Origin of the sequence: Streptomyces sp. CB02959 (genome assembly GCF_002803155.1) — a bacterium.
Taxonomy (GTDB): domain Bacteria; phylum Actinomycetota; class Actinomycetes; order Streptomycetales; family Streptomycetaceae; genus Streptomyces.
Window position 1 is genome coordinate 1 of sequence record NZ_NNBP01000032.1, and the last position, 103,230, is coordinate 103,230.

The window sequence follows — 103,230 nt, forward strand, 5'->3', positions numbered from 1 at the left end:
GCCGCCGAGGCGCCCGCGGCCGAGGCGCCGGCGCGCGGTCGCCGCCGGGCGCAGCGGCCGCCGACGGCCGTCTTCCAGGCGCCAGTCTTCGCCGAGCCGATGTTCCAGACCCCCGAGAGCGCCGCCGCCGCGCACGCCGCCGCCCGTCAGGAGACGGAGACGGTCGTGGAGACGCCGGAAGAGGCGCCCGTGGCCTCCCGCCGCCGGCGTCGCCGCCGCGGTGAGCCGGCCGAGGTCGAGGCAGTGGCGCCCGCGCCGGTCGAGGAGACGTCCGGTGTGAGCACCGGCGCCACCGCCGCGCCCGCCGCCGCCGAAGAGGTGGCCGAGGCCGAGGAGGCCGAGGAGGAGCACGCCGAGGCCGGGACCGGCGAGGACGGCGAGCGTCCCTCGCGCCGCCGCCGTCGGGGCGGTCGTCGCCGTCGCCGCGGTGAGGTGGCCGAGGGTGCCGAGGAGGCTGCCGAGGCCGAAGGCGCCGAGGAGGCCGAGGAGGAGCTGGAGGCCGCCGAAGGCGGCGAGCCGGGCGCCGAGGAGCACGCGGAGGGCGGTGGCAGCACCAGCAGCAGCCGTCGTCGCCGGCGTCGCCGCCGGCGGAGCGGGGAGAGCGGTGACGCCGAGCCCGCGCACGCCGACGACCCGGAGCGTACGGTCGTCAAGGTCCGCGAGCCCCGCAAGAAGGACGAGGGCACCGGCGCCGACGAGGTCCAGTCGATCAAGGGGTCGACGCGCCTGGAGGCCAAGAAGCAGCGCCGCCGGGAGGGGCGTGAGCAGGGCCGCCGCCGGGTGCCGATCATCACCGAGGCGGAGTTCCTGGCGCGCCGGGAGGCCGTCGAGCGCGTGATGGTGGTCCGCCAGAGCGGCGAGCGCACCCAGATCGGCGTCCTGGAGGACGACGTGCTCGTGGAGCACTTCGTCAACAAGGAGCAGGCCACCTCGTACGTCGGCAACGTCTACCTCGGCAAGGTGCAGAACGTCCTGCCGTCGATGGAGGCCGCCTTCGTCGACATCGGCAAGGGCCGCAACGCCGTGCTGTACGCGGGCGAGGTCAACTTCGAGGCGCTGGGCATGGCCAACGGGCCGCGCCGCATCGAGACCGCGCTGAAGTCCGGCCAGTCCGTCCTCGTCCAGGTCACCAAGGACCCGATCGGCCACAAGGGCGCCCGGCTGACCAGCCAGGTCTCGCTGCCCGGCCGCTACCTGGTGTACGTGCCCGAGGGCTCGATGACCGGTATCAGCCGCAAGCTCCCGGACACCGAGCGCGCCCGGCTGAAGCAGATCCTCAAGAAGATCGTCCCCGAGGACGCGGGCGTCATCGTGCGCACCGCCGCGGAGGGCGCGAGCGAGGACGAGCTGCGCCGTGACGTGGAGCGGCTCCAGGCGCAGTGGGAAGAGATCCAGAAGAAGGCGAAGGCGATCTCGACCAGCTCGCCGAGCCTGCTCTACGGCGAGCCGGACATGACCGTCCGGGTCGTCCGGGACATCTTCAACGAGGACTTCTCCAAGGTCATCGTCAGCGGTGACGACGCCTGGGAGACCATCCACGGCTACGTCTCGCACGTCGCACCGGACCTCGCGGACCGGCTGCAGCGGTGGACCTCCGAGGTCGACGTCTTCGCGACGTACCGGATCGACGAGCAGCTGATGAAGGCGCTGGACCGCAAGGTCTGGCTGCCCAGCGGCGGGTCGCTGGTGATCGACAAGACCGAGGCCATGGTCGTGATCGACGTCAACACCGGGAAGTTCACCGGGCAGGGCGGCAACCTCGAGGAGACCGTCACCCGGAACAACCTGGAGGCGGCCGAGGAGATCGTGCGCCAGCTGCGGCTGCGCGACCTGGGCGGTATCGTCGTCGTCGACTTCATCGACATGGTCCTGGAGTCCAACCGGGACCTGGTGCTGCGGCGCCTGCTGGAGTGCCTGGGCCGGGACCGCACCAAGCACCAGGTGGCCGAGGTCACCTCGCTCGGCCTGGTCCAGATGACCCGCAAGCGGGTCGGCCAGGGGCTGCTGGAGTCCTTCTCCGAGCAGTGCGTGCACTGCAACGGTCGCGGCGTGATCGTCCACATGGACCAGCCGGCGGCCGGTGGCGGCAAGCGCAAGAAGAAGGGCAAGGCCGGGGCGAACGGTGCCCAGCCGGAGCAGCCCGTCGAGGGTGCGGCAGCGGTGGAGCCGGTGTCCGCACCGGTGGCCGAGGAGGCGGCGCCGGAACTGGAGCCGGTCGCGGTGACCGAGGCCCAGCTGCAGCCGTCGGTGGACGGCGCCGACGAGTGGTACGGCAGTGCCGCGGAGGCCGAGGCCGCCGCCACCGGGCGGGGCCGTGGCCGCCGTCGGGTGAGCCGGAAGGTGTCGGCCCCGGCGGGCGCGCCCAAGGCCGCCGAGGAGGCCGCCGCGATCGTGCTGCCGGCCGCCGAGCCGACCGCCCCGGTCGTGGAGCCGGAGCCCGTCGCCGAGCCCGCTCCGGTCGCCGAGCCCGCACCGTCCCGTCCGCGCCGTCGGGCCGTCCGTCGGGTGTCCGCTCCGGCGGGTGCACCGGAGGACGCCGGTGACGCCGCGGGGACGATCGTGATCAGCGCGCCGGCGGCCGAGCCGGTGGCCGAGGCGCCCGTCGAGGCCCCCGAGCAGCCCGCCGAGACCGGCGAGGGTGCGGAGGTCGCCGAGCCGGCGCCCGCGGCGAAGAAGACCGCGAAGAAGGCCACGGCGAAGAAGGCCCCGGCGAAGAAGACCGCGGCGAAGAAGACCACGGTCAAGAAGACCGCGGCGAAGAAGACCACCACGGCCAAGAAGACGGCGGCGAAGAAGACCACCGCCAAGAAGGCCGCGGTCAAGAAGACCACCGCGAAGAAGACCACGACGAAGAAGACCGCGGCGAAGAAGACCGCGGCCGCTTCGGCGTCGTCCTCCGCGGAGGACTGAGCAGTGCCCGGCCCCGGACCGTCGCGAGGCGGTCCGGGGCCGGTTTGACCCCCTGGTCCAGGCCCCGTAACCTGGACCGTCGGTGTCTGCGTGACACCACCCCCTTCTGAGCAAACACCTCTCGGCCTCGCCGAGGGAGGCCGCTCGTCCCGCTCGTGGTCCACGGGTCGGATTCCACGGGACGTCCCTGAGCCCGTGAGAGCAGCTGGCATCAGAGGATCCGTATCTAACGAGAGAGAGTTCCGCGTGTACGCGATCGTGCGCACCGGCGGACGCCAGCAGAAGGTTGCTGTTGGCGACGTCATCGAGGTTGACCGCATTTCCACCAGCAAGGTCGGCGACACCGTCGAGCTCTCCACGCTGCTGGTCGTCGACGGTGACGCGGTCACCAGCGACCCGTGGGTCCTCGCCGGCGTGAAGGTCCAGGCCGAGGTCGTGGACCACCACAAGGGCGACAAGATCCGGATCCAGAAGTACAAGAACAAGACCGGTTACAAGAAGCGGATCGGCCACCGCCAGCTCCACACGGCGCTGAAGATCACCGGCATCGACGCTCCGGCGAAGTAAGGGACTGAGGAGACATGGCACATAAGAAGGGCGCATCGTCCACTCGGAACGGTCGCGATTCCAATGCTCAGCGGCTCGGCGTGAAGCGCTTCGGCGGTCAGGCCGTGCTCGCCGGTGAGATTCTGGTCCGCCAGCGTGGCACGCACTTCCACCCGGGCACGGGCGTCGGTCGCGGTGGCGACGACACCCTGTTCGCCTTGCAGCCCGGCGCGGTGCAGTTCGGCACCTTCCGCGGCCGCAAGGTCGTGAACATCGTTCCGGTCGCCGAGTAATCTCGGCCCGGACGACACACGTCGACAGCACGTCAGGGGCGGACCGTCTCTTCTCGCGCCAAGCGGGAAGAACGGTCCGCCCTTGGCGCGTTATGCAGAAGACATTCCCGATCTACGCATGGCATTCCCGGGCGTAGGCGGATATCTCGCACAGTACGAAGACACCCCCGCTGACCTGGAGGCATCCCCACCATGACCACCTTCGTGGACCGCGTCGAGCTGAACGTCGCCGCGGGTAACGGAGGCCACGGCTGCGCCTCCGTTCACCGGGAGAAGTTCAAGCCGCTCGGCGGCCCCGACGGCGGCAACGGCGGCCGCGGCGGCGATGTGATCCTGGTCGTCGACCAGGACGTCACCACGCTCCTCGACTACCACCACCACCCGCACCGCAAGGCCACCAACGGCCAGCCGGGCGCGGGCGACAACCGCGAGGGCAAGAACGGCAAGGACCTGATCCTGCCGGTGCCCGACGGCACCGTCGTCCTGGACCGGAACGGCGAGGTGCTGGCCGACCTGGTGGGCCAGGGCACCCAGTTCGTCGCCGGCCAGGGCGGCCGCGGGGGGCTGGGCAACGCCGCGCTGTCCTCGGCCCGCCGCAAGGCCCCCGGCTTCGCGCTGCTCGGCGAGCCCGGCGAGTCCCGCGACATCGTGCTGGAGCTGAAGACCGTCGCGGACGTCGCGCTGGTCGGCTACCCCAGCGCCGGCAAGTCCTCGCTGATCTCGGTGCTTTCGGCCGCCAAGCCGAAGATCGCCGACTACCCGTTCACGACGCTGGTGCCCAACCTCGGCGTGGTGACCGCCGGAGCGACGGTCTACACCATCGCCGACGTCCCCGGCCTGATCCCCGGCGCCAGCCAGGGCAGGGGCCTGGGCCTGGAGTTCCTGCGGCACGTCGAGCGCTGCGAGGTGCTGGTGCACGTCCTGGACACCGCCACCCTGGAGTCGGACCGCGACCCGGTCTCCGACCTCGACGTCATCGAGGCGGAGCTGGCCCAGTACGGCGGCCTCGGCGACCGGCCGCGGGTGGTCGTCCTCAACAAGGTCGACATCCCCGACGGCAAGGACCTCGCCGACATGATCCGCCCGGACCTGGAGGAGCGCGGCTACCGCGTCTTCGAGGTCTCCGCGGTCGCCCGCCAGGGCCTCAAGGAGCTGTCGTACGCCCTGGCGGACATCGTCGCCACGGCGCGGGCCGCCAAGCCGGCCCAGGAGGCCACCCGCATCGTGATCCGCCCCAAGGCGGTGGACGACGCGGGCTTCACGGTCACCCAGGAGGACGACGGCCTCTTCCGCGTCCGGGGCGAGAAGCCCGAGCGCTGGGTCCGCCAGACCGACTTCAACAACGACGAGGCGGTGGGCTACCTCGCCGACCGGCTCAACCGACTGGGCGTGGAGGACGCGCTCCTCAAGGCCGGCGCCCGCGCCATGGACGGCGTGGCGATCGGCTCCGACGAGGACGCCGTGGTCTTCGACTGGGAGCCGTCGATGTCGGCCGGTGCGGAGATGCTCGGCCGCCGCGGTGAGGACCACCGCTTCGAGGCCCCGCGCCCGGCGGCCCAGCGGCGCCGCGACCGCGACGCGGAGCGCGACGAGGCGCAGGGCGAGTACGACGGCTTCTCGCCGTTCTAGGCCGCTTCGGCCAGTCCGGCCGGAGTACGGAAACGGGCAGGCCCCGGGAGGAACGCTCCTCCCGGGGCCTGCCCGTTTCCGCGGGGCCGTGCACGGCCCGCTGCGGGCTCAGACGGCGGCGGTGGCGCCCGGGGCGCCGCCGGAGCCGTGGCGGGCCGTCTCGGTGCCGGTCACGCCCTGCTGCGAGCGCTGCACGGGGATGCCCGACAGCCGGCTCTCCATCCGGCGCCGCCGCTCGTCGGCCTGGACGCACAGGTCCACCGCGGCCTCGTTGAAGCGGACCGTCGACGGCGGGTCGGACGGGCCGAGCAGGTGCTCCTTGAGTTCGGCGCGGGCCGCGGCCAGGCCGTCCCGCCCCGGGTCGCGTACCGCTTCGAGGAGCGCGGGCACGCCGGCCGCGTCGGGCGTGAGGACGGTGGCCGCGCGCACGGTCGGGAAGTTCGCCCGGAAGTCGTCCTCGGCCAGCCCGGAGGTGTTGGCGACCGCGTACGGCTTCTCGCTGGTCAGGTAGTCGGAGACCACGCTGGAGACGTCGCTGATCAGCAGGTCCGCCTGGTTGAAGCAGCTGAAGATGCCGGGGCGCACGGTGGTGATGACGCGGTGCTCCCACTCCGGGAAGGAGTTCCAGTACGCCTCCTCCCAGGCGGCGACGGCGGCCTCGACGGCGGCCGCGCGGCCTTCCTCGGGGGTGCTCTGGAGCCGCATCCGCTCCAGTTCGTCGGCGCTCTTGCGGAAGTCGGCGGTGGTCAGCCGGTCCAGTTCGGCGGTGCGGCGGGCCAGTTCGACGGCGGTCTCGGGGCCGGGCAGCGCGCCGCAGCGCCGGGCGCCGGCCTCCGCGATCATGGCCTGGATACGGGCGTTGGCGGCGCCGGCCCGCGGGTCCACCGAGCCGGTCATCGGGTGCGGCTTGTACAGCAGGCGCACGGAAGGGTCGGCGAGCAGGGCGCGGACGATGTTCTCGCCGGCCAGGATCACCGAGGTGTTGCCCGGGTTGCCGTCCCAGCCCTCCCAGGTGGGGGCGTAGAGCACGGTGGTGTACCGGCCGAGCGGGGCGCCCTCGTGGGGCCGGATCGACGCCAGCTGGGGGCGGCCGACCTCGACGACGTCCTTGTCCTCGATGCCGATGTCGGCGAGCTGGTAGCGGTCCCGGGCGGCCGGACCGGCCACCCACACCTCGTCGTACGCCTTGGCGTACGGGTTGCAGGAGGAGAGCTTGTCGCTCTCGCCGTGGTTGATGAAGGCGTGTTTGATGGAGGGGATCCGCAGGATCTGCGAGGTCTTGCCGGAGTTCGCCGGGTGCAGCAGCACCTTGAGGGTGGAGTGCTCCAGGCGCATCAGGTGGGCGACCTTGGGGATGCAGACGATCGGGATGTCGGTGGCCTCGATCTTCTGCACCATGAAGCGCTCGCGGAGCACGATGATCGGCTTGCCGTCCAGCCCGGCCAGGGTGCTCAGCCACATGTTGGCCTGGTAGGCGGAGGAGGAGCCGCCGGAGAAGTACATGCCGACCGTCGGCCGGTAGGCCGCCAGCCAGTCGTCCAGCCATTCCAGGGCGCGCTGCTCGCCGACGACCTGCTTGCCGGGCAGCAGCCAGGTGCTCAGGTAGAGGGTGCCGCCGGCGGAGAGCAGCACGGCGACGCCGATGCCGATGCCGCCCCAGAAGGCGTTGCCGGTGACCGCGGTGACCATTATTCCGGCCGTGGTGGGCACCGAGAAGCGCAGCAGCCGCCGGCCGGTCTGGCGGTAGAGGAGCCGCGGCGGGGCGTCGGTGAGTCCCAGCGTGCCGGCGTCGATGTTGCGGGTGACGAGCGGCAGGCTCCGGGAGCGGCGGACCAGGACCGCGACCGCCTGGCACACGAAGTGGGTGCCGTAGAAGGCGAGCAGGGTGATGGTCAGGGGGGCCTGCTCCTCCAGGGGGTTGATGCCGTCGATGTGCAGCAGGCCGACCAGCATCAGCATGTCCCGCAGCAGTTGACGCACCGTCACGTCGAAGCGGATCCGGCCGAGTAGGGCGAGCAGACCGGGCTGCTGGTGCTGGAGAACCAGGTCGAGAACCAGGTTGACCACTGACGCTGCGATGAACAGCGGAATGACGGGCAGCAGCGCGCCGATCAGCTGGGCGGTGAACGCGACCATCATCGCGAAGAGCGCCGCGAGCTGGACGGCTCGTCTGGGGGCGATTCCGGCGGAAGGCACGGGGGAGGGCTCCTGGCAGCAGAAAGGTCATGGGGGGAGGCCGGGGACGGCGGCCGGGTCCCGCGCTGCGACGCCGCCGGAGCGGCGAAACGGGACCGATGGACACCCGACCGTATGACCTCGTTGGCCTTGGTGACAATCTGCTGTGGCTCTCTTCGCCGCGAAACGGACCAATCGAACGCAACCTTCGAGTGTCATTTTCCGTCTTAGCTCTTTACGGCCCGACCTCCTCGCCGCGGTATCGGGGTGTCCGCCGGGACGTCCGCCAGGCGATATGGCGAGGCGTCCGCCGGGGGTGCTGCCGTAGATTGCGGCTGTACGGGGTTCCGTACGGCAGCGGGTTCGGCGAGCACAGGGGTGTACAGGTGGCAGGGGCAAGGCAGGACGTGGCAGACGCCCGCCGGATCGTGGTGAAGGTCGGCTCGTCCTCGCTGACCACGGCCACGGGAGGACTGGACGCGGACCGGGTCGACGCCCTGGTGGACGTCCTGGCCAAGCATCAGGACAAGGAGATCGTGCTGGTCTCCTCCGGTGCCATCGCCGCCGGCCTCGCCCCGCTGGGACTCGACCGCCGCCCCCGCGACCTCGCCCGGCAGCAGGCCGCCGCGAGCGTCGGCCAGGGCCTGCTGGTCGCCCGCTACACCGCGTCCTTCGCCCGCTACGGCCGCCGGGTCGGCCAGGTGCTGCTGACCTCCGACGACACCAGCCGCCGGGCCCACTACCGCAACGCCTGCCGCACCCTCGACCAGCTGCTGGCCATGGGGGCGGTGCCGATCGTCAACGAGAACGACACCGTCGCCACCGACGAGATCCGCTTCGGCGACAACGACCGGCTGGCCGCCCTCGTCGCCCACCTCGTCCGCGCCGACCTGCTGATCCTCCTCTCCGACGTGGACGGCCTCTACGACGGCAACCCGTCCACTCCCGGCACCTCCCGGATAGACGTGGTCACCGGCCCCAAGGACCTGGAGGGCGTCTCCATCGGGAGCGCCGGGAAGTCCGGCGTCGGGACCGGCGGCATGGTCACCAAGGTCGAGGCGGCCCGGATCGCGGCCGCGGCCGGCATCCCGGTCGTGCTCACCTCCACCGTGCACGCCGCCGACGCGCTGGCCGGCGCCGCCACCGGCACCCACTTCCTGCGCACCGGCCGCCGCTCCGCGGACCGGCTGCTGTGGCTGGCGCACGCCTCCACGCCGCAGGGCGCCCTGGTGCTGGACGACGGCGCGGTGCGGGCCGTCGTCGAACGGAACTCCTCACTGCTGCCGGCCGGCATCTCCGCCGTCGAGGGCGAGTTCTCCGCCGGGGACCCGATCGAGCTGCGGGACGCCGCCGGTCACCCGGTCGCCCGTGGGGTGGTCAACTTCGACGCCCGGGAAATCCCCCGATTGATTGGTCGTTCCACCCGGGATCTGGCCCGCGAGCTCGGACCGGCGTATGAGCGCGAGGTCGTGCACCGCGATGACCTGGTGCTGCTGCACCACTGAGCCGCCCCCGGCGGGTCCCCGGCGCGGCTCGAACGGGGCCGGCCTTCATCAGCCTTTCACCGGGGACCTTCGGCAAAACGGCCCCGCGAGCGGCCGCGGACTGGTCAACTTTGTTGCGGGGGCGCCGCAGCGGGGCGGCGCCCGCAGCGCGCGAGCGCAGGCGTCGAAGGACGACCGCACCAGTCGGCTCCGCACCTCGAAGGGGCGGAGCGATTCGCATCACAGGAGGCCGCCGGTGACACGAGGGCGCCCAGGGGCTCCGGCCCGAGGGACGGCGGAGCGCACACTGACCAGCGTCGGGACCGGCCGCAGCGCCGCCCGGCAGGAAGAGCCCGGCCGGCGGGCGGAGCGGGACCGGACGGCACCGCGGCCGCGGGAGGACGAGCGCCGGGAGACGTCCCGGCTGTGGCACGTCACCCTCAGCGTCTCTGGCGTCGAGGCCCCGCTGAAGGAGGTCCGGCGGGCGCTCGAACAGCTCGCCCACGACCATCCCTTTCTGCTGACCAGCCGCTACGCCAACGACCACGCCGAGATCCGCTATTGGGAGGAGGCCCGGGACCTGCACGACGCGGCGGCGGTCGCCCTCCGGCTGTGGGGCGAGCACCGCTCGACGGCCAAGCTTCCGCCCTGGGAGATCGTCGGCCTGGAGGTCATCGACCGGGAGACCTACCACCAGCGCGTCGCGGAGGGCTACGGACCGCCACCGGCCTCGCCGGTCGGGGTGCATCCCTACTAGGGACGGTGCGTTGGCCCCCACCAGGGACGGGCGTTGGGTCCCCAGCGCCTGTCCGACGGGTCCGCGTAGGGCGCCGCCCCACCGGGACCGGCCCTCGCGCGCTCCCCGTACCGGAGCGGGCCCCGCGGCGGTCCACCGGCCCCGCCGCCGGTGTGACCGGCGTCCCGCTCTGTGGAATCCGTCGTGGCCGCCGCCCGGCGCGGCGTTAGGCTGCGGCCATGACCAGCAGTGCATCCCAGTCCTCGCCCGTCCTCGACACCGCCCGCCGCGCCAAGGAGGCGGCCGCCGTCCTGGCCCCGCTGCCGCGCACGGCCCGCGACGGGGCGCTGCTCGCCATCGCCGACGCCCTGGTGGCGCAGACCGACGCCCTGGTGGCGGCCAACGCCGAGGACGTCGAGAAGGCCCGGGCTGCCGGCACCTCCCCCTCGATCGTGGACCGGCTCACCCTCACCCCCGAGCGGATCGCCGCCATCGCCGACGACGTACGCAAGGTCGTCGGGCTGCCCGACCCGGTCGGTGAAGTGGTGCGCGGCTCGACCCTGCCCAACGGCCTCGACCTGCGCCAGGTCCGGGTCCCGCTCGGCGTGGTCGGAATCATCTACGAGGCCCGGCCCAACGTGACGGTGGACGCCGCCGCCCTCTGCCTGAAGTCCGGCAACGCCGTGCTGCTGCGCGGCTCGTCCTCCGCGTACGCCTCCAACAGCGCCCTGGTGGACGTGTTGCGCGGTGCGGTGGAGAGCGCCGGGCTGCCGGCCGACGCCGTCCAGCTGGTGCCCGGCGAGAGCCGGGACTCGGTGCGCGAGCTGATGCGCGCCCGCGGCCTGGTCGACGTGCTGATCCCGCGCGGCGGCGCCGCCCTGATCCGCACCGTCGTCGAGGAGTCCACCGTGCCGGTCATCGAGACCGGCACCGGCAACTGCCACGTGTACGTCGACGAGGCCGCCGACCTCGACATGGCGATCGACATCCTGGTCAACTCCAAGGCCCAGCGCCCCAGCGTCTGCAACGCCGCCGAGACCGTGCTGGTGCACGCCGGCATCGCCGAGAAGTTCCTGCCGCGCGCCCTGGAGGCGCTGACCCAGGCCGGCGTGGTGGTGCACGGCGACGCCGCCTGGCAGCAGGCCGGCCCCGGCCTGGTCGCCCCGGTCACCGACGAGGACTGGGCGACGGAGTACCTCTCCTACGACATCGCGGCCGCCGTGGTGCCCGACCTGGACGCGGCGGTGGCACACATCCGGCGCTGGACCTCCGGCCACACCGAGGCCATCGTCACCGGCTCGCAGGCCGCGGCCCGCCGCTTCACCCAGTTGGTGGATTCCACGACGGTCGCGGTCAACGCCTCGACCCGCTTCACCGACGGCGGCCAGTTCGGCTTCGGCGCCGAGATCGGCATCTCCACCCAGAAGCTGCACGCCCGCGGCCCCATGGGCCTGCCGGAGCTGACGTCCACGAAGTACATCGTCACGGGCGACGGCCACATCCGCTGACCCACCCCGCGGACGGCCCCGTTCCGCCGGTATCCGGCTGCTTCCCTCCCTGCCCAAAAAGTCCGGCCGGGGCTACCCTGGACGGGTGCCGGACGACGTGGGGGGCACGCCGTTCCCGGACGGCGAACAGCCCGACGAGCACCACCACGGGAGCCACGGACGAGCGGACGAGGAGTTCGCTTCCGTGGTCTTCGACGAGGATTTCGTGCGGTCCGCGACGATCCATGAGCCCTCGGCGGTCGAGCGCATGTTGGCCGCCGCCGAGGCGCGAGCGGAGGCCGAGGCGGCCGCCCGCCCGGGGGGCGGTTTCGGACCGGACGACGACTACGACTACGGGGACGCCGACGAACGGCCGGCCGACCGCGACGCCTACGACCCGTACGGTCCCTACGGCGGGTCTCTGCGCCCCTACCGCGGCACCGCCCGCTGGCACCGGCCGATGGCCTGGGTGCTGGCCGTGGTGATGGGCGTCGGACTGGTGGCGCTCGCCTTCAGCGCCGTCTACCGAGGCGCCTCCGGCCGCAGCCAGAGCCCCGCGCCGCCGGCCAGTTCCACCGGCGTCGACGCCCCGGCCTCCGGCGCGCCCCCCAAAGGCGGCCAGGACAACCTTCAGACGCCCCGCCCCGGGGTCCCGGCGGCCGGCTCCGCGGAGCCGCTGCGCCCGTCGTTCTCCGCGGGCCCTGGGCCGCACTGACGTGAAGTTGTCCTGCTCTCCGGCGTTTACGTCGGCCCCGTCAGACCTACCCTTGTTGTATGACCGGGCCTGGTGACCCTCCCGAAGGGACGCCCGACGGCGCCCCGGGAGGCGGTGACGACGAGTACCGATCCGTGGTCTTCGACGAGCGGTTCGTGCGCGCCGCGCGACTGCAGGAGTTCTCCGCCGACGAGCGGCTCGGGGAGCACCACGCACCGGCGGTGAGGATCCGCCACGCATGGTTGCGGCTGGGCGGATCGCGCCAGGCCGTCCTGCTGGTGCTGCTGATCGTGCTGGCCTTCGGCACCGCCGTCTACATGGGCATACGCCACCCGTACAAGGCCCCCGAGCCGGCCCGGGCCGAGCCGTTGCGGTCCTCGGTGGTGCCGCTGGCGCCGCCCGGCGCCGTACCGGGCGCGACCCCCGCGGACCTCTTCGCGCACAGCCCGGCGGCCGACTACCGGATCGGGGCGGCCGGCATCAACCTCCCCGCCGTCCAGCGCACCGCGCACTTCTCCGACGGCCAGATCGTCACCGCGCTGACCATCGCCAAGGACTACCTCGTCCGCTCGTCGGTGGATCCGGCCACCCTCACCGGCGGCGCCGTACGGCCCGTCCGGCTGCTGCTGGACACCGGCCAACTCGACCAGTTCGACCGGAGTCTGGCGCACCCCGACGACAACGGCCGGGACGCGGCGACCGGCTGGCTGGTCCGCTTCGACCCCCGGCAGATCCGGCTCGCCGACCGCGACGTCCGCGTCAACGGCACGCTGAGCGCAACGGAGTTGAGCGCCGACACCCTCGACATCGCCGCCGACTACACCTTCGTCTACGCCGTGCAACCTGCCCCGAGCGCCCCGAAGGACGCCGCCGGGCAGCACACCGGAACGCCGACGCCGGGCGCCGCCTCGCTCGTCACCGTCCGGCGCGAACTGCACTTCCAGGTCGGCCGGGACGACCTCGCCGACCACCGCCTGGCCGTCGTGCAGAGCAGCCTGCAGGCCGGGCCGCTGAGCTGTTCCTCGGACCCGGCCGACACGCTGCACCCGCTGCTCGCCGGCCAGCACGCCGGCCCCGACCGGCCCGCCGGCACCGACCCCTACGCACGGGGCCGGGCCAACGCCGCGCTCTGCGGCGAGCTTTCGGCTACTTCCCAGCCGACTCCGAGCCGTCCGATCCACTAGTGCCGTTCGACCCGCCGGCGCCGTTGGCCCGCGAGCCGAAGACCGTGTCGCGGAGCTTGCCGCCCAGGTCCCCGGCGCCGCCCGCGATGTCGCGCACCAGGCCCATCAGCGGGTCCTTGCTGGTGCGCACCGACTCGGCGTAGTGCGCCGCGGAGTCCTTGAACGAGTCGGAGACCGAGGCGTCCTTGTCCTCGTCGCGGCGCGGGTAGTGCCCGTCCATGATGCGCTGGTAGTCGCGGCTCTCGGCCCACTTCTTCAGCTCGGCGGCGCGGACCGTGGTGAACGGGTGGCTGCGCGGCAGGACGTTGAGGATCTTCAGTACGGAGTCGCGCAGGTCGCCGCCGGACTCGTACTCCTCGGCCTGCTTGAGGAACGCGTCGACGTTCATCTCGTGCAGGTGGTTGCCGCCGGCCAGCTTCATCAGGCCGCGCATCGACGCCTGGAGGTCCTGCCCGACCAGTAGGCCGGCCCGGTCGGCCGACAGCTCCGACTTGCGGAACCACTCGCGCAGCGCCGTCACGATCGCCATGACCGCGACATTGCCGAGCGGGATCCAGGCGACCTTGGTCGCGAGGTTGGTCAGGAACAGCAGGATCGTGCGGTAGACCGCGTGCCCCGAGAGGGCGTGGCCCACCTCGTGGCCGATGACGGCCCGCATCTCCTCCTCGTCGAGCAGCTCGACCAGACCGGTCGTCACCACGATGATCGGCTCGTCCAGGCCGATGCACATGGCATTGGGCTGCGGGTCCTGGTTGACGTACATCGGCGGGACCTTCTCCAGGTCCAGGACGTAGCAGGCGTCGCGCAGCATCGCGTGGAGATGGGCGAACTGCTGGTCGCCGACGCGGACCGAGTCCGACAGGAAGAGCAACCGCAGGCTGCGCTCCGGCAGCAGACCGCTGAGCGTCTTGAAGACGGTGTCGAACCCGCTCAGCTTGCGCAGCGCCACCAGCGCCGAGCGATCTGCCGGGTGCTCGTAGGACCGCGACGAGATGCCGGGGAACCGCTTGCGGTTCCGGCTCGGTACGTTCGCGTCGCCGTCTGGGCTGTCCGTCATTGGGGCCTCCCCCTGTTCGACTGCGTGTGATTCAGACTAGAGGACGCCACTGACAGGCGAATGGATGCCCGGGCGTACGCTGGCGTGCGGACCAATGCCCGCCAGGCCCGTACAAAAGGGAGCCACCGCCATGCCGCATCCGAGCCTGCTGCTCGCCGTCGCCGAGACCTCCCAGGACAGTGGCCCCGGGTGGATCCTGCGCACCGTGATCATCGGCGGCGTGGTGGGTGCCGCGCTGCTCGCGTGGATCCTGCTGCGCGGCTACGGCAACCAGGACTGACCCCACCGGGCAGGCACCGCCCGGGACCGGCTCCGAGCAGCACCGACGCCGGCCCGGGATGCCGGCCGGGCGCCTTCGGGCGGAGTCGGCGTGAGCCCCCGGTGACGTGGCGCTTACGATGTGGCGGAAGCCTCTGTCCGCACCCCGCCCGGATTGGTACCGCCAACGATGAGCCTGAACTCCGCTGCACAGTCCCTGGTATCCCTCGCCGAAGCGGGGCACGAAGGTGGCCAGCACGCCAGCCTGAGCCCCTACCTCACCGGTGGAAGCGCCCTTTTCATCCTGCTTCTCCTGCTCTGGATCACGACCCGCTTCAACCGCGACCGCTGAGCCTTCCCGCCCCGGCCCCCGGCACCGCGTCCCGCCAAGTAGGGTCTGCACGCATGGGAGAGCACACAGGGCCCGTGAAGCGGCGGCTGGGCGTGATGGGCGGCACATTCGACCCGATCCATCACGGACACCTGGTCGCCGCCAGCGAGGTGGCCAGTCAGTTCCACCTCGACGAGGTCGTTTTTGTGCCCACGGGGCACCCGTGGCAGAAGAGCCACAAGACGGTGTCCCCGGCCGAGGACCGCTATCTGATGACGGTCATCGCGACCGCGTCCAATCCGCAGTTCTCCGTCAGCCGGATCGACATCGACCGCGGCGGCAAGACGTACACGATAGACACGCTGCGTGATCTGCGGGCGGAGCACTGCGACGCGGATCTGTTCTTCATCACCGGCGCCGACGCGCTCAGCCAGATCCTGACCTGGCACGACGCGGCGGAGCTGGTTTCGCTTGCCCACTTCATCGGGGTGACCCGGCCCGGCCACGTCCTCGCGGACCCCGGGCTGCCCGAAGGGGCGGTGTCCTTGGTCGAGGTGCCCGCGCTGGCCATCTCCTCGACCGACTGCCGGGCGCGCGTCGCCCAGGGGGATCCGGTCTGGTACCTCGTACCGGACGGTGTGGTGCGCTACATCGACAAAAAGCAGCTGTACCGCGACGACCGCTGACGGGGCAGATGGAAAGGGGCACCGGTGAGCGACCGACACGATCCGTACGGGCCGCAGGACCCATATCCCCAGGACCCGTACGCCCGGCAGCAGGGGCAGCACGGGCAGCAGGGACAGGGCTACACCTACGACGCGTACGGCCGGCCGGTGCCCCACGAGGCGCCGCAGCAGTACGAAGCGCAGCAGTCGTACGAGCAGCAGCACTACGACCCCTACGGGCAGCCGGCGGAGCCCGGCGCCCCATCCGGCTACGCCTCCTATGACCCCTACGGGGCGCAGGGCGGCCAGGCCGCGCCGACCCAGCAGCCGTACCAGGGCCGGCCCGAGTACGGCTACGACGCCTACGGCAGCCAGCAGGTCCAGCAGCAGACCGGCTATCCCCAGCAGTACGACCCGTACACCCAGCCCCACCAGCCGCCGGCGCACCAGCCGCCCCAGCAGGCGGACTGGATCCCGCAGCAGGCCCCGCAGCCGCCGTACGAGCAGTTCCCCTACGGGGACCAGCAGCCGCACCCCGGGCAGCCGCCCCACGAGGAGCAGCAGTACGAGCAGCAGCAGTACGAGCAGGCACGTCAGGGGCAGACCGGCCCGGCGCCGGCGGCCGCCCCCGAGGAGCCGCCCGCGCCCACCGGGGCCAAGGGCGCCGCGGGCCCCAAGGGGGGCTCCGCCGCCGAGGACCTCGGCGGCGAGCAGTTCTCCTTCGCCGAGGAGCCGGACGACGACTCCGAGGACGTCATCGACTGGCTGAAGTTCACCGAGAGCCGCACCGAACGGCGCGAGGAGGCCAAGCGGCGCGGCCGCAGCCGGCTCGTCGCCCTCTCGGTCGTCCTGGCCCTCCTGGCGGCCGGCGGCGTCGGCTACCTGTGGTGGGCGGGCAAGTTGCCGGGGCTGTCCGGTGCGGGCGGCGGCGCGGCCGAGGCCGGCGGGCAGAAGCGCGACGTCCTGGTGGTGAACCTGCGGGACACCAAGACGGGGAACAGCTCCACCGCCCTCCTGGTGGACAACGAGACCACCCACAAGGGCACCACCCTCCTTCTGCCCAACAGCCTCATCGTCACCAAGGACGACGGCACCACCACGACGCTCGGCAAGTCCGTCAAGGACGACGGCACCGACGCCACCCGGGAGTCCCTCAACACCCTCCTCGGCGCCGACTTCAACGCCAGCTGGCGGCTGGACACCCCGTATCTGGAGAACCTCGTCGAGACGGTCGGCGGGGTCACCGTCGACACCGACACCTCCGTCCCGGGCGCCAAGAAGGGCGACTCCCCGGTCGTCAAACAGGGCACCGGCCAGGTCCTCAGCGGACAGGCGGCCGTCGCCTACGCCACCTACCAGGGTCCGGGGGACACCCAGACCAAGCAGCTGCAGCGGTTCGGGCAGGTCATGCAGGCCACCCTGAAGAAGGTCTCCAGCGACGCGGACGGCGCCACCGCCACCGTGAAGTCCCTGCTCCAGATCCTCGACCCGCCGCTCACCGAGGCACAGCTGGGCAGCTCACTGGCCCAGCGGGCGGAGCTGGCGAAGACCGACAAGTACGACACCGAGGTCCTGCCGGTGCAGGCCGACGGGACGATCGGCCAGAGCACCGCGGCCGGCGTCGTCAAGGACGTCCTGGGCGGCACGGTCAAGAAGACCGCGCCGGGCGTGACCCCGCGGGTCGCGGTCCGCAACGCCACCGGCGACAAGGCCGCCACCGGCAAGGCCCAGGTCGCGCTGCTCAACGGCGGCTACACCTTCGTCGATGGCGGCAGCGGCGGCACCGCGGCCACCTCGCAGGTGACCTACGCGGACGCCCCGCAGCGGGCCAAGGCCGCCGAGGTCGCCAAGACGCTGGGCTTGCCCGCGAACGCCGTCCAGCAGGGGAAGGTCGCCGCCAACGCGGACATCGCGGTGGTCCTGGGCCAGGACTACAAGGGCTGACCGCACGGCGGATCGCGGGGCTGACCAGGCAGGATGCCGGTACCTCCCGGTGGGGCGGAAAACCCCGCCGGGAGTTTCGGTGGTCCGTGAGACCCTAAGGGGGTACCTGACCGCCGATCCGGCCGCCCAGGACCGCCGGCGCGCCACGGCTGTGCCGCGCGTCCTGCGTCCCGGCCGGAGCGGCCCCCTCGACCCGGAAAGCCGCTTGTGACCGCCACGGACCGTTCCCTTGAGCTCATCAACGCCGCCGCCCTGGCGGCGGCCGACAAGCTCGCGCACGACATCATCGCCTACGACGTCAGTGACGTCCTCTCGATCACCGACGCCTTCCTGCTGGCCTCCGCGCCCAGCGACCGCCAGGTGAAGGCGATCGTCGACGAGATCGAGGAACGACTCAACAAGGACCTCGGCGCCAAGCCGGTCCGCCGCGAGGGCGACCGCGAGGCGCGCTGGGTGCTCCTCGACTACGTCGACATCGTCGTCCACGTCCAGCACAGCGAGGAGCGGGTGTTCTACGCCCTGGAGCGCCTGTGGAAGGACTGCCCGGAGATCGACCTCCCCGAGGAGGCCAAGGCCACCCGGGGCAAGGCCGCGGAGCACGCCCGGGCCACCACGGGCGACGAGGACGGAGACCTGCGCTGAACGGCACCAAGGGCGGCCGGGGCCGCCGCGTCGTCCTGTGGCGCCACGGCCAGACGGCCTGGAATCTGGAACGCCGCTTCCAGGGCTCGACCGACATCGAGCTGACCGACACCGGCGTCGCCCAGGCCCGCCGCGCCGCCCGGCTGCTGGCCGCCCTGCGCCCGGACGCGATCATCGCCTCCGACCTGCGCCGGGCCGCGGCGACGGCGGGTGAGCTGGCCGATCTGACGCGGCTGGACGTGTCCCACGACGCCGCGCTGCGGGAGACCTACGCGGGCGCCTGGCAGGGCCTGACGCACGACGAGATCCTCGCGCAGTACGGCGCGGAGTACGCCGCCTGGAAGCGCGGTGAGCCGGTGCGCCGCGGCGGGGGCGAACTGGAGACCGAGGTCGCCGATCGGGCCGCACCGGTCGTCCTCCACCACGCCGACAAGCTCCCCGACGACGGCACGCTGGTTGTCGTCAGCCACGGCGGCACCATCCGCACCACCATCGGGCGGCTGCTCGGCCTGGAGTCCCACCACTGGGAGGGGCTGGGCGGTCTGTCGAACTGCTGCTGGTCCGTGCTGGGCGAGGGCGCACGCGGCTGGCGGCTGCTGGAGCACAACGCCGGCACCCTGCCGGAGCCGGTGCTCGGCGACGACGACTGAGCCCCCGGAGCGGGGGCGGCCGGGCCGGATTTCACATCCGGGCAGGTCGCAGGCTAGAGTTCTTCTTGTTCGCGGCGCCGCCGGGGAAAACCCCGGAGGAACGGAACAAGACCCGGGGCTATAGCTCAGTTGGTAGAGCGCCTGCATGGCATGCAGGAGGTCAGGAGTTCAATTCTCCTTAGCTCCACAGCCCGGAAGATCCCGCCTCCCTCAGGAGGCGGGATCTTTGCGTTGCGGCCGGGTGTTGCTTCACTGCGGGGCTGTCGCGGGCGCGTGGGTGTGACGCCGAGCCGGGAGACGGCGCGTCGCTTCCTGCGGACCCATGCGCTACGTCACTCCGCCGCAGTGGGCTGCTGTGCGGCTGTGGTGCCGCTGTGCTCCCACCTCCGCTCCAGGTCCATGCAGGCCTCGGAGGCGGGCCGCAGATGCTCGGGGCAGCCGGTGAGCGGGTCATGGAGCGTGCGCAGCACCTCCGTCAGCCGCCGGCTCTCCTCGTCGGCCGGGGTGTAGACCACGATCCGGGTCTCCGGGACCCCGCCCACCGCCAGTGACGTGGAGACCAGCCGTATCTCGCCGACCGAGGCGTGCTGGATCACCTTCGTGCGGTTGCCGTGCGGGGCGACGTCCCCGGCCGCCCACAGGCGGGCGAACTCCGCACTGGCCCGCGACAGCCGGGCGATCAGGGACTCCCAGGAGGGCTCGCCGACGTGCCGCCCGTAGGCGCCGCGGAGTTGGGCCACCAGCGCCGGGAACTCCTCGTCGCGGTTGCGGAACGTGCAGCAGCACGGGGGCGTCGTGAACAGCTGCCACAGGACGTTGCGGGCCGGGCCGCGGGCGAGCGCGATGGTGGGGAAGACGCCCTCGTAGGCGGAGTTGGACGCCTTCATCGTCAATGTCGCCACCCCCTCGATCGGCGCCGATCTGCACGCCTCGGGGGCCGCGCTGCAACTCGTCATCGCCGGCTACACCATCGCGTACGCGGTGCTGCTCGTCACCAGGGCCCGGCTCGGTGAACTGCTCGGCCCGCGGCGGACGTTCCTGGCCGGGCTCGCGGTCTTCACCGGCGCCTCGCTGGCCTGCGGACTGGCCGCGGACGCCGGTCAGCTGATCGCGTTCCGGGTCGTCCAGGGGGCCGGTGCCGCGGTGATGCTCCCGCAGGTGCTGGGGCTGATCCAGCGGACGTTCACGGGTGCCGCGCGGACCCGGGCCATCGGGGCGTACACCGGGGTGCTGGCGATCGGGGCGGTCAGCGGGCAGATCGCCGGTGGGGTGCTGGTCAGCGCGGACCTCTTCGGCGCGGGCTGGCGGCCGGTGTTCCTGGTGAACGTGCCGATCGGCGCGCTGCTGCTGGCGGCCGGGCCGCGGCTGATCCCCCGGGACCGGCCGTCCGGTGCGGCGCGCGGGCTGGACCTGCCCGGACTGGTGCTGCTGGCGGGGGCGTTGGGCCTGGTGACGGTCCCGCTGGTGCTCGGCCAGGAGACCGGGTGGCCGCAGTGGTCCTGGTGGTCGCTGGGCGGCGGCGGGCTCCTGCTGGCGGCGTTCGCGGCGCACGAGGCGGCCCGGGCGCGGAGGGGCGGGGCGCCGCTGATCGCGCCCCGGGTGGCGGGTGCGCCGGGGATGCCCGTGAAGGTGGTCCGGATCGCCGAGGTGATGGCTGTCAACGCGGGCTGTATGTTCGCGCTGACGCTGCACTTCCAGAACGCGCTCCACTACAGCGCGCTGCGCACCGGGCTGACCTTCGTGCCGACGTCGTTGGCCTACGGGGCGGTGGGGTTGTGGTGGCGGCGGTTGCCGCAGCGGGTGCACCATCTGCTGGTCCCGAGCGGGTTCGCGCTGATCTGTGTGGCGCTGCTCGGGATCGGGTTGGCGCTCAAGGGCGGCGGGGACGGCGGGGGATGGGTGTTCGTGGCGTACACCGGGCTGGGTGCCGGGTTCGGCTTCGCCCACAGTGCCAATCTGGCCGCCGCGTTGGCGTCCGTCCGTACGGAGGACGCGGCGGACGCGAGCGGGCTGGTGGTGACCGTGAACCAGGTGGGACTCCTGCTCGGAACCTCGCTTTTCGGGACGCTCTTCCGGAACCGGCTGGCGGCTGAGGGGGCGGGTGGGGCGTCACGGGCGTTGTGGGGGAGTGTTCTCGCGCTGAGCGGCACGGCGGCGCTCGGCGGGCTGGTCGGGGCGCTCCGTAGGCGGACCTGACCCGGTGGGCGGTCCGTGGCAGAATCGGACGGCGCCGCCAGGGGAGGAGAGATCGCGATGCCCGCCAGCATCCTTGGGCAGGTCGACGACCCGCCCGGCCCGACCGCCGTCCGCGACGCTGCGGGCGTGACGCTCCAGTGCCCCGCGTGCGGCTCCTCCCGCGTCGCGCAGGCGCTGGGCGACAACGGCGGTGTTCCTTTCGTCTGTACGGCCTGCGGCCGCAGTTGGAGCTGATGGATGGGCGCCCACAGCAGGAAGTGCGACTGGTGCGGCAGCGGTACGCCGATCGTCCGCGACATGGAGCCGGTCAACGCCGATTACCAGTACTGGTGCGAGGAATGTGCGCGCGCCCTGGTCATAAAAGGCGACCCCATCGAGACCTACCGTGAGCTCGAAGGGGAGCCGATCTACGGCCGGCTGCTCGAGGAGCACTGCACGCTGAAACGGTTCTACTCCTTCGCCACGGCCTGAGTAGGGTCGTGCGCCGGGCAGGCGGGACCGGGATGACCCGGAACGTCAGCAAGCAGTCATTTCCCGGCCCGTGTTGTGCGAGTGCGAACAGTTTCGATCGTTTTCGATGGTCCGGAATTCCCGTGGAACGGCGAGGCGTTCACGCCTCGGAACCCGCCGCCGGAACGGCCGGCCGCGGGACCGCGGCAGCGTGACGGAGCAGGCGGCACGACGGGGGCGGACATGACGACGATCGGCAGCACACGAGCGGTGACGGGGACGGTCATGGGCCGGGGGGCCCGGCAGGACCGGACGGGGAAGCGGGCCCGGATACGGAATCCGGCCCGGATCCGGACGTGGCCTCGCCCCCGGGCGACATCGCAGACCCGGATATCGCGGCGCTGTCCGTCGGGCGCCTGAGCCGCACCGCGGTCAGCACCAGCAGGGTGACCCCGGCCAGCGGGTAGACCGCGGAGAGCAGCATCTGCCCGGCGTTCTGGTGGAGTTCCTCGTGCTGGTGCCAGCGGTGTGGCACCCACCACAGGGCGAACGAGCAGAACAGCAGCCCCATCGCGCCGGTCATCGCCCACCAGCGGCGGGCCGGGGTGCCCGAGTGCCGCAGCGCCTCGGAGCCCAGCAGGATCAGCATCGGTACGCCCCACACCCAGTGGTGCGACCAGGAGATCGGGCTGATCAGCAGGGCGGTGGCCGCGCAGGTCAGCACGGCCCAGGCGCGCTCGCCGCGCAGCAGCGCCGCGGCGGCCAGCGCCAGCCCGGCGGCGGCCGCCAGCGCGGCCAGGACGAGCCAGGCGGCGCCGGGGTCGTGGGTGTGCAGCAGCCGGGCCAGGGCGCCGCGCAGCGACTGGTTCGCGGTGATCTCCACCTCGCCGACCCGGTCGGCGGCGAACACGATCTCGGTCCAGAAGCGGTGCGAGTCGCGCGGCAGCACGACCGCGGAGAGGAGGGCGGTGGCGCAGAACGTTCCGGTGGCGACGACGGCCTGCCGCAGCCAGGGGTTCCAGGCCGCGCGCCACCCCGCGCCCGAGCGCAGCCGCCGGACGGCGAGGACCGTGCCGGCCAGGGCGAGGAAGACGGCGAACAGTGCCGGGGTCAGCTTGATGCCGGCCGCGATGCCGATGCCGATGCCGGCCCAGCGATTGGTGTCCCGGCGGGTCAGGTCCCACAGCACCAGTACGGCGAGCGCGAGGTTGATCTGCCCGTAGCGCAGCGTCGTCCAGACCGGTTCGCACCACACCAGCAGCGCGGAGAGCGCCAGTGTCGCGGCGAGCGGGGGCAGGCGTCGGGGCCGGCCGACCAGGCGGAGGGAGAGGTGGACTAGGGCGACGAGCAGCACGAGGTTCCCGGCCGTGGCCAGGGTGCGCATCACCGGGACGCCGAAGAAGGTGAGCGGGACGAACAGCAGCGCGGCGAAGGGCGGATAGGTGTTGGGCAGCCGTGCGGAGGTGGCCACCATGTCGTAGAGGTCCTTGCCGTCCCGGGCGGTCTGGCCCTCGGCGCGGTAGACCATGAGGTCCACCATCGAGACGTGCGCCAGCCGCTGCGCGACCCAGAAGGCAGCGAAGGAGACCAGGCAGGCCAGCGCCGCGGCGAGCACCGGGTGGCGGCGGATCACGCCCGCGCCCGGGTGCGGGCCGAGGTGCTCGGTGGGCTGGTCCGGATCCAGCGCAGTCACGGCGTACGGCTCCCCAGGACGAATCGGGCACGGCTCGCCGACAGTACCTCGCGTCCCGTCGGAGGGGCTGCGGGAGAACGATTTGGCAGAAGGCCGGGGGGGCCGTGTAATGTAGGCGATGCCGCAGCGGGGAGCCGGAAGGAAACCGAAGCGGAGACAAGACCTGGGGCTATAGCTCAGTTGGTAGAGCGCCTGCATGGCATGCAGGAGGTCAGGAGTTCAATTCTCCTTAGCTCCACAGAAGGCAGAGCGGGTCGTCCGTCACGGACGACCCGCTCTGTCGTGCGTGTAGGGGCGGCCGGGCCCGCGATGCGGGGGTCTTCAAGGGTTGCTCTGATATTCGGTCAACAACGTGATTGATGTGGCGAGTTGAGCGCCCTGTTCGTGATCGATTCTGCGCGCTAGTTGCCGTTCCTTGGTCTCTTCTTGGTGATCGCATAACCCTGACATGAACGGTTCACCGAAAGAGTGGCGAATCGCGTGAGCGTCACATCCGACGCATTCACCGCTGATGAGCGTGGCGCGCACCGGCGCACCGGCGCGGCGTCACCCCGCAGCGCACCGCATCGCCACAGCAGGGGGTTACATGAGAGCAAGCCGCACCAGATCACCGCGCGTCCGCGTCGGTCTGGCCTGGGCAGCGGCGCTGCCGCTGGTCGCCGGAGCGCTCGCGCTCGGTGCACCGGCCGCCGACGCCGCGGGCCACGACGGGGGCCGCCACGCGCTGCAGGGCACCAAGCCGCGGTGGGCCACCGACCAGGCCGACCAGGGGGCCACCGCCGGCGCCACCGCGGTCAACGCCCGGGTCTACCTGGCCGGCCGCGACGCCAAGGGCCTCGCGGACTACGCCAAGGCCGTCTCCGACCCGCACTCCGCCACGTACGGGAAGTACCTGAGCCCCGCCCAGGTGCAGGCCCGCTACGGCGCGACGCAGGACCAGATAGCCAGGGTGACCGCCTGGCTGAAGAAGGCCGGCCTGACGGTCACCGGCACCACCGACCGCTATGTGACGGTCACCGGCGATGCGGCCGCCGCCCAGCGGGCCTTCGCCACCGACCTGCACAACTACCGGAAGAACGGCCACACCTACCACGCGCCGTCGGCCACCGCCTCCGCGCCGGTGTCCGTCTCCGACGCGGTCCTGACGGTCACGGGCCTGGACAACGCGCCCCGGATGGCCCGGCACCACTCCGCCGAACTGCCGCCGCCGTCCCCCGTCTTCCGCAACTCCGGGCCGTTCTCCACGTACTACGGCTCGCGGACCAACGAGAGCCTGCCCTCGGCCTACGGGAGCAAGGCGCCGTACGCGATCAAGGGCTACACCGGCAAGCAGCTGCGCGCCGCCTACGGGGCGAAGAACTGGACCGGCAAGGGCGTCACCGTCGCGATCACCGACGCCTACGCCTCGCCGACCATCGCCAAGGACGCGGACACCTACGCCGGCCGCAACGGCGACCCCCGTTACCGCAAGGGTCAGCTGTCGCAGGTCCTGCCGAAGGACTACACGCACATCAAGGAGTGCGGCGCGGCCGGCTGGTACGGCGAGGAGACCCTCGACGTCGAGGCCGTGCACGCGGTCGCCCCCGCCGCGGACATCGTCTACGTCGGCGCCGCCTCCTGCCAGGACGACGACCTGCTGGACTCGCTCGGCAAGGTCGTCGACGGACGCCTCGCCGACATCGTCTCCAACTCCTGGGGCGACATCGAGGCCAACGAGACCCCCGACACGGCCGCCGCCTACGACCAGATCTTCCAGCGGGGCGCCGTAGAGGGCATCGGCTTCTACTTCTCCTCCGGCGACAACGGTGACGAGGTCGCCAACACCGGCACCAAGCAGGTCGACACCCCCGCGAACTCCGCGTGGGTGACCGCGGTCGGTGGCACCTCCCTGGCCGTCGGCAAGGGCAACAGCTACCAGTGGGAGACCGGCTGGGGCACCCAGAAGGCGGTGCTCTCCAAGGACGGCAACGACTGGACCGACTTCCCCGGCGCCTTCAACGGCGGCGCGGGCGGCGGCACCAGCAAGACCGTCGCGCAGCCCTTCTACCAGCGCGGCGTCGTCCCGGACACGCTGGCCAAGGCCAATGGTGGCGGCGCCATGCGCACCGTTCCGGACATCGCGGCCGTCGCCGACCCCAACACCGGCTTCCTGGTCGGCCAGACCCAGACCCTGCCCGGCGGCAAGCTCGGCTACGAGGAGTACCGCATCGGCGGCACCTCCCTGGCCGCGCCGGTCATCGCGGGCGTCCAGGCACTGGCCCAGCAGGCCCGGCACGGCATCGCCATCGGCTTCGCCAACCCGTCCATCTACCAGCGCTACGGCACCTCCGCGCTGCACGACGTGACCGACCACCCGCTGGGTGCCGGCCGTGACCTGGCGGTCGTCCGGGTCGACTTCGCCAACGGCATCGACGCCAGCAAGGGCACCATCACCTCGCTGCGCAGCCTCGGCAAGGACAGCTCGCTGCACGCCACCGTCGGCTACGACGACGTCACCGGCGTCGGCACCCCGGGGGCCGGCTACGTGAGCTCCTACCGCCCCTGACGCAGGGGTACCGCACCTCCCTCCCCGCAGACCCGTGACCTCACGGGCGCGGCGGTAGGACAACGGGTGCAACGGGTCAGGGCCCGCGCCGGGGGGAATCCCGGGCGCGGGCCCTGGGTGCCCTGCGGTACCCTGGCGCCATGTGTGCCGTACGCCTTCTGCTTAGCGGGCCGCGCTGATCAGTCCCGACCGGGCCCTTCACTGTGGCCGCCCGGGTCGGCATCGGCGCGGCTTCCCCTCCTGCGAGAGGGGCATTTTTGTTTCCGCAGGAGCCGTGTCCGCAGCAGCCGCAGGCAGAGACGATCGATGGAGCTTTGAGGACGATGAGCGAGACGACTAACTCCCCCGCTGCTGGAAGCGCGGGAGGTGCCCCCTCTGAGGTGGCAGCGCCGCACCGCTATACGGCCGCGCTGGCCGCGGACATCGAGGCACGCTGGCAGGACTTCTGGGAGGCGGAGGGGACCTACGAGGCCCCGAACCCGCGGGGCGACCTGGCCGGCGACGCCGAGCTGGCGGCCCGTCCCAAGAAGTTCGTCATGGACATGTTCCCCTACCCCTCGGGTGCGGGACTGCACGTCGGCCACCCCCTGGGCTTCATCGCCACCGACGTCTACGCCCGCTACCACCGCATGACGGGCCACAACGTCCTGCACACCCTGGGCTTCGACGCCTTCGGCCTGCCCGCGGAGCAGTACGCCGTGCAGACCGGCACCCACCCGCGGGTCTCCACCGAGGCCAACATCGTCAACATGCGGCGCCAGCTGCGCCGCCTGGGCCTGGGTCACGACCAGCGCCGCTCGATCGAGACCATCGATCCGGCGTACTACAAGTGGACCCAGTGGATCTTCCTGCAGATCTTCAACTCCTGGTACGACCCGGAGGCGGACAAGGCGCGGCCGATCGACACCCTGGTCGCCCAGTTCGAGGCCGGCACCCGGCCCACCCCCGACGGGCGGCCCTGGGCCGAGCTGTCCGGTATCGAGCGGGCCGACGTCCTGGGCCAGTACCGCCTGGCGTACGCCTCGGACGCCCCGGTCAACTGGTGCCCCGGACTGGGCACGGTGCTGGCCAATGAGGAGGTCACCGCCGAGGGCCGCTCCGAGCGCGGGAACTACCCGGTCTTCAAGGCCAAGCTGCGCCAGTGGAACATGCGGATCACCGCCTACGCGGACCGGCTGCTGCGCGACCTGGACGCGCTGGACTGGCCGGACGCCATCAAGCTGCAGCAGCGCAACTGGATCGGCCGCTCCGAGGGCGCCCGGGTCGACTTCCCGGTCGGCGACTCCGACAGGATCACGGTCTTCACCACCCGCCAGGACACCCTGTTCGGCGCGACCTACATGGTCCTGGCCCCCGAGCACCCGCTGATCGCCGGCGCCGACGACGGCACCGGCTCCATCGTTCCCGGCGCCTGGCCGGCGGGCACCCACGAGGTGTGGACCGGCGGGCACGCCACCCCCGCCGAGGCCGTCGCCGCGTACCGCAAGCAGGCCGCCGCCAAGTCGGACGTCGAGCGGCAGGCCGAGGCCAAGGACAAGACCGGTGTCTTCACCGGCGTCTACGCCACCAACCCGGTCAGCGGCGAGCAGGTCCCGGTCTTCATCGCCGACTACGTCCTGATGGGCTACGGCACCGGCGCGATCATGGCCGTCCCGGCCCACGACAGCCGTGACTTCGCCTTCGCCCGCGCCTTCGAGCTGCCCCTGCGCTGCGTGGTCGAGCCCACCGACGGCCGCGGGACCGACGCCGCCACCTGGGACGACGCGTTCGCCTCGTACGACGCGAAGCTGGTGAACTCGGCCGGCGAGTCCGTCTCGCTGGACGGCCTGGGCGTGCCCGAGGCCAAGGCGAGGATCACCGAGTGGCTGGCCGCCAACGGCATCGGCGAGGGCACCGTCAACTACCGGCTGCGCGACTGGCTGTTCAGCCGCCAGCGCTACTGGGGCGAGCCGTTCCCGATCGTCTACGACGAGGACGGCGTGGCGCACCCGCTGCCCGAGTCGATGCTGCCGCTGGAACTGCCCGAGGTCGAGGACTACTCGCCGCGCACCTTCGACGCGGACGACGCCGACACCCAGCCCGAGACCCCGCTGTCCCGTAACGAGGACTGGGTCAACGTCGAGCTGGACCTGGGCGACGGCCGCGGGGTGCGGCGCTACCGCCGCGAGACCAACACCATGCCCAACTGGGCCGGTTCGTGCTGGTACGAGATGCGGTACCTGGACCCGAACAACGACGACGCGCTGGTCGACCCGGCCGTCGAGCAGTACTGGATGGGCCCGCGCGACGGTCAGCCGCACGGCGGTGTCGACCTGTACGTGGGCGGCGCCGAGCACGCCGTGCTGCACCTGCTGTACGCCCGCTTCTGGTCGAAGGTGCTGCACGACCTGGGGCACGTCTCGTCCGTCGAGCCGTTCCACAAGCTGTACAACCAGGGCATGATCCAGGCGTACGTCTACCGGGACACCCGCGGCATCGCCGTCCCGGCGGCGGAGGTCGAGGAGCACGACGGCGGCGTCTTCTACTACGAGGGCGGCAAGGTCTCCAGGCTGCTGGGCAAGATGGGCAAGTCCCTGAAGAACGCCGTCACGCCGGACGAGATCTGTGTCGAGTACGGCGCGGACACCCTGCGCCTGTACGAGATGGCGATGGGGCCGCTGGACGTCTCCCGGCCTTGGGACACCCGGGCCGTCGTCGGCCAGTACCGCCTGCTGCAGCGGCTGTGGCGCAATGTGGTGGACGAGGCGACCGGCGCGGTCACCGTCGTCGACGCCGAGCCGGACGAGGCCACCCTGCGGGCCCTGCACAAGGCGATCGACGGCGTCACCCAGGACATGGCGAACCTGCGCCTCAACACCGCAATCGCCAAGATCACCGAGCTGAACAACCACCTGACCAAGGCGGGCGGCCCGATTCCGCGCACCGTGGCGGAGCAGCTGGTGCGGCTGATCGCCCCGCTGGCCCCGCACATCGCCGAGGAGCTGTGGCGCAAGCTGGGCCACACCGACTCGGTCGTCCACGTGGACTTCCCGGTGGCCGACCCGGCGTACGTCGTGGACGAGACGGTGACCTGCGTCGTCCAGATCAAGGGCAAGGTCAAGGCCCGGCTGGAGGTCGCGCCGGCGATCTCCGACGCGGACCTGGAGGCGGCCGCGCTGGCCGAGCCGGCGGTGGTCGCGGCGCTGGGTGGCGCGGGCATCCGGAAGGTGATCGTCCGGGCGCCGAAGCTGGTGAACATCGTTCCGGCGTGAGCCGGACAGCGGCGTGTGGGCCGGGGCGGCGGTGACCCCGCACCCGGCCCCCCGGCGGCCGAGCCGACCGCCGGAACCCACCGGGATCGCGCCTGACCTGGCCTTCTGCGGGCCGGGGCGGTGCGCGGGGCTGGTGTTCCGCATGCGTATAGGTGGTTTCCCCTACGGGCAGGTTGGGGGTTCGTTTGGAACCCGTGACCTGCCCGACGCGTTTACCGTGGAGGTACGGGCGCCGGCACAGAACCGGCGCCGCCGACGCCTCTGGGGAGTGCCCATGGAAGCTGCCGTTGCCATCTTCGGGTTGCTCTTCGTGCTGTTCGTGGCCGCCGGGGTGTTCCTCACGGTGAAGGCCGCCCAGGCCGCCAAGCGCGGCGTGGACCGCAAGGTCGCCCAGGCCCGGCGGACGGTCGAGGACACCACCCTGCGGGCCCGGCAGTTCACCCAGCCCGGAGCCGCCGGCGAACTGGCGCAACTGCGGCTCTCGCTGCGCACGTCCATGCGGGCCACGCAGGAGATCCTGCGCTCCGCCGCCCCCGACGACGCTTCGCTCGCCGAGGCGGGCCGCCTCTTCGAGCGGCTCAGCGCGCACGGCCGGGAACTCGACGAGGACCTCCGCCGCCTGGAGCGCGAGCCGAACAAGGCCACCGTCGCGGCCCACCTCCCTGAGCTCCGGGAGCGCCTGGAGCGGATCACGCACTCCGCGGAGTCGCTGCGCTGGGCCGCCCGAGACCGGGCCCGCAAGTTCGCCGACGACGACCTGGCGGCCCTGAGCGACCAGATCGACGTGGAGGCGGGGGCCCTGCGGCACTGGTCGGATGACACGGCCGGATGGGAGCGGCGGCAGGGTATGGATGGGGGGTCGTCGTCCGGGGGGTCGTCCGGGGGTGGGGCTGGTTCCGGTTCCCGGTCGGGTGCTGATGCCGGGGTGGTGGGCGGTGCCGGTACCGGGGCCGATGCCGGCTCGGGGCATGGGGGCAAGGGGTATTCCTGGGGGCCGGCGGAGGAAGAGGCCCCGGCGATCACTGCGCGGGATGCGCGTACCCAGCCGACGTACCCGTGGGAGAAGACACCGGAACGGGAGACGTCCCGCCGAGCGGAAGGCGGGGCGGTATAGCGGGGTAGGCGGGGGTGCTGCTCTGCGGTGTGGGGTGGGGGCGGTGGCGGTGGGCGGGCGCGGGGGGGGGAAGGCCCCAAGAGCGACCGCGTCCCGGGAGGGAAGCCTTGAGGGCAGGCCCCCGTGCCCGCGGCCCGGTGGTCGCCGGCAGCCGACCGCCGTGCGTGCGCGCCCCCTGCGCCCCTGCATCCCCGCGCGTCCTTTCGTTCGCCGATAGGCCGTGACCTGGGCGGACTTGGCATAGCCTTGGCGAAACCTGGAAGATCTTGGGGAGGGGCCCGCACTGTCGGGCGCCTGCGTCCCCGGATAACCTCCCAGTCATGTCCCGCCATGTCGCGATCGTCACCGATTCCACGGCCTACCTGCCGCGGACCGCTGTCGAACGTCACCGCATCACGGCCGTACCGCTGACCGTCGTCCTGGGGGACCAGGCCCTCGAAGAGGGCACCGAGATCTCTGCGAGATCCGTCGCTCAGGCGCTCCAGAAGCGTCGGGCCGTGACGACTTCGCGGCCGAGCCCCGCCACGTTCGCGGACACCTACCGCGCCATCGCGGCGGCCGGGGCGAGCGGCATCGTTTCTCTTCACCTCTCGTCGGAGTTCTCCGGCACCTACGACGCGGCGGTGCTGGCGGCGAAGGACGCCCCGGTTCCGGTACGGGTCGTGGACACCGGGATGGTCGCGATGGCCCTCGGGTTCTGCGCCTTGGCCGCGGCGGAGGCGGTGGAGGCCGGCGGGGACATGGATGACGCGGTGGCCGCCGCGGAGAAGCGCGCGTCGGGCACCTCCGCCTACTTCTACGTCGACACCCTCGACTACCTGCGGCGCGGCGGCCGGATCGGCGCGGCGCAGGCACTTCTCGGCTCGGCGCTCGCCGTGAAGCCGATCCTCCAACTCGCCGACGGACGCATCGAACTGCTGGAGAAGGTCCGTACGGCCTCCAAGGCCATCGCACGCCTGGAGGAGATCGCCGCGGAGCGGGCGGGGGAGGGCCAGGTCGACATCGCGGTCCACCACCTCGCGGCGGCGGAGCGGGCGGAGGCGTTGGCCCAGCGCCTCCGGGAGCGGGTGCCGGGGTTGAACGAGTTGCTCGTGAGCGAGGTCGGTGCGGTGATCGGCGCGCACACCGGGCCGGGGTTGCTGGGGGCTGTGGTCTCGCCGCGGTGAGGGCGCCTTGGGCAGCTTGGATGTCGGGGGTGTCCCGGACGTCGAGGGTGCCGTGGAAGTCGAGGGCGCCTTGGACGTCGAGGCGTCTTGGGCATAGATGCGATGCCTGAGTGACGCCTGTGCGGTGGGTGTTTTGTCTGTGGCGTCTGTTCACTCGGGGTGTCCGTGTGGGTGAGGGAGTTATCCACAACTCCCCACTTATCCACGGGATTTGACGCAGATCGGCAGGATCTGCGCGAGGTGCTTACCGTCAGGGCTATGAGCACTTTTCGAACGGCTTTCTCGCCGAATGCAGCGTCAGTATCTGTGTCCGTTTCCGCGCCGGAGTCATCGGCCGGACCGCCCTTCCCGTCCGCCGTTTCCTCGACCTCCGTTGTGCCGTCCGCGCGATGGGGGAGGCGGGAGCGGGAGCGAGTGCGGGAGTGGAAACGCGAGCGGATGCGGGCGCGGGCCGCGGTGATCTTCGGTAGCGATTCGAAGGGCGGTATGGGGGCGGAGGTGAGGGCGGGGGCGGTGAGTGGTTCCGGCGCGGGGAGAGGCGTTCGTACGGGGAGGGGTACCGGCGTGGGGAGAGACGTCGGTGCGGAGAGGGATGGCGATCCGGGTGCTGGAGTGGGAGTGCTCGGGGGTGGTGTTGAGGGGATCGGTGCGGACGGGGGCGGGGCGGGCGGGGCGGGTCCCGGGGCTGGCGGTGTGGGCGGCCCAGTTGAACTGAGGGCGTCGGGCCTTTCGAGCGCGTTGAGTCCTCCGAGTCCTCCGAGTTCTTCGAGTCCTTCGAGCGCTTCGATTCCTTCGAACGATTCGAGAGCTTCGAGTGCGTTGGAGGGCCCGGGGGCTTCGGATGGTCCGGGCGGTGGTCGTGGTCCGTTCGATGCGGGGGACACGCCGTCGTACGCGCACCGTGGGCCGCCGCCTCGTGCACATGATCCGTCGGGTGTGCGTCGGCTGGGGCGTTGGTGGCCGGCGGTGCGTGAACGGCTGCCGTTATGGCTGCAGTTACGGTGCGGCACGGATCCGAAGGCGTTGGCCGCATTGGCCTTGATGCTGCTGGTGGGCGTGGGCTTCGCCGTCCAGCACTTCTGGGCGGCGCGTCCGGAGCCGGTGCGTGCGCCGGATGCCGAGCGGGCGGTTGTGGCGCCCGGCCCCGGTGCCCGCTCGCCGGCCGCGCCGTGGTCGTCGGCGCATGCCTCACCCCAAGGCTCGGCAGCGGGTGGACCGCCGGGGGGCGCGGGCCGGATGGTGGTCGTGGACGTTACGGGTAAGGTCCGGCGACCTGGGATTCACCGGCTGCCCGCGGGGGCGAGGGTGACCGATGCCTTGGAGGCGGCGGGCGGGGTGTCGCGTGGGGCGGACCTCCGTGGCTTGAACCGGGCGCGGCTGCTGACCGACGGTGAACAAATCGTGGTCGGTGAGGAGGGCGCCGGCGCCGCGGCTGGCCAGGGCAGTGGTGGGCAGACTGGGGCCGGTGGTGCGGGAGGTGCGGGAGCGGGCAGTGGGGCGCCGGGCTTGGGGAGCGGTCCGCTGAGCCTCAGTACGGCGACGGAGCAGCAGCTCGATGCCCTCCCTGGGGTGGGCCCGGTCCTGGCACGTCACATCATCGAATTCCGTACGCAGCATGGCGGGTTCACCTCGGTGGATCAGCTTCGGAGGGTGACCGGAATCGGTGAGCGTCGGCTCGCCGACCTGCGCCCCTTGGTGGCGCCATGACGTCGGCGGGGGAGGGGGAGAGCTCGGCCCGTGGGGCTGTGACCCGTGGCGTCGTGGCACATGGAGCTGCGGCGCGTGGGGCTGTGACCTCGGCGGATGGTGGGACGACGGGAGGCGCCGCGGACGAGGGCCGGAAGGGCGCGTCATCCGGCACGGCGGAGGCCCGTCCGGAGGGGCTCGCTGACCTGCGGCTGGTCGGGCCTGCTCTGGCGGCATGGGCGGCGGCAGCGATCGCCCTGGGGGCGCCGGGGGGTGCGGTGGCCATCGGCTGTGCGGTGGCCGGGGTGGTCGCGGCACTCGCGCTGTGGCGGGCCCGGACGGTTGCGTCTGGGCACGGCGGCCGGTCCGCGCGGGAACGGGGCCTGGCGCGCGGCCGGTCCGCCGGAGCACTTGTGGCGCTGGCGGCGGTGTTGCTCTGCGCCGCGGCGGGGGCCGCGTCCGCCGCGCTGCACGCCGCGGACGTACGGCGCGGGCCGCTGCCCGGCTGGGCCCAGCGGTATGCACAGCTCACGGTGGACCTGGAGGTGACCGACGATCCCCGGATGACCCGGCCCAAGGTGCGCGGCTCACAACGGACGCCGCCGGCACTGGTGTTCACCGCCGACGCCGTCCGCGTCACAGCACCGGACGGCACGGCCACCGCCGTCCACACCCCTGTGCTGGCTGTGGTGCAGCAGCGCGAAGCGGAGGGCGCGAAAGACGCAGGTGATGCAGGCGATGAGGGAAATGCAGGTGATGAGGAAGGTGTGGGTGATGCCGGTGATGTGAGGGGAGCGCGGCCGGGGCGGCGGGCCGACAGAGGGCAGGGAGGGTTGTCGCCGGAGTGGCGGGGGCTGCTGCCGTCGACCCGTATCCGGGTCGTGGCGCGTGCCGCACCGCCGCTGCCGGCGGCGGACCGGACGGCCGCGGTGCTGCGGGTCACCGCTGAGGGGCCGCCGTCCGAGGTGGGGCCGCCGTCCGCCCTCCAACGGCTGGCCGGGAGCCTGCGCGCCGGACTGCGTGAGGCGACCGACGGGCTGAGCCCGGACGCGCGTGCGCTACTGCCGGGCCTCGTCGTAGGTGACACCTCGCGGGTGCCGCCGGATCTCGACGACGCCTTCAGCACCACCGACCTGACGCACCTGCTGGCCGTCTCCGGCAGCAATCTGACCATCGTGCTCGCCCTGCTGATCGGCCCACCACACCTAGCCGGCCGGGCCGAGCGTCGGGGACTGGCACGGCATCTGGGGCTTTCGCTGCGAGGCACCGCCCTGGCCGGTGGAGTGCTCGCGCTCGGCTTCGTCGTCGTGTGCCGTCCGGACCCGAGCGTGTTGCGGGCCGCCGCCTGCGGACTGATCACGTTGCTCGCCATCGGCACCGGGCGCCGCCGCTCACTGCTCCCCGCGCTCGCCACCGCCGTGCTGCTGCTGGTCCTCTACGACCCCTGGCTCGCCCGGAGGTACGGCTTCCTGCTGTCCGTCCTGGCGACCGGTGCGCTGCTGCTGCTCGCCCCGCGCTGGAGCGCTGCCCTGCAACGTCGCCGGGTGCCGCCCCGGCTCGCCGAGGTGATCGCCGCCGCGGCCGCCGCCCAGGCGGTCTGTGCACCCGTCGTCGCGGTGCTCGCCGCGCGGGTGGGACTGGTCGGCGTGCCCTGCAACCTGCTCGCCGAACTGGCTGTGGCCCCCGCGACGATCCTGGGCTTCGCGGCGCTCGCCGCCGCCCCCGTCGCCCTACCGGTCGCCAAGGCACTCGCGTGGTGCGCGGGTTGGCCGGTCGAGTGGATCGCCGGTGTCGCCCGTACGGGGGCGGAGTTGCCGGGTGCGGAGGTCGGCTGGCCCGGCGGCTGGGTGGGCGGGCTGCTGCTCGCCGCCGCCACCGTGGTGCTGCTGGCGGTCGGCCGCCGGGCGTTGCGGCGCCGGTGGCTGTGCGTGCTGTGCGCGTTGGCCCTGGTGCTGGCGGTGTGCCGGCCCGCGCCGCTGACCCGTGTGCTGACGGGCTGGCCGCCACCGGACTGGCGGGTCGTGGCCTGCGATGTGGGCCAGGGGGACGGACTGGTGCTGGCGGCCGGTGACGGTACGGCGCTGGTGGTGGACACCGGGCCCGAGCCCCGCGCCATCGACCACTGCCTGACCGGACTGGGCGTCCACCGGATCCCGCTCCTCCTCCTGACGCATTTTTTCTTTCCGCTGTTTCAATCTGTCTCATGAGATGTGTGGTTCAGTCTCGTTCCGTTGCGGTGGTACGAGACACGCGAGCCACGGGAGTTCGTCTCGGGCGCTTGGGGAGGAGCGAGGGTGGATCTTGCCTTCGTGCAGTCCAGGAGACTGGAGAGGTTCCTGGACAGTGAGGTCATCTCCGCGGGGGCGGTGGCTGCTCTGCTCGAGCGGCGCGGTGTGCTCGACGGGACGCCGGTGTTCCTCGACGAGGAGACGCAGATGCCGGTGCCGGCGCTGTGTGAGTACGGCCGGTATCTGTCGACGTCGTTGTTGGATGAGGGCACGCTGAAGGACTACGGGCGGGCGGTCGGCAGAGCGGACAACTACCTGGCGGAGCTGGAAAGTGATGTCCTGTCGGCGAGTGAGTCCGACCTCGTTGCCTACCGCAGCTTTCGGACTCAGCGGCAGAAGAAGCCGATCGGCTGGCATGCGTGGAGCAAGGACTCGCTCGTCCTGGACGATCTCTACGGCTTCCTGGTCGACCGCAAGATCCTGTCGCAGCGGCCGGTCCGGGTGGCGGCGCGGGGACGCAACCCGCTGGCGCCACGCGTCCGGGTCGGCATGGACATCCGACACCTTACCTTCGAGCAGTACCGTTATTTCCGCGACGTGGGCCTGGGCGGACAGCTGCCAGACGCCCGGGTGGACCCGGCCTTCCGTGGGTGGTCGCCGCTACGCAACCGGGCGGGCTCGGATATCGCCCTGGGGTCGGGAGGACGGTGGCGGGAGTGGTCGACGGTGCTGCTTCCTGAGATCGGGCTCTGGCCGGGAATGCCAGGTGGGGCCGCCGAGTACACGGTCCAGGCCTGCGCGAAGTACGGCAAAGCCCGCACCGTCTATGTCCCCGAGGACGCCGTCGCTTCCGCCGATCTGTTCTGCCTGCTGGAGAGACCAGACATCGTCCGCCGGGCGGCCCGGACCCTGGAGCGCAAGGCCCGTGACTTGTTCGTGGTCGGCGAGGTCGACGTCGCCGGAGGCCGGGTGCGGGGCGTCTTGGACGGTGTCGTGCGCGAGTACGAGATGTCCGCCATGGACGCCAAGCTGCGGCGGATCACCGTCTACGAGGGCGAGTTCGGCCTGGAGGCACTGACCTTGTTCGTCTGTCGCGGCGGCCTCATGCCGGGGGCGGATGCCTGGAAGGGCTACCGCCACCGGGCCTGGACGCGCATGACGGATCTCGCTGACCGAACCACGCCGCTCCTGCCACCTCGGCGCTGGAGATGGCACGACCTGAGACATACATACGCTTTGCGGCTTTTGACCTATCTGGAGAACCTCATGGATGGCGAGGAGCCGGACCTGCAGGCCCGCCGTTGTCGGCACCGTTCGTACTTGACCGGGCATATCCGACACAACCCGCTGCTGATCGTCAGCCGCAGGCTCGGTCACTCGAGCCCAGAAACCACCTACGAGTACCTCCAGTACACGGACGACCTGATCAACGAGTTCGAGGCCGCGTTTGCCGGCTGGGTGGGCGACGACGAGTCGACCTACGCTGAGATCGCCTCGCACGCCCTGTCCGGCACGAAGGGCGGCCGCTGATGCAGAGGCGTAAATCGGGTCGGACCCGGCAGGAGCGTGAACGGTTTCTGGCGGCTCTCGCTAACCCGGTGCCCCCGGGAGGCGTCGGCCCACGGGTGGTCATGGGGAAGGACCGGCTCCTCGCCGTCGACCCTGTGAGATACCGCTGCTCGCAGCTTGCCGCTCAGTTGGCTGACGAATGGGTCGAGTATGTGGCAGCCACTGGCGTCACCGCGCACGCCCAGGTCTATGACACGGCCATTGACCGCTTCTGCCGACACGTGGATGAGCACCTCGGTGCCCGCGCGACGGGTGTATCTCTCGCGGCCAGTGGTCTCTTCGACTTGCTGGTGGGGTGGGAGCTGGCTCTGTCAGAGGGCTACGCCGAGGGGTCGATGAGGCCGCGGATGATCTCAAGTGCACTGCGGACCCTGATCGTCCGCAGAGACGATCACGCCGAGCGTTTGGTCGATGCAGATTTGGCCCGTCTGGCGCGTGGAACCGCGCTTATCGGCTGGGGTGAGACTACGGAGCGCGACGAGTTCAAGCGCAAGGAGAAGAGAGCCATCGTCCGCGCCGCCTGGCAGAGTGCCCACGACACCCGCAGGCGCCTGCGGGAGGGCTGGGATCTCGCTGAGCAAGGACGCCATCCCATGAGCGGCAGCTGGACCAGGATCCCGGACCTGCTCTGGGGGCTGTCCCGCGACGAGATCACACCGGATGACATTCGGGTGAACATGCCGCCGGTGCGGCAATGGTCTCCGGAATTAAGGGACTTGGCAGTCGGGAAAGCGGGCTTCCTCCCGCAGTTCGCGCGGATCCAGCTCTGCCGATGGCTTTTCCGCCAGCTCTATCCGTTCACTCGAGAACTGCACGCCTTCCGCGTCCTGCTGATGGATGCGACCGGCTATGCCTCGGAGGAAGTGACCGGGTTCGGTGAGTCCGATGTGGAGTTCCTTCCGAAAGGTGTCCGCCTCACACTGCTCAAGAACCGCGCCGGGCTGCTGCGGCACCGGGCCTTCCGGGACAGGGGGGCCGCAGAGAGCGAGGGGCAACTCACCGTGGACTGGCCGCGCCGTGAGGCCAGCGAGGTGGTCAGGCAGCTCTTGGCCGTCACGGCACGTGTCCGCGCGAAAGCCCCGCATGTGACCGACACGCTTTTTGTCAGCGGATCAGTCCGGAACGGATTCGATCCCTATTTCGGCGCTTGGGCACCCGACGCTCGCGGCGGCTCGTTCGGCGAGTGGCTGGATGTGATGGGCATCGAGGTTGAGGGCGACCGCCATATCGGGCGCATGCGCAAATCGGTCAAGGTCGAGAAGGCCATCGTCACCGAGGGGCGTGTCGACGCCGCCGCCGACGATCACACCGAGGAGACCTTCGCCAACCATTACGCCCAGGGCACCACGCTGCGGATCCTGTCCGGGCGGACGATCACCACGGCCCAGCAGCACTGGTTCGACAAGGCCCTGACCCGCGTTGACGGGCCGACCGCGGTCACGCCCGGCGCCGCCGGCGAGGTCGATCAGGGCCAGCTGATGAAGTCCGGTCTGTCCGCCGAAGAAGCCGAGGCCATCCTGACCGGCCAGCTCGATATGGGCGTCTCCCACTGCAAGAACCCCTACGAGTCTCCCTTCAGCCTGCCCGGCGAACTCTGCGCCGTCGCGCCACTGCGCTGTCTGGAATGCCGAAACGCCTGGATCCTCCCCTCCAACCTGCCGCAACTGCTGCTCTTCTATGACCACCTGAAGCACTTGCGTACACGGCTTACCCCGCAGATCTTCGCCCGGCTTTGGGGGCAGAGCTGGGTGAATCTGAAGGCAATCTTGGACGACCGCACGCCCGAGGAAGTCACCCAGGCGCGCAAGCACATCGCCGCTGGCGACGCCGTGCTTGATCTGCCCCTGAGCGCAAACACGGAGTTCGACGCATGAGCCAGCTTCTTCTGCCTCAGCAGCGATGGCCGTCAATCTTCGGAGATGGCGAGCCCGTCGTTCAGGGCCGTGCCCTGCTTCCAGGAGCCCGCGTTTCCCGCTTCGGCGACACACATATGTGGGATTTCAACGGCGTTTTGAAACGCCCTGCCAATCTGGCTCCGAGCGAATGGAAGGTCCTATTCGGCAACGAACTGGAGGATCCTTATTGGAATCTACTGGCACGTGAGTTTCTTATGATCACGTTTAACCAGCAGTGCCTGTCGGTCCTGAAGGCAGGCGTTTCGCTGGGCGCCTCCGCAAATCCGAGAACCTTGCCCCAACTGGCCTCGCGCCTGCGGACGCTGGTCAGCTGGGCTCGCAGGACCGGCCGTCCACCGCACGCGGATGCTTGGACCGTCGATGACTTGCGTCAGCGCATCACCGATATGGTCTCCGACGGCAGCGCGGCCGATACCGTGCGGGGACATGTCAGCGCCTTGAAGAACCTGGCACTCGTTGAACCTGCGCTGAGTCTGCCTTGGCCGGTCGGTGACCCTTGGCCGGGCCAGAGCGCACGCGAAGTTGCCAAGCTCAGGGGAGGGAAAAGGGTCTCCACCCCTACCGTTCCGCCCAGCACGTGGTTCCCGCTGATCCGCGCGGCCTGGGCCTACATCCACACGTTCGCTCCGGACGTCCTGCGCGCCGACCAGCAGCTGCGCGGGCTTCGTGACGCTGCGCGAGTGTCACGGCAGGGCTTCGATCAGCGACTCGCCGAGTGGCTCGCCGATGCCCAGAATCTGGTTCCCACCCATACGCCGTCGTCCCAATGGCCTGGAATCCAGGTGAACTGGAAGCTGCTGGCGCTCGTCCTCGGCTACAAGCCCGTGCACAGTAAGGCATTCAATGAGCGATCCGAACTCTGCCGCAGGCGACGTGCGATGGTCCTGGGCGCAGTGGCTAAGGGGCGGACGACGACGAACACCCTAACCGGGGAATTGGTACAGGTCGTCCGCGAAGACGGCAGCACCGGCCCCTGGCACCCCGGAATCGACCCCGAAGCCTTATTCGTCCTGAAGGCGGCTCTGCGCAACGCGGCATTCGTCCTAGTGGTCGGGCTCTCCATGATGCGCGATTCAGAGATCTACGAAATCATGCGCGGAGCCGTTGTCGAGCACTACAGCACTCCGGCCATCTCGTCGACGAAGATCAAGGGAACCGCTAACAGACCCGGCAAACACTGGTGGGTTGCCGATCCCATCGTCGAAGCTCTCGCTATCGCAGAAGCGGTCTCTCTTCATGATGAACGCGTCTTCGCGCCCGCTCACGCCAGTCGGCAGGACGACGGCGTCGTCGACAGCGTCCTCTTGCTCGCTGCGTTCGTGAAGTGCTCGAACGCCGGCAGGGCTTGGTCGGGCCTCGACGAGATCCCCACCACTTACATCCGTCCCCACATGTTCCGCCGCACCATGGCCATGCTCACCGATCAGTTCCCTGGCTCTGAGATCGCCACCGGCATCCAGCTCAAGCACGTCGCCGCCAGAGCTCTGGCCAACACCACCACCCGCGGCTACGCGGCCTCCGACGCAGACTGGGTCAAGTACCTCACCGATGCCCTCGATAACGTGAAGTTCCGCAAGATCAAGAACCTCTACCAGCACCACACCGCAGGCGAGGAGATCGGGTTCGGGCCCGGGGCCGAACGCGTCAAGGACGCCTTCGACCAGATCACCGCCACCGTCAAGGCCCGGAACGGCGACGCCCGTACTGCCGACGCCCTCTTGCGCACCACACGGATCCACATCCGCTTCGGCATGCTCAACAACTGCACCGCCGACCACACCAACCCCGTCGGCGCCGTCTGCCTCGAGAACGCGATCGTCCCCGAAGGCCATGTCGGCCCCCTCGACGAACGCTGCCGGCCCGACCGATGCGCCAACAGCATGATCGGCCCCGAGCACCTGCCGATCTACGACTCCCACCAGCGCAAACAGCTCCAGCTCATCAACAACCCCTCCACGCCCCCCTGCCGCCGCGACCTCGCTGAACGCGAACTGGACATCACCCGCAACGTGCACAAGATGGCAGGTCAGGCCCAGTGACCTACCCCGCCGACATCCCCGAAGACCCAGTCAGCCCCAAGACCGCCGCCGCGCTGCGGGCAGCGATGACCCGCCTCTTCGACGGCCGCCCGCAACGGACCGACGGACGTCTCACGAAAGAGAACCTCTACAAAGAAGCCCAGGTCAGCCGCGCGACCATGAACCGCGCGCAGGCGATCCTGACCGAGTGGGACGCGCATCTCGCTGTCCACGGCAAGGTCACCCCCGGTGAGGCCAAACGCGACGCGACCATCGCGGACCTCAAGAAGCGCCTGACCGCGAAGACCCAGGAATGCACACTCCTGGAGAACAAACTCAAGGCCGCCCACACCGCGATCGCCGCCCTCTTCCACGACAACGAAGCCCTACGGCAGCAGCTCGACAGGGACGTCTCAACCACCGTCACGCCTATCCGCCCCCGCGGCCCTCGCCAAGGCCGCTGAAGGCGGAAGCAGGGGTGCGCTCCTCTCACCTCGATGAACTCACGCACGGGGACCGCGAGATGCGCAAGCGGAACCCGTCGAATAGCATTTGGAAAAGAGCGTTCCGTAACTCCTGGAGGGAGAGGAGTCCGACCGCATTCCTGGCCTCGTTTGGGGAGGCGCTCGATGGAAAATCCGCTTCCACGAAAGGCCATTCAGGGGCTTCTGGTTCTGCTCGCGCTTGCCGTGATCGCGGGGTTGATTTCTCTGCAGGTCATCCTCTACGGGGCGAAGAAAGATAGCTGGAAGCTGCTGATTCCAGGCATGCTTGCAAGCTTGGTTGCCGTTCTAATTGTCTACGTCGTTTCTAAGACGATTCTCCGGTCAACGCAGGCATTCCTCTCTAATGAGGCAATCGAGGATTTGAGCGGCAGGATAGTGAGCTCTGTAGAGCGAGCGGCAGTCGCTAGGCAGGGTGCCTACGCTCTGATGTATAAGTGGTACGAAATACCTTGGAGAGATTTGCTGGCAGGAGCCTCGCAGGTCGACGTAGTCGCTTCTTATATGGATACATGGGTAAATCATGTATCCAATTCCCTTAGAGCCGCTTTCGATCACGGGTGTGTCGTGCGTATGTATCTCCCTCTAATTGGAAGCGATGCTGCTCGACGGGTGAGTGAACGTTTTCCCGAGTACGACAGTGAGGGGATTAAAAGTAAAATTAGAAACACTCCGGCGAAAATGCAAACCCTGAGGGGTGATCCATCCTCTCGTAAGGGAAAGCTTGAAGTTTGGTCGACGAGAACTTTTTGTATGTGGTGCTTGGTCTTGATAGATCGCCGATGGCTCATAGTGGACCCATTTGATCACTTTCGACGTGGCGCCATTGAAGGTCCCGGTTTCGTGATTGACCTGGAGCAGAACCCTGAGTGGCTGGCATGGGCGGACAAGGAGCTATCTGGATTCAAAAATACAGGAACCAAAGAATCTTTCTAGAGATCTTTAACGGTGCGGGTTACGTCGGGTCGTGACGGCTGTCGTGGGCCGCGCTATGCCGGGAGAATGAGGTATCCCGATGGCGGTGGATTGACGACCGAGGAACGAGCTCGGCGTGAGCAAGTTAGGCTCGCAGCCGCTGGCTTGATCGAAGCCGGGGCCAGTGACCGGGAGGTGGCCCGGCGGTTCAGGGTGACCCGGATGTCGGCGAACCGCTGGCGGCGGGCGTTGGCTTCGGGCGGTCGGCAGGCCCTGGCCTCCAAAGGTCCAGGCGGCGCCCGCTGCAAGCTCGACGTGGGACAACTCGGCCTTTTGGAGACGGTGTTGGACGCCGGCCCGGCCGCCTCCGGCTGGAGTGACCAGTGCTGGACGCTGGCCCGGATCGCCGAGATCGTGCGCCGCCGGTTCGGCGTCGAGTACACCCTGGCCGGGCTGGACCTGCTGCTGCACCGCAACGGCTGGAGTGTGCAGGTCCCCTCCCGCAAGGTCACCGAGCGGGACGAGGCGAAGATCGCCGCCTGGAGCGCGAGCAATGCCAGCCCAGCGTCGGCCTGCGGGTAACGGCGCCTTGCCGAGACAGGATCATCACGCAAACCGGCTACTGACGAGTCGTACGGCCGTCTGAACTCGGTAATTCCGCCCGCTCGCACGGGCTCGCCTCGTGCGTCATCCTGGGAACGTAGCCATGAATCCACGATGTCCTTGCAGCGACGAGGTGGCACATGGAGGCCAACGGTCCTGTTGCCAAAGTCTTGGAGGTTCAGGTGACTGCCCGCGATGCGCGCCCTTGCGGTAAGTGCCAGGTTATGATGCTGGATGACTTTCCGGAGAAAGGCGCATGCCCTGTCGGTGGCGGACATAAAGCATACGGCTACTTGTTCGGATTTGCGGCCGGTGCGCCAACTCCCACCGCCGAGACGAACTGGTTTTTCTGTGACAAATGCTATTCCCTGTTCCTTAATAGGTTTGCAGAGAAAGGTATTTGCCCTGCAGGTGGCGGCCATGAAGCGAGTGGCCCTAATCTACTCGTTCCATTCAATGGCGTAGATGATCATGTACATCAGACGAATTGGCGTTTCTGTGACCGGTGCTATGCCTTGTTCTTCAACGGCTCTGGTGGGGGCGTGTGTCCTGCGGGTGGCGCACATCTGGTCAAGTACAGCTTTGATTATGTGATAGACCACTGGACGGACGAACCACAAGACTCCATGGATAATGAGGAACTCAAACTTTGGCTCCTCGTGAACGGGATCCGCACCGAGAACGGATTGCCGCAGGTGGAGATTGACGTACGGCTCGTTGCTGCAGCCCGCGCTCACAGTCAGGATCTTGCCAACAATCCCGACAGAGCGGGACAGTCGGGCCTGTGGCGGCAAGTGTGGAACGGTTTTCCCGGTCACGTAGGGTCGGACGGCAGCACGCCACCGGATCGGATTGAACGAGCTGTTGGTTCGCCCGGCGGTGAGAATGTCTACGTTGGATGGTTTTCCGGAAACGTCACCCCGCCTAGCCCTCAGGATGCACTCAACTGGTGGGTGGGGGAACCGTCTCACAAGGCAAATATCCTCAACCCCAGTCATCGGCACACGGGTCTTGGCATAGCGTATGGAGACGGTGTTTCTCCTGACGGCGTACAGCTGACCTACTTCTACTTCACGCAAGACTTCATGGACGCGTGAACGTCTCTTTACCGTTACTGCCGCTCGTCATCCAATGACTCCTGACAGGTGTCGACAGGGTGAGAGAAAGCCGAAGCCGTGTAGCTTGAAGCCGCGGGCCGCCATCGCGGTCACGATGGCGGCGCCTTCATAGATGGAGCAGGGCAGCCCCCCGGACTTTGACGAGACGTGGGTCCGCCCTTCTAGCGGCCCAACTCGGTGGATCAAATCACTGCCACCTCGGCGCAGTCAGCCGGCACGCAGGCGTTCCAGTGGCCAACCTTTACCTTAAGTGCCAGGCCAGACACATCGCTTGCTTTGCACCAGATGTCTCATGAGACACACTGAGCGCGAAGAACATTTTCACGCCGACCACGTGGACGGCCTGCCCGGGGCGTTGCGCGGCCGTTCGGTCGGCGCGATCGAGACCACGACGTTCCAAGAGCCGGATGGGCAGGCGAAGTTCGTACGGCGAGTGGCGGCGGGTGCCGGGGTTCCCGTCCTCCGTGCCGTACCGGGGGAGCGGCGTCGCCTGGGCCCCCTGACATGGGAAGTTCTCTGGCCGGTCACTTCCCCGCTGACGCCACAGGCGGATGCGCCGCCGTGGGGAGCTGCGATGCGACGGCCGCAGTCCCGATTGGACCCGTCGATGCCGGTGCTGACGGCCGGTGGCGGCGAGTTCTCCGGACCCAACGATGCCAGCGTCACCTTGCTCGTTCGGACGGGCGGGCTGACTGTCCTGCTACTTGGTGATCTCGAACCGCCGGCTCAACAGGAATTGCTGAGCGCCCATCCGGAGCTGGCCGCCATTGACGTCCTGAAGGTGGCGCACCACGGCTTCCGCCTATCAGGACCCGGAGCTGATGCATCGCCTGATGCCGCGGCTCGCCCTCATCTCTTGTGGCGCCGGAAATCCGTACGGACATCCCGCTCCTCGCACCATTGCGGCACTGCGGGCCGGCGGCACGCTGGTGCTGCGCACGGACACCGACGGTGCCATCGCGGTCGTCGGCACTTCCGGGAAGCTCTCCGCGGTGGTCGGCGGACGCCGGTCCGGAGGCCGATCGTCCCGCGGGCCGTCGCCCAGGAGGCGGCTCAGAGGGCGGCGGGGCAGAGGCCGGGGCGGGGGCCGGTACGGCAGCCCTTTTGAGCCCCACCGAATATGAAGATCCGCTCGGCATGCGGAGGCACTGCGGCGCACGGAGAAGTCTGTGGCACACCGGGAATCCGAGGGGCATGTGCAGAGCTACGCGAAAGGTGGAGAGCTGTGGGACACATGGAGAGGAAGAACATCTGATGGACGACGTCACCGCTGATGCCTACCTCCGGCGGATATCCGCGACCCGACCGACCGTCCCTGACGCGGAGGCGTTGCGTGCGCTGCAACTGAGCCATCTGCGGGCCGTGCCGTTCGAGAACCTCGCCATTCATCTGGGGGAGGAGATCGTGCTGGCGGAGCAGCCGCTGTTGGACAAGGTCGTCGGAGCCCGTCGGGGTGGGTTCTGTTACGAGCTCAACGGCGTCTTCGCGGCACTGCTCAGAGCACTGGGTTATGAGGTCGAGCTGCTGTCGGCGCGGGTGTTCGGGCCCGAGGGGTTGGGGATTCCGTATGACCATCTCGCGCTGCGGGTGCACACGCCCACGGGGCCTCGGCTCACGGACGTCGGCTTCGGGCGGAACAGCCACTATCCGTTGCGGTTGGACAGTGCCGCGGACCAGAACGATCCCGGGGGTGTTTTCCGGATAGCGGAGACGCCGCAGGGCGACCTCGACGTCTACCGGGACGGGGAGCCGCAGTACCGCATGGAACAACGCCCGCGCGAGCTGTCCGACTTCGAGGCGGGGTGCTGGTGGCAGCGCACGTCGCCCCTTTCACATTTCAGGCGGTCGCTGGTCTGTTCGCAGCTCACGGAGACCGGCCGGGTGACGCTCTCCGGGCGCGCGTTGGTGATCACCGGTGCGGATGGCACCCGGAAGGAGCGCGAATTGGACGCGGACGAGGTCCTGCAGGCGTACCGCACCCACTTCGGTATCACGCTGGCCCGGGAGCCGATCCTCGTGAGTGCGTGAGTGCGTGAGTGCGTGAGTGCGTGAGTGCGTGATCGACTGAGCGACTGAGTGTGGGTGGGAGGGCGGGAGGTGGGTGGGGAGGGGAGGGGAGGGGGAAGGAGGGCTACTCGGTCTCGCGCCAGCCTTCGTACTCCGCGGCGAGGGCGTTCAGGCGAGCGGGGTCCTGGGCGGCGTCGGGGTCCTCGACCACGACCAGCCACTGCGCGTCCTCGGCGTCGTCCTCGCCGGCCAGGGCGTCCCGTACCAGCTGGGGTTCCTCGGTGACGCCGAAGCGTTCGGTCAGGGCCGCGGCCACTTCCTCGGCGGCGTCGCGGTCGGGGAGGACGAGTACGTGTCGGCTGTGGTGGGTGTCGTTCACCGGTCCATTGTCGGGTAGCGGTCGGCGGCGCGGCTCCGCGGGACGAGTGCTGCCCCTGGCCCCAGCCGAGCCCGCTCATGCCGCGGCTCCGCCGGGGCGGTCGGAGCGGTTGGCCTTGGGGCGGGCGGGTTTGTCAGTGGGGCGTGGGATGCTGGGACGCGATGGCCAGGAAGACAGCTAACGACGATCCGCTCGCCCCCGTCACGATCGCGGTGGGGCAGGAGGAGCTGCTGCTCGATCGAGCGGTGCAGCAGGTGGTGGCCGCTGCCAGGGCGGCTGACGCGGACACCGATGTGCGGGACCTCACTCCCGATCAGCTCCAGCCCGGCACCCTCGCCGAGCTCACCAGCCCCTCGCTCTTCGCCGAGCGCAAGGTCGTGGTGGTACGCGCTTCCCAGGACCTGTCCGCGGACACCATCAAGGACGTCAAGGCGTACCTCGGCTCGCCCGCCGAGGAGATCACCCTGGTGTTGCTGCACGCCGGCGGCGCCAAGGGCAAGGGGCTGCTCGACGCGGCCCGTAAGGTCGGGGCGCGCGAAGTGGCCTGCCCCAAGATGACCAAGCCGGCCGACCGGCTCTCCTTCGTCCGTGGCGAGTTCCGGGCGCTCGGCCGTTCCGCCACACCGGAGGCCTGCCAGGCGCTGGTGGACGCCATTGGGAGTGATCTTCGCGAGTTGGCCTCGGCGTGCGCGCAGTTGGTTGCCGATGTCGAGGGCACGATCGATGACGCCGTCGTCGCGCGCTACTACACCGGCCGGGCCGAGGCGTCGAGCTTTACGGTCGCCGACCGGGCGGTCGAGGGCCGGGCCGCCGAGGCGCTGGAGGCATTGCGCTGGGCCATCGCGACCGGTGTCGCCCCCGTGATGATCACCAGTGCGCTGGCGCAGGGCGTCCGGGCCATCGGCAAGCTCGCCTCCGCCCCGCGCGGCGCCCGCCCCGGCGACCTCGCCCGCGACCTGGGGATGCCGCCCTGGAAGATCGACCGGGTCCGGCAGCAGATGCGCGGTTGGTCGGCGGACGGCGTTGCTACGGCGCTGCGCGCGGTGGCCGAGGCCGACGCGGGGGTGAAGGGCGGCGGGGACGATCCCGAATACGCCCTGGAGAAGGCCGTGGTGACGATCGCGCGGGCGGCCCGCTCGCGGTAGAGACACGCTCGGTGGAGGCACACGGGGTGGAGACACACGCGGTGGAGCCAGGCGGCGGACGCCGAGGTGGTGCGGGAGGCGCGGGCTAGCGCGCGGCACCAGCCCGCCGCCCGCCGCCCGCCGCCCACCGTCTGCCGCCCGAGTGGCACCCGGCGCCTCACCACGTGCGCGCACAGGCACGCACACACACGCGCCCGGACTCGGCCGCCCCATGGCCTCACCCGGAAGATCATCCCCGCACCCCTGTCACCCCTTCCGCCTTCACCGCCCTCCGCCTTCCCCCTGACTCGCCTCATCGCCGACGCAGGGCACCGCCTCATCCTCAGCCCCGTAGCGGCTTGAGGGTTTTCTTCGCGGCTGGATTTGATGCGGGCGCCGGGCCGTAGGCGGGAGGCTGTGGCGTGGGGAAGGGATGGTTCCGGGTCCCCGTACGGGAGGTGGCGGCGGAGTAGTGGTGGGCGGCTCCGGTGTCGGGTCCGGTTCGGAGTGTTCGATGGTCGCTGCCTGGAGCGGGGTCTTGCGCACGACGAAGAACCCCGCCTCGCCCGGAAAGGGGCGGTGGCGGGGTTCTTCGTATCCAGTTTGGATGGCTGCTCGGCGGGTTGGATACCGCGGAGGAGCCGGGTGCGCCGCACCCGCGTGGCGAACGCAGGCCGTGTGCGGCGCGGTGGTGCACCGACAGGGAGCGGAGAGAGGGGCCGCTGGGTCCCGGACGGCAGGGTGACCGCGTCGGGCGCGGTCAGGCGAAGGGGTCAGCCCTTGAGGGAGGCGACCTTCTTGGCCAGCGCCGACTTCTTGTTGGCGGCGTTGTTCTTGTGCAGAACACCCTTGCTGACGGCCTTGTCGAGCTTCTTGGACGCCAGGGCCTGCGCGGCGGTGGCCTTCTCCAGGTCACCGGCCTCGATGGCCTCGCGGGTGCGACGGATCGCGGTCTTCAGGGAGGACTTGACAGCCTTGTTGCGCTGACGAGCCTTCTCGTTGGTCTTGATCCGCTTCATCTGGGACTTGATGTTCGCCACGAAAGAGCCTTTTCAGGTTCGTTGGAGTTTCGAGTTGCGCCACGTACGAGAGAGGGCACGAAGCGCAGTGGACCAGGTTACCAGCAGGGTTTACGGGCTCCCAAACCGGCCCTCGGTCCCGGCCCCGGTCCCAGCCCCAGCCCAGGACTCATGCCGCCTGCCCCGATATCCGTGCCGCCGCCCGCCCCCACTACCGGCCCACCGCCCCCGCCCCGGATGCCCGTACCGCCCCACCCCCGGCGCTCATGGGACGATGGGGGAGACATCACAAGACCGAGTCCCGCCTACCCGCGTTCACTGAATGGACCCTGCGTGCCCGCGACCCCTACGAACGTGCCGGAGCCGAGCCGTACCGACCCGGCGCTCCTCCGTAACTTCTGCATCATCGCGCACATCGACCACGGCAAGTCGACGCTCGCCGACCGGATGCTCCAGCTCACCGGTGTCGTCGACCAGCGGCAGATGCGCGCGCAGTACCTCGACCGCATGGACATCGAGCGCGAGCGCGGCATCACGATCAAGTCCCAGGCGGTCCGGCTGCCCTGGAGCCCCTCCGAGGGCGAAGAGGGAAGTGGCACGACCCACATCCTGAACATGATCGACACGCCGGGCCACGTCGACTTCACCTACGAGGTGTCCCGCTCCCTGGCCGCGTGCGAGGGCTGCCTCCTCCTCGTCGACGCCGCCCAGGGCATCGAGGCCCAGACCCTCGCCAACCTCTACCTGGCGATGGAGAACGACCTCACGATCATCCCCGTCCTCAACAAGATCGACCTGCCGGCCGCGCAGCCCGAGAAGTTCGCCGCCGAGCTGGCGAACCTCGTCGGCTGCGAGCCCGAGGACGTCCTGAAGGTCTCCGCCAAGACGGGCGTCGGCGTGCCGGAGCTGCTCGACAAGGTCGTCCGCGAGGTGCCGGCCCCGGTCGGCGTCAAGGACGCCCCCGCCCGCGCGATGATCTTCGACTCGGTCTACGACGCGTACCGCGGTGTCGTGACCTACGTGAAGGTCGTCGACGGCACGCTGAACAAGCGTGAGCGCATCCGGATGATGTCCACCGGCGCCGCGCACGAGCTGCTGGAGATCGGTACGAACTCGCCGGAGATGAAGCCGGCCGACGGTCTGTCCGTCGGCGAGGTGGGCTATCTGATCACCGGTGTGAAGGACGTTCGGCAGTCCAAGGTGGGTGACACGATCACCCAGCTCAGCAAGGGCGCGCAGGAGCCCCTCGGGGGCTACAAGGACCCCAAGCCGATGGTGTTCTCGGGGCTGTACCCGCTCGACGGTTCGGACTACCCCGAGCTGCGCGACGCGCTGGACAAGCTCCAGCTCAACGACGCGGCACTGGTCTACGAGCCGGAGACCTCGGCGGCGCTGGGCTTCGGTTTCCGCGTGGGCTTCCTGGGTCTGCTGCACCTGGAGGTCATCCGGGAGCGCCTGGAGCGCGAGTTCGGCCTCGACCTGATCGCGACCGCGCCCAACGTGGTCTACCGGGTGGAGATGGAGGACGGTACCGAGCACGTCGTCACCAACCCCAGCGAGTTCCCGACCGGCAAGATCGACGTGGTCCACGAGCCGGTCGTGCGGGCCACGATCCTGGCGCCCAGCGAGTTCATCGGCGCGATCATGGAGCTCTGCCAGACCCGCCGCGGTGCGCTGATGGGCATGGACTACCTCTCCGAGGACCGGGTCGAGATCCGCTACACCCTGCCGCTCGCGGAGGTCGTCTTCGACTTCTTCGACCAGCTCAAGTCCAAGACCCGCGGCTACGCCTCGCTGGACTACGAGCCCACCGGCGAGCAGACCTCCGACCTGGTCAAGGTCGACATCCTGCTGCACGGCGACAAGGTCGACGCGTTCTCCGCGATCACCCACAAGGACAAGGCGTACGCGTACGGCGTGCGGCTGGTCGCCAAGCTTCGTGAGCTGATCCCGCGGCAGAACTTCGAGGTGCCGATCCAGGCCGCCATCGGCAGCCGGGTGATCGCCCGGGAGACGGTCCGCGCCATCCGCAAGGACGTCCTCGCCAAGTGCTACGGCGGTGACATCTCCCGTAAGCGGAAGCTGCTGGAGAAGCAGAAGGAAGGCAAGAAGCGGATGAAGATGGTCGGCAGCGTGGAGGTCCCGCAGGACGCCTTCATCGCGGTGCTGTCCTCGGACTCCGACGGCGAGAGCAAGTCGAAGAAGTAGCGGCCGCAGGACGCACGGGCGGGGCGCCGGTTCCTTGGGGACCGGCGCCCCGCGGCGTGTCCGGGCCGGTCGCACGGGGTGCCGGCCGGGCCGCCGGTCAAGCGGGTGTCATGTGCACCTATCGCTCGGGTCACATCGTGAACCAGTCGGGCGCAGCCCCTTACATGGCGGCGTCACGCGTTCTAGTCTGATCACTACTCAAAGGTTACTCGCGAGTCACCAGCAACGAAGCGGGCCCCGGAGGACGCCGTGACCGACACTCACACGCTGATCGACAACCGGCCGCCTTCGGTGGCGACCCTGTTCCTGGAGCGGGTCGCGGCCACACCGGACGCCGAGGCGTACCGCTACCCCGTCCCCCCTGCCGCGGGCACGGGACCGGACGACTGGAAGGTGCTGACCTGGGCCGACGCCGCCGAGCGGGTGCTCGCCGCATCCGCCGGGCTGATCGCGCTGGGTGTACGCCCCGAGGAGCGGGTGGCACTGGCCGCCAATACCCGGGTGGAGTGGATCCTCGCCGACCTCGGCGTGCTCTGCTCCGGCGCCGCCACCACCACCGTCTACCCCTCCACCAACGCCGAGGAGACCGCGTTCATCCTCGCCGACTCCGGCAGCCGGGTGCTGATCGCGGAGAACGCCGGACAGCTCGCCAAGGCCCGTGAGAAGCGCGCCGAGCTGCCCGAGCTGGCACACGTCGTGGTCATCGACGAGACCGACGCGCAGCCCGCCGAGGACGACCCGGAGGGCTGGGTGCTCTCCCTCGCCGAGCTGGAGAAGCGCGGCACCGCCTACCTGGAGCAGCACCCGGAGTGCGTCAAGGAGCGGGTCGCCGCACTCCGCGCCGACCAGCTGGCCACCCTGATCTACACCTCCGGGACCACCGGCCGCCCCAAGGGCGTCCGGCTCCCCCACGACTGCTGGTCGTACATGGCCGGCGCCATCCAGGCGACCGGGATGGTCACCGCGGACGACGTGCAGTACCTGTGGCTGCCACTGGCGCACGTCTTCGGGAAGGTGCTCACCGCCGGGCAGATCTCCGTCGGGCACGTGATCGCCGTGGACGGCCGGGTCGACAAGATCATCGAGAATCTGCCGGTGGTCCGGCCGACCTATATGGCCGCCGTCCCTCGGATCTTCGAGAAGGTCTACAACGGCGTCGTGGCCAAGGCCCGGGAGGGCGGCGGCGCCAAGTACAAGATCTTCCAGTGGGCGGCCGGGGTGGCCCGCGAGTACGCCAAGGCGTCCCAGGACAACTTCCGGCGCACCGGCAACGCCTCCGTACCGTTCGCACTGGCCGCCAAGCACAAGGTCGCCGACGCCCTGGTCTACGCCAAGCTGCGGGAGGCGTTCGGCGGCCGGCTGCGCGCCGCGATCTCCGGCTCGGCCGCCCTCGCCCCCGAGATCGGCTACTTCTTCGCCGGCGCCGGCATCCACGTCCTGGAGGGCTACGGCCTGACGGAATCGAGCGCCGCCAGCTTCGTCAACCCCGGCGAGGCGTACCGCACCGGCACCGTCGGCAAGCCGCTGCCCGGCACCGAGGTGCGGATCGCCGAGGACGGCGAGATCCTGCTGCGCGGCCCCGGCATCATGCAGGGCTACCACGGCCTGCCGGAGAAGACCGCCGAGGTCCTGGAGGAGGACGGCTGGTTCCACACCGGCGACATCGGCGAGCTGTCCCCGGACGGCTACCTGCGGATCACCGACCGCAAGAAGGACCTGATCAAGACCTCCGGCGGCAAGTACATCGCCCCCGCCGAGGTGGAGGGCCAGTTCAAGGCGATCTGCCCGTTCGTCTCCAACGTGCTGGTGCACGGCGCCAACCGGAACTTCTGCACCGCCCTGATCGCCCTGGACGAACCGACCATCCTCAAATGGGCCGAAGGGCACGGCCTGGGCGGCAGGACCTACACCGAGGTCGTCGCCAGCAACCAGGTCCGCGCGCTGATCGACGGCTACGTGGAGCGGGTCAACGAGGGGCTCCAGCGCTGGCAGCAGATCCGCAAGTTCCGGCTGCTGCCGCGCGACCTGGACATCGAGCACGGGGAGATCACCCCCAGCCTCAAGCTCAAGCGGCCGGTGGTGGAGCGGGCGTTCAAGGACCTGCTCGACGAGATGTACGCCGGGGCGCGGGAGGCGTAGCGACGGGGCGGGGCGGGCCCTGCGCGCACGGGGCCGGGAGCAGGGCGGACGCGGTCCGGGCGGACACCGGGCGGACACCGGCCGGGACCGCGGGCCAACTGTCGCGCCGCGTCAGCCGAATTGACCCCTCTGACCACGCACTTCCGTGACTCACCGTTTATGAGTGGGCTCGTTCTGTCACTCTGGCGGTGGCGCATCCGGCGCCGCTGGGGAACTGCTCGGGAGTTGCTCAATGAGGATGACAACTTCGGCCGGACGGAACGACGTTGCCGGGGCCGCCGCCCGCTCCCTGCGGGCCACGCTGCCCGGCGACCCGCGGGCCGCGGCGGCCGCGCGACAGTTCGTCCGGACCGCCTTCGCGGACTGGGCCGAGCGGCGGCTGCCCGGCGCCGACCGGCTCACCGACCGGTTGGCGGACGAAGCGGTACTGCTGGTCAGCGAGTTGGTGACCAACGCGGTGGTGCACGCGGGCACCACCGTCGAGCTGCTGTGCCGGCTCGACCCCGCCGAGGAGCCGGTGCCGCACCCCGACGACCCCCCGGACGCCGTCCCCGAGGAACCGCCCCGCCCCGGCCTCGTCGTCGAGGTCTCCGACCGGCACCCCACCCAGCCGGTGCGGGCCCGCGAGGACACCGGCGCCTACGAGGGCGGCGGCCACGGGCTCCGGCTGATCAGCGCGGTGGCCGACGCCTGGGGCGTCACCTACCGGCGGTCCATGAAGACGGTGTGGTTCCGGCTGCCGGTCGGCGGCCCGGACGTCGCCTGGCCGGAACCGGAGACCCCGGATGACGCCTACGACGCCTACGAGGCATACGACGCGTACGGCACCTGTGACGCCTACGACACCTGCGACACCCGCGATGCCCACGGCGCCTACGACACCTATGGCGCCCTCGACGACCAGAGGTTCCGGCGGGAACTGCGGGCCTCCGAACTCCTCGCCCCGGTGCCGCGCCGCGCCGCCCCGCCCGAGGACCGCCCCGTACGGGACCGCGGCGGCGTCGACAGCGGGGCGCTGTCCTTCCTGGCGGAGGCGTCCGACCTGCTCTCCGGACAGCTGGACGCCGACCAGGTCGCGTCGCTGGCCTGCCAACTGATCGTCCCGCGGCTCGCCGACTGGTGCGCGGTGTGGCTCCACGACGGCGACGGCGGCGCCCCCGGGCGCGGTCTCAGCGAGGACGGCGAGGCGCCGCGGCTGGCCCGGGTCTGGCACCTGTCCGAGGGCCGGATCGACTCGCTGCGGACCGCCCTGGAGAAGGAACCGCCGGGCCGGTGGGCCGACGGCGGCACCGACCACCGTCCGGCCCCGGTGCCCTGGCCCTGGGCGCACGAACCGACCGGCCGCGAACCCGGCGGCGCGGCCCTGGCCTGCCCCCTGGTCGCCGGCGGCCGGCGGCTCGGCACCCTGCTGCTCGGCCGGGCCGGACTGCGGCGCTTCCCCGGCGAGGTGGTCGCCCTCACCGAGGACCTGTGCCGGCGCGCCGCGCGGGCGGTGGCCACGGCCCGCGCCTACAGCCGCCAGGAACGCATCAGCCGGGTCCTCCAGCGCCGGCTGCTGCCCCAGGGGCAGGCCCAGGTGCCCGGCGTGGCGTCCGCGGTGGTCTACGAGCCGCGCGAGGGCGCCTGGGCCGGCGGTGACTTCTGGGACCTCTTCGACGCCGGCGACGACCGCTGGTGCTTCGCGCTGGGCGACGTCTGCGGCAGCGGTCCCGAGGCCGCCGCGGTCACCGGGCTGGCCCGGCCGGTGCTGCGACTGCTGGCCCGCGACGGCTTCGGCGTCGCCGAGGTCCTCGACCGGCTCAACAAGACCATGGCCCGGGAGGCCGCGGACTCCGTCGCCGCGGTCGCGGCGGCGGTGGCGGCGGCCGGCGCGGGCGCCGAGGCCCCCGTGGAGATCCGCGAGGAGGGCGAGCAGGCCCGCTTCCTCTCCCTCCTCTACGGCGAGATCGTCCCGTACCCCGGCGGTTCGGGCGGCGCCCGCTGCACCCTCGCCAGCGCCGGCCACCCGCTGCCGCTGGTCCTCGGCGCCGACGGCGCGGTCCGGGTCGCCGCGGCACCGCAGATGCTGCTGGGCGTCGTCGAGGACGCGACGTACGTCAGCGAGTCCTTCGACCTCTGCCCCGGGGAGACGCTGCTGTGCGTCACCGACGGGGTGACCGAGCGCCGGTCCGGCCGGCGGCTCTTCGACGACGAGGACGGGCTGGCCACCGCGCTCGCCGCGGCGGCCGGGCAGAGCGCCGAAGCCATCGCCGAGCACATCCGCCGCACCGTGCACGCCTTCGGGCCGACCCCGCCCGACGACGACCTGGCGCTGATGGTGCTCCAGGCGGCGGGTGGGTGTGCGTAGGCGGGGGCTATGGGCCGGGCGCCCGTAGGTGCGGGGGCGTAGGGGGTGTCCGTAGGCGGGTGCCCGTAGGGGAGGTCGAACAGGTCTCGTAGGGGGTGCGAGGCCCCCCTGCGGGGCCACAACCGGGCGGGTGGGGGTGGTATTCCGGATCGCCGGATCGCCGGATCGCCGGATCGCCGGATCGCCGGATCCCGTGGCCGTCGGTACCGGTCACGGGCGGGGGCCCGGGGGCGGGCGGCGCCCGGGGTGGCCCTCAGCGCGGCGTCCGTAGCGGCGGAGCGCCTTGGCGGTGTGCCGTGTGTGCCGTGTGTGCCGGGGCCGCCGACCGGTTCCGCCCCGCCCCACCGGCGCCGTCCCGATCACCCACCGGCTCCGGCTCGTACCGCCGACCGGCTCCCTCGGCATCGGGACCGCACGCCGGGCCAGGGACCGCGGACCGGCACCGTCCGGCATGACGGACAATGGACCTCATGCCTTCCGCACTGCCAGATGGTGAGCCGATGCCCGAGGACGGGGCGCTGCCCCGCCATGCGCTGACCGGTGCCGCCCAGCGGCCCCTCGGCTTCTATCTGCACGTGCCGTACTGCGCCACCCGCTGCGGCTACTGCGACTTCAACACCTACACCGCCAGCGAGCTGCGCGGCCCCGGCGGCGCCCTGGCGTCCCGGGAGAACTACGCCGACACCCTCGTCGAGGAGGTCCGGCTGGCCCGCAAGGTGCTGGGCGACGACTCCCGCCCGATCGAGACGGTCTTCGTCGGCGGTGGCACTCCGACCCTGCTGCCCGCCGCCGACCTCGGCCGGATGCTGGCCGCGCTGCGCGACGAGTTCGGCCTGGCGCCCGACGCCGAGATCACCACCGAGGCCAACCCGGAGTCGGTCGACCCGCGCTATCTCGCCGAGCTGCGCGCGGCCGGTTTCAACCGCGTCTCCTTCGGCATGCAGAGCGCCCGGCAGCACGTCCTGAAGATCCTCGACCGCACGCACACCCCGGGCCGCCCCGAAGCCTGCGTCGCCGAGGCCCGCGCGGCCGGCTTCGCGCACGTCAACCTCGATCTGATCTACGGCACCCCCGGCGAGTCCGACGACGACTGGCGGGCCTCGCTCGAAGCCGCCACCGACGCCGGCCCGGACCACATCTCCGCGTACGCCCTGATCGTCGAGGAGGGCACCCAGCTGGCCCGCCGGATCCGCCGCGGCGAGGTCCCGATGACCGACGACGACGTGCACGCCGACCGCTACCTGATCGCCGAGGAGCACCTCGCCGCCGCCGGCTTCTCCTGGTACGAGGTCTCCAACTGGGCCACCACCGAGGCCGCCCGCTGCCGCCACAACGAGCTGTACTGGACCGGCGCCGACTGGTGGGGCGCCGGCCCCGGCGCGCACAGCCACGTCGGCGGCGTCCGCTGGTGGAACGTCAAGCACCCCGCCGCGTACGCCCAGGCCCTCGCCGAGGGCCGCTCCCCGGGCGCCGGCCGGGAGCTGCTCGCCGCCGAGGACCGCCGTGTCGAGCGGATCCTCCTGGAGCTCCGCCTCGCCGCCGGCTGCCCGCTCTCCCTCCTCGCCCCCGCGGGCGCCCGCGCCGCCGCCCGCGCGGTGGCCGACGGCCTCCTGGCGCCCGGACCCTACGAGGAGGGGCGGGCGGTGCTGACGCTCCGCGGGCGGCTGCTCGCGGACGCGGTGGTGCGCGACCTGGTGGACTGACTGTTCCGCACGCCCGACCGCCCCGACCGCCCTGCCGACGACCCGACTCCGTGCCGACGCCCGGCCGTCACCCGTCACCGCCGGACCAACGGCCCAAGGCCGAAGGGCGAAGGCCCAAAAGCCATCACTCAACGACCAACGCTCAACGACCGTCAGGACCAACGCTCAAGGACCGTCAGGACCAACGACCAACGACCGTCAGGACCAACGACCAACGACCAACGACCAACGACCGTCAGGATCAACGGCCGTCAGTGGGTCAGCGGGTAGGACGTTCGGCCCGACGCCGTGTCGATCTCGTTGTGGGCCTTGGTCAGCAGCTGCATCGCAAGATCGTTGAGGGCCCGGGCTCCGGCGACCTCCTCGCCGACCCGGGGCTGATTCCCGTCGGCCGGGTGGCGGCTGGCATAACCATGGGACCGCACTTCGGTCCCGTCGGGCAGCCGTACCAGCGCGGCGGCCCGGGTGCGGTGGGTGTCCTCCTCGAATTCCAACTCGACGTGCCATCCGACAGCGGTCTTCAACATGGCGGTCACCTCCGGAATCGCTGCTACCAGAGTGCGCTCACCGCTGTCCCGGCGCACGGTGTGCACCAGGGGCGCACACCGCCTCCGGCGCCCTCCGGGGCCCTCAGAGGCCGTCCGTCCCCTCCGGTGCCGTCACGAAGTCGATCAGTTCCTCCACCCGCCCCAGCAGCGCCGGCTCCAGGTCCTTGTAGGACCGCACCCGGGACAGGATCCGCTGCCAGGCCGCGCCGGTGTTCTCCGGCCAGCCCAGCGCCCGGCACACCCCGGTCTTCCAGTCCTGGCCGCGGGGGACCTGCGGCCAGGCCGCGATGCCCACCGAGGACGGCTTCACCGCCTGCCAGACGTCGATGTACGGATGGCCGACGACCAGCGCGTGCGCACCGGTCACCGCCGCCGCGATCCGGGACTCCTTCGAGCCGGGGACGAGGTGGTCCACCAGGACGCCGAGACGGGCGTCCGGGCCGGGGGAGAACGCGTCGACGATCGCCGGGAGGTCGTCGACGCCCTCCAGGTACTCCACGACGACGCCCTCGATCCGCAGGTCGTCGCCCCAGACGCGCTCCACCAGCTCCGCGTCGTGCCGCCCCTCCACGTAGATGCGGCCGGCGCGGGCGACCCGGGCGCGCGCCCCGGGGACCGCGAGCGAACCGGACGCGGTGCGCGCCGGGCCGTTCTGCGCCGGGCGGCCCTGCGGCCGGACCAGGGTCACGGTCCGGCCCTCCAGGAGGAAGCCGCGCGGCACCATCGGGAACACCCGCTGCTTGCCGAAGCGGTCCTCCAGGGTGACCGTCGGGCCCTCGGCGGTCTTCTCGCACCGCAGTACCGCGCCGCAGTAGCCCGTCACCACCTCCTCGACGACCAGCCCGGGGTCGGCCGGCACCTCCGGCACCGGCTTCGGCTTCTTCCAGGGGGGAGTGAGGTCGGGGCTGTAGTGCCTGCTGTGCATGCGGGTCTGCTTCCCTACGGGTCGGCGGTTCGACGGGTAGACGGGGCTGCGGGGCGGTGGGGTCCAGGGACGTGCGGGCTCCCGGGCGACGGGGCCGGGAGCCAAGGAGGCGGGCGGACCGGGCCATCGGCGGCCCGGCCAACGGGCGCCGCCTCAGGGGGAGTCGGCGCCGAAACGGGCCGCCAGGGCATCGCGCTGGGCGCGGACGAAGCGGGCGTCGACCACGGCGCCGTGGCCCGGCACGTACACCGCGTCCTCGCCGCCCAGCGCCAGCAGCCGGTCCAGTGCCGCCGGCCACCGCCCGGGCAGCGCGTCGCGGCCCGCCTGGGGCTCACCGGACTCCTCGACCAGGTCGCCGCAGAACACGATCTCCCGTTCGCCGGCCCGGCCGGGCACCAGGACGGCCAGGTCGTGGGCGGTGTGCCCGGGGCCGACGTTGGCCAGCAGCACCTCCCGGTCGCCGAGGCCGACGGTCAGCTGTCCGTGCACGTGGTGGTGCGGGACGACGAGCAGGTCAGCGGCCTCCGCCGCGGCGTCCGGGTCCACCCCGTGCCGTACCGCGCTCTCCCGCAGCGCGTCCTTGCCGTGCCGCAGCAGCTCGTCCAACCCGGTCGCGCCGAACACCTGCACCCCCGCGAAGGCCGCGGTGCCCAGAACGTGATCGAAGTGCGGGTGGGTGAGCGCGACATGCGTCACATCGCGGCCCAGTACGGCGCGGACGGTGCGGCGCAGTTCCGCCCCGGCGCCGATGGTCGCGCCGGTGTCGACGATCAGTACGCCCTCCGAGCCGGCGATCACGCCGATCGTCTCGTCCCAGCCGGGCATCCGGCGCCGGGCGACACCGTCCCCCAGCTGCTCCCAGCCCGCCTCTTCCCAGGTGATACGCATACCGAGACGCTAGCCCCTGCCGGCACCCTCCCGCCTGCTCCCGCCTGCGTTCCACCCGCGTTCCGTCCGCGCGACCGCGCACCGGGCGGGCGGCGGGCGGGCGGCGGCAGGGACCGGTGCCCCCGCGATACCGTTGGCGGGCACCCCGTGGCCCAGCAGCCCGCACCCGGCGGAAGCGGCCGGGCGGCGGTCCCGCAGGGGCGCTGTCCCAGGTGCCGATCGGGGGCCGCGGCGAGGCGGGATCGGGGATTCCTCGGGGTGGGATCAGGGGGCTCTCAGGGTCGGCCCGGGGATCGGATTCCGCGGCTGTGGGTAAGTCCTCAGTGCGCCCGCCCTTGCCGCATCCGTGCTACCCGGCCGTACACTGGCTCCGGGTCTGGCACTCGGCCCATGTGAGTGCCAGGAGAAGTGACGACACGGCGGAACGGCCGACTGGAGGTGGCGGAATGCTCAGTGAACGCAGGCTCGAGGTGCTGCGCGCCATCGTCCAGGACTACGTGGGGACGGAGGAGCCGGTCGGCTCCAAGGCACTCACCGAGCGCCACCAGCTGGGGGTCTCCCCGGCCACCGTCCGCAACGACATGGCGGCCCTGGAGGACGAGGGATTCATCGCCCAGCCGCACACCAGCGCCGGGCGGATCCCGACCGACAAGGGCTACCGCCTCTTCGTCGACAAGCTGGCCGGCGTCAAGCCGCTGTCCGTCCCCGAGCGGCGGGCGATCCAGAACTTCCTGGACGGCGCCGTCGACCTGGACGACGTGGTGGGGCGCACGGTGCGCCTGCTGGCGCAGCTGACCCGGCAGGTGGCGGTGGTGCAGTACCCGTCCCTGACCCGGTCCACGGTCCGCCACGTCGAACTGCTGGCACTGGCCCCGGCCCGGCTGATGCTGGTGCTGATCACCGACACCGGACGCGTCGAGCAGCGACTGATCGACTGCCAGACGCCGTTCGGCGAGACGTCCCTGGCGGACCTGCGCGCCCGGCTCAACAGCCGGATCGTCGGCCGCCGCTTCGCGGACGTCCCGCAGCTGGTGCAGGATCTCCCGGAATCCTTCGAACAGGACGACCGGGCCACCGTTTCGACAGTACTGTCGGTACTGCTGGAGACTCTGGTGGAGGAGACCGAAGAGCGGCTGATGATCGGCGGCACCGCCAATCTGACGCGCTTCGGGCATGATTTCCCCCTGACCATCCGGCCGGTGCTGGAAGCCCTCGAGGAGCATGTGGTGATGCTCAAGCTGCTCGGGGAGGCCAAGGACTCGAGCATGACCGTCCGCATCGGGCATGAGAATGCTCACGAGGGCCTGACGTCCACCTCGGTCGTCACCGTCGGATACGGTTCGGGCGACGAGGCCGTCGCGAAATTGGGCGTGGTCGGACCGACCCGCATGGACTACCCCGGAACGATGGGAGCGGTACGCGCAGTGGCACGTTACGTCGGACAGATCCTCGCGGAGTCGTAAGTGGCCACGGATTACTACTCGGTCCTCGGCGTCGGCCGGGACGCCTCGCAGGACCAGATCAAGAAGGCCTTCCGGCGGCTGGCGCGCGAGCTGCACCCGGATGTGAATCCGGACCCCAAGACCCAAGAGCGGTTCAAGGAGATCAACGCCGCCTACGAGGTCCTGTCGGACCCGCAGAAGAAGCAGGTCTACGACCTCGGCGGCGACCCCCTCTCGCAGACCGGCGGCGCCGGCGGCGCGGGCGGCTTCGGCGCGGGCTTCGGGAACTTCTCCGACATCATGGACGCGTTCTTCGGCACGGCCTCGCAGCGCGGCCCGCGCTCGCGGACCCGCCGCGGCCAGGACGCGATGATCCGCCTCGACGTCGAGTTGAGCGAGGCCGCGTTCGGCACGACCAAGGACATCCAGGTCGACACCGCCGTCGTCTGCACCACCTGCAGCGGCGAGGGCGCGGCGCCGGGCACCTCCGCGCAGACCTGTGACATGTGCCGCGGCCGCGGTGAGGTCTCGCAGGTCACCCGGTCCTTCCTGGGCCAGGTCATGACCTCCCGGCCGTGCCCCCAGTGCCAGGGCTTCGGCACCGTCGTCCCGACGCCGTGCCCCGAGTGCGCGGGCGACGGACGGGTCCGCTCCCGCCGCACCCTCACGGTCAAGATCCCGGCCGGTGTCGACAACGGCACCCGGATCCAGCTGGCCGGCGAGGGCGAGGTGGGCCCCGGTGGCGGTCCCGCCGGCGACCTCTACGTCGAGATCCACGAGCTGCCCCACTCGGTGTTCCAGCGGCGCGGGGACGATCTGCACTGCACGGTCACCATCCCGATGACCGCGGCGGCCCTGGGCACCAAGTGCCCGCTGGAGACGCTGGACGGGGTCGAGGAGATCGACGTCCGGCCCGGCACCCAGTCCGGCCAGTCGATTCCGCTGCACGGCCGCGGCGTGACCCACCTGCGCGGCAACGGCCGGGGCGACCTGATCGTCCACGTCGAGGTGCAGACCCCGAGCAAGCTCGAACCGGAGCAGGAGGAACTGCTGCGCCGGCTGGCGAAGCTGCGCGGCGAGGAGCGCCCGCAGGGCCAGTTCCAGCCGGGCCAGCAGGGGCTGTTCTCCCGCTTGAAGGACGCCTTCAACGGGCGGTAGGCACACCGTTCGGGGCGGGGTCCGGGGAGCTCTCCGCGACCGCCGCCCCGATTCGGGGTACCGCGTGGGGCGTGACACGATGTGGGCATGCCCACCGCGCTCACCGATTTCTGCCGCCACCCCATCGTGCAGGCCCCGATGGCGGGCGGTGGCTCCGGACCCGAGCTGGCCGCCGCCGTCTGCGAAGCCGGCGGACTCGGCTTCCTGGCCGCCGGCTACAAGACCGCCGACGGCATGTACCAGGAGATCAAACAGCTGCGGGGGCTGACCCGCCGCCCCTTCGGCGTCAACCTCTTCATGCCGCAGCCCTCCCTCGCCGACACCTCCGCCGTCGAGGTCTACCGCGAGCAACTCGCCGGCGAGACCGCCTGGTACGAGACCGAGCTCGGTGACATCAACGGCTCCACCGACGACGGCTACGAGGCCAAGCTCGCGATCCTCCGCGACGACCCGGTGCCGATCGTCTCCTTCACCTTCGGCTGCCCCTCGCGGGCGGCCCTCGACGCGTTCGCCGAGGTCGGCACGTACACCGTCGTCACGGTCACCACCGCCGCCGAGGCGCAGGCCGCGCAGTGGGCGGGGGCGGACGCGGTGTGCGTGCAGGGCGTCGAGGCGGGCGGCCACCAGGGCACCCACCGGGACGACCCGCACGCCGACGGGACCGGCTCGGGGCTGGGGCTGCTGGCGCTGCTCACCCAGGTCCGGGAGACGGTGCAGATCCCGGTGATCGCCGCCGGCGGGCTGATGCGCGGCGCGCAGATCGCGGCGGTGCTGGCCGCCGGCGCCTCGATGGCGCAGCTGGGCACCGCTTTCCTGATCACCCCCGAGTCCGGCGCCAACCCGCTGCACAAGCAGGCGCTGACCAACCCTCTCTTCACGCATACCGAGTTGACCCGGGCGTTCTCCGGCCGGCCGGCCCGCGGACTGGTGAACCGTTTCCTTCGGGAGCACGGCCCGTACGCGCCGGCGGCCTACCCCGCCGTGCACTACCTCACCTCCCCGGTCCGCAAGGCCGCCGCCAAGGCCGGCGACGCACAGGGGATGAACCTCTGGGCAGGGCAGGGGCACCGGCTGGCACGGGAGCTGCCCGCCGGGCAGCTGGTGGAGCTGCTCGTGGCCGAACTGGAAGCGGCCCGCGCCTCGTTGGGCCTGGGCGGTCAGGGCTACGGCATCGGCGGTGCGGTGTGACCGCGCCCGTCTTCCTCGTCGATTCGCTCGCCGGCGTACGGGCCGGGGGCACGCTGACCCTGGACGGCCCCGAGGGCCGGCACGCGGTGTCGGTGCGGCGGTTGCGGGTCGGTGAGGAGGTCGTGCTGACGGACGGTGCCGGGACCGGCGCCGAGGGCACCGTCGCCGCCGTCGAGGGCAAGGACCGGCTCACCGTCGCCGTCACCGGACTGCGCACCGAGGAGCCGCCGGTACCCACCCTCACCGTCGTGCAGGCGCTGCCCAAGGGCGACCGCGGGGAGCTTGCCGTGGAGACCATGACGGAGACCGGGGTGGACGCCATCGTGCCGTGGTCCGCGGCGCGCTGCGTCACCCAGTGGAAGGGCGAGCGGGCCGCCAAGTCGCTGGCCAAGTGGCGCGCCACGGCCCGGGAGGCGGGCAAGCAGTCCCGCCGGCTGACGTTCCCGCACGTCGCCGACCCGCTGTCCACCAAGCAGGTCGCCGCGCTGCTCGCCGAGGCCGACTTCGCCGCCGTCCTCCACGAGGAGGGCAGCACCCCGCTGGCCACCGCCGAACTCCCCACCGAGGGTTCGATCGTGCTGGTCGTCGGCCCCGAGGGCGGGGTCTCGCCGGAGGAGCTGGCGGCCTTCGCGGAGGCGGGCGCCAAGCCGTACCGCCTGGGCGCGAGCGTGCTGCGGACCTCCACGGCCGGGACCGCGGCGACCGCGCTGCTGCTGGGCCGCACCGGCCGCTGGAGCTAGACCCCGGGCTCCGCCCTCCCTCAACTCCCGCCTGTCGGGCGGTTTTCGGCAGGACCGCGGGAGGGCGGCGAAGGCCCCAGGGGCTGCCGGCGGGAGCGGCCCACCGCCGTGAGCGGCTGGGCGCGGGCGCCGGCAGGGGCGAATGTCCGCCCCTCGGCCGGGGGTTGGGGCGGTGCGGGATACAGTCGTCGCCGTGACTCAGCAACCTGCGGTTCCCCAAGGCTGGTACCAGGATCCCTCCGGCGCACCGGTTCTGCGCTGGTGGGACGGATACCGCTGGACCGAACACACCCAGGCGCCCCCGCAGGCCCCCGCCCCCGCACAGGCGCCGCAGCAGCAGTACGCCCCGCAGGCCCCGGTCCAGCAGCAGCCGTACCCGCAGCAGGCCCAGCAGCCGCAGGCCCCGGTCCAGCAGCAGCCGTACCCGCCGCAGCAGCAGTATGTCCCGCAGGCCGCCGTCCAGCAGCCGCAGGCCCCGATGCAGCAGCAGTACCCGCCGCAGGCCCTCGTGCCGCAGCAGCCGTATCCGCCGCAGGCCCAGCAGCCGCAGATGCCGGTCCAGCAGCAGTACGCCCCGCAGCAGTACGCCCCGCAGGTCCCCGGGCAGCAGCCGTACCCGCCGATGGGCGGCGGCGGCCCGGAGGCGCTGCTCTCGGCCGAGGTGCTCGCGGTCAACCAGGACTTCAAGTGGGTTGACATCAGCACCAGTTACTCAGTGCTGGACGGCAAGGGCCTCGAAGTGGGGTCGGTCGCCGAGACCGGTCAGAACGCCGCCCGCAAGGTCATGCGCTTCGTCAGCACGATGGACCGCTACCTCTCCCGGAAGTTCGAGATCCGGGATGCCGCCGGCGTCCCCTTCCTGGAGCTGAGCCGGGGCACCAAGGTGCTCAAGGCCAAGGTGCAGGTCGCCCGCCCGGACGGGACGCCGGTCGGCGAGATCGTCCAGGACCGGGTGGTCACCTTCGGCAGCTTCGACCTGGTCGTCAACGGCGCCACCGTCGGCCACATCCAGGCGAGCTGGACCGCGTTCAACTTCACCTTCACCGACCACACCGGTGTCGAGGTGGCCAGGATCGGCCGTTCGCTGCTGGACCGCGTCCTGGATGTCGCCTTCGGGTCCGATTACTACTACTACGAGGTGCTGCGCCCGATGGCGGAGCCGCTCCGCACCATGTCCCTGGCGGCCGCGCTCACCATGGACACCCTGCTCAAGCCGGACGCGGACGGCGACGCGTAACGGCGTGCCGACCGGCCCCGGGGACCGACCGGCACGCCGCCGTTCGCGCGTCAGCCGAGCAGCTCGGCCCGGAGCGTGATGTTCTTGACGCCCGCCAGCGCCTGGCTGACCGGGCAGTTCTTCTTGGCGTCCTCGGCCGCGGCCTGGAAGTCCGCCTCGGACAGGCCGGGGACCCGGGCCTTGACGGTCAGCACGATGCCGGTGATGCCCTCGCCCGGCTGGAACGTGACGTCGGCCCGGGTGTCCACGTGCTCGACGGTGTGGCCCTTGCCGGCCAGGCCGTGCGAGAACGCCATCGAGTAGCAGGAGGAGTGGGCCGCCGCGATCAGCTCCTCGGGGCTGGTCTTGCCGCCGGGCTCCTCCGAGCGGGCGGGCCAGCTCACGTCGTAGCTGCCGATCTTGGAGGATTCCAGGGCGACGGTGCCCTTGCCCTGCAGGAGGTTGCCCTCCCAATGGGTCGTGGCCGTGCGCGTGGTTGCCATGGTGCATAACTCCCGTTTGTGGGGCCAATGCGATCTGGAAGATCAGCTTAGGGTCTGCCGGGCCGCGAACCGGGCGACCGGCCCCGGGCCGCCTCCCACCGACCCCCGAGCGGCCCCGAGGACCGGCCCCGGGGCCGCCCGGGGTGATCGGCTAGCATCCGGAGGGCGTACGCACGGTGCGTGTCGCGCGACCCGGGAGGAGTCCACCGGTGGCGGGAGAAACGCAGGCCGACTGCCTGTTCTGCAAGATCGTGGCGGGGGAGGTCCCGGCGACGATCGTCCGCGAGACCGAGACCACCGTCGCGTTCCGCGACATCAACCCCCAGGCGCCGACGCACGTCCTGGTGATCCCCAAGGTCCACTACCCGGACGCGGCGTCGCTCGCCGCCGCCGAGCCGAAGGTGATCGCCGACATACTGAGCGAGTCCCGCGAGGTCGCGGCCGCTGACGAGATCGAGGAGACCGGCTACCGGGTCGTCTTCAACACCGGGGCCGGCGCCGGCCAGACCGTCTTCCACGCCCACCTGCACGTCCTCGGCGGCCGCGGCCTCCAGTGGCCCCCCGGATAACGAGCCATGTCGGTACGCGAACTGGTCGTCCTCGGGACGGCCAGCCAGGTCCCCACCCGGCACCGCAACCACAACGGCTACCTGCTGCGGTGGGACGGCCAGGGGCTGCTCTTCGACCCCGGTGAGGGCACCCAGCGCCAGATGCTGCGGGCCGGGGTCGCCGCCCACGACATCAACCGGATCTGCATCACCCACTTCCACGGCGACCACTCGCTGGGACTGGCCGGGGTGATCCAGCGGATCAACCTCGACCGGGTGCCGCATCCGGTGACCGCCCACTACCCGGCCAGCGGCGAGCGGTTCTTCGAGCGGCTGCGGTACGCCACCGCCTACCGCGAAACGGTCCGGATCGCCCAGCGGCCGGTCTCCGCCGACGGCGAACTGGACCGCGCCAAGGGGTACGTCCTGACGGCGCGCAAGCTCTCGCACCCGGTCGAGTCGTACGGCTACCGCCTGACCGAGCCGGACGGCCGGCGGATGCTGCCCGAGCGGCTGGCCGCCCACGGCATCGCCGGACCGGACGTCGGCCGCCTCCAGCGGGACGGCGAGCTGAACGGCGTCACCCTCGACGAGGTCAGCGAGGTGCGGCCCGGCCAGAGCTTCGCCTTCGTCATGGACACCCGGCTGTGCGACGGCGTCCACACGCTCGCGGACGGCGTGGACATGCTGGTGATCGAGTCCACCTTCCTCGACGAGGACATCCGACTCGCCGAGGAGCACGGGCACTTGACGGCCGGTCAGGCGGCCCGGGTGGCCGCCGACGCCGGGGTGCGGCACCTGGTGCTGACGCACTTCTCGCAGCGTTACGCCGACCCTGCGGACTTCGAGCGGCAGGCGCGCACGGCGGGCTTCACCGGTGAACTCACCATCGCCAAGGACCTGCTGCGGGTGCCGCTCCCCAAGAGGCGCTGAAGAAGCCCCGGCGCCCTGAGGAGGGCGCCGGGGGCCACCGCCTACGGCAGGTAGTACATCGGGTTCGGCAGCTTGAAGGTGCGCTGCGCCGCGCCGCCCGCCAGGTCGCTGTACTGGTCGCCGAAGTTGGCGACGACCCGGTAGCCGAGGGACTCGATGTGCCGACGGGTGCCCGACTTGAAGTCGATGGTCGAACAGGTCGTGCCGCACGGCAGGTAGGCGGGCGGGTGCTCCTTGTCCCGCAGGTAGACGTGCGGGCGGTCCAGCGGGACGTCGTAGCCGACGTTCTTGAGGTTGCGCACGCTCCAGTCGCGCTGCGCCTCCTTGCGGCCGGTGAGGAAGAAGACCTCGGCGCCCTTCTTGTGGGCCCAGTTGACCAGGTCGTTCATGCCGAAGACCGCGGCCATGTCGGTGTGCTCCAGGTACTCGTCCTGGGTCTTGGGGGTGAAGTTGAAGCCGACCTTCAGCTCGTAGTTGTAGGTCAGCAGGGTGGTGTCGTCCATGTCCAGGACGATGGCGGGCTTGGCCTTCCCGGTGTTCTTCCCGGTGTTCTTCTCGGCGAGCGCGCCGGCCAGGTAGGCGCGGGCCTTGGCCTCGATGCCGCGGACCTGGCGGGCGTAGTTGCCGGTGGGGGAGGCGTAGTGCTCCCCGTCGGCCGTCACCGTGTCGCCGTAGTACGCCTTGATCTTGTCCTGCACCTGGGTGAGGTTGGGGATCTCCTTGTCGGTGCGCGGCACGGAGTGCTCGGCGGTGGCCTGGCCGGCGCCGAACACCGCGGTGCCGGCGACGACGGCGGCGGCCACCGCACCGCCCAGACGGACACGGCGGGAGAGGGCGGGGCGGGGCATGCGCGGCTCCTTAGGGAAGCGAGGGGGTGGTCCCGGGTAGATGTAACAGAGGTGGCGAGTGGGTATCTACGCGCGAAGATTAAAGGGTTGGCAAAGGGTGGCGTGATGGTGCCGTCCAACTGGGCTGCGCGGTGCGGCTCTTGACGGGTCGTGCGCGCGCTCTTTAGCCTCCATCCCTGTCCATGGATGTTGTCTACATATGGAGACGAACGCCGATGGTCGCCCCCCACCCCGCGGACCTGGTCGTCACCGAGGTCCGACTCACCCCGGTCCTGGTCGCCGACCCCCCACTGCTCAACACCCAAGGCGTGCACCAGCCGTACACCCCACGCCTGATCATCGAACTGGTCACCGCCGGCGGCGCCACCGGCCTGGGCGAGACCTACGGGGACGCCGAATACCTAGGTCTGGCCCGCCCGTTGGCCACCGCCCTGATCGGCCGATCGGTCACGGACCTGAACGGCCTGTCCGCGCTCGCCGACCAAGTGGGCGGCGCGGTGGAGCAGCCCGGCCCGGACGGCGTCGACGCCGCCGGACTGCGCGGCGTCCGCACCGCCGGCAAACTGCGGGACTCGGTCCGCTCCGGCTTCGAAGTCGCCTGCCTGGACGCCTGGGGGCATGCCGCCGGACTGCCCGTGCACGCCCTGCTCGGCGGCGCGGTGCGCGACCGGGTCGACTACAGCGCCTACCTCTTCTACCGGTGGGAGCGGCACCCCGACGGCCTGGGCGAGCCGGACGACTGGGGTGCCGCCCTCGACCCGGCCGGCATCGTCGCCCAGGCCCGCCGGTTCGCCGACCGCTACGGCTTCACCTCGTTCAAGCTCAAGGGCGGGGTCTTCCCGCCGGACCGGGAGACCGCCGCGATCCGGGCACTGGCCGAGGCGTTCCCCGGGCGGCCGCTGCGGCTGGACCCCAACGGCGCCTGGTCGGTGGAGACCGCGCTCCAGGTGGCGGACGATCTGGCGGACGTCCTGGAATACCTGGAGGACCCGGTGAGCGGCACCGCGGCGATGGCCCGCGTCGCGGCCGGCACACCGGTCCCGCTCGCCACCAACATGTGCGTCACCACCTTCGAGGAGCTCCCCGAGGCGGTCGCCCGCGGCGCTGTCCGGATCGTGCTCTCCGACCACCACTACTGGGGCGGACTGCGCGCCACCCGGGAACTCGCCGCCCTCTGCCGCACCTTCGGCCTCGGCCTGGCCATGCACTCCAACACCCACCTCGGCATCAGCCTGGCCGCCATGACCCAGGTGGCGGCCACCGTCCCCGACCTGGACCACGCCTGCGACACCCACTACCCCTGGCAGACCGAGGACGTGCTGGCCGACCGCCTCGTCTTCCGCGACGGCCACCTGGACGTCGGCGACGCCCCCGGCCTCGGCGTCACCCTCGACCGGGACCGGCTCGCCGCACTGCACCGACGCTGGCTGGACGACGACGGCACGTACCGCAACCGCGACGACGCCGCCGCGATGCGCCGCGCCGACCCCGGCTGGACCACCCCCGCGGTCCCCCGCTGGTGACCCGGGCGGGCCCGCCCGCGATCCCGTGCCCCGGGGCGGGCCCCGGCCCCACCGGGACGACCCGCGCCGCGCCCCCTGCCGCGCCCGCGTACGGTGTGGCACGGGACGGTGGCGGTACGCCACAGTGGTCCCGTACGTGATCTTCGAAGAGGGGCGGTACCGATGGCACAGGAAGTGCGCGGCGTCGTGGCGCCGGGGAAGAACGAAGCGGTCCGGCTGGAGACGATCCTGGTGCCCGATCCGGGGCCGGGCGAGGCCGTGGTGAAGATTCAGGCGTGCGGGGTGTGCCACACCGACCTGCACTACAAGCAGGGCGGGATCAACGACGACTTCCCGTTCCTGCTCGGCCACGAGGCAGCCGGGGTGGTGGAGTCGGTGGGCGAGGGCGTCACCGACGTCGCCCCCGGGGACTTCGTCGTCCTCAACTGGCGTGCGGTGTGCGGCTCCTGCCGGGCATGTCTGCGCGGACGGCCCCAGTACTGCTTCAACACCCACAACGCCCAGCAGAAGATGACGCTCAAGGACGGCACCGAGCTCACCCCGGCGCTGGGCATCGGGGCGTTCGCCGACAAGACGCTGGTCGCCGCCGGCCAGTGCACCAAGGTCGACCCGGCGGTCTCACCGGCCGTCGCGGGGCTGCTGGGCTGCGGGGTGATGGCGGGCATCGGCGCCGCGATCAACACCGGCCAGGTCGGCCGCGGCGACTCGGTCGCGGTCATCGGCTGCGGCGGCGTCGGCGACGCGGCGGTGGTCGGCGCCCGACTGGCCGGCGCCGCCAGGATCATCGCCGTCGACATCGACGACCGGAAGCTGGCGACGGCCCGCACCATGGGGGCCACCCACACCGTCAACTCCCGCACCACCGACCCCGTCGAGGCGGTCCGCGAACTGACCGGCGGCTTCGGCGCCGACGTCGTCATCGACGCGGTCGGCCGCCCGGAGACCTACCGGCAGGCGTTCTACGCCCGCGACCTGGCCGGCACGGTCGTCCTGGTGGGCGTGCCCACCCCGGAGATGACCCTGGAACTCCCCCTCCTGGACGTCTTCGGCCGCGGCGGCGCCCTGAAGTCGTCCTGGTACGGCGACTGCCTGCCGTCCCGGGACTTCCCGATGCTGATCGACCTCCACCAGCAGGGCCGGATCGACCTCGGCGCGTTCGTCACCGAGACCATCGGCATCGACGACGTGGAGCGGGCCTTCGACCGGATGCACGCCGGTGACGTGCTGCGCTCGGTGGTGGTGCTGTGATGACCGCCCGCATCGACCACCTCGTCACCTCCGGGACGTTCTCGCTGGACGGCGGCACCTGGGACGTCGACAACAACGTGTGGATCGTCGGCGACGGTTCGGAGGCCGTCGTCATCGACGCCGCCCATGACGCCGACGCCATCCTGCGGGCCCTCGACGGCCGTACGCTGCGCGCCATCATCTGCACCCACGCGCACAACGACCACATCGACGCGGCCCCGGCACTCGCCGCCCGCACCGGGGCGCGGATCCTCCTGCACCCCGACGAGCTGCCGCTGTGGAAGCAGACCCACCCGGACACCGCCCCCGACGGAGAACTGTCGGACGGCCAGGTACTGACCATCGCCGGCACCGACCTGAGGGTGCTGCACACCCCCGGCCACGCGCCCGGGGCGGTCTGCCTGCACGCCCCCGACCTGGACACCGTCTTCACCGGGGACACCCTGTTCCAGGGCGGCCCCGGCGCCACCGGCCGGTCGTTCTCCGACTTCCCGACGATCATCGACTCGATCCGCGACCGGCTGCTGACCCTGCCGCCCAAGACGGTGGTCCACACCGGCCACGGCGACTCGACGACCATCGGCCAGGAGGCACCGCACCTGGCGGAGTGGATCGCCCGGGGCCACTAGGGGGCGGGCGAACACATCCCGTAGGGGGCCGGAATGCCCCCTGCGGGGCCACAACGTGGCGCGGGCGGGGCGTATTCCGGCAGCGCGGGGGCGCGGGGGCGCAAGAGTGCGAGGTCGCAAGAGCGTGGGCGCGAGCCAGCGACAGCCGGCGTGAGCCAGTGGCCGCGAGCGCGAGCCGTCGGAGTATTGCCCCCACATGCGGCGGTGCGAGGGCCTTGCCGCGGCCCAGGCCCGACTCAGCCGCGTATGTCCCGCCCGTGCGGCGGCGCGAGGAAGTCCCGTGAGCGGCACGGCGGGGTGCTCCCGGCCCTGCGGTGCGGCACCGCAGGGGGGCGGCGCCCCGGCCTCAGCGCTCCGTGCCCGCTCGTTGCAGGATGCGGGCGGCCACGGCCGCCGAGTCGACGAGGGGGTGCAGGGCGAGGGCCCGCAGTGCTGCGTCGCGGTCCTTGAAGAGGGCGGCTGCCACCGTTGCCCGTTCGACCGCCTTGACCTGGAGCATCAGGCCCAACTGGTCCTCGCGCAGCGGCGCGCAGGGCAGCGGCCGGGCCCCCTTGGCGGTCACCTCGCACACCGTCTCCACGACCGCGTCCGGCGCCAGCTGCGGCACCGTCGTCCCGTTGCGGACGTTGAGGATCAGCCGTCGTCCGGAGTCGCCGGCGATGGCGTGCATCAGCGCCAGCGCCACCCGGTCGTAGCCGCCGCCCTCCAGGTCGAGGCTGTCCCGCTGCCAGCCGCCGGTCGCCTCCCGGCTGTGCGCCATGTACGTCTCCTCGCGCTCCAGCCGGGTCCGCTCCCACAGGTCGTACACCGCCTCCGGGGAGCCGGCCGCCGCGGCCCGTTCGAAGAAGCCGCCCTGCTGCCGGTCCAGGAACTCCCCGCGGGTCTCTCCGGTGTCCCGTACGGAGTGCAGGGTCTCGCGGCGGAAGTAGTAGTAGTGCAGGTACTCGTTGGGGAGGGCGCCGAGGACCCGGAGCCACTCCGGGCCGAAGAGCCGGCCCTCCTCGAAGGACCCCAGCGCCGTCACGTCGCCCAGGAGGCCGGGCAGGACGTCGGTGCCGTCGAGCGTCAACGAGCGCAGCCAGCCGAGGTGGTTGAGCCCCACGTAGTCGTAGCCGGACCGGGTCGGGTCCTCCAGGGCCGCCGGGTCCGCGCCGGCCGCCCGCGCCGCCCGGCGTACCAGCCCCACGGGGGAGTCGCAGATCCCGATGACCCGGTCGCCCAGCACCTGCGCCATCGCCTCGGTCACCATCCCCGCCGGATTGGTGAAGTTGATGACCCAGGCCCCCGGGGCGAGTGCCGCGACCCGTTCGGCGATGTGCAGTGCGACCGGGATCGTCCGCAGCCCGTAGAGGACCCCGCCGGCGCCGACCGTCTCCTGGCCCAGGACGCCCTCCGACAGCGGGATCCGCTCGTCCCGGATACGACCGGCGGTACCGCCGACCCGTATGGCGGAGAACACGAAGTCGGCTCCGGTCAGCGCGGCGTCGAGACTTTCCGCCACCCGTACGGGTACCGGTTCGGTACGGCCCCGGGCCAGCTCGGCCAGCACCTCGGAGATCACCGCGACCCGGCGGGGATCGGTGTCGTACAGCGTCAGCTCGGAGACGGAGCGTGCGGGGTCGTCCAGCAGCGCGCGGTAGACCAGGGGCACCCGGAAGCCGCCACCGCCGAGAAGGGAGAGCCTCATGGGGCGGAACGTACCGCAGCATCAGGCACACTGGCGGCACGAGTTGAGTACGAGAGGGGCGAGCGCGGTGAACACTGGCCGACGCGAGGTCCAACCGCCCGAGGGGCCGGCCGACGTGCCGACGGGGCTCGATCCGCTGGCCGCGGTGCGCCGCGCGGACGATCCGCCCACCGACGTCTACCTCACCGGCACCGTCTTCCTCGACATCATCTTCACCGGCCTGGATTCCGCCCCGGTCCGCGGCACCGAATCCTGGGCCCGCGGCATGGGCTCCAGCCCCGGCGGCGTCGCCAACATGGCCACCGCACTGGCCCGGCTCGGGCTGCGCACCTCCCTGGCCGCCGCGTTCGGCGACGACATGTACGGCGAGTACTGCTGGGAGGCGCTGGAGCAGGGCGAGGGCATCGACCTGGCACTCTCGCGGAAGGTCCCGGGCTGGCACTCGCCGGTCACCGTCTCGATGGCCTACGAGGGCGAGCGCACCATGGTCTCGCACGGCCACGAGGCGCCGCCCCCGGAGGACGCCTTCGACGGGGCGCACGCCCCCGGCTGCCCGCCGCCGACCCGGGCCTGCGTCGCCTCGCTCGTCCCCGGCCGCCGGGAGGGCTGGCTGGGCTGTGCGGCCGGTCGCGGCAGCCGGATCTTCGCCGACGTCGGCTGGGACGACTCCGGCCGGTGGGACCCGACCGACCTCGTCGACCTGGAGCACTGCGAGGCGTTCCTGCCCAACGCCGAGGAGGCGATGCGCTACACCCGCACCGACTGCCCGCGCGCCGCCGCCCGCAGGCTCGCCGACCTGGTGACGCTCGCCGTCGTCACGCTCGGCTCGGAGGGCGCGTACGCGGTGGACGCCCGCACCGGGGAGAGCGCCGAGGTGCCCGCCATCGTGGTGGAGGCGCTGGACCCGACCGGCGCCGGGGACGTCTTCGTCGCCGGCTTCGTCACCGGCACCCTCGCCGACTGGCCGCTGGCCGACCGGCTGTCCTTCGCCGGGCTGAGCGCCGCCCTGTCGGTGCAGGAGTTCGGCGGTTCGCTCTCCGCGCCCGGCTGGGCGGAGATCGCCGCCTGGTGGCGCCGGGTCCGGGCCTGCGACACCGGGGCCACCGCCGGGCTGCGCCGCCAGTACGGCTTCCTGGACGCCGTGCTGCCCGAGCCGGGCGTGGGCCTCGGCGCCACGGGGGCGGCGGACCTCGCGCGCCCGAGCGACTCCGCGCCGCTGGCCCGTGCGGTCCCCACGATCGGTTTCCGCCGCCCCGCCTGAGCGCGCCGCCCGGCCCGCCCTCCGGTGCCCCCGCGGCCGTCCCGGAAAAGCAGATCGGCTTGTCGGTGCCCCGTCGTACTCTGGTAGCGCAAGGAGCCAGTGCGGGCACCGCTGTCGCGGTCCGCACCTGTGATGAGCAAAGGATGGGGGTTGAGCAGGCCACCTGGCCTACCCATGACGCAGACACCCACACGAGCGCAGGCGAGCGCCCAGTTCACGGTCCCGGCCAAGCACCCGATGGTGACGGTCCTGGGATCCGGCGACTCGCTCCTGCGCGTGATCGAGGACGCCTTCCCCGCCACCGACATCCACGTCCGGGGCAACGAGGTCAGCGCGGTCGGCGACGCCCGGGAAGTCGCCCTGATCCAGCGCCTTTTCGACGAGATGATGCTGGTGCTCCGCACCGGACAACCGATGACGGAGGACGCAGTGGAACGCTCCATCGCCATGCTGCGCGCGGCGGAGAACGGCGAAGGGGCCAGCGAGACCCCGGCCGAGGTGCTCACCCAGAACATCCTCTCCAACCGCGGCCGCACCATCCGCCCCAAGACCCTCAACCAGAAGCGCTACGTCGACGCCATCGACAAGCACACCATCGTCTTCGGGATCGGGCCGGCCGGCACCGGCAAGACCTACCTGGCCATGGCCAAGGCCGTCCAGGCCCTCCAGGCCAAGCAGGTCAACCGGATCATCCTGACCCGCCCCGCGGTCGAGGCCGGAGAGCGCCTGGGCTTCCTGCCCGGCACCCTCTACGAGAAGATCGACCCCTATCTGCGCCCGCTCTACGACGCGCTGCACGACATGCTCGACCCGGACTCCATCCCGCGGCTGATGGCGGCGGGGACGATCGAGGTCGCGCCGCTGGCGTACATGCGAGGCCGGACGCTCAACGACGCCTTCATCATTCTCGACGAGGCGCAGAACACCAGTCCCGAGCAGATGAAGATGTTCCTCACCCGGCTCGGCTTCGACTCGAAGATAGTCATCACCGGCGACGTGACCCAGATCGACCTGCCGGGTAGCACGAAGAGCGGTCTGCGCCAGGTCCGGGACATCCTGACCGGCGTCGACGACGTGCACTTCTCCGAGCTCACCAGCAGGGACGTCGTCCGGCACAAGCTCGTCGGCCGTATCGTCGACGCCTACGAGAAGTACGACAGCCGCAACGGCAAGTAGCCCGCGCTGCGCGACCAAGAAGCGAGACCCACCTTCCCCATGTCGATCGACGTCAACAACGAGTCCGGTACGGACATCGACGAGCAGGCGATCCTGGACGTCGCCCGCTATGCCCTGGCCCGGATGCGGATCCACCCGCTCTCCGAGCTGTCCGTCATCGTCGTGGACGCCGAGGCCATGGAGCAGCTCCACCTCCAGTGGATGGACCTCCCCGGCCCGACCGACGTCATGTCCTTCCCGATGGACGAGCTGCGGCCGCCCGCCAAGGACGACGAGGAGCCCCCGCAGGGGCTCCTCGGCGACATCGTGCTCTGCCCGGAGGTCGCCGAGAAGCAGGGCAAGGACGCCCCGACGGAGCACAGCATGGACGAGGAACTCCAGCTGCTGACCGTCCACGGCGTGCTGCACCTGCTCGGCTACGACCACGAGGAGCCGGACGAGAAGGCCGAGATGTTCGGCCTGCAGGCCGCGATCGTCGACGGCTGGCGGGCCGAGCGCGGGATGACCGGTCCCTCGCCGGCCCCGACCGTGACCTGACGGGGCGCACGATGACCACCCTGATCGCCGTCGCGGTACTGCTCGTCGTGGTCGCCTGGCTCGCCGCCTGCGCGGAGGCCGGGCTGACCCGGACGACGAGCTTCCGCGCCGAGGAGGCCGTGCGCTCCGGCCGCCGGGGCAGCGCCAAGCTCGCCGCGGTCGCCGCCGACCCCACCCGCTACCTCAACCTCGCGCTGCTGGTGCGGGTCGGCTGCGAGGTGGCCGCCGGAGCCCTGGTCACCTACGCCTGCCTGCGTTCCTTCGACACGACCTGGCAGGCGCTGACCGTCGCCATCGCGGTGATGGTGCTGGTCTCCTACGTCGCCGTGGGAGTCTCCCCGCGCACCATCGGCCGCCAGCACCCGCTCAACACCACCACCGCGGCGGCGTACGTCCTGCTGCCGCTGGCCCGGGTGATGGGCCCGGTGCCGCAGCTGCTGATCCTGCTCGGCAACGCCCTCACCCCCGGCAAGGGCTTCCGCAAGGGCCCGTTCGCCTCCGAGGCGGAGCTGCGGTCCCTGGTGGACCTGGCCGAGAAGGAGTCGCTGATCGAGGACGAGGAGCGCCGGATGGTGCACTCGGTCTTCCAACTCGGCGACACCCTCGTCCGGGAGGTGATGGTGCCCCGCACGGACCTGGTCTCCGTCGAGCGGTTCAAGACCATCCGGCAGGCGCTGACCCTGGCGCTGCGCTCCGGCTTCTCCCGGATCCCGGTGACCGGCGAGAACGAGGACGACATCGTCGGCGTGGTCTACCTCAAGGACCTCGCCCGCAAGGTGCACATCAGCCGGGACGCGGAGAACGAACTGGTCTCCACGGCGATGCGCCCGGCGGTGTTCGTCCCCGACACCAAGAACGCCGGCGATCTGCTGCGCGAGATGCAGCGGGACCGCAACCACGTCGCGGTGGTGATCGACGAATACGGCGGCACCGCCGGCATCGTCACCATCGAGGACATCCTGGAGGAGATCGTCGGCGAGATCACCGACGAGTACGACCGGGAACTCCCGCCCGTGCAGGACCTGGGCGGCGGCCGCTACCGCGTCACCGCCCGCCTCGACATCGGCGCACTGGGCGAGCTGTACGGCCTCGCGGAGCTGGACGACGAGGACGTGGAAACGGTCGGCGGGCTGCTCGCCAAGCAGCTGGGCCGGGTCCCGATCGCCGGGGCGACCGCCGAGATCGACCTCTCCGACGACGCCTCGGACCCGGACCTCAAGGCGCTGCGGCTGATCGCCGAGGCGCCCGCCGGCCGCCGCAACAAGATCGTCACGGTGCTCTGCGAACCGGTCCGCGCGGCGGACGCGGAGGGTGACGGCGCCGGCGGCTGACCGCCGCCCGGCGCCCGCCGCGGCCCGCGCCGCCGCCCCGCAGCACCGGCAATTCCGGGGCGCGCGGCCCCGCACCGCTACTGATCCGAAGTACAGCGGAAATATCCTCAAAGCCATTTCCGGCAACTCTGGATTCCCTCACTAATTCCGTGGAAAGATCTTCGAACCGGCGCCGGAAAGGGCGTCGGTGTTTTGCGGCAGAGGGAAGCTGAACGAAATGCGTGGAAGGAAAGCCGTGGTGGTGCCCACCGCCGCGGCGGCTCTGCGGGCGGTCCGTCCGGACGGAATCGACGCCCTCGCCGCGAGCAGAAAGACCAGGTATACGGAATCCGGGGGCGCCACCGATGGCGCGGCGGATTTCACCGGCGCGGCCCTTTCGGCAGGAGCCGCCGGGCGGTGACGGAAAGATCACCGCAGTATTCGCGATGACGTCCGGCCAGGCCGCGGACATCGCGAGGACGGGCACCGGGAGGGGGTCCGGGCACCGACGACGGTGACCGACGACCCGGTGGTCACACACGACTCCGGACCGGGCGATCGCCCCGCAGGCAGCACGCCTGCGGTGGCGCCGCCCGGTCCGGACCCGGAAACGACGTTGGCTGGAGAGCCGGGTGCCCCGGCACAGGGGAGCGGGGCAACCGGACTCTTCAGCCATCGTGCGTTTTCCCCGCACCCTCAGCTCTCCCCGCACTCTCGGCCGCCGGGGCAGCAGGCGGCCCGGACCTCCGGTACGGCCCGCGGGGCCCGCCCCCGTACGGCCCGGCCGGGCCGCGCATATGCTCGCCCGTATGACCGAAGCCGCACCGCTGGACCCCGAAGACCGCAAGATCATCACGCTCGCGCGCTCGGCGCGGGCCCGTAACGGCGTCCCCGAGGGCGCCGCCGTCCGCGACGAGACCGGCCGCACCTACGTCGCCGGCACCGTCGCCCTGGACTCCCTGCAGCTCAGCGCATTGCAGACGGCCGTCGCGATGGCCGTCGCCAGCGGCGCCACGTCCCTGGAGGCCGCGGCCGTGGTCACCGACGCCGAGCAGGCCGCCGACGCCGACCGGGCGGCCGTCCGCGACCTCGGCGGCCCGGACACCCCCGTCCTCGTCGCCGCCCCCGACGGCACCCTGCGCGCCAGCGTCCCGGCGGGCCCCTCGGCCTGACCGCACCACCAGGCGGGGCGCCCGCCGCCACCGAGCGCCCCGCCCCGGAACGGCCGGAGCGCCGGATGGTCGGAGTGGCCGCGGGGATCGGGGAGAATGGGCGCCATGAGCGTTCGCACAGAGTCCACTGCCCCCCACCGCGCCGGCTTCGCCTGCTTCGTGGGCCGCCCCAACGCAGGCAAGTCCACCCTGACGAACGCTCTCGTCGGGACGAAGGTGGCGATCACCTCCAACCGCCCGCAGACCACCCGCCACACCGTGCGCGGCATCGTGCACCGGCCCGACGCCCAGCTGGTCCTGGTCGACACCCCCGGGCTGCACAAGCCGCGCACCCTCCTCGGCGAGCGGCTCAACGACGTCGTCCGCACCACCTGGTCCGAGGTCGACGTGATCGGCTTCTGCCTCCCCGCCGACCAGAAGCTCGGCCCCGGCGACCGCTACATCGCGGCCGAACTCGCCGCCATCAAGAAGACCCCCAAGGTCGCCATCGTCACCAAGACCGACCTGGTCGACTCCAAGGCGCTCGCCACCCAGCTGCTCGCCATCGACCAGCTCGGCAAGGAACTCGGCATCGAATGGGCCGAGATCATCCCGGTCTCCGCGGTCGGCGACAGCCAGGTCTCGCTCCTCGCCGACCTCCTCGTGCCGCTGCTCCCCGAGAGCCCGGCCCTCTACCCGGAGGGCGACCTCACCGACGAGCCGGAGCAGGTCATGGTCGCCGAGCTGATCCGCGAGGCCGCGCTGGAGGGCGTCCGCGACGAACTGCCGCACTCCATCGCCGTCGTCGTCGAGGAGATGCTCCCCCGCGAGGACCGGCCCGCCGACAAGCCGCTGCTGGACATCCATGCCAACGTCTACATCGAGCGCCCCAGCCAGAAGGGGATCATCATCGGCCCCAAGGGCAAGCGCCTGAAGGAGGTCGGCACCAAGTCCCGCAAGCACATCGAGGCACTGCTGGGCACCCCGGTCTTCCTGGACCTGCACGTCAAGGTCGCCAAGGACTGGCAACGCGACCCTAAGCAGCTCCGCAAGCTGGGGTTTTAAGCCCCGCACGTTGTCGGCCGTCCCGCCGTGGGGGTAGGGGGCCTCTGCGGGTCCGTTGTTGAGTGGTGACCGGGTCGATTTGCGACCGGCAGGCGACCACTCAACAACAGGCCCCACCCACCGTCTTTCCCCACCACCATCGGGAGGGGTCGGGGCGGAGGGGTCGGGGTGCAGGACGTAAAGCGCAGCAGTCCTGCACCCCGACCCCTCCGCCCCGACACCGCACCCAACAGCCCCGCGCAGCGGACAACAGCCCGCGCCGCCAGGCGCAATGGCGCCGCACCCGGCAACGTACGAGCGCCCCGCGCCGCCAGGCGCAACGGCCGACAACGTGCGGGGCCCAACCAAGCGCAGCGACTAGGCGCCTTCCTTCAGCACCCTCGTGATCAGCTCGCGCTGGTCGTCGGTGAGGTCGGGGTCGGTGCAGTAGGCGGTCTTGTCGTCGATGGTGAGGGCGTACCGGAAACCGTCGGGGACGCCGGTGGGCGGGGCGGCGTGGGCGTCGGCCAGGGCGCGGTCGGCGAGGGTGTGCCAGTCGGTGGCGTCGGTGCGGTCGGCGGTGTCGATCTCGGCGTGGCGCTCGATGCCGGCGAAGCCGCCGGTGCGGCGGATGTGGATGCGCATGGGGGGCTTCTACCCGGTGGGGCCGGAGTAGTCGACCGGGGGGCGGTGGGCACCCGGAAGGGCGGGGCGGCGAAGGGTGCCGCTCCCGCCCGGGGCCGGTGGGGGCTACTTGCCGGTGACGCCGACCGTGGACCACGCCTTGACCACGGCCTCGTGCTCGGCGCCCGATCCGCCGAAGCGGGTCTGGGCGGCCTGCACGGTGAGGTTGGCGAAGTCCGCGAACTGGGCGTTCTTCGCCAGGTGGCCGCCGGTGAGGACGTCGTACCAGATCTGGCCGGCGCGCTCCCACGCCTTGCCGCCGAGTGCGCCGGCGACGAGGTAGAAGGCGTGGTTGGGGATGCCGGAGTTCAGGTGGACGCCGCCGTTGTCGTCGGTGGTCTGGACGTAGCCGGCCATCGTGGCGGGCTGCGGGTCCTTGCCGAGCTGCGGGTCGTCGTAGGCGGTGCCGGGGGCCTTCATCGAACGCAGGGCCTGCCCGTGCACGCCGGGGGCGAGCAGGTCCGCGCCGATCAGCCAGTCGGCCTGGTCGGCGCTCTGGCCGAGCGCGTACTGCTTGATCAGGGAGCCGAAGACGTCGGAGATCGACTCGTTGAGGGCGCCGGACTGGCCCTGGTAGTCGAGGTTGGCGGTGTACTGGGTGACGCCGTGGGTGAGCTCGTGGCCGATGACGTCGACGGGGATGGTGAAGTCCCGGAAGAGCGTGCCGTCGCCGTCGCCGAAGACCATCCGCTGGCCGTCCCAGAAGGCGTTGTCGTACTTCTCGCCGTAGTGGACGGTGGCGTCGAGCGGGAGGCCGGCGCCGTCGATGGACTTGCGGCCGTAGACCTTCAGGTAGAGCTCGAAGGTGGCGCCGAGGCCGGCGTGCGCGCGGTTGACGGAGGCGTCCTTGGAGGGGCCGTCGGACTCGGAGTGGACCTTGGTGCCGGGGAGGTCCTGCTGGTGGCCGGCGTCGTAGACGGTGCGGTTCGGCTTGTCGGCGGCGGCCCGGGCCTCCTGCGGGGCGAGGAGCTGCGCGGCCAGGTCGGTGCGGCGGGTGCGGTGGAGGGCGTCGTGCTCCAGGGTGCGGCGGGCGGGCTCGTGCCGGGCCGGGTCGTCGGACTCGGCGAGCTTGCCGAGGATGTGCGGCGGCACGATCGTGCAGAAGACCGGGGTCGTGGGGGCGGGTGCGGTGCGCGGCTGGGTCACGGATTCCTTCATGGAGAAAACGGTGGCACTGTGTAATGCGTCTGTCACTGGCGGCGGCCGAAGTTCCCGAAAAAGTGTGGTTGGTCGCATTTTTGCCTCTACGTCCGAGCGGTCCCGCATACTGATACGCGACTGCGGATCTTCGGTCCCTCGGCTACGGTGCTGTCCATCATGCGTTTCGGGCTGCTTCTCCTTAGCTGCCGCGGCGAGGGCCTGTAGTCGTAGGCCGACCCCCTCCCCGCGGGATCTGGTGCTGCGTTCGACCGTCGGCCGTCATACGGATCTCCCCGAGGAGCCCTACGCAATGTCGCAGCCTGTCGGCCGCCCCACCCCGATCACCAACGCCACCCACACGCAAGCGCCGTCCGGGATGCCGATCCACAAGTACCGCCCGTTCGAGGCCGTGGACCTGGCCGACCGGACCTGGCCGGAGAAGCGGATCACCAAGGCCCCCCGCTGGCTCTCCACCGACCTGCGCGACGGCAACCAGGCGCTGATCGACCCGATGTCGCCGGCCCGCAAGCGCGAGATGTTCGACCTGCTGGTACGCCTGGGCTACAAGGAGATCGAGGTCGGCTTCCCGTCGTCCGGCGAGACCGACTTCGCGTTCGTCCGGTCGATCATCGAAGAGGGCGCGATCCTCGAGGACGTGACGATCTCCGTCCTGACACAGGCCCGGGAGGAGCTGATCGAGCGGACCGTCGAGTCGCTGCGCGGCGCTCCCCGGGCCACCGTCCACCTCTACAACGCCACCGCCCCCACCTTCCGCCGGGTCGTCTTCCGCGGCTCCAAGGAGCAGGTCAGGCAGATCGCGGTGGACGGCACCCGGCTGGTGATGGAGTACGCCGACAAGCTGCTGGGCGACGAGACGGTCTTCGGCTACCAGTACAGCCCGGAGATCTTCACCGACACCGAGTTGGACTTCGCGCTGGAGGTCTGCGAGGGGGTGATGGACGTCTGGCAGCCCGAGGCGGGCCGCGAGATCATCCTCAACCTGCCGGCCACCGTGGAGCGTTCGACGCCCAGCACGCACGCCGACCGCTTCGAGTGGATGTCGCGGAACCTGACCCGGCGTGAGTTCGTCTGCCTGTCCACGCACCCGCACAACGACCGCGGCACCGCCGTCGCCGCCGCCGAACTGGCCGTGATGGCCGGCGCCGACCGCGTCGAGGGCTGCCTGTTCGGCCAGGGCGAGCGCACCGGCAACGTCGACCTGGTGACGCTGGGCATGAACCTCTTCTCCCAGGGCGTCGACCCGCAGATCGACTTCTCGCAGATCGACGAGATCCGCCGCACCAGCGAGTACTGCAACCAGATGGAGGTCCACCCGCGCCACCCCTACGCGGGCGACCTGGTCTACACCGCCTTCTCCGGCTCCCACCAGGACGCCATCAAGAAGGGCTTCGACGCGCTGGAGGCCGACGCCGCCGCCCAGGGCGGGACCGTCGACGACATCGAGTGGGCGGTGCCGTACCTGCCGATCGACCCCAAGGACGTGGGGCGTTCGTACGAGGCGGTCATCCGGGTCAACTCGCAGTCCGGCAAGGGCGGTATCGCCTACGTCCTGAAGAACGACCACAAGCTGGACCTCCCGCGCCGGATGCAGATCGAGTTCTCCCGGATCATCCAGGAGAAGACCGACACCGAGGGCGGCGAGGTCACCCCGAAGGACATCTGGGGCACCTTCCAGGACGAGTACCTGCCCAACCCGCAGAACCCGTGGGGCCGCATCCAGGTCAGGGCCGGGCAGACCACCACCGACAAGGACGGCGTCGACACCCTCACCGTCGAGGCCGAGGTGGACGGCGCCGAGACCGTCCTGACGGGCTCCGGCAACGGCCCGATCTCCGCGTTCTTCGCCGCGCTCCAGGACCTGGGCATCGACGCACGCCTGCTGGACTACCAGGAGCACACCATGAGCGAGGGCGCCTCCGCGCAGGCCGCCTCGTACATCGAGTGCGTCATCGACGGCAAGGTGCTGTGGGGCATCGGCATCGACGCCAACACCACCCGCGCCTCCCTCAAGGCCGTGGTCTCCGCCGTCAACCGCGCGGCGCGCTGACCCCCGGTCGCGTCACCTTCCGCCCGGCCCCGCCGCTCCGCACCCCGGAGCGGCGGGGCCGGGCGCGTCCCGTACACATTCCGTACGCATCCCCGCCCGCATCCGGCCAGCCGCCCGACCGTTGTCCGATACGAGGTGCTGACGGCACATCACCGATGTGGCTAACATCACGTAACGAACGGCGACGGGGCCGATGGGAGCTCCTCCCATGCCCTTGCGGTCGTGGGGGAATGACGGAGGGCTGACGTGATGCGCAACGTATGTGTGGTGGGGGTGCGCACCTCGTGGCGGACCGTCGCCGACGGCGAGTTCTTCTGTCCGGACTGCGGCGGCGACCGCAACTACCTCCGCCGCACCGGCCGGCGCCGCCTCGTCGTCCTCGGCATCCCCGTCCTCGCCCGCGGCGACGCCGGCCCGGTCCTCGAATGCTCGGCCTGCCGGGGCCACTTCGGGCTGGACGCCCTCGACCACCCCACTACCGTCCGGCTCTCCACGATGCTCCGGGACGCCGTCCACACCGTGACCCTGGCCCTGCTGGCGGCCGGCGGTACGGCCTCCCGCACGGTCCGCGACGCCGCGGTCACCGCCGTCCGCAAGGCCGGCTCCGCCGACTGCACCGAGGACCAGCTGCTCACCCTGCTGGCCGCGCTCGCCGCCGACACCGGCCGGATGACCGGCACCTACGAGGCGGCCACCGGCGGTCACTGCGGGCATCAGGGACTCGACCCGTGCGGCACCGCGCTGGCCATAGAGCTCCACGAGGCGCTGGAGCCGCTGGCGCCGCACCTCGCCCCCGCCGGACGGGAGTCGCTGCTCCTCCAGGGCGCCCGGATCGCCCTCGCCGACGGCCCCTGCACCCCCGCCGAACGCAAGGTGCTCAGCACCGTCGGCGTCGCCCTGGCGCTCGACCCGGAGGACGTCGACCGGCTGCTGGCCGCGGCCGCCCGCTCGTCGCGCTACCGCCGCTAGAGCCGCCAGAGGGCCCGAAGACCCCGGCCCGCGGCGGCGCCCCGCCCCCAGGCGCCGCCCGGCACGAGGACGGCCCCGCCACCGGACGGAACCGGTGGCGGGGCCGCATGCCTGCCGGACGCTCCGCGCCCGTCCCCCGTGCGATGCTCCCTCAGGCCGTCAGGCGCACCGGCAGGCTCGCCAGCCCGCCCGAGATGAACCCGCCCGCCGGCCGCAACTCCTCGGCGGGAACGGCCAGTCGGAGGTCGGGGAACCGCTCGAAGAGGGCCGGCAGCGCGGTCCGCGCCTCCAGCCGGGCCAGCGGCGCACCGATGCAGTGGTGCACCCCGTGCCCGAACGCCAGGTGCTCCTGGCTCGCCCGCTGGAGGTCGAACGCGGCGGCGTCCGCGCCGTGCTGCTCGCGGTCCCGGCCCGCCGCCGCGTACATCGGCAGCAGCGCCTCGCCCTTGCGGATCACCTCGCCGCCGGGCAGTTCGACGTCCTCCACCGCGAACCGCAGCGGCAGGCTCGCGATGCTCGGCGACCAGCGCAGCGTCTCCTCGATGACGTCGTTCCACGACGCCTCGCCGCTCCGCACCAGCTCCAACTGCCCGGGGTGGGTCAGCAGCGCGTACACCGCGTTCCCCAGCAGGTCCACGGTGGTCTCGTGGCCGGCGCCGATGACCAGCAGCAGGGTGTCCCTCAGCTCCTGCTCGGTCATCGCCTGGCCCTCGTCGTCCCGGGCCGCGACCAGCAGGCTGGTCAGGTCGTCCGCGGGCTCCGCGCGCTTGGCCGCGATCAGCGAACCGAGCAGTTCGTTGACCGACACCCAGGTCGCGGCGGCCTGCTCCGGGGTGGCCGTGGTGTCCATGATCTCCGAGACGACCCGGGCCAGGGCGAGCCGCGGCTCGCCCTCCGGGTAGCCGAACAGCTCGCAGATCACCTGCATGGGCAGCGGCTGGTTTAAGGACTCCCGCAGGTCGACGACTTCGCCGGCCGGGTGGGCCGCCAGTCCGTCCAGCAGGTCGCGGGTGATCTGCTCCACCCGCGGCACCATGGCGTCCGTCCGGCGCGCGGTGAACGCCGGGGCGATCAGCTTCCGCAGCCGCCGGTGGTCGGGACCGTAGGCGGTGAACATGTTCGTCACGCCGATCCACGACTGGAGCCAGCTGCCGCGGATCTCCTCGCGCTGCCACTCCGGCCAGTGGTCCCGCGGGTTCTTCGAGATCCGGTCGTCGGTGAGCAGCGTCTTGAGCAGGGTGTGACCGGTGACCCCCCATGCGCGGATGCCGCCGGGCAGTTCGATCCGGGCCGCCGGGCCTAATGCGCGGAGGCGGGCTCCTTCGCCGTGGATGTCGGCTCCGGCCGGGTCGATGACGACGGGCTGCGATCGCTGTTCTGCCAAGGCGTAGCTCCTGCCTGATCCGGGGAGATGGGGGTGAAGCGGGCCGGGAGCGCGGCCAGGGCCCGGTGGAAGGCCCCGTTGCGCCACACCAACTCGTCCGGCGTCACGGCGAGTTCGATGTCCGAGAGCCAGGCGGTGAGCCGCTCGATCGCGGTGATCGCGATCAGCAGCGCATGCCGCTTCACCGGGCAGGCGTGCGGCCCCGCCGCCCATGCCAGGTGGGATCCGCTGCCCGACCCCGGGCCGTGGGTGGCCGTGGTGTCGAACTGGCTGTTGGCCGCCGCGTACGAGACCATCACCAGCTGCCCGGCGCGCACCCAGGTGCCGTGGAAGAAGACGTCCCGGACCGGGAAGTGCGCGGAGTAGTTGGCCATCGGCGGGTCGTTCCACAGCACCTCGTTGATGGCGTCGTGGACGGTCAGCGCGCCACCGGAGACGGTGCCGTAGTAGCGGTCGTCGGACAGCATGCGGGACAGCGCGTTGCCGATGAGGTTGGCCAGCGGCTCGTTGCCGGCGCCCATCACGAGGATGACGTTGTGGATCAGTTCCTCGTCGCTCAGGTCGTTGGGGTGGTCCATGAACCACGACGTGAGGTCCGGTCCCCGCTGCGCCTTCTTCGCGCCGACCAGCTCCATGATGTACTGCGTGAACGCCTCGTTGGAGGCCGCCGCCTCCTCCGGCGAGTTGCCCTCCAGCATCCCCGCGATCGCCGAGATCAGCCGGTCGCTGTAGGAGTCGGGCAGCCCGAAGAGGGCGTTGAACATCAGCAGCGGGATCAGTCGCGCGTAGTCCGCGATCAGGTCCGCCTCGCCGTGGTCGCCGAACCGCCGGATCAGGGTGTCCGCCGCGTGGTGCACCCGGGCCCGCAGCTCGTGCGGTTCGACGAGCTTGAAGCTGTCGACGATGACGTCCCGGTAGCGGACGTGCGCCGGACCGTCGCTGAAGAAGACGTTCGGCCGCCAGCCCAGCATCGGCATGACCGGCGAGTCCGGCGGAACGGTCTGCATCCAGGCCCGGGAGTCCTTGGACCAGGTCGCGTCGTCGTTCAGCAGCTCCAGCGCCGCCCGGTAGTCGGTCACCAGCATCGCGGTCACCTCGGGCGCGATCTCCACCGGCGCCAGCGCCCCGTACTGCCGCAGCTGCGCGTAGACGCGGTCCGGGTCGGCGGCGAAGTCCGGCCCGTACAGCTTCACCGGCGCGTGCGGGTCCGGCTGCACCGCGGCCTGCGGCGGCGTCCCGTGCGCCGGACAGCCCGGCGGTGGGGCGGCGGCCTCCGACGGCGGCGGGGCGGCCTGCCCGGGGCAGGGCGGCGGCGGGGCGGCGCCCGGCTCGTACGGGGAAGTCACGGGTTCGGGTTCTCCTCGGGCAGGGGCGTGTGGTCCAGGACGTGGCGGACCAGCGCGATCAGCGCGTCGACGGACTGTTCCCGGTCGCGGGCGTCGCACAGCACCAGCGGGGTGTCCGGGTGCAGGTCGAGCGCCTCGCGCATCTTCTCCACGTCGTACTCCGGGGCGTCGGGGAAGGTGTTGACCGCGACCGCGTAGCGCAGTCCGGCCTCCTCCACGATGTCCATCACCTCGAACGAGTCCGCCAGCCGGCGGGTGTCCGCGAGGACCAGGGCGCCCAGCGCACCACGGGCGATGTCCTGCCACAGCGGGCGGAAGCGCTTCTGCCCCGGCGTGCCGAACAGGTACAGCACCAGGTCCCCGGGCAGCGTCAGCCGCCCGAAGTCGATGGCGACGGTGGTGGTGGTCTTGTCCCGCACGCCGGCGAGGTCGTCGACCATCACGCCGGTCTGCGTCATCACCTCTTCGGTGTGCAGCGGCGGGGTTTCGGAGAGCGCGCGGATGAGCGTGGTCTTGCCGACCCCGAACGGGCCGGCGACCAGCAGCTTCACCAGCGTCTGGTGCTCGCCGGAGAGGTACATGTTGCCGGTCCCGGCGCCGGGGCTAGGACTTGAGAGAGCGGAGTCCATCGAGAACCCTCTCCAGGATCTGCCGGTCGAATTGCTCGGCTTCGGGTATGGGGGCTCGGGCGTGCAGGCGCCCGGCATCGACGAGATCGGCCACCAGCACCTTCACCACGCTCACGGGCAGGTGAAGGTGGGCGGCCACCTCGGCCAGAGTCAGCGCACCGGGCTGGAGCAGCTCCAGGATCCGGTGCTCTTCGGGGCGTACCTCACTGGTGATCGGCATGTCCACGCTGATCAGCACGGTCAGCCGGTCCAACGTGTTGCGGCTCGGCCGGGCGCGTCCGCCGGTTGCCAGATAGGCCGGTACGAGACGCCGTCCGCTGCTCTGGCGCGGCGTCATGCCTGGCTACCGATGCCCCGAGCCGGGCTGTTCATGACCTTCTTGCCCAGGGTCGTCACCTGGATCTGCATGTGGTGCGCGACGACGCCCATGTTCACCTCCGGATCGGCGAAGACGGCCAGGCAGGTGTTCTCACCGGCCGGGATCGCGAAAACGAAACCTTCCTCGGACTCGATGACGGTCTGCCGCAGCCGGGCGTCGTCCTGCTCGGTGAACGCCGCGGTCACCGCGCGCCCCGCGCCCTGGAGCGCCGACATCATCGCCGCGACGCCCTCCGCGGCCTCCCGCGACAGGCCCGGCGAGGCCCCCTCGATGAAGCCGTCGCCGGAGATGACGGCGGCGTGGACGACATGCGGCAGCTCCAACAGGGGAGCCAGCACCCAGGACTTGTCCTCGGTGACACGGCGACGGGTCGGGCTGTTCATGACTGGGCGTTCCCTTCGGGACTGCGCGGGGGTTCGAAATGGGCTGCGGCCCGACCGGATTCGGTGCCGCGCTGGAGCGCCGCCCAGCGGGAACCGGTCTCCTCCGGGGAGCGCAGGTTGATCGTGTCGTTGCGTGACTCGGGCGGCTGCTCGGACGTCGGCCGGCGACGGCGGCGGCGCGGCAGTTCACCCTCGGCCGGCGGCTCGTACGGCTCCGGCGCGGCGGCCTCAGCCGGTGCTGCCGGTGCGGCGGGTGCCGGCGCGGGCGCCGCGAGGGGCTCGGCCGGTGCGGGCCGCGGGGCCGGCACGGCGCCCGCGGGGGTGGCCGGCGCGCCGGCCCCGGTCGGCAGCCCGGACGGCATCGCCGCCCGCTCCCGCGGCGCACCGGGGGCCCGGTGCGGCATCGGCGCCATCACCGAGATCGGCCGCGCGCCCTCGTCGAGGACGGTCAGCAGCGGATCGCCCGGGATGTACACCACGGCCCGCACACCGCCGTACGGCGACGGCTCCACGTGCACCCCGAAGCCGTACTGCCGCACCAACTGGCCGGCCGCCGCGAAACCGGACCGCGGCGGGTCGCCCAACTGCGTCAGCAGCAGGCCGTCGTTGCCGGCCAGCAGTTCCATCGCGTGCTTGATCTCGTCGTCGTGCATGCCGACGCCGTAGTCGTCGATGATCACCGACGCGCCGCGGTTGCCCTGCTGGAGTGTGACGGTGACCGGCAGTTCCCGGTGCGAGTGGTGCAGCGCGTTCGCCAGCAGCTCGGTGACGGTGATGGCGATCGGCTCGACGGCCCGCGCGACCACCGCGACCGGGTCCCGCAACTGGTTGCTGACCTGCACCCGCTCGTAGCCGCGCAGCCGCGAGGTGGCGCCCACCAGCAGCTCGGCGAGGTACGAGTCCTCGCGGGTCAGTCCCGGCCAGGCACCGCAGACCACGCCGGTGGCCTGCACCCGCCGCAGCGCCTGCTCGTTGAGGAAGTCCGCGTCGAGCAGGTCCTGCGCGATCTGCGGGTCGTCGTACTTGTGCTGCATCGTCTGCAGCGAGGTCTGCACCTGGTACAGCAGCGCCTGGATGGTGGTGGTGGCACCGCGCAGCGTGGACTGCGCCGCCGCGTCGACCCGGGTGCGCTCCTTGGTGATGGCCGCGCGGACCTGCTCCAGTACGGCGCCCAGCGCCTCGTCGGTCTCCGACCCGCCGAACCGCTTGTCCAGCAGGCCGCGCACCGGCACGTGAGGGTGCGCCAGCGCCAGCGTCAGGTCGGGCAGCCGGGCCTCGGCCAGGTGCCGGATCTCGGCCTCCGTGGCCCGCAGCCTGGCCGACAGCTCCGTGTTGCCGTGGAGCGTGGCGCTGTTCTGTTCCTCAGCGGTCGTCAGGCGCGCTCTGAGGCCGGCCCGCTCCTTGCGCACGCGGACCAGGAGCGTCGCCAGCACTACGGCGGCGACCGTACCTGCGCTGAGGCACCACAACAGCGCCTGCGGTATGGATGTCATCGAGATCCTCGTTTGGGGACTGACGGGGATGTCTCGGCCGCTACGGCTGGCGTGCCGCCGAACATCACCGGATGCTACCTGTCGTCCGACACGCCGTAAGGGTCCTTGACGTGCAGGTACGGAGAAGTGTGGAAGGTCGCATTCGGCCGTTGATGACCGGTGGGTAACGTGATGCGGCCCCGCCGTCCGAAGGGATGGTGGGGCCGTGTGGAGATGGTGTGGATGGACCGCGGGTGAGCTGCGGATATGTCAGGAGTGGGCGTCGGTCAGGCCGCAGGGAAACGGCCGTCCTTGACGGCGTCCACGAAGGCGGACCACCCACCGGCCGGGAACACCAGCGCCGGCCCGTGCGGATCTTTGCTGTCGCGGACGGGGACGAGGCCGGGGAGGGAGTTCGAGACCTCCAGGCAGCTACCGCCGTTGTGGTCGCTGTGGCTGCTCTTGTACCAGTGAGCGTTGCTCAGGTCGTACTCGCGCATTGTCGGTAACCCTCCGCCGCCGATTCGATCAGGGTCAGGGACGCCTCCGGCGACAACGCGGTGGCCCTCACCAGATCGTAGTCCTGCTGTACGCGCTTCACTATGGCCGGATCGTCCAGCAGCGTTCCCGAATACACGCCTTCTGTATAGGCGGTTGGGGGTGCGTCCTCGAACTCCATCAACGTCACCATCCTGCCCGCCGACGGGTACGGCCCGGCCGCGAACGGCAGCACTTGAACGACGATCTTCCGCTCGTGTGCGAGGTGTGCGATGTGCTCCAACTGCTCGGCCATGACGGCCGGTCCGCCCACCGGCATACGGAGGACTGCCTCGTGAAGGATGGGCCAGTAGCCGTCCCGAGGGCCGAGCCGGAAGAGGTCCGCCCGCTCAAGTCGGGCGCGCACCTTCTCCTCGACGTACTCATCCGTGGCGAAGGGGTTGCCCGCCACCGTGAGGGCTTTCGCGTATGCCGCCGTCTGCAACAGTCCCGGCACCACCATCGACTCGAAGTCGCAGATCTTGGTGGCCAGCGGCTCCAGTTCCACCACCTTCGCGAAGTAGTCCGCATACCGCTGGTCGTCGATGAGCTTGCGCCAGGTCCGCTCGAAAAAACCGTCGGTTTGTAGAACTTGATCGATGAGGATCGCCACGCCCAGTTGCGGGCGGCGGATCGCCTGCTCGAACTGGCCGATATAGCCGCCGGAGATGAACACCTGATTTCCCAGCATCTCCTGGGTTAAGGCGGCGTTCTCCCGATGTCGCTTGAGTTCCGTTCCCCAGTACTCCCAGAGCGTCTGGCGTGAGGCATTGGCCATGGTCTGCGTCCTTTCTCTGCCCGGCAGTTGCAGTGCCGGGACCGTTGCACACCCTAGTTCCGCGGCGTCACGCTTCCGATGCGAACAGTGAAAAAAGTTCCTCGCGGAAAGTGGTGAGCAATGAAGGAAGAACCGGCTGCCGTGGAAAGCGTGATCACGGAATTGCAGGAAGCTTTGGCTCAAGCTGGCATCGTTCTGCCGTCGCTCGGACTCGACCTGGTTTCGTACGCGCATCGCAGCATGCCCCCGCTCGTGGAATTGGGGCGCTGCAATATGGACACCGCACGGCGGCTGACCGAGGCGCTGGGGGAGCGGTGAGGGCGGCGGTGGTGGTCCCGGCGTTCGGGGCGTATGTGGTCGACACGCGGAACGGGCGGGTCGGGCAGGTCGTGGGCCGGGAGGGGCGGTACCTGCGGCTGCGGCCGGTCGGGGGCGGGCGGGAGTGGGCGTGCGCACCAGAGGCGACCCGGTGCGCCACCGCCGGCGAGCGGCTCCGGGCGGAGACCCGCCACGCCAACGCCCGCAGCCGCGGCGAGCGGGCCTGAGGCCGGACAGGGCGCGGGCCGGCCCGTCCGGTGGGTGCGCGAGAATGGCTGTATGACTCTGTTCCGCGACGACGGCATCGTGCTGCGCACCCAGAAGCTGGGCGAGGCGGACCGGATCATCACGCTGCTCACCCGCGGCAACGGCCGGGTACGGGCCGTGGCGCGGGGCGTGCGGCGGACGAAGTCGAAGTTCGGGGCCCGGCTGGAGCCGTTCTCGCATGTGGACGTGCAGTTCTTCGCCCGCGGCGGGGAGCTGATCGGGCGCGGGCTGCCGCTGTGCACGCAGAGCGAGACGATCGCCGCGTACGGTGGCGCGATCGTCACCGACTACGCCCGCTACACGGCCGGGACGGCCATGCTGGAGACCGCCGAGCGGTTCACCGATCACGAGGGCGAACCGGCCGTCCAGCAGTACCTGCTGCTGGTCGGCGGGTTGCGGACGCTGGCCAACGGGGAGCACGCCCCGCACCTGGTGCTGGACGCGTTCCTGCTGCGGTCGCTGGCGGTGAACGGTTATGCGCCGAGTTTCGATGCCTGCGCGCGATGCGGAATGCCCGGTCCGAACCGGTTCTTCTCGGTGGCGTCGGGCGGTGTGGTGTGCGGTGACTGCCGGGTGCCCGGAAGCGTCGTACCCTCCTCAGAGGCGATCGGGCTCCTGGGCGCGCTGCTGACCGGCGACTGGGAGTCCGCGGACGCCTGTGAGGCGCGGCACGTCCGGGAGGGCAGCGGCCTCGTCGCGGCGTATCTGCACTGGCATCTGGAGCGCGGCCTGCGGTCCCTCCGGTATGTGGAGAAATAACGGCCGCGGCTCGGCACGGTCCGGCCATCCGAGGGCCCGGCCGACGAATACACCGTCCATCGATATGGCATAGGAGACGTGGGGCGCATGGCAGTACGCGGGATTCTGGGGCGCAACCGACGTGAATACCAGACGCCCGAGCCGCACCCCTCGGGTGCGCGTCCGCCGAGGATTCCCGGCGAGCTCGTCCCGAACCACGTCGCGATCGTGATGGACGGCAACGGGCGGTGGGCGAAGGAGCGCGGGTTGCCGCGCACGGAGGGCCACAAGGTCGGTGAGGGCGTGGTGCTGGACGTCCTCAAGGGCTGCATCGAAATGGGCGTGAAGAACCTCTCGCTCTACGCCTTCTCCACCGAGAACTGGAAGCGGTCGCCGGACGAGGTCCGTTTCCTGATGAATTTCAACCGGGACGTCATCCGGCGGCGCCGGGACGAAATGGACGCGCTGGGCATCCGTATCCGGTGGGTCGGCCGGATGCCGAAATTGTGGAAGTCCGTGGTCCAGGAACTCCAGATCGCCCAGGAGCAGACCAAGAACAACGACGCGATGACGCTGTACTTCTGCGTGAATTACGGCGGCCGGGCGGAGATCGCGGATGCCGCGGCGGCCATCGCGGCGGACGTCCGGGCCGGGAAGCTGGACCCGTCCAAGGTCAACGAGAAGACCGTGGCGAAGTACATGTACTACCCGGACATGCCCGATGTGGACCTGTTCGTCCGGCCGTCCGGTGAGCAGCGCACCTCGAATTACCTGATCTGGCAGAGCGCCTACGCCGAGATGGTGTTCCAGGACATCCTTTGGCCCGATTTCGACCGCCGCAACCTCTGGGACGCGTGCTTCGAGTACGCCAAGCGGGACCGCCGGTTCGGCGCGGCGCCGCTGAACGAGGGCGAGAAGGCGACCTGAGCTCCGGCCCGCGGGACGGGCCGGTGAACGGCGGACGGGCCGCCTCCCCTCGGGGAGGCGGCCCGTCGTGTCGCAGGCCCCGTACGGCCTTGCCCGCCGGGGCCGGTCGGCTCACACGCGCGGATCGCGGTGGGTGGGGCGGCCGTCGAGGACGGTGAGCAGGACCGGGAGGTCCGGCAGGTCGGTGGCGGCGGTGGTGAGCGGGTCGTCGGCGAGGACGGTGAGGTCGGCGCGGTAGCCGGGGGCGAGCCGGCCGGCCCGGTCCTCCTCGCCGGCGGCGTGCGCGGCGTGCACGGTCATGCCGCGGAGCGCCTCCAGCGCGGTGAGTGCCTGCTCGGGGCCGTGCGGGGGCTGGTCGAGGTCGCGGGTGGGGCGGCGGTGGCGGGCGCCGGCCATCACGCCCAGCGGCGGGTAGGGGGCGATCGGCCAGTCGGAGCCGAGGACGACGGTGGCGCCGGCGTCGGTCAGGTCGCGGCAGCGCCAGGCGCGGGCCGCGCGCTCCTCGCCGAGCCGACGGGACCAGTTGTCGGTGTGGTCGGCGCGGGTGAAGTCGCAGCAGTGGGTGGGCTGCATGGACGCCAGTACGCCGAGCTCGGCGAACCGGCGCAGGGTGTCGTCGGGCACCGTCTCGATGTGCTCGATCCGGTGCCGGACCCCGTTGCGGTCGGCGCGCCGGGCCTGCTCGACGGCGTCCAGGACGTGCCGGACGGCGGCGTCGCCGATGGCGTGGGTGGCGGTGGGCACCCCGGCGGCGTGCAGCTGCCCGACGATGCGGGTGTAGACGGCGGGGTCGGGCCAGAAGGCGTGGGTGGACTCGCCGTGGCAGTCGGGGCGTTCCAGCCAGGCGGTGCCGTTGTCGATGGTGCCGTCCATGAAGAGCTTGACGCCCGCGGTGTGCCACAGCCGGCCGCCGGTGCCCTGTCGGGCGATGAGCGCGCGCACCCCGTCGTCGTCGGTGCCGGGCTGGCACCAGGGGGCGACGCGCAGCCGCAGCGGCAGATCGCCGGCCGCGTCCAGCTCCTCGTAGAAGGCGAGGCTGTCGCCGTTCGCGTCCATGGCGTGGCCGCCGGTCAGGCCGGCGGCGGCCATGGCGCGCAGCGCGGCGGCGAGCCGGGCGCGGCGCTCCTCGCGGGTGGGCTGCGGGGCGGCCCGCTCGACCAGTTCGCAGGCGGCGTCCTCCAGCAGGAGCCCGGTGGGCCGGCCGGCGGCGTCGCAGACGACCTCGGCGGCCTGGTCGAAGGCCCGGGGGCCGTCGACGCCGGCGAGTTCCAGGGCGCGGGGGCTGGCGAGCATGGAGTGCGCGTCGAAGAGCTGGAGCAGCGCGGGGACGCCGTCGAGGACGGGGGCGAGCGCGGCGGCCTCGACCGGCCGGTCGCCGAAGACGTTGGGGTCCAGTCCCCAGCCGTGCAGCCAGGCACCGGGGGCGAGGGCGGCGACCTCGCCGGCCAGCGCCGCGCGGACCCCGTCGAGGTCGGTGCAGCCCGACAGGTCCAGGCCGTGGGTGAGTTCGGCGCCGGAGACCGGGTGCAGGTGCCCGTCGGTCAGGCCGGGGGTGACCACCGCCCCTTTGAGGTCGATCACCGTGGTCGCGGCGTCGGCGAGCGCGCGGATCTCGCGGTCGTCGCCGAGGGCGGTGATCTTCCCGTCGGCCGCCGCCAGCGCGGTCTCCGGCAGGAACGTGCCGGTCGCCGGGTCGAGCAGGCGGGCGGAGAGCAGGACGAGGGGGGCGGGCACGGCGGCTCCTGGGAAGGCGGGAGAACAGGGGGCAGGGGGAGCAGGAGGAGGGGTGCGGGGGCTACGCCTCGACCGCGGCGGGTGCGGCATCGGCCGGGCGGCTCAACGCGCCGTCCGGCAGCCCGAGTTCGCGCTCCGCCGTGGTGATCGCCATGCGGGTCACGGCCGCCGGGCGGTCGCGGGTGTCGGTGTTGGCGTGCGCGCCGAGGCCGTCGAGCACGACGAGGATCTGGATGGTCGTCACCTCCGGGTCGGCGGTGCGGAACTCCCCGCCGGCGACGCCCTCGTGGAGCAGTGCGGCGAGCCGCCCGCGCCAGGCGGCCTCCTGTTCGGCGACCCGGTCGCGGAGCAGGGGGCGGTAGCGGCTGAGGTGGCGGGCGTTGATCCACAGTCGGCTGATGGCGTCGTACGCCTCCCCGGTGGTGTGCGCGAAGAACCGCGCCAGCCGCTCCGTGGGGCCCGCGCCGGGGGTCTCGGCCGGCAGCAGGCCGTCGAGTTCGTTGCGCGCGGCGGTGCCGAACGCCTCCGCCACCAGTTCCTCGGCGGACGGGAAGTAGTGGCTGATCAGTCCGGGGCGGACGTCGAGGTCCTCGCCGATCCGCCGCAGGGTGATGCACTCCAGCCCCTCGGCCAGGGCGACGGTGGCCGCGGCGTCGACGATTTCGGCCCGCCGGGCGGTCGGGTCTTTCCGGATGCGCTTGCGCTGAACCCTTGACGACATACCCGGGATGTTATTGAGTGTGCGACCAATAAGCAACAAGGCCGTTAACGCAGCAGGTCGTTATGGCCAAGATCGCCAACGACCAGCTCCCCGGAGGACCCATGGCGTCCACGATCCCCGAACCGCGCACCGGCACCCACGACGCGTCCGAGGCGGCCACGCCGGCCCCGGACCGCGCCGGCCGGATCGAGGTCCACGGCATCGACCACATCCCCGACGCGGACCGCCACGGCCGCCCCCGCGGACTGTTCTCCGTCTGGGCCGCCGCCAACGTCAACTACCTCAGCCTGGTGGTCGGCGGCGCCCTGGTCCTCATGGGCCTGACCCTCTGGCAGGCCCTCGCGGTGATCGTCGTCGGCAACCTGTTCTGGGTGCTCACCGGCGTGCTCGCGGTACCGGGACCGGCCGCCGGCACCCCCAGCGAAGTGATCACCCGCGCCCTCTACGGCGTCCGCGGAAACCGGGTGAACAACGCCGTCACCGGCTGGATGATCTCGGTCTGCTACGTGGCGCTGAACCTCGCCTCGGCCGCCACCGCCGCCTTCTCCCTCGTCGAGGAGACCGGCATCCACACCACCACCGGCGTCAAGATCGTCGTGGTGGTGGCCATCGCCGCGATCACCCTGACCATCAGCGTCTACGGGCACGCGCTGATCGTGAAGCTCTACACCCCGATCACGCTGGTCCTCACCGCGGCCTTCGCGGTCGTCGCCTACGCGGTGTTCCGGCACGCCGACTTCGGCTACGCGCCGGCCCACCCGCTGACCGGCAGCGCCCTGTGGGCCGCCGTCCTCGGCGGGACCACCCTCATCGCCTCCGGGCCGCTGTCGTACACGACCAGCGCCGACTTCTCCCGCTACTTGCCGCGCACCACCTCACCGCTGGCGGTGGTCGGCTGGACCGCCCTCGGCGGCTTCCTGCCCGGCGTGCTCGTCTGCTCCCTGGGCGCGTTCGCCGCCACCGCCGTCGACATGACCGATCCGCAGACCGCGCTCCAGCAGATCCTGCCCGGCTGGTTCACGCCGCTCTTCCTGCTCGCCCTGGTCCTCGGCACCATCGCGATCAACGCCCTGACCGCCTACAGCGCGGGCCTCGCCCTCCAGGCCGTGGGCCTGCGCATCCGCCGGTCCGTCAGCATCCTCGCCGACGGGGCCGTCGCCGTCGGCCTGACCCTCTACGCGCTGCTGGTCTCCAACTTCCTCGACACCGTCAGCAGCGTGCTCCAGCTGACCGTCGTGCTGCTCGGCCCCACCGCGGCCGTCTACGCCACCGACATCGTGCTGCGCCGCAACCGCTACGACGGCCCCGCGCTCACCGACGAGAGCCGCGGCGGGCCGTTCTGGTACACGGGGGGTGTCAACTGGGCCGGCGCCGCGGCCCTCGCCGGCGGCGTCACCGTCTCCGCGCTCTGCGTCGACACGCTCTACACCGGCCCGATAGCGGCGGCCGTGGGCGGCATCGACCTCGCCCTGCCGGCCGGCCTCGTGGCCGCGTCCGCCCTCTACATGCTGCCGGCCCGCCGCACCGTCGGCCGGTGAACCGACCGCGGATGCGCCGGGCCGGTGCCGGCCGGCGGCGTCAGACGCCCCGGCCTCCCGCCTCCGCCTTCGTCGCGCAGTCGCCGCACGTCCCGAAGATCTCGACGGTGTGCGCCACATCGCGGAAGCCGTGCGCGGCGGCGATCTGGTCGGCCCACTTCTCCACCGCCGGGCCCTCGACCTCGACGGCCGTGCCGCAGCCGCGGCACACCAGGTGGTGGTGATGGTCGTCGGTGCTGCACCGGCGGTAGACGGACTCGCCGTCGCTGGTGCGCAGCACGTCGACCTCACCGGCGTCGGCGAGCGACTGCAGCGTCCGGTAGACGGTGGTCAACCCGACCGAGTCGCCGCGGTGCTTGAGCATGTCGTGGAGCTCCTGTGCGCTGCGGAACTCGTTGACCTCGTCGAGTGCGGCCGAAACCGCGGTGCGCTGCCGCGTCGACCGGCCGCGGACCGGAGATCCCGCGCTCGTCGCCACCGTTGCCTCCCTAGGACGTCAGGACTTCTCCCGCGCATGCGTTTGGCCATTGTGCCAGGTGATGACCGGAAGCCCTGTTCGGCGCTTACACCTACTCCTTTATGTATCCCTCGGCCGGGCGGTGTCACACCGCCCGGCACCCCGCCGGCCGCCTGTAACGCCGTTACACCCGTACGTCGTCCTCCGCGGTGCGACTGCCCGGTACCTCCAGGGTGCACCCCTTCCCGGCCGGTGTGGCCGCTCGGGCCCGCTTTCTGGCCAGCGGGGTGGCCAGCGCCGTGAAGACCACGAACAGCGCGATGGCGAACAGCACGATGGTCGCGCCGGACGGCACGTCGACGTAGTACGAGGCGGTGGTGCCGGTGAGGGTCACCGCCACGCCGATCGCCACCGCGGTCACGAAGGTCACCGCGAAGCTGCGGCTGATCTGCTGGGCGGCCGCGACCGGGATTACCATCAGCGCGCTGACCAGCAGCAGGCCGACCACCCGCATGGCGACCGTGACGGTGACCGCGGCGGTCACCGCGATCAGCAGGTTCAGCAGCCGCACCGGCAGACCGGTGACCCGGGCGAACTCCTCGTCCTGGCAGACCGCGAACAGCTGCCGGCGCAGGCCCACCGTGATCGCCAGCACCAGCGCGGCCAGCACGTAGATCGTCGTCATGTCCTGCGGCGAGACGGTGGTGATCGAACCGAACAGATACGTCCCCAGGTTGGCGCTGGAGCCCGCGTCCGAGAGGTTCATCAGCATCACACCGCCCGCCATGCCGCCGTAGAACAGCATGGCCAGCGCCAGATCGCCGCGGGTCTTGCCGTACCAGCGGATCAGCTCCATCACCACCGAACCGACCACCGCGACCGCGGTGGCGACCCAGACCGGGCTGGTGTTGAGCAGGAAGCCCAGACCGACACCGGTCAGGGCGACGTGGCCGATGCCGTCGCCCATCAGGGCCTGGCGGCGCTGGACGAGGTAGATGCCGATGGCGGGCGCGGTGATGCCGACGATCAGCGCGGCGATCAGCGCCCGCTGCATGAAGGCGTAGGAGAGCATTTCCATGGTGGCGGGCCCCTAGCTCAGCAGGCCGGTGCGGAGCGGCTCCGCGGCGGCGTCGGCGTGCGGGTGGACGTGGTCGTGGCCGGGCAGCGCGTGCTGCCCCACCGCCTCGGGCGGCGGACCGTCGTGGACGACACAGCCGTCCCGCAGCACCACCGCACGGTCGATCAGCGGCTCCAGCGGGCCCAGCTCGTGCAGCACCAGCAGGACCGTGGCGCCGCGGCCGACCTGCTCGCGGAGCGCCGAGGCCAGCACCTCCTGGCTCGCCAGGTCCACGCCGGCCATCGGCTCGTCCATGATCAGCAGATCGGGTTCACCGGCCAGCGCGCGGGCGATCAGCACCCGTTGGTGCTGCCCGCCGGACAGGGCGTTGACGGAGTCCTTGGCCCGGTCGGCCATCCCGACCAGCTCCAGCGCGTGGTGCACCGCGGTCCGGTCCGCCTTGCGGAGCAGGCCCAGCTTCGTCCGGGCCAGCCGGCCCGCCGTGACCACCTCGCGGACGGTGGCCGGCACCCCGCCGGCCGCCGTGGTGCGCTGCGGCACGTAGCCGATGCGCGCCCAGTCCTTGAAGCGGCGGAACGGCGTCCCGAACAGCGCCAGTTCACCTCCGGTCAGCGGCACCTGGCCGATCACCGAGCGGACCGCGGTGGACTTGCCCGAGCCGTTGGCGCCGAGCAGCGCGACGACCTCGCCGGGCCGCACGGTCAGGTCGACCCCGCGCAGCACCGGTCGGGCGCCCAGCGACGCGGTCGCGCCGCGCAGCTCGATGACGGCCGACCGGTCCCGGGCGGGACGTTCCTCGGCCTCCGGGTCTATGACGGGCTGGCCGGTGTCCTTCATCTGCTGACCTCCGTCGTGCGGTGCGTCCTGGGGTGCGGGGTGTGCGGGGCGTACGGGGCCGGGCGCCGGGTGGGCGCGGGGCCGGTCACTTGGTGCCGAGCGCCTTCTGCAGCGCGGCGAGGTTGGCGCGCTGCACCGAGAAGTAGTCCGTGCCGCGGGACTTGTCGGTGATGCCCTCCAGCGGGTCCAGCACGTCGGTCTTCAGGTGCAGGTCGCCGGCGAGGGTCTTGGCGGTGGCCGGGTTGGCCAGCGTCTCGAAGAACACCGTGGAGACGTGGTGCTGCTCCGCGAGGGTGTGCAGATCCTTGATGCGGTTGGCGCTGGGCTCGGACTCCGGGTCCAGGCCGCTGATCGCCTCCTCGGTCAGGCCGTAGCGCTCGGCGAGGTAGCCGAAGGCCGCGTGGGTGGTGACGAAGGTGTCCGAGGCCCGGTTCTTCAGCCCGTCCGCGAACTCCGCGTTCAGCGCGTCCAGCTTCTTCACCAGGGTGTCGGTGTTCTTCTGGTAGTCGACCTTGTGCTTCGGGTCGGCCTGCGCGAGCGTCTTGTTGACACCCTTGGCGACCTGGGCGAACTTCACCGGGTCCAGCCAGATGTGCGGGTCCAGACCGGGCTCGGACTCGGAGTGCGAGTGGTTGTCGCCGGTGCTGTGGTGGTGCCCGTCGACCTCGGGGCCGTGCGTCTCCAGGCCGGTCAGCTTCGACGCGTCGGCGATGTACTTCACGCCGGACTGGGCGACCGAGTCGTCCACGGCGGGCTGGAGGCCCTTGAGGTAGACGATCGCGCCGGACTCGCCGAGCTGCGCGGTCTGCTTGGCGGTGAGCGTCAGGTCGTGCGGCTCGACGCCCGGCTTGGTGAGGTTGGACACCTCGACATGCGACCCGCCGATCTGCTCGGCGAGGAACTGCATCGGATAGAACGACGCCGCCACCTTGAGCTTGCCGTCGTCGGTGCGCCCGGAGGCGGTGGTGGAGCAGCCGGACAGGGCCAGCAGGCCGAGGACCGCGACTCCGGCGACGGCGGCGGTGGATATGTGCGGGCGTACGTTCATGACACTCATTTTCAACAAACATGGAAATGATTGTCAACAAAGTGCGCGCCAGGTCACAGGTCGAAGACAACCGGCCGGAACTGATCCGGAATCGATTTGGTCCGGGGGGTACGCCCGCCGCTACCCTGAATCATTCGCCCAGTCGTCTCCTGATCAGCACCCTCATCGAGGCGCCTCGCGCCCCCCTATCCACTGTCCGACGTCGTACTGAAGAGAGCACCGTGGCCGCCGACAAGATCGATACCATCGTCAGCCTGAGCAAGCGCCGTGGCTTCGTCTACCCCTGCAGTGAGATCTACGGCGGCTCCCGCGCTGCCTGGGACTACGGTCCCCTCGGCGTCGAGCTCAAGGAGAACATCAAGCGCCAGTGGTGGCGCGCCATGGTCACCTCCCGCGAGGACGTCGTCGGCCTCGACTCGTCGGTGATCCTGGCCCCCGAGGTGTGGCAGGCGTCCGGCCACGTGGCCACCTTCACCGACCCGCTCACCGAGTGCACCTCCTGCCACAAGCGCTTCCGCGCCGACCACCTGGAGGAGGCGTACGAGGCCAAGCACGGCAAGCTCCCCGAGAACGGCCTCGCCGACATCAACTGCCCGCACTGCGGCAACAAGGGCGGCTTCACCGAGCCCAAGCAGTTCTCCGGCCTGCTCTCCACCCACCTCGGCCCGTCGCAGGACACCGCGTCCGTCGCCTACCTGCGCCCCGAGACCGCCCAGGGCATCTTCACCAACTTCGCGCAGGTCCAGCAGACCTCCCGCAAGAAGCCCCCGTTCGGCATCGCCCAGATGGGCAAGTCGTTCCGGAACGAGATCACCCCGGGCAACTTCATCTTCCGGACCCGCGAGTTCGAGCAGATGGAGATGGAGTTCTTCGTCAAGCCGGGCGAGGACGAGCAGTGGCAGGAATACTGGATGGAGCAGCGCTGGAACTGGTACCGCGACCTGGGCCTGCGCGAGGAGAACATCCGCTGGTACGAGCACCCCGCCGAGAAGCTCTCGCACTACTCCAAGCGCACCGCTGACATCGAGTACCGCTTCCAGTTCGGCGGCTCGGAGTGGGGCGAGCTGGAGGGCGTCGCCAACCGCACCGACTACGACCTCTCCTCGCACGCCAAGGCGTCCGGCCAGGACCTCTCCTACTTCGACCAGGAGGCCGGCGAGCGCTACACCCCGTTCGTCATCGAGCCCGCGGCCGGTGTCGGCCGCGCCATGCTCGCCTTCCTCCTCGACGCCTACACCGAGGACGAGGCGCCGAACGCCAAGGGCAAGCTGGAGAAGCGCACGGTGCTGCGCCTCGACCCGCGCCTGTCGCCGGTGAAGGTCGCGGTCCTCCCGCTCTCCCGCAACCCGCAGCTCTCCCCGAAGGCCAAGGGGCTCGCCGCGGACCTCCGCAAGTTCTGGAACATCGAGTTCGACGACGCCGGCGCCATCGGCCGCCGCTACCGCCGCCAGGACGAGATCGGCACCCCGTTCTGCGTCACCGTCGACTTCGACACCCTCGACGACAACGCGGTCACGGTGCGCGAGCGCGACACCATGAAGCAGGAGCGCGTCAGCCTGGACCAGATCCAGTCCTACCTGGGCAGCCGCCTCCTCGGCTGCTGACCCCCGCGGCCCGCGGACCGGCCGGCAACGGCCGGGCCGCGGACCGACCCGCCGCACGCGGCACCGACACGACCGCCGCACGCGGCACGGACACGAACGCCGGCCGGCCCCCGACTCACCGGGGGCCGGCCGGCGTCGTCGTGCGCGGTGGTCACCCCCGCAGGCCGCGCAGTACGAGGTCGCGGACGGCCTCGAAGTCGGCGGTGATCTCCGGACGGGACCACTCCGCGGCGTAACAGGGGTCGTGGAAGCGGCCGGTGGCGCCGAAGACGGCGTGGGCGGTGACGGCCGGGGAGGAGGCGTGGAAGGCACCCTCCGCGACCCCCGCCTCGATGATCCGCGCCAACTGCGATTCGAGATCGGTGACGTGCCGATCCACCACACCGCCGCTCTCGCCGATCAACGTCATGTACGTGGCGAAGAGTTCGGGATCGTCGTCGGCCTTGTGCCGCTTGGACTCGAAGAGCGCGGCGAGCCAGCGGCCCAACCGTTCCTCGGCGGGCCCCTCGTCCTCGACGATGTCCGCCAACTCCCGGCTCGTACGGTCCAGCCAGCGCGCCGTGACCGCCTCCCGCAGCGCCGTCTTCGTACGGAAATGCCGGTACACACTGCCGTGGCTCACGCCCAGCGCCCGCGCCACATCCACGACCGTCGCCTTCGCCGGCCCGAACCGGCGCAGCACCTCCTCGGTGGCTTCGAGGATCCGCTCGGGCGTCAACGTCTCGGGGGGCATGGAGTCGAGCCGGCCTTTCGGTTCAACGGGGCTACGTACCGTATGGACGGTACCGTCTTGGCCGGGCCCGCACGTTGTCGGCCGTCCCGCCGTGGGGGTTGCTGTTCTTGCGCCTGGCGGCGCGGGCTGTTGTCCGCTGCGCGGGGCTGTTGGGTGCGGTGTCGGGTTGGAGGGGTCGGGGTGCAGGACTGCTGCGCTTTACGTCCTGCACCCCGACCCCTCCAACCCGCCCCCTCCCGGTGGTGGTGGGGAGAGATGGTGGATGGGGCCTGTTGTTGGTCGCCTGCCGGTCGCTGATCGACCCGGTCACCACTCAACAGCGGACCCGCACCGTCCCACTACGGGCACTCCAACT

89 protein-coding genes, 2 tRNA genes and 2 pseudogenes are annotated in these 103,230 nt (G+C 71.3%); 64 read left to right on the forward strand and 29 right to left on the reverse strand.

Annotated elements, in window-relative coordinates; all coding sequences use genetic code 11:
* The 4 genes from CG747_RS37675 to obgE all read left to right on the forward strand — a co-directional run.
* Window positions 1–2,910: Rne/Rng family ribonuclease (locus CG747_RS37675; RefSeq protein ID WP_257981000.1), on the forward strand; the 2,910-nt coding region annotated here is incomplete at its 5' end.
* 246 nt (window positions 2,911–3,156) lie between these two features.
* Entirely contained in the window at window positions 3,157–3,477 is a 321-nt protein-coding gene (gene rplU, locus CG747_RS37680; protein WP_018538042.1) for a 50S ribosomal protein L21, read from the forward strand.
* A gap of 14 nt (window positions 3,478–3,491) precedes the next feature.
* Entirely contained in the window at window positions 3,492–3,749 is a 258-nt protein-coding gene (gene rpmA / locus CG747_RS37685) for a 50S ribosomal protein L27 (protein WP_016574171.1), read from the forward strand.
* A gap of 192 nt (window positions 3,750–3,941) precedes the next feature.
* A complete protein-coding gene (obgE, locus tag CG747_RS37690; RefSeq protein ID WP_100606397.1) occupies window positions 3,942–5,378 on the forward strand; it encodes a GTPase ObgE in 1,437 nt (478 codons plus the stop codon).
* Between the two features lie 108 nt (window positions 5,379–5,486).
* Here obgE and CG747_RS37695 read toward each other — a convergent pair whose 3' ends face one another.
* Window positions 5,487–7,574 (reverse strand): hypothetical protein, encoded by a 2,088-nt coding sequence (locus CG747_RS37695; RefSeq protein WP_100606398.1) that lies wholly within the window; start codon window positions 7,572–7,574, stop codon window positions 5,487–5,489.
* Window positions 7,575–7,960: 386 nt separating this feature from the next.
* Between CG747_RS37695 and proB the strand changes: the two genes are divergently transcribed.
* From proB to CG747_RS37720, 5 genes are all read left to right on the forward strand, one after another.
* Entirely contained in the window at window positions 7,961–9,058 is a 1,098-nt protein-coding gene (proB, locus tag CG747_RS37700) for a glutamate 5-kinase (RefSeq protein WP_100606399.1), read from the forward strand.
* A 235-nt stretch (window positions 9,059–9,293) separates the two neighbouring features.
* Window positions 9,294–9,794 (forward strand): hypothetical protein, encoded by a 501-nt coding sequence (locus tag CG747_RS37705; RefSeq protein WP_100606400.1) that lies wholly within the window; start codon window positions 9,294–9,296, stop codon window positions 9,792–9,794.
* A gap of 218 nt (window positions 9,795–10,012) precedes the next feature.
* On the forward strand, window positions 10,013–11,281 hold the full coding sequence (locus CG747_RS37710; RefSeq protein ID WP_100606401.1) for a glutamate-5-semialdehyde dehydrogenase: 1,269 nt from the start codon (window positions 10,013–10,015) through the stop codon (window positions 11,279–11,281).
* 85 nt (window positions 11,282–11,366) lie between these two features.
* Window positions 11,367–11,975 (forward strand): hypothetical protein, encoded by a 609-nt coding sequence (locus CG747_RS37715; protein ID WP_100606402.1) that lies wholly within the window; start codon window positions 11,367–11,369, stop codon window positions 11,973–11,975.
* A 59-nt stretch (window positions 11,976–12,034) separates the two neighbouring features.
* Window positions 12,035–13,159, forward strand: coding sequence for a hypothetical protein (locus tag CG747_RS37720; RefSeq protein WP_100606403.1), 1,125 nt, complete (start codon window positions 12,035–12,037; stop codon window positions 13,157–13,159).
* Here the strand turns inward: CG747_RS37720 and CG747_RS37725 are convergent.
* Window positions 13,122–14,216, reverse strand: a complete 1,095-nt coding sequence (locus CG747_RS37725) for a M48 family metallopeptidase (protein ID WP_100606404.1) — start codon at window positions 14,214–14,216, stop codon at window positions 13,122–13,124. The genes CG747_RS37720 and CG747_RS37725 overlap by 38 nt on opposite strands.
* 130 nt (window positions 14,217–14,346) lie before the next feature.
* Here CG747_RS37725 and CG747_RS48455 point away from each other — a divergent pair, with 130 nt between their 5' ends.
* The 7 genes from CG747_RS48455 to CG747_RS37750 all read left to right on the forward strand — a co-directional run bounded on the left by CG747_RS48455 (window position 14,347) and on the right by CG747_RS37750 (window position 18,893).
* The gene (locus CG747_RS48455; protein WP_180985875.1) at window positions 14,347–14,496 is read left to right on the forward strand and encodes a hypothetical protein; all 150 of its coding nucleotides are present in this window, start codon (window positions 14,347–14,349) and stop codon (window positions 14,494–14,496) included.
* 168 nt (window positions 14,497–14,664) lie between these two features.
* Window positions 14,665–14,826, forward strand: a complete 162-nt coding sequence (locus CG747_RS48460) for a hypothetical protein (protein ID WP_016577759.1) — start codon at window positions 14,665–14,667, stop codon at window positions 14,824–14,826.
* A gap of 53 nt (window positions 14,827–14,879) precedes the next feature.
* Window positions 14,880–15,491 (forward strand): nicotinate-nucleotide adenylyltransferase, encoded by a 612-nt coding sequence (gene nadD, locus CG747_RS37730; protein WP_037635115.1) that lies wholly within the window; start codon window positions 14,880–14,882, stop codon window positions 15,489–15,491.
* A gap of 24 nt (window positions 15,492–15,515) precedes the next feature.
* Window positions 15,516–17,414, forward strand: coding sequence for an LCP family protein (locus tag CG747_RS37735; RefSeq protein WP_100606405.1), 1,899 nt, complete (start codon window positions 15,516–15,518; stop codon window positions 17,412–17,414).
* Window positions 17,415–17,621: 207 nt separating this feature from the next.
* The gene (gene rsfS, locus CG747_RS37740; protein ID WP_100606406.1) at window positions 17,622–18,056 is read left to right on the forward strand and encodes a ribosome silencing factor; all 435 of its coding nucleotides are present in this window, start codon (window positions 17,622–17,624) and stop codon (window positions 18,054–18,056) included.
* Entirely contained in the window at window positions 18,053–18,706 is a 654-nt protein-coding gene (locus tag CG747_RS37745; protein WP_100606472.1) for a histidine phosphatase family protein, read from the forward strand. The genes rsfS and CG747_RS37745 overlap by 4 nt, the downstream gene beginning before the upstream one ends.
* A 114-nt stretch (window positions 18,707–18,820) precedes the next feature.
* Window positions 18,821–18,893, forward strand: a tRNA-Ala gene (locus tag CG747_RS37750).
* Window positions 18,894–19,038: 145 nt separating this feature from the next.
* Here the strand turns inward: CG747_RS37750 and CG747_RS37755 are convergent.
* On the reverse strand, window positions 19,039–19,593 hold the full coding sequence (locus tag CG747_RS37755) for a hypothetical protein (RefSeq protein ID WP_257981003.1): 555 nt from the start codon (window positions 19,591–19,593) through the stop codon (window positions 19,039–19,041).
* On the opposite strand from CG747_RS37755, the gene CG747_RS37760 reads away from it, so the two are divergent.
* From CG747_RS37760 to CG747_RS37765, 3 genes are read left to right on the forward strand one after another with little or no spacing between them, the layout of a single operon-like run.
* The gene (locus tag CG747_RS37760; protein ID WP_100606408.1) at window positions 19,580–20,902 is read left to right on the forward strand and encodes an MFS transporter; all 1,323 of its coding nucleotides are present in this window, start codon (window positions 19,580–19,582) and stop codon (window positions 20,900–20,902) included. The genes CG747_RS37755 and CG747_RS37760 overlap by 14 nt on opposite strands.
* Before the next feature lie 57 nt (window positions 20,903–20,959).
* Entirely contained in the window at window positions 20,960–21,136 is a 177-nt protein-coding gene (locus tag CG747_RS48465) for a hypothetical protein (protein WP_180985877.1), read from the forward strand.
* Window positions 21,137–21,139: 3 nt separating this feature from the next.
* Window positions 21,140–21,373 (forward strand): hypothetical protein, encoded by a 234-nt coding sequence (locus CG747_RS37765; RefSeq protein WP_016573211.1) that lies wholly within the window; start codon window positions 21,140–21,142, stop codon window positions 21,371–21,373.
* A 262-nt stretch (window positions 21,374–21,635) separates the two neighbouring features.
* Here CG747_RS37765 and CG747_RS37770 read toward each other — a convergent pair whose 3' ends face one another.
* Complete coding sequence (locus CG747_RS37770) at window positions 21,636–23,045, reverse strand: glycosyltransferase 87 family protein (RefSeq protein ID WP_100606409.1); 1,410 nt, start codon at window positions 23,043–23,045, stop codon at window positions 21,636–21,638.
* Between the two features lie 165 nt (window positions 23,046–23,210).
* Between CG747_RS37770 and CG747_RS37775 the strand changes: the two genes are divergently transcribed.
* From CG747_RS37775 to CG747_RS37845, 16 genes and pseudogenes are all read left to right on the forward strand, one after another.
* Window positions 23,211–23,283, forward strand: a tRNA-Ala gene (locus tag CG747_RS37775).
* Between the two features lie 348 nt (window positions 23,284–23,631).
* On the forward strand, window positions 23,632–25,590 hold the full coding sequence (locus CG747_RS37780) for a protease pro-enzyme activation domain-containing protein (RefSeq protein WP_100606410.1): 1,959 nt from the start codon (window positions 23,632–23,634) through the stop codon (window positions 25,588–25,590).
* A 323-nt stretch (window positions 25,591–25,913) separates the two neighbouring features.
* Window positions 25,914–28,841: a leucine--tRNA ligase gene (locus CG747_RS37785; protein ID WP_100606411.1), complete on the forward strand. Its 2,928-nt coding sequence runs from the start codon at window positions 25,914–25,916 to the stop codon at window positions 28,839–28,841.
* Window positions 28,842–29,115: 274 nt separating this feature from the next.
* Window positions 29,116–29,955 carry a hypothetical protein gene (locus CG747_RS37790; RefSeq protein WP_100606412.1) on the forward strand — a complete coding sequence of 280 codons (840 nt, stop codon included), beginning with the start codon at window positions 29,116–29,118 and terminating at the stop codon, window positions 29,953–29,955.
* Window positions 29,956–30,275: 320 nt separating this feature from the next.
* On the forward strand, window positions 30,276–31,121 hold the full coding sequence (locus CG747_RS37795) for a DegV family protein (protein WP_100606413.1): 846 nt from the start codon (window positions 30,276–30,278) through the stop codon (window positions 31,119–31,121).
* 1,236 nt (window positions 31,122–32,357) lie between these two features.
* Window positions 32,358–32,828: a ComEA family DNA-binding protein gene (locus CG747_RS37800; RefSeq protein ID WP_257981004.1), complete on the forward strand. Its 471-nt coding sequence runs from the start codon at window positions 32,358–32,360 to the stop codon at window positions 32,826–32,828.
* A pseudogene (locus tag CG747_RS37805) lies at window positions 32,825–34,984 on the forward strand (ComEC/Rec2 family competence protein); the annotation flags it as partial. The gene CG747_RS37800 and the pseudogene CG747_RS37805, both read left to right, overlap by 4 nt.
* Before the next feature lie 117 nt (window positions 34,985–35,101).
* Window positions 35,102–36,565 (forward strand): site-specific integrase, encoded by a 1,464-nt coding sequence (locus CG747_RS37810; RefSeq protein ID WP_100606414.1) that lies wholly within the window; start codon window positions 35,102–35,104, stop codon window positions 36,563–36,565.
* A gap of 101 nt (window positions 36,566–36,666) precedes the next feature.
* Window positions 36,667–38,478 carry a hypothetical protein gene (locus CG747_RS37815; RefSeq protein WP_374701869.1) on the forward strand — a complete coding sequence of 604 codons (1,812 nt, stop codon included), beginning with the start codon at window positions 36,667–36,669 and terminating at the stop codon, window positions 38,476–38,478.
* On the forward strand, window positions 38,475–40,559 hold the full coding sequence (locus tag CG747_RS37820) for an integrase (protein ID WP_100606416.1): 2,085 nt from the start codon (window positions 38,475–38,477) through the stop codon (window positions 40,557–40,559). The genes CG747_RS37815 and CG747_RS37820 overlap by 4 nt, the downstream gene beginning before the upstream one ends.
* The gene (locus CG747_RS37825) at window positions 40,556–41,002 is read left to right on the forward strand and encodes a hypothetical protein (protein ID WP_100606417.1); all 447 of its coding nucleotides are present in this window, start codon (window positions 40,556–40,558) and stop codon (window positions 41,000–41,002) included. Before CG747_RS37820 ends, CG747_RS37825 begins: the two co-directional genes overlap by 4 nt.
* Window positions 41,003–41,167: 165 nt before the next feature.
* A complete protein-coding gene (locus CG747_RS47590) occupies window positions 41,168–41,977 on the forward strand; it encodes a hypothetical protein (RefSeq protein ID WP_146022226.1) in 810 nt (269 codons plus the stop codon).
* 66 nt (window positions 41,978–42,043) lie between these two features.
* Entirely contained in the window at window positions 42,044–42,538 is a 495-nt protein-coding gene (locus CG747_RS37830) for a winged helix-turn-helix domain-containing protein (protein ID WP_100606418.1), read from the forward strand.
* Window positions 42,539–42,699: 161 nt separating this feature from the next.
* Complete coding sequence (locus CG747_RS37835) at window positions 42,700–43,656, forward strand: CAP domain-containing protein (protein WP_100606419.1); 957 nt, start codon at window positions 42,700–42,702, stop codon at window positions 43,654–43,656.
* 337 nt (window positions 43,657–43,993) lie between these two features.
* A pseudogene (locus tag CG747_RS50145) lies at window positions 43,994–44,801 on the forward strand (ComEC/Rec2 family competence protein); the annotation flags it as partial.
* A gap of 130 nt (window positions 44,802–44,931) precedes the next feature.
* Window positions 44,932–45,705: an arylamine N-acetyltransferase gene (locus CG747_RS37845; protein ID WP_100606420.1), complete on the forward strand. Its 774-nt coding sequence runs from the start codon at window positions 44,932–44,934 to the stop codon at window positions 45,703–45,705.
* Between the two features lie 103 nt (window positions 45,706–45,808).
* Here the strand turns inward: CG747_RS37845 and CG747_RS37850 are convergent, their stop codons facing one another.
* Window positions 45,809–46,063 (reverse strand): hypothetical protein, encoded by a 255-nt coding sequence (locus CG747_RS37850; RefSeq protein WP_100606421.1) that lies wholly within the window; start codon window positions 46,061–46,063, stop codon window positions 45,809–45,811.
* 161 nt (window positions 46,064–46,224) lie between these two features.
* Between CG747_RS37850 and holA the strand changes: the two genes are divergently transcribed.
* Window positions 46,225–47,208: a DNA polymerase III subunit delta gene (gene holA / locus CG747_RS37855; RefSeq protein WP_100606422.1), complete on the forward strand. Its 984-nt coding sequence runs from the start codon at window positions 46,225–46,227 to the stop codon at window positions 47,206–47,208.
* Between the two features lie 752 nt (window positions 47,209–47,960).
* Here the strand turns inward: holA and rpsT are convergent.
* Entirely contained in the window at window positions 47,961–48,227 is a 267-nt protein-coding gene (gene rpsT, locus CG747_RS37860) for a 30S ribosomal protein S20 (RefSeq protein ID WP_100606423.1), read from the reverse strand.
* A gap of 312 nt (window positions 48,228–48,539) precedes the next feature.
* Here rpsT and lepA point away from each other — a divergent pair, with 312 nt between their 5' ends.
* The 4 genes from lepA (at window position 48,540) to hemW (ending at window position 56,603) form a co-directional block, all read left to right on the forward strand.
* Entirely contained in the window at window positions 48,540–50,414 is a 1,875-nt protein-coding gene (lepA, locus tag CG747_RS37865; RefSeq protein ID WP_100606424.1) for a translation elongation factor 4, read from the forward strand.
* Window positions 50,415–50,663: 249 nt separating this feature from the next.
* Window positions 50,664–52,553, forward strand: a complete 1,890-nt coding sequence (locus tag CG747_RS37870; RefSeq protein WP_100606425.1) for a long-chain fatty acid--CoA ligase — start codon at window positions 50,664–50,666, stop codon at window positions 52,551–52,553.
* Between the two features lie 238 nt (window positions 52,554–52,791).
* On the forward strand, window positions 52,792–54,900 hold the full coding sequence (locus tag CG747_RS37875; protein WP_100606426.1) for a SpoIIE family protein phosphatase: 2,109 nt from the start codon (window positions 52,792–52,794) through the stop codon (window positions 54,898–54,900).
* 470 nt (window positions 54,901–55,370) lie between these two features.
* Window positions 55,371–56,603 carry a radical SAM family heme chaperone HemW gene (hemW, locus tag CG747_RS37880; protein ID WP_100606474.1) on the forward strand — a complete coding sequence of 411 codons (1,233 nt, stop codon included), beginning with the start codon at window positions 55,371–55,373 and terminating at the stop codon, window positions 56,601–56,603.
* Window positions 56,604–56,854: 251 nt separating this feature from the next.
* Here the strand turns inward: hemW and CG747_RS37885 are convergent, their stop codons facing one another.
* The 3 genes from CG747_RS37885 to CG747_RS37895 all read right to left on the reverse strand — a co-directional run bounded on the left by CG747_RS37885 (window position 56,855) and on the right by CG747_RS37895 (window position 58,964).
* On the reverse strand, window positions 56,855–57,130 hold the full coding sequence (locus CG747_RS37885) for a DUF1876 domain-containing protein (RefSeq protein ID WP_180985878.1): 276 nt from the start codon (window positions 57,128–57,130) through the stop codon (window positions 56,855–56,857).
* Window positions 57,131–57,233: 103 nt separating this feature from the next.
* The gene (locus CG747_RS37890; protein ID WP_100606427.1) at window positions 57,234–58,076 is read right to left on the reverse strand and encodes a DUF3097 domain-containing protein; all 843 of its coding nucleotides are present in this window, start codon (window positions 58,074–58,076) and stop codon (window positions 57,234–57,236) included.
* 153 nt (window positions 58,077–58,229) lie between these two features.
* Window positions 58,230–58,964, reverse strand: a complete 735-nt coding sequence (locus CG747_RS37895) for an MBL fold metallo-hydrolase (protein WP_100606428.1) — start codon at window positions 58,962–58,964, stop codon at window positions 58,230–58,232.
* A gap of 446 nt (window positions 58,965–59,410) precedes the next feature.
* Here CG747_RS37895 and hrcA point away from each other — a divergent pair, with 446 nt between their 5' ends.
* From hrcA to CG747_RS37920, 5 genes are all read left to right on the forward strand, one after another.
* Window positions 59,411–60,427 (forward strand): heat-inducible transcriptional repressor HrcA, encoded by a 1,017-nt coding sequence (hrcA, locus tag CG747_RS37900; RefSeq protein WP_100606429.1) that lies wholly within the window; start codon window positions 59,411–59,413, stop codon window positions 60,425–60,427.
* Entirely contained in the window at window positions 60,428–61,564 is a 1,137-nt protein-coding gene (dnaJ, locus tag CG747_RS37905; protein WP_100606430.1) for a molecular chaperone DnaJ, read from the forward strand.
* Between the two features lie 87 nt (window positions 61,565–61,651).
* Entirely contained in the window at window positions 61,652–62,752 is a 1,101-nt protein-coding gene (locus CG747_RS37910; protein WP_100606431.1) for a nitronate monooxygenase, read from the forward strand.
* Entirely contained in the window at window positions 62,749–63,492 is a 744-nt protein-coding gene (locus CG747_RS37915; RefSeq protein ID WP_100606432.1) for a 16S rRNA (uracil(1498)-N(3))-methyltransferase, read from the forward strand. The genes CG747_RS37910 and CG747_RS37915 overlap by 4 nt, the downstream gene beginning before the upstream one ends.
* A gap of 193 nt (window positions 63,493–63,685) precedes the next feature.
* Window positions 63,686–64,729, forward strand: coding sequence for a DUF2510 domain-containing protein (locus CG747_RS37920; protein ID WP_180985879.1), 1,044 nt, complete (start codon window positions 63,686–63,688; stop codon window positions 64,727–64,729).
* Window positions 64,730–64,779: 50 nt separating this feature from the next.
* Here the strand turns inward: CG747_RS37920 and CG747_RS37925 are convergent, their stop codons facing one another.
* Window positions 64,780–65,211, reverse strand: a complete 432-nt coding sequence (locus tag CG747_RS37925) for an OsmC family protein (RefSeq protein WP_100606434.1) — start codon at window positions 65,209–65,211, stop codon at window positions 64,780–64,782.
* A gap of 209 nt (window positions 65,212–65,420) precedes the next feature.
* Between CG747_RS37925 and CG747_RS37930 the strand changes: the two genes are divergently transcribed.
* Together CG747_RS37930 and CG747_RS37935 are read left to right on the forward strand one after the other, a co-directional pair.
* The gene (locus CG747_RS37930; protein ID WP_100606435.1) at window positions 65,421–65,780 is read left to right on the forward strand and encodes a histidine triad nucleotide-binding protein; all 360 of its coding nucleotides are present in this window, start codon (window positions 65,421–65,423) and stop codon (window positions 65,778–65,780) included.
* 6 nt (window positions 65,781–65,786) lie between these two features.
* Entirely contained in the window at window positions 65,787–66,692 is a 906-nt protein-coding gene (locus CG747_RS37935) for a ribonuclease Z (protein WP_100606436.1), read from the forward strand.
* Between the two features lie 41 nt (window positions 66,693–66,733).
* Here the strand turns inward: CG747_RS37935 and CG747_RS37940 are convergent, their stop codons facing one another.
* Window positions 66,734–67,540 (reverse strand): HAD family acid phosphatase, encoded by an 807-nt coding sequence (locus CG747_RS37940; RefSeq protein WP_100606437.1) that lies wholly within the window; start codon window positions 67,538–67,540, stop codon window positions 66,734–66,736.
* A gap of 215 nt (window positions 67,541–67,755) precedes the next feature.
* Here CG747_RS37940 and CG747_RS37945 point away from each other — a divergent pair, with 215 nt between their 5' ends.
* The 3 genes from CG747_RS37945 (at window position 67,756) to CG747_RS37955 (ending at window position 70,940) form a co-directional block, all read left to right on the forward strand.
* Window positions 67,756–69,063: a glucarate dehydratase family protein gene (locus tag CG747_RS37945; RefSeq protein WP_100606438.1), complete on the forward strand. Its 1,308-nt coding sequence runs from the start codon at window positions 67,756–67,758 to the stop codon at window positions 69,061–69,063.
* Window positions 69,064–69,225: 162 nt separating this feature from the next.
* Window positions 69,226–70,311, forward strand: a complete 1,086-nt coding sequence (locus CG747_RS37950; RefSeq protein WP_100606439.1) for an S-(hydroxymethyl)mycothiol dehydrogenase — start codon at window positions 69,226–69,228, stop codon at window positions 70,309–70,311.
* Window positions 70,311–70,940, forward strand: a complete 630-nt coding sequence (locus tag CG747_RS37955) for an MBL fold metallo-hydrolase (protein ID WP_100606440.1) — start codon at window positions 70,311–70,313, stop codon at window positions 70,938–70,940. The genes CG747_RS37950 and CG747_RS37955 overlap by 1 nt, the downstream gene beginning before the upstream one ends.
* Before the next feature lie 346 nt (window positions 70,941–71,286).
* Here CG747_RS37955 and CG747_RS37960 read toward each other — a convergent pair whose 3' ends face one another.
* Window positions 71,287–72,627, reverse strand: a complete 1,341-nt coding sequence (locus tag CG747_RS37960) for a 6-phospho-beta-glucosidase (protein ID WP_100606441.1) — start codon at window positions 72,625–72,627, stop codon at window positions 71,287–71,289.
* 67 nt (window positions 72,628–72,694) lie between these two features.
* Between CG747_RS37960 and CG747_RS37965 the strand changes: the two genes are divergently transcribed.
* The 6 genes from CG747_RS37965 (at window position 72,695) to era (ending at window position 79,127) form a co-directional block, all read left to right on the forward strand.
* Window positions 72,695–73,888, forward strand: coding sequence for a carbohydrate kinase family protein (locus tag CG747_RS37965; RefSeq protein ID WP_100606442.1), 1,194 nt, complete (start codon window positions 72,695–72,697; stop codon window positions 73,886–73,888).
* Between the two features lie 174 nt (window positions 73,889–74,062).
* Window positions 74,063–75,064 carry a PhoH family protein gene (locus CG747_RS37970; RefSeq protein WP_100606443.1) on the forward strand — a complete coding sequence of 334 codons (1,002 nt, stop codon included), beginning with the start codon at window positions 74,063–74,065 and terminating at the stop codon, window positions 75,062–75,064.
* A 39-nt stretch (window positions 75,065–75,103) separates the two neighbouring features.
* Window positions 75,104–75,601, forward strand: coding sequence for an rRNA maturation RNase YbeY (gene ybeY / locus CG747_RS37975; RefSeq protein ID WP_100606444.1), 498 nt, complete (start codon window positions 75,104–75,106; stop codon window positions 75,599–75,601).
* Between the two features lie 11 nt (window positions 75,602–75,612).
* Window positions 75,613–76,932: a hemolysin family protein gene (locus CG747_RS37980; protein WP_100606445.1), complete on the forward strand. Its 1,320-nt coding sequence runs from the start codon at window positions 75,613–75,615 to the stop codon at window positions 76,930–76,932.
* Window positions 76,933–77,720: 788 nt separating this feature from the next.
* On the forward strand, window positions 77,721–78,083 hold the full coding sequence (locus CG747_RS37985; protein ID WP_100606446.1) for a hypothetical protein: 363 nt from the start codon (window positions 77,721–77,723) through the stop codon (window positions 78,081–78,083).
* Between the two features lie 96 nt (window positions 78,084–78,179).
* Entirely contained in the window at window positions 78,180–79,127 is a 948-nt protein-coding gene (gene era / locus CG747_RS37990; RefSeq protein WP_374701867.1) for a GTPase Era, read from the forward strand.
* Between the two features lie 357 nt (window positions 79,128–79,484).
* Here era and CG747_RS37995 read toward each other — a convergent pair whose 3' ends face one another.
* Complete coding sequence (locus CG747_RS37995) at window positions 79,485–79,751, reverse strand: protealysin inhibitor emfourin (protein ID WP_100606448.1); 267 nt, start codon at window positions 79,749–79,751, stop codon at window positions 79,485–79,487.
* A 105-nt stretch (window positions 79,752–79,856) separates the two neighbouring features.
* A complete protein-coding gene (locus CG747_RS38000; RefSeq protein WP_100606449.1) occupies window positions 79,857–80,948 on the reverse strand; it encodes a M4 family metallopeptidase in 1,092 nt (363 codons plus the stop codon).
* A gap of 292 nt (window positions 80,949–81,240) precedes the next feature.
* Here CG747_RS38000 and leuA point away from each other — a divergent pair, with 292 nt between their 5' ends.
* Together leuA and CG747_RS38010 are read left to right on the forward strand one after the other, a co-directional pair.
* Entirely contained in the window at window positions 81,241–82,998 is a 1,758-nt protein-coding gene (leuA, locus tag CG747_RS38005) for a 2-isopropylmalate synthase (RefSeq protein ID WP_100606450.1), read from the forward strand.
* A 249-nt stretch (window positions 82,999–83,247) separates the two neighbouring features.
* Window positions 83,248–83,967, forward strand: coding sequence for a TerB family tellurite resistance protein (locus CG747_RS38010; RefSeq protein ID WP_100606451.1), 720 nt, complete (start codon window positions 83,248–83,250; stop codon window positions 83,965–83,967).
* Window positions 83,968–84,118: 151 nt separating this feature from the next.
* Here the strand turns inward: CG747_RS38010 and CG747_RS38015 are convergent, their stop codons facing one another.
* The 8 genes from CG747_RS38015 to CG747_RS38050 all read right to left on the reverse strand — a co-directional run bounded on the left by CG747_RS38015 (window position 84,119) and on the right by CG747_RS38050 (window position 90,875).
* A complete protein-coding gene (locus CG747_RS38015) occupies window positions 84,119–85,351 on the reverse strand; it encodes a cytochrome P450 (protein ID WP_100606452.1) in 1,233 nt (410 codons plus the stop codon).
* Window positions 85,267–86,697, reverse strand: a complete 1,431-nt coding sequence (locus tag CG747_RS38020) for a cytochrome P450 (RefSeq protein ID WP_100606453.1) — start codon at window positions 86,695–86,697, stop codon at window positions 85,267–85,269. Before CG747_RS38020 ends, CG747_RS38015 begins: the two co-directional genes overlap by 85 nt.
* Window positions 86,694–87,278, reverse strand: a complete 585-nt coding sequence (locus tag CG747_RS38025; protein ID WP_100606454.1) for an ATP/GTP-binding protein — start codon at window positions 87,276–87,278, stop codon at window positions 86,694–86,696. Before CG747_RS38025 ends, CG747_RS38020 begins: the two co-directional genes overlap by 4 nt.
* A 22-nt stretch (window positions 87,279–87,300) precedes the next feature.
* Window positions 87,301–87,663, reverse strand: a complete 363-nt coding sequence (locus CG747_RS38030) for a DUF742 domain-containing protein (RefSeq protein ID WP_100606455.1) — start codon at window positions 87,661–87,663, stop codon at window positions 87,301–87,303.
* Window positions 87,660–88,088, reverse strand: a complete 429-nt coding sequence (locus CG747_RS38035; RefSeq protein WP_100606456.1) for a roadblock/LC7 domain-containing protein — start codon at window positions 88,086–88,088, stop codon at window positions 87,660–87,662. The genes CG747_RS38030 and CG747_RS38035 overlap by 4 nt, the downstream gene beginning before the upstream one ends.
* On the reverse strand, window positions 88,085–89,581 hold the full coding sequence (locus CG747_RS38040) for an ATP-binding protein (protein ID WP_100606457.1): 1,497 nt from the start codon (window positions 89,579–89,581) through the stop codon (window positions 88,085–88,087). Before CG747_RS38040 ends, CG747_RS38035 begins: the two co-directional genes overlap by 4 nt.
* A gap of 266 nt (window positions 89,582–89,847) precedes the next feature.
* Entirely contained in the window at window positions 89,848–90,060 is a 213-nt protein-coding gene (locus CG747_RS38045; protein WP_100606458.1) for a DUF397 domain-containing protein, read from the reverse strand.
* The gene (locus tag CG747_RS38050) at window positions 90,042–90,875 is read right to left on the reverse strand and encodes a helix-turn-helix transcriptional regulator (protein WP_100606459.1); all 834 of its coding nucleotides are present in this window, start codon (window positions 90,873–90,875) and stop codon (window positions 90,042–90,044) included. The genes CG747_RS38045 and CG747_RS38050 overlap by 19 nt, the downstream gene beginning before the upstream one ends.
* 120 nt (window positions 90,876–90,995) lie before the next feature.
* Here CG747_RS38050 and CG747_RS38055 point away from each other — a divergent pair, with 120 nt between their 5' ends.
* The 4 genes from CG747_RS38055 to CG747_RS38070 all read left to right on the forward strand — a co-directional run bounded on the left by CG747_RS38055 (window position 90,996) and on the right by CG747_RS38070 (window position 93,125).
* Window positions 90,996–91,193, forward strand: a complete 198-nt coding sequence (locus CG747_RS38055; protein ID WP_100606460.1) for a hypothetical protein — start codon at window positions 90,996–90,998, stop codon at window positions 91,191–91,193.
* Window positions 91,190–91,420: a hypothetical protein gene (locus tag CG747_RS38060; RefSeq protein WP_257981001.1), complete on the forward strand. Its 231-nt coding sequence runs from the start codon at window positions 91,190–91,192 to the stop codon at window positions 91,418–91,420. Before CG747_RS38055 ends, CG747_RS38060 begins: the two co-directional genes overlap by 4 nt.
* Window positions 91,421–91,472: 52 nt before the next feature.
* Window positions 91,473–92,219: a DNA repair protein RecO gene (gene recO / locus CG747_RS38065; protein WP_100606462.1), complete on the forward strand. Its 747-nt coding sequence runs from the start codon at window positions 91,473–91,475 to the stop codon at window positions 92,217–92,219.
* A gap of 87 nt (window positions 92,220–92,306) precedes the next feature.
* Window positions 92,307–93,125: an isoprenyl transferase gene (locus tag CG747_RS38070; RefSeq protein ID WP_100606463.1), complete on the forward strand. Its 819-nt coding sequence runs from the start codon at window positions 92,307–92,309 to the stop codon at window positions 93,123–93,125.
* A gap of 111 nt (window positions 93,126–93,236) precedes the next feature.
* Here the strand turns inward: CG747_RS38070 and CG747_RS38075 are convergent, their stop codons facing one another.
* Both CG747_RS38075 and CG747_RS38080 read right to left on the reverse strand, forming a co-directional pair.
* On the reverse strand, window positions 93,237–94,859 hold the full coding sequence (locus tag CG747_RS38075; RefSeq protein WP_100606464.1) for an amidohydrolase: 1,623 nt from the start codon (window positions 94,857–94,859) through the stop codon (window positions 93,237–93,239).
* 61 nt (window positions 94,860–94,920) lie between these two features.
* Entirely contained in the window at window positions 94,921–95,580 is a 660-nt protein-coding gene (locus CG747_RS38080) for a TetR/AcrR family transcriptional regulator (RefSeq protein ID WP_100606465.1), read from the reverse strand.
* 101 nt (window positions 95,581–95,681) lie between these two features.
* On the opposite strand from CG747_RS38080, the gene CG747_RS38085 reads away from it, so the two are divergent.
* On the forward strand, window positions 95,682–97,118 hold the full coding sequence (locus CG747_RS38085) for a cytosine permease (RefSeq protein WP_100606476.1): 1,437 nt from the start codon (window positions 95,682–95,684) through the stop codon (window positions 97,116–97,118).
* 40 nt (window positions 97,119–97,158) lie between these two features.
* Here the strand turns inward: CG747_RS38085 and CG747_RS38090 are convergent, their stop codons facing one another.
* The 4 genes from CG747_RS38090 to CG747_RS38105 all read right to left on the reverse strand — a co-directional run bounded on the left by CG747_RS38090 (window position 97,159) and on the right by CG747_RS38105 (window position 100,538).
* On the reverse strand, window positions 97,159–97,596 hold the full coding sequence (locus CG747_RS38090; RefSeq protein WP_100606466.1) for a Fur family transcriptional regulator: 438 nt from the start codon (window positions 97,594–97,596) through the stop codon (window positions 97,159–97,161).
* A 163-nt stretch (window positions 97,597–97,759) separates the two neighbouring features.
* Window positions 97,760–98,653, reverse strand: a complete 894-nt coding sequence (locus CG747_RS38095) for a metal ABC transporter permease (RefSeq protein ID WP_100606467.1) — start codon at window positions 98,651–98,653, stop codon at window positions 97,760–97,762.
* A 12-nt stretch (window positions 98,654–98,665) separates the two neighbouring features.
* Entirely contained in the window at window positions 98,666–99,490 is an 825-nt protein-coding gene (locus tag CG747_RS38100; protein WP_257981002.1) for a metal ABC transporter ATP-binding protein, read from the reverse strand.
* Between the two features lie 85 nt (window positions 99,491–99,575).
* On the reverse strand, window positions 99,576–100,538 hold the full coding sequence (locus tag CG747_RS38105) for a metal ABC transporter substrate-binding protein (RefSeq protein WP_100606468.1): 963 nt from the start codon (window positions 100,536–100,538) through the stop codon (window positions 99,576–99,578).
* Between the two features lie 221 nt (window positions 100,539–100,759).
* Between CG747_RS38105 and CG747_RS38110 the strand changes: the two genes are divergently transcribed.
* A complete protein-coding gene (locus CG747_RS38110; protein ID WP_100606469.1) occupies window positions 100,760–102,142 on the forward strand; it encodes a glycine--tRNA ligase in 1,383 nt (460 codons plus the stop codon).
* A 151-nt stretch (window positions 102,143–102,293) separates the two neighbouring features.
* Here the strand turns inward: CG747_RS38110 and CG747_RS38115 are convergent, their stop codons facing one another.
* Complete coding sequence (locus CG747_RS38115; RefSeq protein WP_100606470.1) at window positions 102,294–102,875, reverse strand: TetR family transcriptional regulator; 582 nt, start codon at window positions 102,873–102,875, stop codon at window positions 102,294–102,296.
* Window positions 102,876–103,230: the final 355 nt, after the last annotated feature.

What these genes read in the sequence shown, in the direction of transcription:
- rpmA (WP_016574171.1), top strand. Translation starts at nt 3,492, where the DNA reads ATGGCACATAAGAAGGGCGCATCGTCCACTCGGAACGGTCGCGATTCC.
- obgE (WP_100606397.1), top strand. Translation starts at nt 3,942, where the DNA reads ATGACCACCTTCGTGGACCGCGTCGAGCTGAACGTCGCCGCGGGTAAC.
- CG747_RS37710 (WP_100606401.1), top strand. Translation starts at nt 10,013, where the DNA reads ATGACCAGCAGTGCATCCCAGTCCTCGCCCGTCCTCGACACCGCCCGC.
- CG747_RS37720 (WP_100606403.1), top strand. Translation starts at nt 12,035, where the DNA reads ATGACCGGGCCTGGTGACCCTCCCGAAGGGACGCCCGACGGCGCCCCG.
- CG747_RS37725 (WP_100606404.1), bottom strand. Translation starts at nt 14,216, where the DNA reads ATGACGGACAGCCCAGACGGCGACGCGAACGTACCGAGCCGGAACCGC.
- CG747_RS48455 (WP_180985875.1), top strand. Translation starts at nt 14,347, where the DNA reads ATGCCGCATCCGAGCCTGCTGCTCGCCGTCGCCGAGACCTCCCAGGAC.
- CG747_RS48460 (WP_016577759.1), top strand. Translation starts at nt 14,665, where the DNA reads ATGAGCCTGAACTCCGCTGCACAGTCCCTGGTATCCCTCGCCGAAGCG.
- nadD (WP_037635115.1), top strand. Translation starts at nt 14,880, where the DNA reads ATGGGAGAGCACACAGGGCCCGTGAAGCGGCGGCTGGGCGTGATGGGC.
- CG747_RS37755 (WP_257981003.1), bottom strand. Translation starts at nt 19,593, where the DNA reads ATGAAGGCGTCCAACTCCGCCTACGAGGGCGTCTTCCCCACCATCGCG.
- CG747_RS48465 (WP_180985877.1), top strand. Translation starts at nt 20,960, where the DNA reads ATGCCCGCCAGCATCCTTGGGCAGGTCGACGACCCGCCCGGCCCGACC.
- CG747_RS37765 (WP_016573211.1), top strand. Translation starts at nt 21,140, where the DNA reads ATGGGCGCCCACAGCAGGAAGTGCGACTGGTGCGGCAGCGGTACGCCG.
- CG747_RS37780 (WP_100606410.1), top strand. Translation starts at nt 23,632, where the DNA reads ATGAGAGCAAGCCGCACCAGATCACCGCGCGTCCGCGTCGGTCTGGCC.
- CG747_RS37785 (WP_100606411.1), top strand. Translation starts at nt 25,914, where the DNA reads ATGAGCGAGACGACTAACTCCCCCGCTGCTGGAAGCGCGGGAGGTGCC.
- CG747_RS37790 (WP_100606412.1), top strand. Translation starts at nt 29,116, where the DNA reads ATGGAAGCTGCCGTTGCCATCTTCGGGTTGCTCTTCGTGCTGTTCGTG.
- CG747_RS37795 (WP_100606413.1), top strand. Translation starts at nt 30,276, where the DNA reads ATGTCCCGCCATGTCGCGATCGTCACCGATTCCACGGCCTACCTGCCG.
- CG747_RS37800 (WP_257981004.1), top strand. Translation starts at nt 32,358, where the DNA reads ATGGTGGTCGTGGACGTTACGGGTAAGGTCCGGCGACCTGGGATTCAC.
- CG747_RS37815 (WP_374701869.1), top strand. Translation starts at nt 36,667, where the DNA reads ATGGGGAAGGACCGGCTCCTCGCCGTCGACCCTGTGAGATACCGCTGC.
- CG747_RS37820 (WP_100606416.1), top strand. Translation starts at nt 38,475, where the DNA reads ATGAGCCAGCTTCTTCTGCCTCAGCAGCGATGGCCGTCAATCTTCGGA.
- CG747_RS47590 (WP_146022226.1), top strand. Translation starts at nt 41,168, where the DNA reads ATGGAAAATCCGCTTCCACGAAAGGCCATTCAGGGGCTTCTGGTTCTG.
- CG747_RS37830 (WP_100606418.1), top strand. Translation starts at nt 42,044, where the DNA reads ATGAGGTATCCCGATGGCGGTGGATTGACGACCGAGGAACGAGCTCGG.
- CG747_RS37835 (WP_100606419.1), top strand. Translation starts at nt 42,700, where the DNA reads ATGGAGGCCAACGGTCCTGTTGCCAAAGTCTTGGAGGTTCAGGTGACT.
- CG747_RS37845 (WP_100606420.1), top strand. Translation starts at nt 44,932, where the DNA reads ATGGACGACGTCACCGCTGATGCCTACCTCCGGCGGATATCCGCGACC.
- holA (WP_100606422.1), top strand. Translation starts at nt 46,225, where the DNA reads ATGGCCAGGAAGACAGCTAACGACGATCCGCTCGCCCCCGTCACGATC.
- CG747_RS37875 (WP_100606426.1), top strand. Translation starts at nt 52,792, where the DNA reads ATGACAACTTCGGCCGGACGGAACGACGTTGCCGGGGCCGCCGCCCGC.
- hemW (WP_100606474.1), top strand. Translation starts at nt 55,371, where the DNA reads ATGCCTTCCGCACTGCCAGATGGTGAGCCGATGCCCGAGGACGGGGCG.
- CG747_RS37885 (WP_180985878.1), bottom strand. Translation starts at nt 57,130, where the DNA reads ATGTTGAAGACCGCTGTCGGATGGCACGTCGAGTTGGAATTCGAGGAG.
- CG747_RS37890 (WP_100606427.1), bottom strand. Translation starts at nt 58,076, where the DNA reads ATGCACAGCAGGCACTACAGCCCCGACCTCACTCCCCCCTGGAAGAAG.
- CG747_RS37895 (WP_100606428.1), bottom strand. Translation starts at nt 58,964, where the DNA reads ATGCGTATCACCTGGGAAGAGGCGGGCTGGGAGCAGCTGGGGGACGGT.
- hrcA (WP_100606429.1), top strand. Translation starts at nt 59,411, where the DNA reads ATGCTCAGTGAACGCAGGCTCGAGGTGCTGCGCGCCATCGTCCAGGAC.
- CG747_RS37910 (WP_100606431.1), top strand. Translation starts at nt 61,652, where the DNA reads ATGCCCACCGCGCTCACCGATTTCTGCCGCCACCCCATCGTGCAGGCC.
- CG747_RS37925 (WP_100606434.1), bottom strand. Translation starts at nt 65,211, where the DNA reads ATGGCAACCACGCGCACGGCCACGACCCATTGGGAGGGCAACCTCCTG.
- CG747_RS37935 (WP_100606436.1), top strand. Translation starts at nt 65,787, where the DNA reads ATGTCGGTACGCGAACTGGTCGTCCTCGGGACGGCCAGCCAGGTCCCC.
- CG747_RS37940 (WP_100606437.1), bottom strand. Translation starts at nt 67,540, where the DNA reads ATGCCCCGCCCCGCCCTCTCCCGCCGTGTCCGTCTGGGCGGTGCGGTG.
- CG747_RS37945 (WP_100606438.1), top strand. Translation starts at nt 67,756, where the DNA reads ATGGTCGCCCCCCACCCCGCGGACCTGGTCGTCACCGAGGTCCGACTC.
- CG747_RS37950 (WP_100606439.1), top strand. Translation starts at nt 69,226, where the DNA reads ATGGCACAGGAAGTGCGCGGCGTCGTGGCGCCGGGGAAGAACGAAGCG.
- CG747_RS37955 (WP_100606440.1), top strand. Translation starts at nt 70,311, where the DNA reads ATGACCGCCCGCATCGACCACCTCGTCACCTCCGGGACGTTCTCGCTG.
- CG747_RS37960 (WP_100606441.1), bottom strand. Translation starts at nt 72,627, where the DNA reads ATGAGGCTCTCCCTTCTCGGCGGTGGCGGCTTCCGGGTGCCCCTGGTC.
- CG747_RS37970 (WP_100606443.1), top strand. Translation starts at nt 74,063, where the DNA reads ATGACGCAGACACCCACACGAGCGCAGGCGAGCGCCCAGTTCACGGTC.
- ybeY (WP_100606444.1), top strand. Translation starts at nt 75,104, where the DNA reads ATGTCGATCGACGTCAACAACGAGTCCGGTACGGACATCGACGAGCAG.
- CG747_RS37980 (WP_100606445.1), top strand. Translation starts at nt 75,613, where the DNA reads ATGACCACCCTGATCGCCGTCGCGGTACTGCTCGTCGTGGTCGCCTGG.
- CG747_RS37985 (WP_100606446.1), top strand. Translation starts at nt 77,721, where the DNA reads ATGACCGAAGCCGCACCGCTGGACCCCGAAGACCGCAAGATCATCACG.
- era (WP_374701867.1), top strand. Translation starts at nt 78,180, where the DNA reads ATGGGCGCCATGAGCGTTCGCACAGAGTCCACTGCCCCCCACCGCGCC.
- CG747_RS37995 (WP_100606448.1), bottom strand. Translation starts at nt 79,751, where the DNA reads ATGCGCATCCACATCCGCCGCACCGGCGGCTTCGCCGGCATCGAGCGC.
- CG747_RS38000 (WP_100606449.1), bottom strand. Translation starts at nt 80,948, where the DNA reads ATGAAGGAATCCGTGACCCAGCCGCGCACCGCACCCGCCCCCACGACC.
- leuA (WP_100606450.1), top strand. Translation starts at nt 81,241, where the DNA reads ATGTCGCAGCCTGTCGGCCGCCCCACCCCGATCACCAACGCCACCCAC.
- CG747_RS38010 (WP_100606451.1), top strand. Translation starts at nt 83,248, where the DNA reads ATGCGCAACGTATGTGTGGTGGGGGTGCGCACCTCGTGGCGGACCGTC.
- CG747_RS38025 (WP_100606454.1), bottom strand. Translation starts at nt 87,278, where the DNA reads ATGTACCTCTCCGGCGAGCACCAGACGCTGGTGAAGCTGCTGGTCGCC.
- CG747_RS38030 (WP_100606455.1), bottom strand. Translation starts at nt 87,663, where the DNA reads ATGACGCCGCGCCAGAGCAGCGGACGGCGTCTCGTACCGGCCTATCTG.
- CG747_RS38035 (WP_100606456.1), bottom strand. Translation starts at nt 88,088, where the DNA reads ATGAACAGCCCGACCCGTCGCCGTGTCACCGAGGACAAGTCCTGGGTG.
- CG747_RS38040 (WP_100606457.1), bottom strand. Translation starts at nt 89,581, where the DNA reads ATGACATCCATACCGCAGGCGCTGTTGTGGTGCCTCAGCGCAGGTACG.
- CG747_RS38045 (WP_100606458.1), bottom strand. Translation starts at nt 90,060, where the DNA reads ATGCGCGAGTACGACCTGAGCAACGCTCACTGGTACAAGAGCAGCCAC.
- CG747_RS38050 (WP_100606459.1), bottom strand. Translation starts at nt 90,875, where the DNA reads ATGGCCAATGCCTCACGCCAGACGCTCTGGGAGTACTGGGGAACGGAA.
- CG747_RS38055 (WP_100606460.1), top strand. Translation starts at nt 90,996, where the DNA reads ATGAAGGAAGAACCGGCTGCCGTGGAAAGCGTGATCACGGAATTGCAG.
- recO (WP_100606462.1), top strand. Translation starts at nt 91,473, where the DNA reads ATGACTCTGTTCCGCGACGACGGCATCGTGCTGCGCACCCAGAAGCTG.
- CG747_RS38070 (WP_100606463.1), top strand. Translation starts at nt 92,307, where the DNA reads ATGGCAGTACGCGGGATTCTGGGGCGCAACCGACGTGAATACCAGACG.
- CG747_RS38080 (WP_100606465.1), bottom strand. Translation starts at nt 95,580, where the DNA reads ATGTCGTCAAGGGTTCAGCGCAAGCGCATCCGGAAAGACCCGACCGCC.
- CG747_RS38085 (WP_100606476.1), top strand. Translation starts at nt 95,682, where the DNA reads ATGGCGTCCACGATCCCCGAACCGCGCACCGGCACCCACGACGCGTCC.
- CG747_RS38095 (WP_100606467.1), bottom strand. Translation starts at nt 98,653, where the DNA reads ATGGAAATGCTCTCCTACGCCTTCATGCAGCGGGCGCTGATCGCCGCG.
- CG747_RS38100 (WP_257981002.1), bottom strand. Translation starts at nt 99,490, where the DNA reads ATGAAGGACACCGGCCAGCCCGTCATAGACCCGGAGGCCGAGGAACGT.
- CG747_RS38105 (WP_100606468.1), bottom strand. Translation starts at nt 100,538, where the DNA reads ATGAACGTACGCCCGCACATATCCACCGCCGCCGTCGCCGGAGTCGCG.
- CG747_RS38115 (WP_100606470.1), bottom strand. Translation starts at nt 102,875, where the DNA reads ATGCCCCCCGAGACGTTGACGCCCGAGCGGATCCTCGAAGCCACCGAG.